Source organism: Arthrobacter sp. 05N425, from assembly GCF_056397125.1.
The window spans coordinates 168,962-283,669 of record NZ_JBFTMU010000001.1 but is presented as its reverse complement, the minus strand read 5'-3'; the positions used below and the strand labels follow the sequence as shown (position 1 = coordinate 283,669).

Genomic DNA, 114,708 nt, shown 5'->3' with positions numbered 1-114,708 from the left:
GCTCGGTGAAGCGGCCGTCGGCGCGGATGGCCTCGGCGGTCCGTGACAGCTGCGTAACAGTCGCGACATAGTTGATCCACACGCCGCCGGGAGCCAGCACGGTGGCCACGGCGTCGAGGCATTCCCAGGGCGCCAGCATATCCAGGACCACCCGGTCCACGGATCCCGGCGCCTCGGTCCGCACAACTTCCTCCTGGAAGTCGCCCAGGGTGATCTGCCACGCCGGGTGCGGGCCGCCGAAGATCGTTTCGACGTTGCCGCGGGCGATGTCGGCGAATTCCGCACGGCGTTCGAAGGAGTGCAGGTAGCCGTTGTCCCCCACCGCGCGCAGCAGCGAGATGGACAGTGCGCCGGAGCCGACGCCGGCCTCGACCACGCGTGCGCCCGGAAAAATGTCGGCCATGGTGACGATCTGGCCGGCGTCCTTGGGATACACCACGGCCGCGCCGCGCGGCATCGAGAGCACGAAGTCCGAGAGCAGCGGGCGCAAGGTCTGGTACTGCTGGCCGACGTTGTTCACCACGACCGAGCCGTCCGGCTTGCCGATGATCTCGTCGTGGTTGAGGAAGCCGCGGTGCGTGTGGAAGGCCCCGCCGGCCTCGAGGCTGATGGTGTTCATCCGGCCGCGTTCGTCCGTGAGCTGCACCCGCTCGCCCTCGCGGAACGGACCGCGGCGCCGGTTGGCGCCGACCGGCGCAGTGCCGGGCGCAGTGCCGGGCGCAGTGCCGGGTGCTGTTTCGGTGGCTGTTACATTGGCAGTTTCGGCGGCTGGCGCCGAAATGCTGTCGGCGGCTGTGCTGTCCCCGCTGGGGGTGGCGTTGGCGGCAGTGTCGCTGCTCATGAGATGTTCCTCGCTCCTGTAAAGCTGCGGTGGCCGCGGATGGGCGGCGGGCACCGGCCCGTGTTCGTGGGCCGGAGAATTCACGACCGGCAGGTAACTCTACCGGGTCTGGTCCTGATTCCGGCCTTCGCCCCCGGTCTGTGAGCCGGGGGTGCCGCTCGGCTGCTTCCCGGTCAGGGCGTTCAGCACGGTCAGCTGGCGCAACAGTCCGGTGACGGTGCCGGCGTCGTTGACCACCGCATAGTCCGAACCTTCGATCTGGGCAAGGTATGCCAGCAGTTCGGCTCCCCGGTCAGTTTCCTTGACGTACGCACCCGCGGCGAGCGGATAGGCGGCGGCGGTTGCCGGGGTCGTGGCGGCCAGCGCGGGCGGAACGGCCGCTGCTGCCGTTTCGTCGACGACGGCCGACGGGCGCGCGTCCTGGCCGAAGAGCACGACGGCGGGGACACCCTGCGGCGAGTGCCGCAGCACGTCCAGGACGGTGGCGGTGTCGGGCAGCCCGAGCGCCGGCTCGGCGAGGGCCGCGGCGTCGACCAGGTGCAGCCGGCTCCGGTACCGGGCTTGCTGGATGGAGGCGGTGGCACCCATCCAGAGGAAGCTGCCAACCAGCAGGGTGATGAGCATGAGGGAGGTATCCGGGCGGTTGCCGCTTAGGAGCGGGAGTGCAACAAACCAGACTGCCAGTGCGATCACGATGATGCGGCCGGCCCAGCCGGCCGCAATGGTGCCCTTCTCGTGGCTGCCGGTGACCTTCCAGACCGCCGATTCCACCAGCCGGCCCCCGTCCAGCGGCAGGCCGGGCAGCACATTGAAGATGCCGATCAGCAGGTTGGCCCAGACAAAGATGTTCGCCAGGGTGTCCGCGACGCCGTCCAGCTGCCCGCCGGAGAGCAACAGCCAGCCGCCGGCGGCGAGCACCAGGTTCGCGGCTGGTCCGGCCAGGGCGACCAGCACGGATCTGCCCGGCGAGGCGGTGAACTCTTCGAACTGGGTGTGGCCGCCCCAGAGGTTGAGGACGATCTTGCGGGTGGGCCAGTGGTAGAGCCGGGCGGTGAGCGCGTGGGCCAGTTCGTGGACGAGCACCGAGATCAGCAGCAGCACTGAGTAGGCGAACGCCACGAGATAGGCGGTGATGCCGAGGCGGGGGTCGTTGTGCTCGAGCACGGGTCCGTAGGCGATCACGGTGAAAGCGGCGATGGCGAACCAAGAGTAGGCAAGCACCAAGGGAATGCCGGCGATCCGGCCCAGCGGGATTCCGCCACGGAGCGAAAAGGGGCGGTCCCCGGTCTCCGGCGGCTTCTGCGGCGACGGCTCAGTCAAGGCGACGGCCTCCGCTTGCCGCGCTTTCCAGCCCGGAGTTCTCCAGTTCGCCGGCGGACAGCCGCAGACCGGCTCCGGTAAATTCGTGCCGGAGGCCGAGCAGCTCCTCCAGGTCGGCGACCGTGCGTCCGGCCAGGGTGTCCCAGGTCGCGCGCCGCGGATCGTGCGGGAGCGGGACGATGTGCGGAATCGCCACCGTGACGACGCCGGAAGCCACGGCCGCCGCGACCCCCGGCCCCGAGTCTTCAAGGGCCACGCAGTGACGGTGGTCCAGCTCGGGGTCGCGCTGCTGCAGGAGTTCCACGGCTTTCAGGTACGCCTCGGGATGCGGCTTGCCCTGCGTGACGGTGTCCCCGGTGACCAGGAACTCGAAATAGGGTTTGGGCAGGCTGGCCACGATCTCGCGGGCCAGGGGCGCCTCGGACATGGTCACGAGGGCGCAGCGGACGCCCGACGTGTGCAGTTCCTCCAGCAGTTCGCGTGCGCCGGGGCGCCACGGCACGGACTCCCGGACCAGGCTGACGACATGCCCGGTGAGGGTGTCGATGATTTCGCGCACTTCCAGCGCCACGCCGGCTTCCTGCAGGATGCCGGCCGAATAGACCAGCGACTGGCCCACGAGCTGCATGGCCTTCTCGTGCGACCACTGTCCGCCGTGGGCGGCCACCAGGGCGTGTTCGGCTTCAATCCAGTACCGTTCGGTGTCCACGATCGTGCCGTCCATGTCCCATAAAGCGGCTTTGAGCAGGGGCTGGGAGGCTGGGGATCGCATGCCCTCCAGTCTACGGTGCAGGCCGTGTGGGGCGCCCAAGGCTACGCCGATGGCGAATTTCAGGGCACCCGGGGCGTTTTCCTCCATGCGCGCGCCTGCGACTTGGACGTAGGGTGAACACATGAATAGCTTCGAGCCAGACACCACGGAAACGGGCGTCACGCCCGAGCCGGAGCGGCTGCTGCAGCCCGTGCCCGAGGGCCAGCGTGTCACCGTGATGCTTGCAGCCTTCGAAGGCTGGAACGATGCCGGTGAAGCGGCGAGCGATGCGCTGCGCTACCTCAACAAGCTCTGGGGCGGCAAGAAGGTGGGCTCGATTGATGCCGACGAGTATTACGACTTCCAGTTCACCCGCCCCACCATCCGGCGCACGGCGTCCGGCGAACGGAAGATCAAGTGGCCTGCCACCCGGATCTTTAAAGCCAGCGTCCCGGACTCCAACGTGGACGTCATCTTTGTCCAGGGCACCGAGCCGTCTTACAAATGGCGCGCTTACACGGCAGAGCTGTTGGTGCACGCCGAGGCGCTGAAGGTGGACTACGTCATCCTGGTCGGGGCGCTGCTCGCGGACGTGCCGCACAGCCGCCCCATCCCGGTTAGCGCCTCGACCGACGACGCGGCACTGCGGGAACGGATGGACCTGGAGGCATCCCAGTACGAGGGTCCGGTAGGGATCGTCGGGGTGCTCGCCGAGGTGGCCCTGCTGGCCGGGCTTCCCACCGTCTCGCTCTGGGCGGCCGTGCCACACTACGTGGCGCAGGCGCCCTCACCGAAGGCCCAGCTGGCGCTGCTGCACCGGATCGAGGAACTGCTGCAGGTCCCGCTCGACACGCAGGAGCTGGTGGAGGACTCGGACGCGTGGGAACGCGGCGTGGACGAACTCGCAACAGAGGATCCGGAGATCGCCGCCTACGTCCGCCAGCTGGAGGAGGCGAAAGACACCGCAGACCTCCCCGAGGCCAGCGGCGAGTCCATCGCGCGGGAATTCGAGCGCTACCTCAAGCGCCGCGGCAAGGACAAGCCCTAGACCTCGGGGCCGACGCGCTTGCTTCCCGGCGCTACGCAAAAGCGCTGGCGACATCGGAATCCGGGTGTCGCCAGCGCTTTTTTGCGTCGTCGGCCTTTTGGCGGTTCGTGAGGTCTAGAGTTCGACGCCGAGCAGCGCGTCGACGGCGTCGCCCACCAGTGCAGCGTCAGCCGCGGAACCAGTACCCGCTTCGGCTGCCAGCGCTGCAGACGCCCATGCGTCCACGGCCTCGAGGGCGCGCGGGGCGTTGAGGTCGTCAGAGAGCGCGGCCCGCATCTCTGCGAGGAGCGGCCCGGCAGAACCCGCCGGTGCGAGTTCGACGGCGGCACGCCAGGTCCGGAGCCGGTCCTTGGCCTCGGTGAAGCCCTCATCCGTCCAGGACCAGTCGCTGCGGTAGTGGTGGGCCAGGATTGCCAGCCGGATCGCGGCAGGGTCTTCGCCGGCGGCGCGCAGCTTGGAGACGAGCACGAGGTTGCCCTTGGACTTGCTCATCTTTTCGCCGTCGAGTCCCACCATGCCGGCGTGCGCGAAGTGCTTGGCCAGCGGCACCCCGGTCAGGGAGTAGGCATGGCCGGCTCCCATTTCGTGGTGCGGGAAGATCAGGTCGGACCCGCCGCCCTGCACGGTGAACGGAGCGGGCAGGTATTTCTGCGCAATGACGGTACATTCGATGTGCCAGCCGGGGCGCCCCTCCCCCAGTTCGCCGCCGGGCCAGCTGGGTTCGCCGTCACGGGCCACGCGCCAGAGCAGCGGATCAAGCGCCTGGCGTTTCCCGGCCCGGCCGGGGTCGCCGCCGCGCTCGGCGAAGAGTTCAAGCATCTCGGCATCGGACAGGCCCGAGATGGATCCCAGCGTCCACGCGTCCTGCGCTTCGGCCGAGTGCTTTCCGGCCGCCTCGACGTCGTAGTAGACATCTCCGTCGGGCTCGCCGGGGGTGCCGGACACCCGGTAGGCCAGGCCGCGCTGCACGAGCGACTCGATAGCCGGGACGATCAGCGGGATGGCCTCCACGGCGCCCACGTAGTTATCCGGCGCCAGCACGTTCAGGGCTTCCATGTCGGTCTGGAACAGCTCAATCTGGCTGGCGGCGAGTTCCCGCCAGTCCACCCCGGTGGCAGTCGCGCGCTCCAGCAAGGGGTCGTCGACGTCGGTCACGTTCTGGACATACGCGACCTGCTGGCGGCCGTCGCGCCACGCCCGGTTGAGCAGGTCAAAGGCCACGTAACTCGCCGCGTGGCCCATGTGGGTGGCGTCATACGGGGTGATCCCGCAGACGTACATGGACTGCTCCCCCGTCGCTTCAAGGGTGGCGAGGCCGCCCTTGGCGGTATCGAAAAGACGCAGCGCGGGCATGGTGCCCGGCAGCTGGGGAACAGGGCGGGAGATCCAGGATTTCACACCCCAAGCCTAGTGCTAGGCGCTGATGACATTGAAACCGAGCAACAGGTACAGCGCGAGGCCCAGCAAAATGCGGTACCAGACGAAGAGCCGGTAGCTGCGGGTGGAGACGTACCTGAGGAACCAGCCGATGATCACGTAGCCCACCACGAAGGCGATCGCGGTGGCGAGGGCGGTTTCGGGCAGGCCGTAAGGGCCGGTGATGCCGTCCTTCGAGACCACCTTGTAGAGCTGGTACAGGCCGCTGCCGAAGACGGCGGGGATTGCGAGCAGGAAGGAGTAGCGGGCGGCGGCCTCACGGGTGTACCCCATGAGCAGGCCGGCCGTGATCGTGCCGCCGGAGCGTGACACCCCGGGGATCAGAGCCATCGCCTGAGCGAGGCCGTAGAAAATGCCGTGCTTGTAGCTGAGCTTGGTGAGGTCACGTTCCTGGCGGCCGACGGCGTCCGCCACGGCGAGGATCATGCCGAAGACGATCAGGGTGGTGGCGACGATCCACAGGCTGCGGAGCACCGATTCGATCTGGTCCTGGAAGAGCAAGCCAAGGACGATGATCGGCAGGCTGCCCAGAATCACGAGCCAGCCCATCCGTGCGTCCGGATCCTGCCGTGAGACCTTGCCAGTCAGCGAGCCGAACCAGGCCTTGACGATCCGCACAATGTCCCGCCAGAAGTAGACGATCACCGCCGTCTCGGTACCCAGCTGGGTGATGGCGGTGAAAGCCGCGCCGGGGTCCGCGGCGTTGGGCAGGAACGCCCCCACGATCCGCAGATGGGCGCTCGAGGAAATCGGGAGGAATTCTGTCAGTCCCTGCACAAGGCCCAGAAAGGCCGCTTCTAACCAGTTCACGTTTATAGACCCTACGTTATGGAGGTTCCGAAGCATCGTAAGCTTGCAGGCATGCAGCAGCGTTATGTCGGCAACAGTGGGTTGCGTGTCTCGTCCCTTTCCCTTGGCACCATGTCGTGGGCCGGTGAGACCGATGAACAGGATGCCGCCGGACTGCTTCGTGCTTTCGTCGACGGCGGCGGCACGCTGATCGACACGGCCGCGTCCTACGCCGGCGGCGCGGCCGAGGTCCTGCTGGGCGGCATGCTGGGCGACGTCGTGGCCCGCTCCGAAGTGGTGATCTCCACCAAAGCCGGGTTGACGACCTCGGGCGGCCGGCGCAGCGTGGACACCTCCCGCAACGGCATGCTGTCCGGCCTTGACGCGAGCCTGGCCCGACTCGGCACCGACTATGTGGATATCTGGTTCGCCCAGGCCTGGGATCCGAACGTTCCGCTGGAGGAGACCCTTTCCGCCTTGGAATTCGCAGTCCGCTCCGGCCGGGCACGCTACGCCGGTGTCTCCAACTTCAACGGCTGGCAGACCGCCAAGGCCGCCGCGGTGGCTGACTTCCCGCTGGTTGCCTGCCAGGCCGAGTACTCGCTGCTGCAGCGAAAGCCCGAAGCCGAGCTGATCCCGGCAATCGAAGACGCCGGGCTCGGCCTGATGGCGTGGGGCGCGCTGGGGCGCGGGGTGCTGACCGGCAAGTACCGCGGTCATATTCCCTCCGATTCGCGGGCCGCACACCACAAGCTGGCCGGCTACGTGGAGCCCTACCTTGAAGGGACCGCCTCCAGCGTCGTAGAGGCCGTGGCGATGGCGGCCAAGGGTCTGGGCCGGACCGCGCTGGACGTGTCCCTGAGCTGGTTGCTCTCCCAGCACGGCGTGGCCACCGCGTTGGTGGGTGCCCGGACGCCGGTCCAGTTGAAGGAGATCATGGATGCGGTGCTGACGCCGTTGCCGCCGGAGATTGCCGCAGCGTTGGAGGATGTCTCCAGCCCGGCCTGATCCGGGGTAGCTTTTCGGTTGTTTCCGGGCGGATTCCCTGTTTTGAGCTTTAGTCTTAGGCCATGAACCTGCAGAACCTCGCTATTACTACTGGCGTCGTGCCCGTGGTTCTCTACATTCTGGCCGCCGCGGCCCTCATCTGGCTTATTTGGGGTCGGCGGCGCCATCTGTCCCGCTGGGTGCCGGCCGCAGTACTGGCCGCCGGCCTCCTGAGCGCCATTATTTGGGTGTTGTGCGAGCCGGTGTGGAACTTGTGGGGGTCCCCGCTGCCTAAGCGTGTCTATGCCTACGCGGGCCTCGGTATCCTCGCCTTGCTCCTTGTGGTGCCCAAGATCCGGGACCTCCGTCGGCTGACGGCGCGCATTGCCGTGTTGCCGGCGGCGCTGGTCGTTGTCCTGGCGTCGGGATCGCTGATCAACCAGAACTTCGAGTACTACCCCACCCTGGGATCGGTCTTCGGAGACACCGGCGTGAAGATGGAAACCCTGGATCAGTTCAAGAGCCAGGAACGAGGAGACCCGGTGCCGGACGTCAAGCCGAGCGAGCCGCCCACCACGCTGGCCGACTGGACGCCGCCGGAGAATATGCCGGATCAGGGAACAGTCGTCCGGGCCTTCATCCCGGCTCCGATCTCCCACGAGGTGTCCTCAACGGCCTTTGTATACCTTCCCCCGGCGTATCTCGCCGCACCGCGGGCGGATCTCCCGGTGCTGGTTCTGATCCACGGGGTCCCGGGCGAACCGGTGGATTGGCTTCGGAACGGCAGGATTGCCGAGTTCATGGACGAGTACGCATCCGAACACAAGGGGCTGGCGCCGATCATCGTGCTTCCCGACGCCGGGGCAAAGTGGGCCAACTACCCGCCGCTGTGTATGAACACCAAACAGGGCCAGGCCGGACGGTACCTGAGCGAGGACGTACCGAACTGGGTCAAGGCCACTTTTGGGGCCGGCAAGCACTCCAGCCGCCAGTGGGCCATCGGAGGGTTCTCCTACGGCGGGACCTGCGCCATGCAGCTGGCCATGAACTACCCAGAGGTCTATCCCACGTTCATCGACAGCTCGGGTGAGAACCAGCCGACGATTCGGCAGGGCCACCAAGTGCTCCTGCAGCAGTACTTCGGCGGCAGCGCAGCCGAGTTCAAGAAGCAGAACGCGCTCGACGTCATCAAGACACGCAAGTACCCGGACACCGCCGGCATCGTCACCGTCGGCGCCGGCGATCCGTTCTTCCGGGCCCAGGGAGTCCAGGTCTACCAGGCGATGAAGAAAGCCGGCATCAATGTCCAGTTCCAGGAGGCGCCCGGCGGACACGCCTGGACGGCCTGGAAGTACGGGGTGGAGAACAACATGGACTGGCTGATGGGCCGCCTTGGGGTTACGGGCTGAGCCGTCTACAGGGCGGCGGGATTCGGCTACCGGCGGCCGGGCCTGCTCGCAGGCTGAGGGCCGGTGGTGACATCACGGATCAGCCGCGCCGTATGGCGCACAGACCAGTTAGGCAGGTACGCCTCGGCAAGGGCGCGGCCGATCAGCGGCAGCGCCAACGGATCCTGGTACAGGATGAAGAGGGTCCGGTGCTGGGGCTGGAAGCGTTGCTTGAAGGCCGCCAAGGACCGGAATCCGTAGACCGGCTCAAGCACGTCGCCGAGCCAGCGCAGGACGCGGCCCGCCGTCCCGCCGTCGTCCGCCACTGTGGCGCCTTTGCCGGGCAGCCCGGCCCCCGCAGAAGGAAAGACTTCCGCCTGGCGGGGCACCAGCGCCGTCGCGGGAACCAAAGGTGAACCGGACAGCGAAATCTCGGCCATGCTGTCCTTAAAGTGGAGCACCGCCGATGCGATCAGGAACTCCATGACACCGTTAAAACAGTCCTCGCGGCGCCTCATGAAATCCAGGGTGCGGCTGACCACTTCCCCGTTGCGGAAGACCGGCAGCCAGCTGGTGACACCGAGGACCGCGCCATCAGGATCTACGGCGAGGCAGAGCAGCACATGGTCGTCCTTGAGTTGCTCCACACCCCCGAGGGTGAAACCCATTTCCGGGAGTGCCCGGGAGTAGGCCCACCGCTCCGAAATATCGTGGACCTGGCTCCGCAGTCCGTCAGGGAGCCCGCTGTAGACGCCCCAGTGGGCAGTAATTCCGAGCCTTCGGGCTTTATTCATGGCGGTGCGGACGCTTTGCCACTCCCTGCCGCGGAAATCGATTCCAGTCAAGGGAAGCACCGTCTCCTGGGCTACCTCCATGCCCCTGAAGCCCAGCGACCTGAGTTCTGCCCAGTGGGCGGCGGCGACGGAGTACCAACACGGCGTCAGGGACTGCTCGGCACAGTACCCCGTGAATTCGCGGACGGCGTCGGCGAAGTCGCACTCCCTCCCGAACGGACCTCCTGCCGTCAGGGCGATGCCGTGATGCAGTTGGTAGGCGATTCCCACCGTTCCCGCACGGTTAAACCAGTAGCTGTTGTTGGGCCACAACGCCATCCAGGACAGCGAGCCGCCGCCCTGGAACACCAGGCGCCGGGCCAGGGAGCGGTGATCGTCTACCCGGTGGTCCCAGAGGCGCCGCTTGGTAAAGATGACCAGGACGGCGACCAGGCAGATCAGCCAAAAAGCTGCTCCGCCGTAACTGAAAATCAACGACGACCAATAACCGCGAGGGTGCACCGAGACGGAATACTTGAAGGAAAAAGGATACGGCAGGAACATCCGAGGCAGGGTTGTTCCCAACGACAGGAGGCCGGCGCGGTGCCGGTTGTTTCCCTCTGCGAACCACGCGAGGACGTAGAGGGCGACAAATGCGGCAAAGATGCCGGGCACCAAGACCAGTGCGCGGCGTCCGAGCGCGGGATCCGTGTCCACGGGAAAATGGCGCCGGTTGAAAAACAGCGCGGCGGCGATCAGCAGTGGCACCAGTACCACCGGCAGGATCTCCACGATGCCCGAGTCGACAGGAATCCTGCGGCTCCCGTTCCTGACGTAGACGCCAAAGTGGGCAAATAGCTGTAGGTAGATAGCAGAGAGCACGCCGACGGCGAGATGGGCAACCGTGGCTATCCACAACGCTACCCGGCTCCCCCGGCGCAGCCCCTCCGCACATGCCAGCAGCAGGAGCAAGGGAACCACGGAGAGGGCGGCGCCGCCGGGGCCGTGCAAGCCGGGACTGTGCATGATCTGGGAGCAGCCCGCATTCACGGCTGCGGCGCAGTCGCTCTGGAGCTCGCCCAGGGTGGGCACCGGATTGACAATCAGGTTCCGGAGAGCGGCAAGGGGGCCGATAGGCGCCTGGGACAGCCCGGCCAGCACCGGGCCGGCGGCGAATACTGCCACGGTCATGGCCAGCGTCGAGCGAACGTCGCGGCCGGTCCACACCGCGCCCGGCGGGTATAAAACGTTCGCGCGCGAAGCGGCGCCGTTCGCGGCACGTCGGGTGGTGGCCTTGGCTGCGGCCCTGGACCTGACTCTGGCAGCGGCCCAGCCGCTTGCCAGGCCGCTGAGCACCCCCAAAAATGCGAGCACGTTCTGGGGGTGACCTACGTACAGCAGGAGCATGATGGTCACGGCAAGGCCGAGTGACCGCAGGCGGCGACGCCACAAGGGGCTGATTCCGGGACTCGCAGCCATTACGGCAGCCAGGGAGCCGGCGAACGGACCCGCCAGGGCCGGGTGCTGCATGGAGCTCAGCCAGCTGCTGCCGAGCTCGTCGCCGGCCGCCACACTCCCGACGAACAGGAAGACGGCTGCCAGGTGGCCGGCCACCACGGCGGCCAAAGCCCGGCCGCTTCCCAGCGTGGTTTCGGCAAACCCGACACACAGGAGAAGCACCACAGTGGCCAGGACATAGGACGCAACGCCGCCGGGAAACACCAGGCTGGCAAGAGCGGGTCCCCATTCACCCCGTGTCGGGGTGTCGGGGCCGATCGCAACGAACGGACCGAGGGCCTGCGGGGGGCCGGAAACCAGGGATCCCGTGGCGGCTCCGGCGGACCACAAGAGAACGATCAGCAGCCAGGTCAGCGGTATGCGACGCAAGCCGTACCGCGGCAGCGGCTGGGCCCGATGTGCTCCTGCCTGCCGCTTCACACGTCCGTCGGGGCGGACCAGTGTGCTGCTCGTAGGCTTCATGTCACCCGTCACTTCCAGTGCGGCAGCGTAGCCCGGCTCAGCGGCACGGCTACGGCACGCCTGAAGCATATTCCCCTTAGGGCGGCACTTCGGGAGTAGGCAATACTCGCTTTTTTGGGGCGGATGTACAGGGCGCCACTCAGGTGCTACGTGGATGCTACGCTCCGGCGGCTGCTTCGGCCGCGGCTCATCCGATGACGCCCCGCAGCAGCCTGGCCGTGTGCCGGATGGACATGGTCGGCATGTAGGCCTCGGTCAGCGCGCGTCCAATAACCGGCAACGCCAGGGGGTCGTGATACATCATGTACAGCGTGCGGTGCCGCGGGTGGAAGCGCTGTTTGAAGGCAGCGAGCGACCGGAAACCGTACGCCGGTTCCAAGGCCCCGCCCAGCCAGTCCAGGAAGCGGCCGACCGCGGCGCCGTCGGACGGCTCGCGCGCCGGATCACCACGTGGTAGCGGCGCCAGAGGCGACCCGGACAGGGAAATTTCCTCCATCGTTCCGTCAAAATGCAGTACGGCCGAGGCAATCAGGAATTCCATCACGCCCTTGAAGCCGTCCGGACTCCGCCGCATGAAATCGAGCGTCCGGCTGGTGACGACGCCGGCTGTGAACACCGGAAGCCAGCTGGTGACGCCGTGGACCTTGCCGGCGTCATCCACGGCCAGGCACAGCAACACGTTTTCGTCCTTGAGTTCCTCAACGCCGCCCAGCGTGAATCCCATTTCCGGCAACGTTTTCTCGGAAACCCACTCTTCCGAGATTTCGTGGACCTGGGTCCGCAGTGGTCCGGACAGCTCGCCGTAGGTACTCCACCGGGCCTCGACGGAGAGCCTCCGGGCTTTGTTGAGGGCGGTGCGGACCCCCTGCCATTCCTTGCCCTTGAACTCAATGTTGCCCAGCGGCAGCAGGGTCTCCTCGGCCACCCGCACGCGGCTGAATCCGAGCCCGCGCAGCAGGTTCCAGTGTTCATCGGTGACGGAATACCAGCACGGTGAAAGCGACTGCTCGGCGCAGAAGGCGGTGAACCCCTCAACGGCCCTCTCGAAGTCGGCGGACGCGCCGAATGGTCCGCCCACCGTCAAGGCCACGTTGTAGTGGAGCTGGTAGGCGACACCGACGGTCTCCGCCTCGTTGAACCAGTACCGGTTGTTGGGCCAGAGTGCCATCCAGGACAGCGATCCGCCGCCCTGGCGCACCAGCCGTCGGGCCAGCGAGATCCCGCTGTCTGCGCGGAGGTCCCGGAGCTTGCGGCTGACGAACATGGCGAGGATGCTCATCAGGCAGACGAGCCAGAACACGGCGCCGCCGTAGCTGAAGATCAGCGGCGACCATACGCCGTGCGGGTACACCGACACGGAATACCGGAAGGAAAAAGGGTAGGGAAGGAACATCCTCGGCAGGGTGGCCAGAAGGGCCAGCAGGCCGGCCCGGTGGTGGTAGTTATCCTCGGCAAACCATGCCACCACATAGCCCGTGACGAAAACCGCGAAGACGCCGGCCAGCAGGATAAGTGACCGACGCCCCAGAACCGGATCGGCGTCGACGTTGAAGTGCCGCCGCGCCGCAAACAGCGCGGCGGCTATGAGCAGAGGCACCAGCACAACCGGGAGGACCTCCGCGATCCCCGAGTCCACCGAGAGCACCCGCGACCCGCTCCGCACGGATGTCCCGAACTGGGCGAAGAGCTGCAGGTAGATGGCCGAAAGGACGCCGATCACCAGATGGACGGAAATTGCCACCCAGAGGGCAGCCCGGTTTCCCCGGCGCAGCCCTTCCGCGCACACCAGCAGCAGCACGAGGGGCACCAGGGACAGGGCCTCACCGCCAGGGCCGCGCAACCCGGGGCTGTGGATGATCTGGAGGCAGGAAAGGTCGACGGCGGCCGAGCAGCTCGCCTGGAGATCGTTGATGGTGGGGATCGGGTTGACAATCAGGTTCCTGAGCACAGCGAGCGGCCCCGAGGGTGCCTTCGCCAGGCTGGCAAGGACCGGGCCGGCCGCGAAGACCGCGACGACCATTGACAGCAGTGCCCTGACTTCGCGGCTCGTGGAGCGGATGTAGCGGGCGGAGCCGTGCCGGCCGCCAATCAGGGCGCCGATCCCGAGTCCGCATGCCACACCGAGCACGCTGTCCAGGTTTTGCGGATGCCCGATATATAGCAGGAGCATTACGGTTACGGCGATGCTGACGGATCGGATCCTCCGGCGCCAGAGGGCGCTGATCCGCGGACTCGCCGCCAGGACGGCGGCCAGCGACCCGGCAAACGGCCCGATTGGGCCCGGATGGCGGAGCGTGGACAGCCATTCGCTGCCCATGGCCGTTCCGAGTTCGACCACCGCAAAGTACAACAGCAGTGCGCCGAGGTGCCCGACGACGAACGCCACGGCGGTCCGGCCAACGCCAATCGTTACTTCGGCCAGACCGACGCACCCCAGGACGACGGCGGTCGCCAATACGTAGGAAGCAAAAGGGCCGGGGAAGAACACGGAGGTGAACATGGACAACCACTGGCCGCCCATCAGCTGATCCGGACCTGCCGAGACGGCCGCGCCCAGCGGCGCCGGTGGCCCTGACGACACCGAGCCTGTGACAAGTCCGACCGTCCACAACAGCACAGCCATGGCCAGCGCCAAGGGGATCCTGATGATGCTCCGGCCGAGCCGCCTTAGCAACCGGCCCGGGAGGCTCCGCCGGACGGTCGACCAGCGCGCAGGGGAACGGGCCGGGGCGTCTGCGTCAGCGCGGTCGGCCGAGGGGACTTCGTCAACGCCGGCCTCCGACAGGCCGACGCTGCGCCGTGGTGCAGGCAACAACAACCTCCGACATCGGGCCAACCCGGGACATAGAACGTCTTAGGGCGTTCCGAGCCTTTACGGACTCGAACAGCGTCCCGTAGGACTGTCCGCAGAGTACGCCCGCAAGCTGGGGAGATCCCGGGAATTGCAGCTCTAGGGATGCTATCGCTCCGCGCGGCCGCCAGGGAGCGGGAGGGAGCGCCGGCGTCGTTCCGAACGTGTCTTGGGTGCTAGTTGTCCTGCAGGAGTTCGAGATCTTCCTCGTCGTCGACGTCTTCGCTTTCGTCCTCGTCATCTTCTTCGTCGATGACCTCAAGGGGCGTCACTTCGCCATACGCTTCATAGAGGGAGTCGTCGTAGACTTCAAAAGCATCGGCGACGGCGAAGAAGGCCGCTTCGACCGCGGGATCCCCGTCTCCCCGCCGCGCCGCGGCAGCGGCCAGGTGTTCTTCGAGGGCGGCGGTTAGGGACTGAAGCGCGACACGCGGATCGATGCTCATGACTTCACGTTAGCCCGAAAAAGACGAAAATGGAGAGCAATGAAGGAACATTTTCTGAGCAGCTCGGTCCGTCGGGAGCGGGACTACGCACGTCAGTACGAGTACCTCGTGCTGACGGTCAGCCCTGAGGATTCGCTGCCCGAGGCCCGCCGTATCCTCGCCGCACACTCCGAGTACGGCAAATGGGAACTCGAGCGCAGCGTCCTCTATGTCGGCGGCGGACGCCGCTTCTGGCTCCGCCGGAAGGTCATCCAGGTCCAACGGACCGTGTAGGCCGCGCTGGCGATCGTCTAGGACTCCAGCGGGCCAAGCCAGGCGTTGGCCACGGTATTGTGCGCGGACTCGTCGTCGGACGGATGGAACATTCCGGCCAGCACGTCCCGGTAGAGCCGTTCAAGCTCGGAACCACGGAAATAGCTCGAACCGCCGGAAACCCTGATCGCCAGATCCACGACGGTGCGCGCGGTCTCGGTGGCGCGCACCTTAACCCCGACGAGCTTCGGGAACCACTGGTGGCCGTGGTCCGCGAGGGCATCGACGTCGGACGCCACGGTGGCGAGTTGCGGGTAGAGCGCGTCCATCGCCATCGCCGCTTCCGCGACCTTCCAACGGATGTCGGGATCCTGGGCGTAGCTGCGGCCCCCGTTCTTGAACGAGGTGCGGCGCTTGACCGCCTCGACGCCGAGTTGCAGCGCCCGCTCCCCGATCCCCGTATAGACCGCCGCCAGGAGGGTCTCGAAGCAGGCGAAAATGGCGAAGATCAGCGGATCTGCGTTCGGGCCTACGGGGAGCTTGCGGAAGACCCGCTCCGGCGGCACCACGGCGCCCTCCAGCACCGTGGTGTTGGACTGGCTGGCCCGCATTCCCAGGGTGTCCCAGTCGGGCAGGATTTGGTAGCCCGGGGTCTCACGGTCAATGAAGCCGTGCACCAGTTCGCCCTCGCCACCGCGCGCCGCAGCGTCCTTGCCGAAAATTCCCAGCCGGGTCCAGGCCGGAGAGAGGCTGGTGAAGATTTTCCGCCCGGTAAAGCCGTAGCTTCCGTCCGGCAGCGGCGTCGCCTCGGTCCTCGAGTCGAAGAGCACGGAATCGTTGCCCGCTTCGGAATTGCCGAACGCGAAGATCTCGCCCTCCGCCGCCTCCTGCAGGACGAAGTCCAGCGAGGAGTCGCCCCGTGCAGCCAGGACGTGCGCGACGCCGGTCCACACCAGGTGCATATTAATCGCCAGCGCGGTGGCCGGGGCTGCCGTGGCCAGCCGCCGCTGCAGCTGTGCTGCCCCGGAGAGCCCCAGGCCCAGGCCGCCGTCGGACACGGGGACGAAGATCTTCAGGTAGCCGACGTCCGCAAGCTCGCGGAGGTCCTCAGTGAAGAACGCGTTGTCCCGGTCATAGCCGGCCGCGCGGGCGCGGATCCGCTCCAGCAGGGCGTCGGGGAGGATGTCTTCGGGCGTCATGTCTGTGGGGGCCATTCCTTTGAGGTGCCTCTCAGTAGTTGCTCAGGAGGGTGTTCAGCACGCGGGAGYCGAACTTCAGCGAGTCGGCCGGAACCCGCTCGTCCACTCCGTGGAACATGCCGGTAAAGTCCAGCTCGTCCGGGAGCATAAGCGGCGCGAAGCCGTACCCGGTGATGCCGAGCCGGCTCAGGGCCTTGTTGTCAGTGCCGCCGGAGAGCGTGTACGGCAGGACCTTCGCGCCGGGGTCCTCGGAGTGCAGCGCGTCGATCATAGAGTCCACCAGGTTGCCGGCGAACGGGACTTCGAGCGAGACGTCCTGGTGGACGTAGCTGACGTCCACGCCGGTGCCCGCCAGTTCGCGGACGATCTCGAGGACCTGTTCCTGCTGGCCGGGCAGCGTCCGGCAGTCCACCAGGGCTTCGGCCGATTCAGGGATGACATTGTGCTTGTAGCCGCCCTTGAGCAGGGTGGGGTTGGTGGTGTTCTGCAGGGTGGCGCCGACAAAGCGGGCAACGGTGCCGAGCTCCTTGAGGATCTTGTCCGGGTCGTCGGGGTCGAATTCGACGCCGGTGAGTTCCGTCACACCGTCGAGGAACTGCCGGGTGGTGGGTGTCAGCTCCACCGGCCACCGGTACTCGCCGATCCGTGAAACGGCGCTGGCGAGCCGGGTCACCGCATTGTCGGTGTTGATCTGGGAGCCGTGGCCGGCGCGGCCGTGGGCCACCAGCCGCAGCCAGGAGAGGCCCTTCTCCGCGGTCTGCAGCAGGTAGGTGCGCTGGCCCCCGATCGTGGCCGAGAATCCGCCGACTTCGGAGATCGCCTCGGTGGCGCCCTCGAAGAGTTCGGGCCGGTGTTCAACGGCGTAGCCGGCGCCGTACTTGCCGCCGGCCTCCTCGTCGGCGAAGAAAGCGAAGATCAGGTCGCGCTTGGGCTTGCGGCCGGTGCGGGCGAAATCCCGCAGGACGGAGAGGATCATGGCGTCCATGTCCTTCATGTCCACGGCGCCGCGGCCCCAGATCAGGCCGTCCTTGAGTTCGCCCCCGAACGGGTCAACGGACCACTGCTCGCGCAGCGCCGGAACGACGTCGAGGTGGCCGTGGACCACCAGGGCGCTGGCCGAGGGGTCCTCGCCCGCCATCCGCGTGACTACGCTGGCGCGGCCCGGCGCCGATTCGAAGATTTCGGCGTCCAGCCCGACCTCGGTGATGAGGCCGGCGGTGTACTCCGCTGCGGCCCGCTCCCCCGGCCCTGAACCATCACCGTAGTTGGACGTGTCGATCCGGATCAGTTCCTGGCAGATCCGGACAACCTCATCTTCGGGCCGAACGTCAGTCATATCGCTCCTCGTGGCAGTGGCTGTGTATTGGCTTCAGCCTACCCACTGGCCCCGATTATTTGTTTCCGGAATCTTCGTGCTAGAGTCTTTCTCGCTGCTTCCGAGAAAAGCAAAACGCTGAAAGGCGAAATTGTTCCCGGAAATACCACCTGCGCGGGTGGCGGAATGGCAGACGCGCTAGCTTGAGGTGCTAGTCCTCGAAAGGGGGTGGGGGTTCAAGTCCCCCTCCGCGCACATGGGAAAACCCCTGGAATCCACGGATTCCAGGGGTTTTTTGTGCTTAAATAGCTGTCCGCTGGCAAGGTGGCCCGAGGATGCATGGCGAGGCGTCCACCCGACCAGGGAAACGCCCGCTGGCTCGGGCGCATTTGTCGTCAGAAACCGACGCGGACACCGGCAGGCGACGAAGGCGTTTGCCAACGCCGTCGAGGCGAAGCCGCCGGATAGATTCCCGACCGCCGTCGACCAGTCCCGGCTATAGTCAGCACCACTGGCTGTGTACGATACTGGTCATTGCCTGAGCCGTGGCAGAGCTCCGATGACGCCGAAGGTCTCGGCGAATGTGGCGATTATCGAGGGAGAGCAAACATGTCCGAACCAGGTCAGGCTCCGAGAGCCAGACGGCGCACCACCGGCATCGTAGTCGCCGCCGTCGCGCTGGCGTCCCTGGTGGTTCTGCTGATTGTCACGCAAGCCAGCCCCAGTGCGGGCCGGCCCGACGCTCAGGGCAGTTCTTCGCAGGCTGGCGCGCTCCCGACGGCGTCCGCTTCTGCCGCTGCGGCCGCCAAGCCTTCGGCAGACCCGTCGGCCAGCGCTACACCCGCCGTTGCTGTTCCGGCCCCGGTGGCGGCGTCGGTGGCGAAGAACGCTGCCGCGTACGTGGGCAGGACGGCCGCGGTGCTGGCCAAGGTGACCCCGCCGTCCAAGGCCGAGCTTTCCGCGGTGGCCACCGGCTCCGCCTACGACTCCCTGATGGCAAGAACCACCGAGTTCGAGGCCAACGGCTGGCACCTCGAGGGCAAACCGAAAGTAGTGTCAACTAAGGTGGTCCGCTACCAGCCGAGCGCAAAGCCGCCGACCGTCACCCTCAACGTGTGTATCGATTCCTCGGCTGTTTCCGTGCTGACGAAGGCCGGAGTGACGGTCCAGAAAGGCAGCGCCAAGGACCGGTCCTTGAACGTCATGACGCTGGTGCAGTCCCCGATGCGGACCTGGCTCGTCAGTGAAGTGACCTTCCCGGACAACCCGGCTTGCTGATTCCCTGAGCCGTCCGACGGCGGAGCACCCTGCCCTGCGTCAGCCCCCGCGGTCCAGGCTGACCGACCGTACGCTCAACCGCCGGGCAGTCCGGGACGGCGACACACTCCCCCAGCCGCGCAGAAAAGGACCCGCCGGCCGCTGATACAGCAGCCGACGGGTCCATCTGGTGCTCATAGCGGGGCGTGATCCCCCGCTGCGGCTCAGGGCTGTTTGGTCATCGTAGCCTTGAGATCGAAGCTGACATCGGGTGTCGAGCGGTAGTTCAGATGGGTTTCCACCGCGATGGTGTTGATGCCTGCCACCAGCACGGACAGCGGCACGTCGATGGACAGCGGCGCCGCGTTGGCTTTGGCTGTGCTGATCGCGGTTGACGCGTACGTTGAGAACGTCACCGGCCCGGCCGGCATATTCTGCCGGGCAACCTCCGTTCCGTTGACGTACACCACCACCCCGTCGTCAGCCACAGTGTTCAGCGTCAGCTTCGAGACCTTGGTGAGGTTGTCCACATTGAACTGATTGAGGAAGTAGGCTGCCAGCGGCCGGCTGCTGGTCGGTGGCGGCACATCGATGTTCGTTCCCAGGCCTGTTGAGCCGAACCCGAGAACCGCATTGCCGATCTTCCACGAGGAGGCATCAAACCCGTTGTTCTTCCACGCGGCATCCGGCGCCGTTGAGGCGTAGCGCCAGCTCCAGGGAGACTTCGCCGGCACCACGGCCACATCCACCGGCCCGGTCACCGAGGTGACTGTCACCGGAGCCGTTGCCACACCGGTTGCGCCCTTGTTATCCGTAGCCGTGAGCGTGACCGTGTACGTCCCAGCGGCGGCATAGGTGTGCGTGGCCGTGATACCTGTCCCGGTGGTGTTGTCACCATAATTCCAGGCATACGATGCCACCGTCCCGTCAGGATCGGCCGACGTGGACCCGTCCAGCGCAACCCCCAGTCCCGAAACCGTCGAGGTGAATTTGGCGACCGGGGCCTGGTTCGGCAACGTCCCGCCGACCGTTGCAGTGGCGTTCAGGTCGAAGCTGATGTCGGCCGTAGCGCGGTAGTTCAGGTGCGTCTCGACGGCGATCGTGTTGGCACCGTTCCGAAGCAGGACCACCGGCACATCCATCGTCACCGGGCTGGCCGCGGCCACCGAGGTGCGAGGTGCGCTCGATGCGTAGGTATTGAAAGTCACGGTGCCGGCAGGCATATTGCTCCTGCCCACCTCGGTTCCATTGACGTACACCACCACGCCGTCGTCGGCGACCGTCTTAAGCGTCAGCTTGGAAACGCTGGCTGCGTTATCCACCGTGAACGTCTTGATGAAGTAGGCAGCAAGCGGTCGCGTGCTGGTTCCGGTGCTGACGTCGACATTAGTACCCAGGCCCGTGGAGCCGAAGCCCAGGACGCCGTTTCCGGTCTTCCAGGACGAGGCGTCGAAGCCTTGTCCCTTCCAGCCGGTGGGAGGCGCGGTGGCTTCGTAGCGCCAGCTCCATGCGGATTTGGCCGGAACAGCAACCACGTCCACCGGTGCCGGCGCCGTCACGGTCACCTGGTCCGTCTTCTCACCCGTCGCGCTCTGGTTGTCGGTCACGGTGAGCTTCACCGTGTAGGTTCCGGCAGCCGCATACGTGTGGGTCGCCGTCGCACCCTGACCAWTGGACCCGTCTCCGAAGTCCCAGGCGTAGGAGTCAACCGTGCCATCCGAATCCGAGGAGCCGGACCCGTCCACCGTGATGCCCAGATCCTTCACCGTCGAAGTGAACGATGCCACCGGCACCTTATTCACCGGCGGCACGGTGGTGCCGAGTTCGTGGTGCTTGGCCACCTGCGCCGCCGTCAGTGCCGACGGGTAGACGGCAGCCTCGTCGAGGGTGCCGGCGAAGAACGAACTGCTGGAACCCCAGGTCGTATCGCCGCCGATCCGCCAGTAGCCCGTGTAGTCCTGGGCCGCCGTCTGCGGATTGGTTCCCACCTCGGCACCGTCCACGTAGAGGACCATGCCGTTGGAAGACTGCGTGGCCACCACCGAGTGCCACAGCCCGTCGTTGTAGGCAGCAGGCGTGGTGATCGTATTCATTTGACCTGTCCACGTTCCGAACACCAAATGGCCGTCATCCTGCATGTACACATGCCGGTCGTAATTGTCCGAGGTTCCCGTCGCGCGATTTCCGAACCCGATCAGCTTCCCGCCCCGGGTGGTGGTGGTGTTGAACCAAACCTCCAGGGAGTAGGTTGACGGATTCGTGAAGGAGCTGCGGCTGGCGACCAGGCCGGAGTTGCCGTCAAAGGTGGCCGCGGTGCTTGCCCCTCCCGCCAGCGCCCCGGCAGCTCCCAGGGTGACGCCGCCCGAGTAGTCTCCGGCGCTGCCGGCCGGGCTGGAGTCCTGCGCGGTGGTGCCGTCGCTTTCACCCACCCGGTAGTACAGCGTGGGGTTATCGCCGTAGATGGCGGCCCCGTAGGCATCCGCCGGTGCTGGCCGCGTGATCGCCACCGGGTGGCTGACGGAGGATGTCAGTCCAAGGTCGTCGGTCAGGGTCAGTGTGACCTGGTAGGTGCCGGCCGAGGGAAAGGCGTGGGTGGTGGTTACGCCCGTGCCTGTCGTGCCGTCGCCGAAGTCCCACGCGTAACTGGCGATGCTGCCATCATCGGTGGAGCCGGAGGCGTCCAGAGCCGCCGAGTCCGCGCTGACCGCAGAGCTGAAGGACGCTGCCGGAGCCAGGTTGCCGCCGCCGAGGTGGTAGTGCTGGGCCACCTTTGCCGCCGTCAGTGCCGCCGGATAGACGGCCGCCTCATCGAGGGTTCCGGCGAAGAACGGGCTGCTGGAACCCCAGGTCGTGTCGCCGCCGATCCGCCAGTACCCGGCGTAGGGCTGGGCCTGGGTTTGCGGATTCGTCCCCACTCTCGCACCGTCCACGTAAAGGGCCATGCCGTCGGAGGACTGCGTGGCCGCCATCAGGTGCCACTTGCCGTCGTTGTAGGCGACGGGGCTGGTAATGGTGTTCGGCTGGCCAGTCCAGGTGCCGAACACCAGCCGGCCGTCGTCCTGCATGTACACGTGCCGGTCATAGTTGTTGGAGGTTCCGGTTGCTTGGTCCCCGAAGCCGATCAGCTTGCCGCCCTGGGTGGTGGTGGTGTTGAACCACAGCTCCAGTGAGTAGGTGCTGGGGTTGTCGTAGCTCTTTTGGCTGGCCACCAGGCCGGATGTGCCGTCAAAGGTGGCGGCGGTGTCCGGCAGGCCCGGCAGTCCCCCGGCGGAGCCGAGGGCCACGCCGCCCGAATACGTCCCCGGGCTATCCGAGCTGCCTGAATCCGCCGCGGTGGTGCCGCTGCCGTCGCCCAACCGGTAGTACAGCGTGGGATTCTCACCGTAAACGGCAGCTCCGTAGGCATCCTTCGGGGCAGGCTGCACAATCGTCAGCGTCTTCGTCAGGCCCGCTCGTTCGCCGCCGTTGTCGGTGACCACCAAACGGACCTGGTAGGTCCCGGCTGCGGCGTAGGTGTGGCTGACGGTGGCGCCGGATCCGGTGGTGCCGTCGCCGAAGTTCCAGGCATAGTCGGCAATACTCCCGTTGTCGGTTGAAGCCGAGGCGTCGAAGGTTTCGATCCAGCCGTCGGCGGCGGAGGTGAAGGCGGCCACGGGYGAGGGATTTCCACCGCTGGTGACCACCGCCGGCGAGCTGGCGGAAAGGTTGCCGGCGGCGTCCACCGCCCGCACGAAGAACCGGTTTTCCCCGCCCTTCGGGACGGTCATGCTCGTCCCGGTGGTGGTGGCGACAACGCGGTCGTTACGCAGGATCTGGTAGGAAACGCTGCCGCTGTTGTCCGTAGCGGCGCCCCACGTCAGCTTCACCGTCGTGGATCCGTCCGACGACGGCGTCACGTTGGCTGGGGTGGTAGGGGCGGTCGCGTCCGTCTGCGGGAATCGCGCGAAGCCTCCCGCCCACCTCGACACCGAAGTTCGCGTTGCCGCGGTGGCTATGTCTCCTCCTGCCCACAAGGTGCCATTGCTGTCCACCACGGACGCCCACACACCTTCCGCCTTCTTGGCACAGGTGATGGTCGGGCTGAAGGTGGGGACAATCTGGCCGGTCCCCGCGTCCCACGCGCCGATATAGCTGAAGGCGTCGGCTTCGGTCCAGCCGGTTCCCACGTCCGGCCAGGTGAACGCGTTGGAATAGTTCCAGTCGTGGCCGTGCGAGCCGGCGTAGAGCATGCCGGTCGGGCTCGACGTCATCGTCTGGAAATCGCCGTGGTTCTTGCCAATGTTGCCCGAAAGCCGATCAAACGTCGAAGGGGAGAAACTGAAGAGCCCGTGCTCCGAGCCGCCAACCCAGACACGGTCACCGACGGCCCCCACGGTCTGCTGGTAATCCTTGGGGGCACTCCAGACCGGGTTCCACGCCGGGGTGGCCAACGGGGCGCCGACAACGGTCTGCACGGCGGCAGCCCTGCGCGCAGTCATCCCATTGGCGTTGGAAAAGAAACCTGCGGCATAGACCCGGCTCCCGTCCGCGGACGGCGAGATGCCCATGACAGTCCCGTCCATGTTGGGGTTCCAGTCCGGGTCCGGTGTGCCGTCGGCCAGTGACACGCGGCCCAGGTCCCGCGCATAGGTGACCGCGGTCGGCTGGCTTCCTCCGCCGAGGTGGGTAAAAGCACCGCCCAGATAGAGCCACTTCCCGTTGACGGCCATATCCGTCACCCTCATGACGTCCCCTACGATGCGGTCTTCCACTACCGCCGACCAGTTCGTCGCCGTGGCACCTGTTGTGGGGTTGAGTGTCACGAGGGAGGGCGACGGTGCGCCGTTCACGGTGGTGAATGTGCCCCCGGCCACGACGTTGCCATTGGGCAGCACTGCGAGGGACATCACGGAGCCGTCAAACTTCGGGGCGAATCCAGGCAGCAGTTGGCCGGTAGTGACGTCGAATGCCGCCAGGAACGCCTGGGGGACCTTATCCGCCCCGGTGGAATTGGCGGTGCGCTGGACGGCGGTGAAGTTGCCGCCCACGTACATCGTGTTGCCGCTCTGGACGAACGCCTGTGACAGCACGTCGCCTTCGCGCTTCGGGGTCACCGGATCGGCCAGGCCCCAGGGGCTGTCCAGCGCCAAGGACGCCGCGACCGGCGCATTCGTTTTCACGGCGCTGCCGTTGTCACCGATGCGCGTGAACCCCGCGTCCAGGGAGGTAAATTGGGGACGGAGATACATCTCCGTGTAGGGACGGGCGGAGCCCTGCCCGTCCGTGGCCGACCACAGGTAGCTGGTGCTGCTGCTGGTGCCCGCGACTGTCGGGCCATAGGAGAAGCCCTGGGTGTAGCCCTGTGCCTGGTCCGTCAGCGAATTCGTGTAGATCCGCTGGTAAGCATCGTCGGCCCCGAAGTTGGACGTCAGCCCTCCGCCGCCGCGCACGCCGTTGAAGGAATACCAGGCCACCTGGTGCTCCGCGCTGAACGTCCAGACCCAGCGGTCTTGCTTATTCGTATTGAAGCGGGCTTCCTGCCACTGCGTTCCGTCCGCATTCATGGCTCGTTTGAGCCGGATACCGTCGGCCAGGGCGTCCGGACGTCCGCCGTTGAGTAGAGCCTCCACCACAGTGGCCGAGTACTGCGTCGTCGCTGACGACATAGGGCTCAGTCCGGCAGTGCGCAGCGCCGACGGCGAGCCTTTCCCGTTGTTGTTGACTACCCAGCCTTCCCGGCCCTTGCCGACCAGGACCCAGCCGCCGCCGTCGGTGGTCATGTCGCAGTAGAACTGGGCGGGGGCATCCATGGCCGGCGTCAGCAGCCAATAGGTGCCGTCCGCGGCTGCGGGGTTGTCCTGCTTGATCTCCCAGCAGGAGGCCGCGGCCGTCGCTGCCGTCGATCCATTCCGCACCACCACCGGCGCCGCCGAGGCCGGTGACGGATTGGCCACCAGGGTCGAGAACACTATTGAAGCAATGGCCAGCGGGCCAACAATTTTTGAAACAGCGCGCGCCCTCGACACAGGGAGCCCCCTTAGAAAGAGACCGGAATGCGCCAGGAAGAGGCGCATGCTTGAAGACCAGGCACTCCTCAGAGTCGAAGAGTGAAGCAAGAGTATGACGCCGTGACCGCTAAAAGTAAGGCGGATTAAGGCATCCGGCTACCCGAATCCTGTCCGTCGCTACCCGTCAAATCTGCTGCACTACTCGCCCCCGGCGCGGCGCTACCCGAGCGGGGCGAAGGGGAGCCGGCAGGTCGCCTCCGGATGCCGTCCGGGCCGCCATGAAGGCGTTACTACCTATAGACCGGTCCGCACGCTGGTGCTAGTTGTAGAGCCAACAAAGCCGCAGCATCAGCTGACAGAGGGAATGGAAACAATATGAGGCCGCACCGCAGTACCTCCGCCCGAACCCGCCGCCGGCAGTCCGGCATGGCGACGCTGCCGGCCACAGCAGCCGCCGGCAGGGCCCTTGGCGGACGGGCAGGTAGCGGACGGGCACTTGCTGGCGCGGCACTTGCTGGAGTGGCTGCGTTGGCCCTGGCATCCCTTCTGGCGGGGTGCGGCGGCAAACCGGCCGGGTCCGAACCGGGAGCGGGCGGCACCCCCGCGGCCATGGCGGCGGCGACCAAGCCGGCTCACGTGTTTGTCATCAACTTGGAAAACACCAGCTACGACCGGGCGTGGGGCGCGGAATCGCAGGCGCCGTACCTGTCGCAGACGCTGCGGCAGCAAGGCGTTCTCCTGACGTCGTATTATGCCGTGGCGCCGAGTTCGCTGCCGAACTACATAGCGCAGATCTCGGGACAGGGCCCCAACCCCAAGACCATGCATGACTGTGCCGTTTACCACGAATTTACTCAGACCGGCACGGCGTCCTACGGCCAGCTTGCCGGCTTCGGCTGCCTCTACCCGGATAGTGTGCCCACCGTTGCAGGGCAGCTGAGCTCAGCGGGGCTGTCGTGGAAGGGTTACATGGAGGACATGGGCACCGCGTGTCGGCACCCTAAACTGAACGCCGCAGACACCACCAAGACGCCCAGGATCGGCGACCAGTACGCCACCCGACATAATCCGTTCGTGTACTTTGCTGCGATCACCGATTCCCCCGATTGCGCCAAGAACGTCGTGGACCTGACCGGGCTGACCGCGGATCTGAAAGCGGTGGAAACCACCCCTAATCTGTCCTACATCACGCCCAACACGTGCAACGACGGACACGATTCCCCCTGCGTCGACGGGGTGGCAGGCGGTCTGGCCACGGCTGATGCATGGTTGAAGAAGTGGGTTCCGGCGATCACCTCCTCCCCTGCTTTTATGGCGGACGGGATGCTGGTCATCACCTTCGATGAGGGCGACAAGGAGGAAGGGGAGAACATCGATCGGGGGGCCCCGCTGCAGGCAGTCTTCGGTGCGGGAGGGGGGAAGGTTGGTGCCCTGGTGATCTCGCCCTTCGTGCGTCCCAATACCTCGTCCGACACTCTCTACAACCACTACAGCCTGCTTGCCAGTATCGAGGACACGTTTTCCCTGCCGCATCTTGGTATGGCGGGGGTTTCCGGATTGAACCACTTCGGCACCGACGTCTATAGCGCCACCCGATAGCCGCGGAGTGCGGACGGCCGCTCAGGCGGGGGTTGTGTCCGCCGAAACAGCCAGCGGCGGCCGCAGCACCGACGGGTTCCCTATCGCCATATACCCCGGTGGCACGTCCTTGGTCACCAGGGCGCCGGCTGCAATCCGGGCCCCTTTGCCGATTCGGATGCCGCCGACGATGATTGCCCCGGCACCGATCTCGACATCGTCTTCGATCACCGGGCACGGACCGGCGGCACCCTTGTTGCCGATGGTGACGTTCTGCCGGATGCCGACATTGTTGCCGATGACGGTCCGGTCATTGATGACCACGCCGACGCCGTGGTAGACGCGCACGCCGGAACCGACCTTGGTGCGCCAGGGAATCTCGACGCCCAGCACCCACTCCACCAGCAGCCTGTACGCCGCGCCGACGACGACGGCATGCGGCCGGGGGCGTCTATCCAATGGCTTGCGGCTTGCGTGCGCAATCCGGTAAAGAACCATGACGAACTGGCCCTTGGATTGGCCACGGTTTGCCTTGATATCGTTGCGGAGCTCGCTTAGAAGTTCGATGGGAACACCCCTTTGCCCGGCGGTCGCAGCCCCCGTTTCAGTGCGGCTGCCTTCTGCAGGCCGATTGACCCTGCGATCAGCATAAGCGCCAGGCCCGACGTGAGCATGCCGTAGTAGAACACTTCCACTAGCGACACCAGCAGGACGGTGTTGCAGGCCAGGCCCACCGGGTCCGAGAGCCGCAGCGTATAGAAGAACATGACGGCGAACGTGAGCAGGAAGAAGGCTGCCGCAAGGAAGCCGTGGGAATAGAGCACCATCCAGATCTGACCTTGTGTTCCCACCGACGGTGCGCCAATGGTGACGGATGGCCTGGGGGCCCCGAAACCAAAAATGGGTGACTTCAGCGTTTCGTTCAGGGCCTCGGCGTAGAGGGACTCCCTGTCCTCGGTGGTGCTGCTGACGCCGAGCCGGTTCTGCAGGCGTTCGGTGACGGGAAGGACCTGGACGATGATCGCCACCAGGATCCCCATACCCAGCAGCGCGCCAAGGCCCTTCCGGTTTCCTGCCAGTGCCATCCGCATGGCGGCGTAGAGCAGCGCGATGCCAAGACCCAGGAACATGCCCCGGTTAAGGGTCAGGAACGCCGGGATGAAGGAGACCGGAATGGCCGCCAGCACCAGCCAAAAGCGGCGGCTCCTGCGGATCTGCCAGAGGTAGCCCACCACCAGCGGCAGGAGCAGAGAATATGCGGCGCCCCAATTGTTTGTGTACAGGAAAGGCGCGCTGGGCCGTGGGTCGATGTAGCTCCAGGCGGTGGGATTAAACTGCGTCAGCCGCCGGATGGCCATCTGGTTCACCAGCTCGTTCCGCATCAGGGATTGCGGCAAAACGAAGCTCAGCGGGGTGTGGATGACCACAGTGGGAAATAGAAGTCCCAAATAGCCGCCCAGCACAACGACCGCCCAGAACACCGTCAGGCAGCCGAGCACGTACTGCACCTTCAGGTGCGCTTTGGCGTTATAGACATAGACGAAAATGACAGTCAGCGCCAGATAAACCAGCAGCCGGTAAACAAATCCGAGCATCCGATCCGGTGAATCGATAGCGATGGACGAACACGTCATCCAGAGGAGGAAAAGCACCCACACCGAAAATCCTTTCGGCACCCGCACCGAACGGAATCGCACCAAATACAGGAACATGATTCCGCCGACGCCGATCCAAATGAGATCGCTGAGGCCGGCGAGCCACCAAAGGGGGTAACCCAGGAAGATCAGCGCAAACGGCCAGCGCGGCAACTCGGCGGTGGCCCCGGGTCGTTCCCGATCCTGGCGCTGAACGAAGGTTCGGTGCGGTGCCGCGACGCCGGCTGTCGCGGCCGGGAGGTCCGTTGTCATGCCTGGCGTCCTCTTAGGAAGGTATCGGGCTGGTTGGCGATCGGCGTTCAGTATGACAACCGGCACAATGCTGGGCAACGAGTAGTTCCTAAGTAGTACCTGCACACAAATACCTATATGCCCCCGGCCGGCCGGGTTATATCGTCGTGCCATCAGCCCCGGCCCGGCGCTGAGTAAGGTCTCCCGTTTTGGGCGTATTGCCGGCGATCTGTCGGCAGATTGAGGAACAAATGGACGAGAATTCTTCCGTCGGACTCGGTCACTACGCGGTAGTTTTGCGACGGCAATGGAAAACCATCGCACTGGTCACCCTCCTGGGAATCGGCGCCTCCGCGGTCTACCTGGGCTTGACGCCGACTTCCGTGACGGCTTCCACCGTTGTCAACCTCAACGTCATCACCACCGACCCTTTTAACCCCGCCAAAGCGAGCTCAGCATTGCTTGACGCCTCCACGGAACAGCAGCTGGCAAGCTCCTTCGTGGTGGCCCAGTCCGCCGCGGCCAACCTGGCCCACGGCGACTCCGTCGCGGCGCTCCGGGCCGGGGTGAATGTCACGACGTTGGCCAACGGTACGACGATGGCGATTTCCTACACTTCGAGCACGGCGCAGAACGCCAGGGCGGGCGCGGATGCGCTCGCCAATTCTTACCTCTCCTACCGCCAAGGCCAGGCTGAGGAACGGAAGTCCAAGCTCCAGGGCCAGCTTCAGCAGCAGCTGTCGGGCCTGCAGAAGGCTCTCCCGCGCGCCGGTGGCAGTGCACCCTCGATCCTCGCCCAGATCGGGAGTGTCCAGTCGCAGCTGAACCAGCTGTCCCTGATCGACACGAACGGCGGTACGGTACTGAACCCGGCGGCACAGAACGAGGTGAGCTATCACCCCCAGCCGGTGACGGTGATGCTCACCGGCTCGCTGGCCGCCTTCGTGTTGGGGCTGGTGCTTGCGTTCGCCGTCAATATGCTGGACCGGCGCGTCCGGGACTGGTACGACGTGCGCGGGGCGGGCGCGGGCCCCCTGCTGGTCCGGTTGAGCGCCTCCCGCGCAACGATGCCTGCCGCGGGCGCGGACCTGGACCAGTTCCGTGTGGTGCGTGAACGGCTCCTGGCGAGCTCAAACAACCGGCTGCGCACCCTGACAGTCATCGATGAGACTCAACATTCGCGGCCCTCGGACGTGGCTGCCAACCTTGCGGTCGTGCTGGCTGAGGCTGGAACCCGCGTCGAGTTGATCATGATGGGGGCCTCGGAGGACCAAATGAGGGTCCTGACGGCCGGACTACAGCTGGACAGCCATGCTGCCGGAACCGACGGCCGCCTCTTCAGATCCGGCCTCGTACAGTCCCTCTCGGTGTTCCAGCCACAACGCGGACGGACAATCTTCGACGCCGATGACTTCGTGACCGAAGCGGTCCGCCGGGAACTCATTGGACGCGACTCGGGCCAGGTGATCATTCTGGCTCTGCCGCCGTCAGCACCGCATTCGAGCCGTCTGGCAGCCGGTCGTCTCTCCGATTTCGTTCTGCTTGTCGGGGAATGCCTGCGGACCCGGATCGATGCGCTGGCTCTGAACGCCGCCGAAATGAGCGACATCGAGGCACAGCTCGCGGGAACAGTACTGGTCCCATCCGGGCGAAGGATCCTTGACCCGGAAGCCTCCGCGAAGGAGGGCCGGCACCGGGAAGTCAAAAGCTTGCCCAAAGCGGCCGCCCAGGGAACAGTCTCCAAGGCGCTCCTCGCGGAGTCAGCTTCCAAGGCGTCCGTTTCCGATTCAATTTCCAAAGCCGGAAGCCTCAAGTCGTCGTGAGCGCCGCCGGGGTGGAGCAGGAAGTTGACCGGGGGGCTTCCCCCCACAGCGCGGAACGCCGGCAGGCCGCACGCGGCGGCATCATCGGAATCCTGGGAGCTGCGATCGGCTCAGTCATGGGCTTTGCGCTGACGTTCATCCTTGCGCGTGCACTGGGCGAAGCGGGCTCCGGCGTCGTGCTGCAGACCATCGCCATCTTCACCATCGTGCTGGGCCTGGCGAAAGCCGGCATGGATACCGCTGCCGTCTGGGTACTCCCCCGCCTGCAGATCTCGGACCGGTCCAAGCTCCGGGGCGCCACCATGGCCCTGCTCGTTCCCACCGCCGTGGTCGGGATCCTGTTGGCACTGCTGATGGCCGTGCTTGCGCCCCAACTCGGCACCGGGCGTGACGCCGACAGCCAACAGCTAGTGCAGGCGGTGCAGGGGGCAAGCTGGTTCCTGCCCGCGGCCGCGATCATGGTGGTTGCGCTTGCCGCAACCCGCGGCCTGGGGAGCATTGTGCCGTATGCGGCCATCGGCAACATCGGCCTGCCGGTCGCCCGCCCCCTGCTGGTGCTGGGCGCCCTCGGACTCGGTGCCCTGGGCCTGGGCACGATCCCGGTGCTGGCATCCATCGCATGGGCTGCGCCCGCGGCGATCGGAATGTTGGCGGCCCTGATGGTTCTGTGGCGGCGCGTCGACGCGCACGAACGGGGTGCCGGCGGACGGGGGACCCTGTGGCCGGACCGTGGGCTCAACGTCCAGATATGGAAGTTTGCGTTACCCCGATGGTTCTCGTCGGGCGTGGAGCAGTCGATCATCTGGTTCGATGTGGTGCTGGTGGGCCTGATCGCAGGGGCCGGGGCAGCTGGCGTCTACGGGGCCGCCAGCCGCTTCATCAGCGTAGGGCTCATCGTCTCCACCGCCATGAGGATGGTGATATCGCCGCGGTTCAGTGCCCTGCTCAGCGAGAACAAGACGCGCCAGGTTCAGGATCTTTACTCCACAACGGTCAGCTGGATAGTGCTGCTGGGGGCGCCGATCTATGCGCTGTTCATGTTTTTCGCCCCGACCGTCCTTGGCTGGCTGGGCCCCGGTTTCGAGAGCGGGAGCACGGCACTAATGGTGCTGTGCGTTGGCGCCATAGCGTTCCTGATGGCCGGGAATGTGGACGCGCTGCTCATGATGAGCGGCAGAAGCGGGTGGATGGCCGCGAACAAGGTGGTTGTGCTGGTCCTGAACGTGATCGGGAACCTGTGGCTGGTTCCCCTCTGGGGCATCACGGGGGCGGCAGTTTCCTGGGCCTTCAGCCTCCTGCTGGACTCGGTGCTAGCCTCCGTGGAAAGCCGTATCTTCCTGGGCATCAAGTTCGGCGCGCGGCGGGTTTTCTACGCTCTGTTTGTCGCCGGCGCCTGTGTTGCACCGGTCAGCGTGCTGACCAGGGTGCTGATGGGCCAGTCAACGGCGGCCGTATTTGTTGCCGGGTCCGCCAGCATGGCCGCTCTCGCCACGTGGTGCTGGCTGGACAGAAAGCGGCTGCACCTGGACGACCTTGCCCTCCTGTCCCGCACCGTGCGCCGTAAAACCGCGACCGCCACCTAGTCCCTCCCCTCCCTGGAATCCCTTCCTGCTGTAACCACTCACTAGACCAATGAGGAATCTGCAATGCTTGGACTCAGCGACATCAAAGACGCAGCACCACGGTGGATGAAGGATGCCGGTGACCTGGTCACCCGGTCCTACGCCAAGGGGACCGTGGGAGCGAGGCCAGCGCCGGACTTCCTGATCGTCGGCGCAAAGCGCGGCGGCACAACCTCCCTGTACAACTACCTCTTGATGCACCCCGGCGTCCTGGGGCTCTTTCCACAGGTGCGGGGCAAGAAGAGTACTGATTACTTCTTCAAGGAGCGCGGGCGAGGCGAGCTCTGGTATCGCTCGCACTTCCACACGGAGTCGTACCGCAATCTGCTGTCCCGGAAACTGGGCTACCGTCCGATCAGCGGGGAGGCGTCCCCGTATTATCTCTGGGACCCCCGGATCGCAATGCAGGTGCGCGCGGTCGCCCCCGATATCAAGGCGATAGCGCTGCTGAGAGATCCAGTGGAACGCGCCTACTCCCATTACCAGGAAAGGGTCCAGAACGGCGTCGAGCCGCTCAGCTTCGAGGCGGCGCTGGCCGCCGAGGACGCGAGGCTTGAGGGCGAGTCCGGGAAAATGGCGGCCGACTCCCGGTACTACAGCACCGCCCATGACTTTTACACCTACCGCGCCAGGGGCGTGTATCTGCCCCAGCTGCAGAACTGGCACCGCGCGTTTCCGGAGGGCCAGTTGCTGGTCCTGCGCAGCGAGGATATGTACGACGACGTCCAGGGCGTCTTTAACCGGGTGTGCGATTTCCTTGGCATCCCCCCATATAGCCTGCCAACCACCAAAACGTTCAATGCCAGCGCCCGGTCCACCATGCCCGAGGCCGCCAGAGAAGAACTCACGTCCTATTACGCCCCGCACAACAAGGAACTTGCGGATTATCTCCAGCGGGATCCGCTCTGGGCCTGAGCGGATCCCTAGGCCGGCGGTGCCGTGGACGCAGCCGGGCCGGCAGGTGACTCCTCAACCGCTCCTTGCCCATCAAGGGCATCAAGGAGGCCCTGGGCGGCGCCGAGCAGGTCGATCAGCTCCCGCACGGAGATCCAAGACGAGGCCCAGCCGCCGTTGCGGACAGCCAGCGTCCACGCCCGTTCGGCTACCACCATCGCGTAGACCCCCGCCAGCACGGGCCAGGCGTCCCGCCGAACACCCGCTGCCTCGAAAAACGGTCCGGCGTCCGCCATGGCACGGAGCAGATTGGCTGCCATCGGACCCTCGCCGCGTTCGCGCCTGACACTGAACATCCAGTGCACGGCGTCCAGGCCGGCGACCGCATCGGGCTCGCACGACTCCCAGTCCCAGCACCACAGGAGACCCTTGGAATCCCTTGCGGTGTTCCAGGGAACAAGGTCACCGTGCCAGCGTTCGGCCACCGGCAACAACGGATCCCCGGCGCGCAACAACTCTTCCAGGCGGGCCAGGGCCTGCGCCAACTCCGGTTCAGACGCCGGGTCAAGGGCAGCCAGCCGGCGGCTCAAATTCTGGAAGTGTTCGGTGGAGGACAGCGTGTCCACCCTGCTAACGGGGCACAGGGCGAAGAGCTCCTGAGGGGTGGGGCCCTTGACACGTCCACGCACGGCGCGCACGTCCAGAGGCAGGGGCTCAGTCACCAGATACGAAAACTGACCGTGGGTTCCAACGGCCAGCAGAGCGGGAGCCCGTACCGGCCCGGCCGACGCGCCGACGGCCCTCAACGCACCGATTTCCGTCCGGACAAACTCACTGCTGCTCTCATTCCAGGCCAGTTTGGCATAGCCGGCCGGCTTCCCCGCCCCGTCCACCAGCTGCAGCGTCGGCTTGCGATTATCGCCTTCCCGGATACCTATCGAGGCGAACAATTGGTGACCCGTAGCGTGGAAGTCCGGCCCGGCCTCTCCCTCTGTCATGACGCTGCCGCGCAGCTTGGCCGCCACGGCGGCAAGCGGCAGCGCTTCCCGGGCTCCCCGCGCCACCGGAGCCACGCGCTCCTGAACGCACAACCTGGTCAGGACCGGCCGTATGCCCAGCCGGGCCAACGATCCCAAGAGGATTCGCGCCGTATTGACTTTGCCGCGGCGCAACGCCCGGTACTGGAGCAGACTGGCGGCCGTGACCTGCGGCGTCGCCAGCGGGATCAGCAGCCGCGCCTGTGACGCGTTGGGAAGCACCCAATACGATTCCACGTCGCGCCATTCATCGTCGGCAGCGGGGTTGAGGACAACACGGACCTGACCCGAAGCGACCGGGAGGCGCCAGAGCTGCTCCACCAGAGTGTCCAACGGCGACGTGCCTGTGCCGCTCACAAGGCGTTGTACCCGCCACCGGTTGCGCATAATCGGTCCCTCCGCCGGTTCCCCCAAACTGCCGCCTGCGGCATGTGGTCCCATTGTGCACGATATTGCTTCCCTGATACAGGCCAATTCGTGATACAGGCAATCCGAGACCAGACAGGCTGCAGGATAAACCGTGACTCCACCGGTCGCTGCTTGGACCCGGCTTCCTTCAGCGCTGAAAGCTCCTGACTTGGCACGATCAAAATATTAGTGCTGCGCCGGTGGGAATTTGTTACAAATGTGTTGTAACGTCTCTTCCAATCAACACGGCCGCCTTGGCCTGATTCACAAATCCTGATCGCAGCCGGGTCTCACTGTGCATCGTGATCAACGCCCTCCGGGCCCAGGAGTGACTTCATGAATCGATTGAAAGACGCTAAAGACAACTCAACCGTCGGCAAGGGAACACCTCTGACCCGGCCCGCCGCGGCGCCGCGGAGCACCGGCCGGCGGACACTTGCCGCCGGCGGCGCCACCGTGGCAATCGCCCTGGGGCTTGCCGCGGTGGGCGCCCCTCCGCTTCAGGCCAGTACGGCCGAACTGGTGGTTAACGGCGGTTTCGAAAATGGCACCTCGGGCTGGCGGACCAATGACAGCAGCAATCAGCAGCTTGCCATTGTCAACGGAGGCCATGGGGGCGCGCATGCCGTCGTGCTGACCACCAAAAGCAGCCAGACCGCCGTGCTGAACGACAGTATTAATACGGTCAAGTCCACCAAGGCCGGAACCCGTTACGCCGTGAGCGCCTGGGTCCGCACCGACACCCCTGGCATATCGGGCCAGGTTCGGATCCGCGAGGAACAGGGCAACGTCCCGCTCACCGGTTCGTCCTTTTACCTGACGACGAAGAACTGGACGAAAGTCGCCTTCGATGTCACTGCCGCCTACAGCGGCTCGTCGATGGATCTCAATATCCTGGCGTGGGGCTTGAAGCCGGGCCAGTCTCTTCAGATGGATGACGTCTCCATTCAGGCGGTTCCTGCTGGCACCCCGGCTCCCACCCCGCCGCCTGGCACCCCTGCTCCCGCCCCGGGCAAGACCGTCTTCGGCTCGAGTTTGGGCCAGTCGAGCTCCGGCGGGACGCGTGAGGAGGCCCTGGCGCGGGAGGAAGGCCGGTTCGGTTCGTTGGGCACGGTCCGGCTCTTCGACAACACGGTTCCCTCCAGCTGGTCCTCGCTGAGCACCATGAAGGGCAAATCCCTGGTGATCTCCTTCCGCCCGCCGCCGGCAGACGTGTTGGCAGGAAAATATGACGCGGCCCTGCTGGCCTGGTTCAAGACGGCCCCGCGGGACCAGGAAACCTACTGGTCCTACGTGCACGAACCCGAGGCCGAAATCGCCCAGGGCAAATTCACTGCGGCCGCCTACCGCGCGGCCTGGCAGCACATTGCGCGGCTGGAGGACCAGGCGGACAACGAGCACCTGCACTCCACGCTGATCCTCATGGGATGGACCGTGAACCCGGCTTCGAAGCTGAACTGGAAGGACTACTACCCGGGGGCCGACTACATCAACGTCCTGGCCTGGGATCCCTACAACGACGCCGGGAGCGTCGCCGGTCCCTCGACCTACCCGGACCCGGCCAAGGTCTACGGAGACGTCGTTGCGGTCTCCAAGGGGGCGGGAAAGCCCTTCGGCATTGCCGAGACGGGAAGCCGGCTCATTCCCTCGGACCCCAGCGGGGCGGGACGTGGTGCGTGGCTTACCAAGGTCGGCAAGTACCTGAAGGACAACAATGCCCTCTTCGTGGCGTATTGGGACTCCGCGGTCAAGATCGGCGACTACCGCCTGACGGACGCGCCTTCCGCCGCGGCTTGGCGGAAGCTGGTCAGCGGTTGACCGGCGGCGCCGGCCGCTAAATGCCGCGGCCCCGTTTGTGGAGTGCCTCCATAACGCGGGCCGGAGTCACAATGCCGCACGCGACGGCGGCAGCCAGGGGAACGCGTGGTTCCAAGGGATTGCGTTGGGCAGCCGATACCGCCCAACGCAGGGCCTTTCGCCGCTCACCCATGGCCGCGTGGGCGAACGCCAACTGGCCCCTGATCCGGGCAGCCCCGGCGGGTACCGTGTCGAACTCCGGGTACTTGTCCAGAATCCATGACAGACCATCACACATCGTTTGCCAGCGGCGGAAGAAAAAGGACTGGCTCCCCCACCTGACCATGGCCGAAACCCGGCGGACGTGGGCAATCGGCCCCCGGCGGGAGACCCTCAAGAGAAACTCGTAGTCTTCGCCGAATCCGCCGGGGACGTCTTCATCCACCAGACCGAACCCGTCCAGGACGGCGGAGCGCCGCATCAGGAATGTCGAGGGATGGAGTTCTGTGTGCCGGTCGCGGAGCAGATCGACGAAAGTGATCCAGGACTTCCCCAACGGGCGGTCGTGGGACTGCCCGTCGTAGGAGACCGTAATATCGCAGGTCACGAACTCAGTGCCGGGACTGTCCGCCAGCACCTGCACCTGCGCCTCGATCTTGTGCCCTAGCCAGAGGTCGTCGTCGTCACAGAACGCGATGAACTCCCCCGTTGCTGCCTCGATGCCGCTGTTGCGGGCACCGGCCAGTCCCGGCTTCCGCCCGTTGGTCAGAACACGCACGCTTCGGGAAGCTGATTCCTCGGCGAGGGAATAGTCAGGGTCGGACTGGTCGAAGACCACCAGGACTTCGATGAATCCGGCGTAGGTCTGCGCCAGCACGGCGCTGACCGCCTGTCGCAGCATCTCCGGGCGGTCCCTCGTGGCAATTATGGCCGTGACCCGGTCCATGGTCATCACCACCCTGCAACGGGGTCGGGTACGGAGTTGGTGCGACGGGCGGCCATGGCGTGACGTGCAGCCATGGCGTGGAACGGCCCCGTGGGCCGGCCGATCCGGCCAGCGGCACCATCGGCGGCGCCGTCGCCGGCACTGCCACCGGGCAGTCCTAACTCGGTCCAGGCCCCTGCGACGACTTGCTTATCGTTTGCGGCCGACGGCGGCAGGCAGGCCCGGGGAATGTGGTGGCGGCTCAATGCGTGGGCCGCCCATGCTGCGCTCAGCCAGGACGGTTTGTCCCGCATGGCTGCGGTCCGCGTCTTGGACCAGAACGGAGCAGCCGTGGCGATCTCGAGGAATCGGAGGTCGATCTCTCGATTATGGCTCAGCGCGTAGGCCAGCGTTGGGTCCTCGCCTGAGTCGACCAGGACGTCTGCACCTGAGACATCCCTGGCAGCAGCATAGATGGCCTGGTAATAACCGCTGTACCGGGCCAGCTGCAGCCGTCCTTCCCGCCTTCCAGCCAGCGCCGCCGGCCCCAACCTCCGTGCCGGCATGGCGGCGTCGGCAAGCCTGCTGACACCGCGGACATCGACTTCGTCCCAACCGCCGAACGCGGACTTGCCGACGGCCTTCCAGAACCCGCACTCATGGAAGGGAACGCCACAGCTGCAATCCTCGTTGTCGAGGATGCCGCGCTGCCAGAGCTGGCGCGTATCGCCGAGGACAGCCACTGAGGCGCGGCCCCCGACCGACTCCAGCACGGTGTCCACGGAGTGGGCCGGAGCAGCAACATACAGCACCACGGGCGCTCCGACGGAGGCGCGGTTCGTCGAGGTCCGGCGCTTGTGCAGCAGTGCGGCCAGCTTCTGCGCGGCCTCGTCGGCGCCGAAGGTTTCGGTCTCCATCAGGAGACGGGTTCCCGCGCCGTTCTCCGCCGACGCGGCCACATGGGCGTCCAGTTCCGGCGCCGACTCCACGCAAATGGCGAGGCCCCTCTCGGCGGACCAGCGCGTGAACCGTTGCTGATGGTCATCGACATGTTCCCCGTATTGCGGGTCCCGGGGAAACACCAATGGGAGGTGGCCGGCCTTTCGCGCCTCTGAAATCGTGGCAGGGCCACCGTGAAGAATGACGATCTCACTGCTCTCCAACAGGTTGGCCAGCTCCTTGGGCGAGACGAAGTCCCGGCCGGCGGCAATACGCGGTGGTGCGCTGTGGCCGTACTGAACCATCACCCGGTCCGACGGATTCGCCTGGGCCCACTTGTCGGCCCAGTCGATGATTCTCTTGAACGGATGGCAGTCGGTTCCCACCAGTACCGTTATTGTCCTGGATGCCCTGCTCATCAGAGGAGTCTTCCCAGCAACTGCGCATCCGGGTACAGACCAAGTTGGTCCCGCCACTGGACAAGCATGAGATCCGAGAAGGGGCGGCAGAGCCGGCCGGTCAAGGTGGGGCTCTCAACCCTGTCGAAGACCTCTATGTACACAGTCGCGATGCCCAGAGCCCTGGCCGCGACGAAGAACGGGAAAGCGCTCCCGGCGCCGGTGGAGACGACGACGGTGGGGAGAAAGCGGCGAATCACGAGATAGGCAAGCCAGGCGTTCCTGAGCAGATTGGGAATATTGCGTGTAGTAGGCGAGAACGCCCATGAAACGTCGGTCTCCGCCTCGAGGTTCGACTTCGCATCCTCGGTGGGAAAGGTGACCCACGCCCGCTCATGCGCAGACCACCAGGGGCGCAGCGACATCAGCTGCGCCAGATGACCGCCGCTGGAACCCACCAGCAGAATCCGCTCAGTGCCCGGTGTCGCAGCACGCGGACCCTCCTGAAAAACTTTCCCTGACCTCATTGCTTTTGATCCTCCCCGATAAGTGACGCGTGATGGCCCCGGCCAGTGGCTTCAGATGATCATTCCGGCGCCGACGGTACTGTGGGTGTTTTCGTCAATCAGTACAAATCCGCCCGTTTCACGGTTCCGCCGGTACTCGTCGGTCAGCAGCGGCGTCGTCGTCCGCAGCCGGACGCGGCCGATGGAGTTCAGCCCAAGTTCGGGGGCGGATTCGTCCCGGTGCAGGGTGTTGACGTTGAGTTCGTACTGCACGGACTGCACCAGGGCCCTGGTGTTGCGGGTGGTGTGCTTGAGGGCCAGCTTTTGCCCGGGCCGGAGAGGCTCCTCACTCATCCACGCGACCATGGCATCGATATCCTGGGACACGCTCGGCTGATTGTGCGGCCGGCAGATCATGTCCCCGCGCGAAATGTCGATGTCATCCTCCAGCCGGACTGTCACAGACATCGGCGCAAACGCCTCGTCCACCGGACCATCGGCGGTTTCGATGGACGCGATGCGGCTGGGCAGCCCGCTGGGCAACACGATCACGTCGTCCCCGGTTCGCATCACCCCGCCGGCGATCTTGCCCGCATAGCCGCGGTAGTCGTGGTGCTCGCTGGTGTGCGGCCGGATTACGTACTGCACAGGGAACCGTCCGTCCACCAGGTTCCTGTCGCTGGCGATGTATACGTTCTCCAAGTGGTTGAGCAGTGAACCGCCCTCGTACCAGGGCATGTTCTCCGAGCGGTCCACGACGTTATCCCCGTGCAGGGCGGAGACGGGGATGACGGTCAGGTCTGCGATCTGCAGCTTTGCCGCAAACTCCGTGAACTCCCGCCGGATGTCCTCGTAGACCTGGCGCGAGTAACCCACGAGGTCCATCTTGTTGACGGCCAGCACAAGGTGTGGAACCTGGAGCAGGGAAACCAGAAAGGCGTGGCGGCGGCTCTGCTCAACGAGTCCCTTCCTGGCGTCTACCAGCACAATCGCCAGGTCCGCGGTGGAGGCCCCGGTCACCATGTTCCGGGTGTACTGGATGTGGCCGGGGGTGTCCGCAATGATGAATTTCCGCGACGGGGTGGCGAAATACCGATACGCGACGTCGATGGTTATGCCCTGTTCCCGCTCGGCCCGCAGCCCGTCCGTCAGCAGCGACAGTTCTGTGTATTCCGAGCCCATTTCACGGCTGGTCCGCTCAACTCCTTCCAGCTGGTCGCTGAAGATGGACTTGGAGTCGTACAGCAGGCGACCGATCAGGGTACTCTTGCCGTCGTCGACCGATCCGGCAGTGGCAAATCGCAGCAGGTCCATCAGAAGTAGCCTTCTTTCTTTCGGTCTTCCATCGCCGCTTCGCTGACCCGGTCATCGCCGCGGGTTGCCCCGCGTTCGGTTATCCGGGAGGCAGCGACTTCTTCGAGGACCAGCTCTACGGTGTCGGCATGGGATCGGACGGCGGCGGTCAGGGTGGCATCCCCCACCGTGCGGTAGCGGACCGATTCCGTGAATGTCGGCTCGTGGGCGGCGGGTTGGCAGAGCTCGTTAGCTGCGAACAGCATGCCGTTGCGCTCGAAAACCTCGCGCTGGTGGGCGTAGTAGAGGGAGGGCACTTCGATGCCTTCGGCCGCGATGTACTCCCAAATATCGAGCTCGGTCCAATTGGACAGCGGAAACACCCTGATGCTTTCACCCAAGTGGACCTTGGCATTGAACAGGTTCCACAACTCGGGACGCTGTTTCTTGGGGTCCCATTGGCCGAACTCGTCCCGGAAGGAGAAGATGCGCTCCTTGGCCCGGGCCTTTTCCTCATCCCTGCGGGCACCGCCCAGCAGGGCGGTGAAGCCGTTCTTCTCCGCCGTTTCCAGCAGCACCGGGGTCTGTATCCGGTTCCGGGAGCCGTTCGGCTCTTCCCGAACAATCCCACGCTCAATGGCGTCCTGAACGGATCCGATCACCAGGTTCAATCCGTACCGGGCCACCATGCGGTCCCGGAGTTCAAGCACCTCCGGGAAGTTGTGGCCGGTGTCGATATGGAGCACCGGAAACGGTATACGGGCAGGAGCGAACGCCTTACCGGCGAGGTGCAGCATGACGATCGAATCTTTCCCGCCGGAAAACATCAGCGCCGGGTGCTCGATCTCCGCCACCACTTCCCGGAGGATGTAGATGGCCTCGGACTCGAGAACCTCAAGCTGGGAAAGAATGCGCCTAGGGCTTTCGGTCACGTCACGCACCGGCGTGTCCTTTCGTTTGGGGGCTTTGCTGTTTTGCCCTGCCGATTGCTGCCAACACCAGTCCGCTGAGTTCCGGGCGGCAGACCAGCAGGTCCGGGAGGTAGGGGTTTTCCTGGTTGTACCGCGGTGCCGAGCCGTCGAGGCGGCTCACATGCAGTCCGGCGGCACGGGCGACGACGACGGGTGCGGCGGAATCCCATTCGTACTGGCCGCCGTCGTGCAGGTAAAGGTCGACTTCGCCGCTGGCGACGGCGCACGTTTTAAACCCGGCTGAGCCCATCGGAATTAGGGTGGCGTTGATGTCTGCGGCCACGGAGCCGGCGATTTCCGGCGCTCTGCTCCGGGACACGGCCATTCTCAGACCCGTGTGGGGAGCGGCGGATCCGCCGCCGTCCTCGCCCGTCAGGACCATGTCCAGCCGGGGAAGCGCGACTGCGCCGGCCGTCAGCTCGCCTTCCTGCCACAGTGCGACGTGCACTGCCCAGTCGCGGCGGCCTTCGGAAAATTCGCGGGTCCCGTCCAACGGGTCAATGATCCATACCCGTTCGGCCCGCAGGCGCGAGACCTGGTCCGGCGCCTCCTCGGAGAGGACCTGGTCCTTGGGCCGGGTGCGGAGCAGCATCTTCTTCAGGAATTGATGGGAGCGCCTGTCCCCCTCCGCGCCCAGGGATTTGGGGGTGAAGGTGGTGTCCCGGCCCTGCAGGGTCCTCAGGAGGTCTCCGGCCCCTTCAGCCAGCGCCGCGGCCAGCTTGGCATCCGACAGTTCGGCGCTGATGGGACGCTCGTGTTTGAGCAAAGGCATGATTCCCCCGTTTTAGTAAGCGCCGGCTGGGTTCTTCATCATCGTGGCGTTGGGCCGCAGGATGATGTCGCCGGCGAGAGACCAGTTTTTTTACGTAGTACAAATCGAGGCGGACGCTGGATTGCCAGTTGAGTTGCGGCCCGCCGAATCTGCCACATGCCGGGATGGCGGTTCGGCCGGCACTGTCCCCGCCGTCTGCGACCGGGCCGACGGCCGGGACACGGTGGCCGCAGCGCGCCGAAACTTGCCAGGACAAGCTGGAAAAGCCCGTCACGGAGCCGATGTTCGAAGAGCACATTGTCGAGACCTACTCAGTACCCAGAGGTGTTTGCTGACTGGATGTATCAAACAAACCTAGGAGTGCCTCCGGCCGGGCACGCGAGTAAGCAGTACGCGTCTTTTCCGGCAGTCTCATCGCGTATTTGGCCCGGACTACTGGGCCGGCCATTGATGGGCGGGTACGGACCACTCGCAAAGGCCCGGCCCTACTTGGCCGGCGAACCCCGGCCGAACGCAGGTCCCGTGAGTCCGCAGCGCCGCCGCGGATTCGCGCGGATTTACAGTGCGAATTCACGGCGGCACGCGTGCTGGACAACCGGATGCCCCACTTGTAGCCTTTCGGTACCCGAGACGGTTTGGAGCGGCTACCGGCACCCGGATCTGGGCCACCCGAACCGTGATTGCGGCAGGAACGGTCTCCAGGATTAGCTGTCCTAATGCGAGGAGATGTCGGTGAAGCTCAAGCTCGTTTCAGCTCTGGCCGCCATCGCGCTGTCCCTGACCTTCACCGCAGCCGCCGCGGAAACGGTCGCGGCCGCTACCCCCTTCAGCTTCGCCGTGATCGGGGACACTCCCTACGGCTCCACGCAGCTTAGCGTTTTCCCGCAGCGGATCGGGCAGATCAATGCGGATCCCCAAGTGCAGCTGGTGACCCATCTCGGCGACATCGGTGGCCCGCCTAATTGCTCCGACTCGTACTACGCGAACATCAGGGCGAATTTCGACACTTTTGCCGATCCGATGGTCTATACGCCCGGCGACAATGAATGGGCCGACTGTTCGGGTGCCTCCGTGGGTGCCGCCAATCCGCTCGACCGCCTGGCCGCCCTGCGCCAGGTCTTTTTCCCGGCTCCCGGCACTACGCTCGGACGGAACGCGGCCAGCGTCACGGCACAGTCCGGCTATCCGGAGAACGTGCTCTACGACCGGGAAGGCCTCACGTTCGCCGCGGTGCACATCGTGGGCTCGGCCAACGATCTGGCAACCTGGAGCGGATATTCAGCGCCGACGAGTGCCCAGACCGCCGAAGTCAACGCACGAACCGACGCTGGCATTGCCCTCATTCACGCTGCCTTCCAACGTGCCACCGCGAACGCCAGCCGTGCCGTGGTCTTCACGACCCAGGCCGATATGTTCAAGGGAACCCCGAGCCGCACCGCCTACGAACCGTTGGTGAAAGCCTTCGCCTCCGAATCCCTGGCCTATCAACTCCCGGTTTTCCTCTTCAACGGGGACACTCACAGCTTCGCCAGCGACCGCCCGCTGACGTCGTCGACGTGGCTGTCGTACTACGGACTCACCACCCCGGTCCCGAACTTTTCCAGGATCACGGTGGAAGGCGGAGCAACGATGGATGAATGGCTGAAGGTGACTGTCGTCGACACCTCGGCCGTCCTTGCGGTGCAGCGCGTTCCCTTCACGGTGAATGCCGCGCCGGTGGCGTCGTTCACCGCCTCGGCCTCCGGTCTGACCGCGGCTTWCGATGCCAGCGCCTCCACCGACGACGCCGGCATCACCGGCTACGGATGGGCCTTCGGAGACGGCAGCACCGGGACCGGGGTATCGGCCTCGCACAGTTACGCCGCCGCGGGGACCTACAACGTGACCCTGACCGTCACCGACACCCAGGGAGCAACCGGCACCAAAACCACCCCGGTCACCGTCTCCACCTCCTCCGGCTCCGTCACCGACGTCGTCGTGCCCGCCAAATCAGTGTGGAAATACCGGTACAGCACCACCGCACCGGACCCGGCCTGGAARAACYCCGGCTACAACTCCTCCGCCTGGAACACCGGTCCCGGCGCCCTGGGCTACGGCTCAACYCCGYTGGGAACCAACCTCAACCCYTCCGCCACCACCAGCGCCCGSCCCCTGGCCGCCTACTTCCTGCGCAGCTTCTCCATCCCCACCGCCTCCGCCGTCACCGCGCTCAAACTCACCACCGTCGCCGACGACGGCGTCGTCATCTACGTCAACGGCACCGAAGTCGGCCGCACCCGCATGCCCACCGGCACTGTCACCATCAACACCTACGCCACCGCAGCAATCCCCACCTCCAACGCCAACGCCGCCCCGGTCACCTTCAACGTCCCACTCTCCCTGCTGGTCAACGGAACCAACACCATCGCCGCCGAAACCCACCTGAACTACCACGCMACCAAAGACATCAGCTTCGACCTCACCGCAACAACCACCACCAGCGGCTAGCGGAGTGAATGCCGTGCCGGCGGCGGCCTTGCCCGTCGATCGGCCGTCCGTCAGGACTGCGGCGGGGTTGCGGCGGGGGCGCTTCGCGCCTGACCACGCGGCATCGGACCTGGTTACACTGTCTGCCCGGCCCCGGTGACTACTCTCGGAGGCACCGAACTACCTGTTTGTCCGGTGCGTCCTCGGTGGCAGGATCTGGGCCATGGACCTGAACTTGGCGTTGACCGCTTTCGGTGTAGCCATCGTCGTTGGATTGACAGGTATGGGCGGCGGCGCCCTGATGACCCCCGCACTGGTGCTGTTCTTTGGCGTTCCCCCGCTCGCCGCGGTCTCCAGCGACCTCGTCGCCAGCGCCGTCATGAAGCCGGTGGGCTCCCTGGTACACCTGCGGCGCCGGACGGTGAACTTGGACGTGGTTAAGTGGTTGGCGGTGGGTTCGGTGCCTTCAGCCTTCTGCGGCGTGCTGGTCCTCAAATGGCTGGGCCCCGGCGAGGACGTCCAGCAGATGGTCAAAACGGCGCTCGGCTTCGCTCTGCTCTTGAGCGCCATCCTGTTGGTGGTGCGGGCCTACCTCCGGCTTGCCGAGCGCGCACGCAGCGCGGACGGGCGCGGAGCCGAGCTGCCTACAGAGCGGCCGCAGGTGGCGGTCCGGGTTCTGCCCACCGTCCTTTTGGGCATTCTGGGCGGCATTGTGGTGGGCATGACGTCCGTCGGAAGCGGATCCTTGATCATCATCGGGCTCATGCTCATCTACCCAGGGCTCAAGGCCAACCAGCTGGTCGGCACCGATCTCTTGCAGGCCGTTCCCCTGGTCTTCGCTGCGGCCGTGGGGCACACGCTCTTCGGCGATCTGAACCTCGGCTTGACCCTGCCCTTAGTGTTGGGCAGCATCCCCGGCGTCTACCTCGGGGCCATGCTGTCCTCCCGTCTCTCGGGCGGCTTCGTGCGCCGGGCGTTGGCCTTTGTGCTGCTGGCCTCGGCGCTAAAGATGCTCTCCGTCCCGGACCCGGTAACAGCAGGGATTCTGGTGGCCGCCTTGCTGGTGGCGCCCCTGGCATGGATGTATCTGCGCCGGCAGAAGGGTTTCCCGGCGCTGGCCACCGTGGAGAGCCGACGTCGGCGCGAGGCAGCCGCCTTGTTAAACTCAACGAGCGGAATCAGGGGGACACTGTGAGCTTGCTCTTCGGTTCTGAACCATCACACGTTCTGACCGGCGCCCGGCTCGATGAGCTGGAACTCCTGCTGGGCGGCCTGTACGGCCCGGCGGACGGCTATGCTCTGCCCTCCAACGTTCCACCGGAATGGCCCTGGCCGTTTACGCTCTCGGTGCCCGCCGCCGTCGGCCAACAGGCGGTGGACTGCAGCGCCCTGCTGATCACGGATCCGGATGGCACACCGCTGGCTAGATTGACCGTATCCGCCGGCCAGGGCGCGGGAAACGGCACCATGCACCTTGCCGGCCGGCTGGAAGCCCTTCAGCCCGCCGAGCACCCGCCCATGCGCCGGCTGCGTCTGACGCGGCCCCTCACCGGACCGGGACAGGACACGGATCCGAGCCTGGTGGCGGCGTTCGACCGGCTGCCGGAGCCTGCCCAGCTCGCCGAAGCGATGGGTATGGCAATCCGCCATCACGCCAGGTTGTGGCTTGTCGCGGTTGCCGGCTGCCAGGAGCACGGAAACTATACGGTCTTGGAACTGCTTTCCGTCCTTGAACGCTGCACGGAGCAGCTGGTTGGAGCCCGGACCGGACTGCTGGTCCTGCCCGCGTTCGAGGGTGCGTCCGGCGCCCGGGACCGGACCCTGCGCGACTACGTGCTGCTCCGGCTGGGCGCCTCCATCCTGCTCAACTACACCTCCGATGCGGGGGCCGCGGCCAGTGCAGCGCCGAGGCGGCGTGCCGCCGCCGCTCCCGAACCGCTGGCAGCAGGCACCCCACCGCTGGGTGCTGTCGTTTTCCTGACGGGCCTGTCCGGTTCCGGGAAATCTACAATCGCCCGCGCACTGGCGGAACGGCTGCAGCGGGCAGACTCCCGCCCCGTCACGCTGCTGGACGGCGACGACGTGCGCAGGCTCCTGTCTTCGGGTCTTGGCTTCAGCCGGCAGGACCGGGATCTCAACGTCCGCCGGCTCGGGTGGGTCGCCTCCCTGGTTTCCAAGTCCGGCGGAGTTGCCGTCTGCGCTCCGATCGCGCCGTTCGAGTCGACCCGTCAGGAGGTCCGGGCGATGGCCGAGACTGTCGGCTCGTTTGTCTTGGTGCACGTGGCCACGTCGCTGGAGGTATGCGAAGCGCGGGACCGAAAGGGACTGTACGCACGGGCCCGGGCCGGTGACATACCGGACTTCACCGGGATCGGCTCTCCGTATGAACCGCCGCTCGACGCCGATCTGGTGCTTGATACCGGCACCACCTCGGTGGACGAGGCGGTCGATGTGATTTTGGCGGCGATGGGCGTCGGGGCCAGGGAACTGGTGGAACTCAGCCAGTGAAGACGGCGCGTGGCGGTTGAGCGAGGAAATCTGCCGTAAGCCAGGACATTCCTGTTGGCCTGGTCATGGAGGCAGGTCAGTAGCCCAACCACCGTTCCTGTTCTCCCCGGTCCTCAGCGGGGACTGAGCGCGTCGCTTCGCACAGCCATCAGGTCACAACTCGTCAGGTCTTCGCGGCGGTTGATGCCGAGCTTGCTGAAGATCCGGTAGAGGTGTCCTTCAACAGTGCGGACCGACAGTGAGGCGAGCTGGGCAATTTCGCGGTTGCTGTTGCCGTTGATCACCATCGTGACTACTTCGCGTTCCCTGGGCGTCAGGGAGGTGGCGTCATCGGTGCCGAACAGGGACAGGGTGCTGATTCCCGCCAGCTCCCTGCGCCTGAGCTGAAGCAACTGGGCCACGGCGCGAACGCGCTTGCGGTCCCCGCTGCCGTTCAGGAACCAGACGGCCTTGCCAAGGCATTCCGCCGCCAGCAGGTGGTACCGCAGTTCCTGTGCCCTTTCGCTGGCCGCGATCAGCTGCTCAGCGTCACGCTGAAGAAGGGCCCGCGCGTAGGCATTGAGGCACTCGGCCTCCGGGCCTTCGCCGTGATCCGTCAGTTCCACCAGCCGCGGCAATTGGCCGCTGTCGCCGAGCCGAAGCGCCAGTTCTCGGGCATCCCGCTCCGCCGCGAGCAGTCCCATGCCTCTGGCCCGATCAGCCAGCACTGACAGCTCCCGGACGCCGTTAGCTGCTCCATGCAGTCCCGCCCGCGCTGCCGCGACGTGGGCCTGCCCCATCAGCTGGAAGTGTGCGGACCCTCGATACGGGACCCGGTTGAAAGCCTCGCAGTAGCGGTCCACCACGTCGTTTTGCCCGAGCAGGGAAGCTGCATAGGCCGCCAAACCCAAGGCATACGGCAGGAGGTGGTCGAAGTCTGATTCAAAGAAGGCCTCAATGGTGACCGAAAGCCTGCCCAATGCGGTCACCATGTCGCCCTGTCTTAGCGCCGCCAGCCCTTCCACCAAGGACTGTCCCCCGCTGAAGTGCAACCCGCTGCGGAATCCGTGCCAGGGGGCCTCCGTAGGGGGCATGGCGACCAGGTTCCATCGTCCCAGGCGAACCAGTGCCAGCGAATGCTTGAAGCGTGCCAGCTCATACGCCCGGAACTGCGCCGTGGAACTTCCCCCCAGCAGCTGCAGGATTTCGCCGCTCGCCCGGAAGGCACTGTCCGGCCGACCGGTGGCGACCAGCAATTCAGCCCAGAGATAGAGAATCTTGGCGCGGGTAATCGGATCTGATCCGGTGTCGGCCAGCCGTTCGGCCAGCTCATCCTCGATCTCGGCGTAACGTCCCTCCAAGTGGAGCGCATGCAGAATCAGCAGCCGGCTACCGGCTGACTCGGCCGGTCCGGGCGTCAGGCTCCCTGCTCCCAGACGCTGCTCCGACGCGCGCCAGGAGGCGGCGATCTTCCTCAGTTCCAGGGTCTGCCCGCCCATGCCGAGATGCACGCGGGCGGCGAGGATGGATGCTGCCCCCGCCGTCGCGTGGTCCGCGGCGGAGTCGACGCAGTCCTGCAGCAGCGCCGCCGCGCGCGGAAGATCACCAAGATGGAAATGGGCGTCTGCCATTTGGACTTTCGCTGCCGCCCGGAACACTTCGCCATCGATCGCTCCGGCCGTTTGCAGCGCTACCATCGGCTCGAAATGCCGGTTGGCGCTGGCGGCTGCACCCAACAGCTGCTCGTCGGGAACCTCGGCTCCGCAGTCCAGGGACCAGCAGACCAACCGCGTCTGCATCTCCTCCGGCATCGTGCCGTCCACAACATCGAGCACGCGCGAGCGGATCATCATGCTGCGGGCCGGAGGAACAAGGGCGCGCACCACCTTTCCCAGCAGCGGGGAGGCCGACCGCACCAACCTTTGCGGCCCCCGGGCAATGGTGATGAGCCGGTCCTCTATCAGGGTGTCAACGTCCGAATCACTGGCGAGCCGGTGCAGCCAGGCCAGGGGCAGAGGCTCCGCGAGCGCGACCGTCTCAAGGATCTCCGTCTCGGCCGCAGACCTGCAGGCGAGCTGTTCCCGGACCAGATCCCTCAATTGCTGATCGACGCGCAGATGAAAGTTCTTCAGCATCCAGACGTGGTTACGCAGCACCAGTTCACCGGTGCGCTGGGCCTGGCGGATCAACGCGAGCAGAAGCAGGGGGTTTCCGCCTGCAATCCTGCATAAAGCGGTACTGGCGCTGTTGATAACCTCACCACCCAGCACCTGGCTACAGAGCTCGCGGGCCTGCGCATCGGTGAGCGGTGACAGGTCAAAGCGCCGCAGCAGCCCCTCGTTCCAGAGGGAAACAAAAGCTGCTGTCGGTCCCGGCTTTGGTCTGGAGAGCACCAGCAGCTTTACCAGGCCCATCAAGGCCAGTTGCGCCAGCACCCTGGAACTGTCTGCATCCAGGTTCCCGGCGTCTTCCACGATCACAAGCGCTGTGGGTTCCCCGGTTTCGAGCCGCCGGCTAAGCACCTTCTCCATGCGGCGGGGCACTGACGGCCACGGTTCGGACTCCGGCAAGGGGTATGAGCCCAGGTATGGAGCCAGCGCGCCGAAAGGGAGCTTCGTCATCGCCGCTGCGGGAAAGATCCAAAAGGGCTTGACCGCCGCGCCGAGCTGCCGGAGCACCGCCCCGGCCAACGCACTCTTTCCCAAGCCGGCGTCCCCCGCCAGCAGGACTCCTACCCGGTCAGGGTCTTGCAGCGCGGCCACGATTGAAGCTACCAGGTCGGAGCAGCCCACCAGGGCGCGGGGAAAGTCGTCGTTGTCCATGTCCGCCGGCCCCCTAGGCAAAGGTCATCTTCAGGTCGGCACGGCTGGAGACCTGAAGCTTTCCGTAGATCTGGTAAAGATGGCCCTCCACCGTCCGCACGGAAATGCACATTTTCGCGGCGATGGCCTTGTTGCTCTCACCCGCGGCCGCACGCTGGGCTACCTCCTGTTCGCGCGCTGTGAGCGTCGGTCCGTCCTCCTCCGCCGGCAGGACGCCCATTTTCTGGACACTGCTGCTGATCCGGTGTCTGGCTGCCCTGGCCGCGGCCCGGTCCCCCGCCGCGTCGGCAACCTTCTGGGCCTCCCTGGCGGCGTCCCTGGCGAACAGGTCATCACCTATCCGGGCGGCGGCCTCAGCGGCCTCCAGCAGCACGGCGCTGTCCTGTTCCACAATGCCCGTTCCGAACAGGTGAGTGACGTCCGCGAACTGACCCTGGACGGCAGCTGACGCCGCGACCAGCCGGGGGGCAGCGCCCCGGCAGCCTTGGCGCACGGCAGTGCAGAGGAAGAGCAGTTCAGGGAGTTTCGCGCCGCGTCGGCGTTCCTCCTCGGCGCGTTCCAGCAGTCGCACGCCGGCCTTTTCTTTAGACGCCAGCTCGGCAGAGGCGAGCACCTGAAACAGCGAACGCACGCTCAAGGAGAGCTGAGAGGGGCAACGTCCGTCCAGCTCCACAGAGCGCAGATACTGGAGGGCTTTGTCGTTTTCCCTGAGCAAGGCGTAGCAGTAGGCGATCGTGGCACTGGCCAAAGCCTGCGCTCCGGACGTATCCAGCTGCCCCAGCTGACTATGTGCCGGCAACAGCCTTTCCAGCGCACGCTCCGCCCGGCCGCAGTACGCGTCAAGAGCCCCCTGGGCGAGTTGGTCCAATGCGACGGCGGCGACGGCGGCGATCCCGTCGCCGAACCGTCCCGCATCGGGGCTATGGCAAAGCTGGGGATCTGAGGCCGTCCCGAGGAAGACGCTTAACAGTGCCTGCTCCGCTGACCTGGCATTGACCGCCGCCAGCTCCTCCGCGGTGAAACGCATCTGCATGTCGTGGACAAGGGCCCGGGCCTCCGCATGGCGTCCCACAATCGTCCAGGCTTGCCATAGGAGCGTGGCAGCATGCACCTTATTGCCTTGGGTCGCGCATGCGGGATAGAGCCGGCTCAGCGCATCCGTCGCCTGCCGGTATCTGCCCTCGCCGAGGTCCAGTTCGGCCCTGGCCAGGGCGACGTCCTCCCGCAGCGCGGCGATACCGGCCGCGTCCTGGACAGAGGCGGCAGCGGCTCCGTTCAGCCTGGCTTCCACCCGGTCCAACGCGGCGCGGGCTTCCGGTCCGCGGCCTGGACGGGATGCGAGGACGGAACTGCGCACCAGCATCGCCTCAACCCAACAGCCCAGCGCAAGGTCCATGGCGTCAAGGGCATCCGGCGACAAGAGCTGTTCGGCCTTTGCTGCGTCCCCCAAGGCTGCGTACGCCCGGCCCTGTTGGGCCAAAGCGGTGCCGCGTTCCTTCGGAGCCAGGAGCTCCACGAACCTCAGGGCCTGCTGCGGCTGACCTGCGAGATTGGCCAGCCGGGCAGCATGCCTGGCCTCCTGAGGGGACAAGGCCTCCCCACAGTCGAGGGCCCACCGGGCCAGCTCCAGGGTTTCCGTGGCCGACCTGTCAGTTGCTCGTTGGGTCTGTGCAGCGAGCCGTCGCAGCGTCCGGCTGCGGCCGTGGGGGACGCGTTGGCGGATCGCGCGCTCCGCCAACGGGTTCGAGAGTCGGACAAGGGGCCGCCGGTCGGTTGCCAGGTCGAGGCAGCCCCGCCGGGTGAGGGAGTCGAGGGCTTCGGCGCTGCACAGGCGCAGGAGGGTGTTCAATGGCATTCCGCCGCTGAGCGCCAGCAGCTCAAGGACCTGTTGCTCGGCCTCGGACTCCGGGTTGGCCCAGGCGCTGACGGCGTCCCGGGAGCATGCGCCGTACACGAATGTGCGGTTGGTCAGCACCCAGACGCCGGCGTCCTCAATGAAGGTGCCGGCGTCAATCTGATCGCGCAGGATCAGTTCGAGCGCCCGCGGATTGCCGCGGCTGGCCCTCCAGAAAGCCACTGCTGCGGCAGTTGAGACCTCGGCGGCGCAGAAGCTGCGCAGCCACTGGCTTGCCTCGGCGAGGCTGAAAGCGCCCACGTCTGTCCGACCGATGAGCCTGTCCTTCCACAGCGACACCAAGTCGCCCGGAGCCGCCAGCAGATCCTCTCCCGTGGCCAGCAGGCGAACGGTTCCATGGACGGTCAGTCGGTTGATGACGAGCGCGGCGAGCTCGTCCAGGCCTTCGGTGTTGTCCACAAACAGCACGATGTTGCGCCCCTTTGCCCGGTCCCGCAGCAACTGGGCAAGTCCGGCCACCACCTTTAGCGGATGTTCGGCGCATCCTTCGTCGAGGTCGTTGAGCAGCGATCCCAAGGCGCCATAGGGCGTCGACGCCGAGGTGGAACTGCCATTTACTTGCACCACAAGGTAACTGTCGTCCAGCCGCTCCAGCGCCTGGCGGGCCAGAAAGGTCTTGCCCACTCCCGGCGCCCCGACTACCACCGCGCCGCAGGAGCCGCCGGGTGAGCCGCGGCCGGTCAGGGAGCCCAGGATGTCCTCGACCAGGTCCTGCCGGCACCATGCGGGACGGGAAATCTGTTTAACCCCGTCCGGGGCATCGGAATCACGATTTTTAGGGTTGCCTGCGGCAACAGAAATTAAGACGGCAGCATTTGAATCGAACATGAGGCGAGACCTTCGTATTCAGTTGGAGACCCAGTAGCCCCAACCTACGAACGGCGCTGCGCAGGTACACGAGTAACGTGTACTCGATTTACCTGCCCCGGTCCTGATGGCGGACGGCAACGGTACTCAACCTCTTGGATCTACTACCTACCCGTCTCGTGACCGCCCTTCGGCGACGCCGCAAGTACCGTCACGCCTCTATCTCTGGCACGCGGGGAGGAGGTGCCGGACATGGTGCTCCAGAATCTCGCCGGAGCCGTGAGCAAAGCGAGCGTCCCCCGGCCCGGACCTAGACGGCGAGCAGCCCGGCGGGCCTCTGCCCGGACAGGGAAGCCAGCGCGCGGGGACGCAGCTCCGGCCACTCCTCGGTCAGCAGCGACAGGATGACGAAGTCGCGCCAGACGCCGTCGGCGTTGCGGGAGGACCGGCGCCGGGTGCCTTCGGCAGTGAAGCCGAACCGGGCCAGCGAGGCCAGCGACCGCTGATTGCGGCTGTCCACGTCGCATTCAACCCGTCCAGCCCCGCAGGAGAACAACCAGTCGAGCAGGGTGATCTTCACCTCGTGGTTCACCTTCGCTCCCCAGAGGTCCGGGTCCAGCACGGTCCGGCCGATCTTCACGCGCTCCGTCCTCTCGTCGTGTTCGGTGATGCCGGTGGTTCCGACGAAACGGGACTGTCCCAGCGGGAGCTGCTGGTACACCGAAAACACCTGCAGCCCCGCGAAACGGCGGTCCACGAACGCTGACAATTCGGCCTCACCCGCGGGCCGGGCCTCACTGTCACTAAAGCCTTGGGACCAGATCTCGTCGCGGGCCAGAAGGCGCGCCAGCGGCTCGACGTCGAGCGGTGTGAATGGTGCCAGGACGAACCTGCCGGTGGCCGTCTGAAGGGTCGGCAGGGTGTCGGGAAGGAGCAGCGCCATTGCGGCCTTTCTGGTGCGCGGTGAAGCGTGGGGAGTGGGTCGGCGGAAGCCGTATGTGTCCGCAAATTTTCGGCGGCAAGAGAAATTATCACCCCGATGCCGCAGTCCGCAACGACACGCTGGCCGCGGCTGTGCGGCAGCCCATCCGCAGCCGGTTCAGCCAGCTGCCGGCCGGCCACGAACGACTTATCCGCGGGGGTGGAGGGCCTGCTGGACCGTGCCGAGGAGCGAACGGAACCTTGCGTCCTGAGGCAGTTCCTCGATCAGCACGACGCCTTCCGGCCCGGCCAGTGGTATCCGCCAGTTGGGGTACTCCGTGCTGGTGCCGGGCTGGTTCTGCGTGCGGGTCTCCCCCACGGCGTCGACCAGCGCCACACCGAGCAACGACGACGGCGTGAGGGCGGTGAACGCGTACAGCGCCTCCACCGTGGCCTGCTCCCCGGCCTCCGCCGCTGCCGGCAGCAGCCCGCGCTCCCGGACGAGCTCCAGCGCGGCTTCCTGCTCTGCGGCGTCGGCGGCGCGTTCTTCCGCGACCGGGCGCCGCAGCAGCCCGAGCGACTCGCGGAGCGTCACGTGCGCGCCGGCCAGGTAGCCTGCGGTAGGAGGCAGGTCGTGCGTGTTGACACTGGTGAGGCACTGCTGCCGGTAGCGTTCCGGCGCCAGCGGCCCGTCGCCGTCGTGCTCGAACCACAGGATCGAGGTGCCGAGGATGCCCCGTTCGGCCAGGTAGTCCCGGACCCAGGGTTCGAAAACGCCGAGGTCCTCGCCGATCACCACTGCCCCCGCGCGTTGGGCCTCGAGGGCCAGGATGCCGATCAGCGCTTCGTGGTCGTAGTACACGTACGTGCCCCCGCCCGGCCCGGCGCCCTCCGGGATCCACCAGAGGCGGAACAGGCCCAGGACATGGTCAACCCGGATCCCGCCGGCGTGGCGCAGCACGGTCCGCAGCATGTCCCGGTAGGGGGCGTAGCCGGCCTCGGCGAGCCGCCCCGGGTGCCACGGCGGCTGGGTCCAGTTCTGGCCCTGCTGGTTGAACATGTCCGGAGGCGCGCCAACCGTCACGCCGTGCGCGAGGACGCCGGACAGGGTCCAGGCGTCGGCGCCGCCGAGCTTCACCCCGACCGCAAGATCATGCACGACGCCGATGTCCATGCCGGCCCGCCGCGCGGCGTCCTGCGCCGATTCCAGTTGCTGGTCGCAAATCCACTGCAGCCAGCGGTGGAATTCGATCCGGTCCGCGAGCGCGGTCCGTTGGGCGGCGCAGTACCCGGTGTCCGGGGAGGCAGCGGCGTCCGCCCACTCGGGCGCCGAGGGGTCGAGGCTCTCTGCCAGGGCGCACCACAGCGCGAAGTCGTCGAGCCCCTGGCCCTGGTCCCGGCAGAAGTCGCTGAACCGGCGTGAACGGGAGGGTCCCCGCCGGACGCGGAACACCCGCTCAAGCACCGCCAGCTTTGCCTCGTAGCTGGAGTTGCGGTCCAGCAGGGACGCCTCCCGGTTGGCGGCCCGCAGGCGGGTCGCGAGGCTGTCCGCCTCGGCCAGCGCACCGGGCTCCAAGTAGGCGTATTCAGGGATATCCTCCACCCGGATGTACAGCGGGTTGAAGAAGCGCCGGGTGGCTGGCAGGTACGGCGAGTCCTCCACCGGGGGCCGGGGCTCCGCGGCGTGCAGGGGGTTGACCAGGATGAACCCCGCCCCTTCCGCCCCGGCAACGGCGGCCAGATCGGCCAGGTCCGCGAAGTCGCCGATCCCCCAGGAACGCGCTGATCGCACGGAGTAGAGCTGGGCCGTGAGTCCCCAGTTGCGGCGTGCCGCCAGGGCTGCAGTGGTCCGCAGCCGCCCCGGAGTGACCACCAGCGGGCACTCCGCCGCGGTGCCGGCCGCGTCCGCCTGGATGGTGTGCCAGCCGATCGCCAGCCCCTCCGGGATGGCGAAGCTCGCGCGCCCGGTCAGGGCGCCGTCGATCTCCTGAGGCTCCTCCCAGTTCTCCAGCTGCCGGACGTCGTGCCGGGCGCCATCCTCGGCGACGACCCGGACATTGACGTCGGTCCCGTGCGGGACGTGGACTTCGAAGGATGCCGCTGCTCCCTCCCGCGCCACCACGACCGGCGGCAGGAACCGGCGCCAGGGGGCCAGCTCGGCTGCCTCCAGCGATCGCTTGATCTCCCCCGGACCGGCGGAGGCAACGCCCAGGGCGGTGAGGACCTGGCGAAGGGTGTCCGCGGCAACGGAGCGCTCCACCCCGTCCCAGCCCCAATAGGAGGTTCCCACCCCGTGGGCCGCTGCCAGTTCGCGCAGCAGCGCGTCGGCGTCGTCTGCCGTGGCGGGGTGGTGGTCAGCCGGTTCCGTGCCGTCCCTCATGGGCGCGTCAGCCGTTGTCCGGGCGCGCCGGCGGTTCGGCACCGGGGGCGGCGTGGATGTGGGCCTCCCCCACCAGCTCGTGCAGGCCGGCGACGGAGGCGGCGAGGCTGAGACCGGGCGATTCGACAATGAACGGCATCAGCAGCCGGTTTTCTTTCTCCAGGTGCAGGGCGAAGACCTGTCCGATCGTGCCGGCGGCGACGGCGGCGTCCACTCCCTGGGCGGCGCGGAGGCGCTCCACGAGGCCGACTATCGCCTTGTGTTCGGCGAGCATCCCTGCCACCAGCAGCCGTCCCTCCGGCATAGCCCCCGGTCCGCCGTACAGCGGGCCCTCCTCGGCAAGCGCATGCGGGACAAGTTCGGTCTCGCACCATTCGACCAGCACCTCGTGGGCCTCGTGCTCGGCTCCGGTGTCGCGGGCCTTCACCGCATGGGTCAGGGCGGCAATCAGCGCCTCGAGCCGTTTGAGCATCCCCGCATGGTGCGTCTCCACGGCTGCGAGCGCCCCGGCTTCTTCCTCGGGTTTCTTGGGAACCGGCGTGTCCATGGCGTCTCCCTGGCTGGGCGGAACTCGGGTCCTGCTGAATCTGATCCAACTGTACGGCCGGCCCGGTTCCCGCGAACAGGCCTTTCGGCCCCGCATGCCGCCCGGACCTGCCGGCAGGGCCGGGGCGTTTTGGGGCGGTTTCGACGCTTCCCGGCCGGCCGCGCTAGCCTTGCACCCTATGATCGACGTCGAACGGTTCCGGATCCTCCTCAGCCAGGAGCGCGAGCGGAAGCTTGCCCTGTTGCCCGCCTTGCGCAGGGACATCACGTCGGTGAATGCCGCCCGGCAGGATTCCAACGTCGACGACGAACACGATCCGGAGGGGGCGACGATCGCTTTCGAACTCTCCCAGGCCTCCGCGCTGCTGGAACAAAGCAGGGCCGGGCTCGCACAGATTGAAGCTGCGCTGGTCCGGATCGACGCAGGTAGCTACGGCATCTGCGAGGTGTGCGGCGGCCCGATTGCCGAGGGCCGGCTTGAGGCCAGGCCGTGGACGCCCTACTGCATCCGGCACAGCGCCGGCCCGGCATAACAGCGAAGGCGTAACAGTCCCCCCATGAGCATTGAGTCAACTGCCCTCGCCACCGACGACCTGGCCGGAACGTGGTGGCACCGCATTGTGGACGGGTTCAGCCATGCGCCCGCACCGGTGGTGACCGGAACCGAACTCCTGCTGGTGGTCGCCGTCGCCGTCGCACTCTCCCTGCCGCGCGCCAGCTGGCGGTACTTTGGCCTGCTCGCCACCGTGACGCACGAGCTGGGCCACGCCTTCGCCGCACTCATGACCGGCCAGCGGCTTGGCGGCATCAGGCTGAGCCTGGACCATTCCGGCACGACCACGAGCTACAGCCGCCGGCCCTTGGCCGCCGCCTGGTCGACATTCTGGGGCTATCCGGTCCCCGCCGTCGTCGGCGCCGCGATGGTCTGGTCAGGCTTCAACGGCTGGGGGCCGGCGGCGATGTCGGTCGGCACCCTCGTGTTGCTGCTTTCTTTCCTCTTCCTGCGCAACGGCGTCGGTGTACTGATCACCGCCGCGGCGGTCCTCGCCGCAGTGCTGCTGGTCCTCTTTGTCCCCGCGGTGTTTATTGGACACGTGATGATCGGCCTGGGGCTGGCACTGCTGGTGGCTGCCGTCCGGGACCTGGGCAAGCTGGTGGCGGTGCATTCGCGGCACCGGAACCGGCTGTCGACGTCGGACGCGTACCTGCTTGCCCGCTCCACGCCCTTGCCGGCGTTTGTCTGGATCGGGCTGTTCGGCGTCGTGGTGGCGGCGGCTTGGTGGGTGGCATGGCAGCCGATGGCGCCGGTCGTCGCCGGCCTGTTCGGCCTCGTGGCCCAGGCTGCCCGGATGGGCTGATCTGCTGGGCTGCCCTGCTGGGCTGACCGGGGCCGGTGCGGCCGGTCAGGTGCGTCCGGCTGGCCTGCTGCGCATAGGCTGGGAGCATGAGTGAGACAACCACGAAATCGGACCAGGCCTTCAGCACGCGGGGCGCCTATGTCACCGGCGGTGCGGAGTTCAACCGGGACACCAACTACATCGAGGACCGGATCACCCGCGACGGCGCGCCCGGGGCCAACGGGGAGCCCGGCTGGCCCGTCGAACCCGGCCGTTACCGGCTGGTCGCGGCGCGCGCCTGCCCGTGGGCGAACCGGACCGTGATCGTGCGGCGCCTCCTCGGCCTCGAAGACGTGATCTCTCTCGGCCAGCCCGGCCCCACCCACGATGCACGCTCCTGGACCTTCGATCTGGATCCCGGCGGCAAGGACCCGGTCCTGGGCATTGAGCGGATCCAGGAGGCCTACTTCCGCCGTTTCCCGGACTATCCCCGCGGCATCACGGTCCCGGCGATCGTCGATGTGCCCAGCGGCGCAGTGGTCACCAACAACTTCCCGCAGATCACCCTGGACTTCTCCACCGAGTGGACGGAATTCCACCGCGACGGCGCCCCGGATCTTTACCCCGAAGCCCTCCGGGAGGAGATCGACGCCGTCAACAAGCGGGTCTTCACCGAGGTCAACAACGGCGTCTACCGCTGCGGTTTTGCCGGCTCCCAGCACGCCTACGACGCGGCCTACGACCGGCTTTGGACGGCGCTGGACTGGCTGGAAGAACGGCTCACCGGGCAGCGCTACCTGGTGGGCGACACGATCACCGAGGCGGACGTCCGGCTGTTCACCACGCTGGCACGCTTCGACGCCGTCTACCACGGGCACTTCAAGTGCAACCGCCAGAAGCTCAGCGAAATGCCGGCGCTGTGGGCCTACGCCCGGGACCTGTTCCAAACCCCCGGCTTCGGTGACACGACCGACTTCGTGCAGATCAAGCAGCACTATTACATCGTCCACGAGGACATCAACCCCACCGGGATCGTCCCGAAGGGTCCGGAACTGGGCAACTGGCTCTCGGAGCACGGCCGCGAGGCCCTCGGCGGCCGCCCCTTCGGCAACGGCACGCCGCCGGGTCCCGTCCGGGCCGGCGAAGAGGTTACCGCCGGACACGGCGCGGGCTAGGCACCGGCCGCGGCGGGCGGTGCAGACGGCGGCGCTAGGGTGGGGCAATGGAACTTTCCACCCAGCCACACTCCGGACCGGCGGCCGGACCGCAGCTTTCCGTCGGGACCGCCGCCCCGGCGTTTGCCGCCGTCCGTGAACTCTTCGACACATTCCTGGCAGAGGATCCTGAGTACAGTGCCCAGTTAGCGGTGTACCGCGGCGGCGTCAAGGTACTGGAGCTCAGCGGCGGCCCCGGGCTGGGCCCGGGCGACATCACAGGTACCTACTCGTGTTCCAAGGGGGCGGCAGCCTTCGTCATCGCCCTGCTGGTACAGGACGGGCTGCTGGACCTGGACGCGGCCGTGGCGTCCTACTGGCCCGAGTTCGCCGCGCACGGCAAGGACCGGCTCACCGTCCGCCAGGCACTCTCGCACCAGGCGGGCCTGCCGGGCATCGCCGGCGGCTTCGCGCTCGAGGAGTTCCCCACGCCGGAAGCCGCCCGCCGTCTGGCCGCCGCCGCCCCGCTGTGGCGCCCGGGACGCACCGTCGGCTATCACGCGCTGACCATCGGCATCCTGATGGAGGAACTGTGCAGGAGGGTCGCCGGAGCCCCGTTGCAGGAACTCTTTGACGAGCGCCTCCGCCGTCCCTTCGACATCGATTTCTTCCTGGGCCTGCCCGCCGAGGAGGAGGAGCGCTTCCGCGAGGTGTTGTACACCGAGGACCCCGATGGCTGGCTGGACCCGCTCAGCCTGGCGGGACTGAACAGCAACGCGCCGGTCAGCGGCATCATGGAGCTGCCCAACCACCGCGTCATCCGCGCAGGCGGCATGAGCAGCGCCGGAGGGATAGGCTCCGCGGAAGGACTCGCCCGGCTCTACGCCGCAGCCACCACCGGAGTCGACGGCGGTCCGGGCTTCCTGGCGCCCCGGACCATCGGACTGATGGCGGAGGAGCAGGTGTGGGGCCTTGACCGTTCCTCCGGACAGGACAACGCCTTCGGCGTGGTCTTCATGAAGCCGCACCCGGGGCGGGACTTCGGCAGCCACCTCGCTTTCGGCCACGAGGGCGCCAACGCGGCCCTGGGCTTCGCCGATCCCGGCTACGGAATCGGCTTCGGCTACGTGCCCAGGCGCAGCGAGGAAGGACGCACCAACGGAAGGGCCCAACGACTCTCGGCCGCGGTGCGGAAGGCCTGCGCGTCGACCCCGCTGGCATCCCCGTAGGGGTTCGTCCAGTTGTAGCAGCAACGCCGCGGCCCTAGGGTGAGCCGGGATGGCAAATGCAAAAGAACACGACGACGGCGGCACCCACCCCTCCTGGGCCCGCAGGCTCGCGCGCACCGTGGCCGGGAGCGTCTCTGCCGCCCTGCTGTGGCCCCGGCTGCAACTGGCCACGAAGGCGGCCATCGCGGCGGGCGTCGCGTTCTTCATCGCCCCGTTTATGCCCGGCTCCGCGGCTGACTACCCGTACTACGCGCCCCTGGGCGCCCTGGTCGCGATGTACGAAAACGTCTCCGGCTCCATGCGCCAGGGAGTCCAGACGCTGGTGGGCCTGGCCCTCGGCATCGGGCTCGCCTTTGCGCTGTTCAGCTTGGGAAACCCGACGCCGCTGTCGGTCGCGATCATGATGGGACTCGGCGTCATCCTCGCCGGCCTGCCGAAGATCGGTTCCGGCAGCGACTGGATCCCGACGGCGGCGCTGCTGGTGCTGCTGGTCGGCGGCCACAACCCGGACAAGTTCTCGTTCGGCTATCTCTTCCAAATGGGCGTCGGCGTCAGCGTCGGCATCGTGGTGAACCTGCTCGTCTTCCCGCCGCTGCACTTCAAAGCCGCCGCCCTCAGTCTGGCCGAGCTGCGGCTGGCCCTGGCCCAACAGCTCTGGGATATGGGCAAGGCGCTCCGCGAGAACTGGCCGCCGGAACACGAGGACTGGTCCCGCCGCTCCGAGGCGCTCGCGGGGCGCGCCCGCTCCGTGCGCGCTGCCGTGCAGAAAGCCGACGCAAGCCGGCAAGCCAATCCCCGCMGCCGGCTGCACCCGCGGGACGTCGAGGAGGACTACCGCAACCTGCGTGACCTGGAGCGGCTGACCTTCCATATCCAGGACGTCACCCAGGTACTCTCGGACGTCATCTGGGCCAAAGACACCCCCTTCGTGATTCCGGACGGGTATGCCGAGCCGCTCGCCGAAGCCATGACCATGGCGGGCGACGTGCTCCGGGCTGCGGAGGAGGAGGAACCGCAGCGGCAGGCCGAACTCGTCGAGGAGGCTGACGCGGCGGTCAAGGCCTTCACCGCGCGAGTCGCCGCCGACGACCAGTCCGCCGGCGCCCCGAGCGCCGTCGAGTCAATCCTGCTGAGCCTGCACCGGATGCTGCGGGTAGTGAAATCGGGCAACGCTGAATCGGGCGCCCCCAAATCCAGCGACGCGAAGTCCAGCGACGGACACCGGGAACCGGACGCCTCCTCCGCCGGCACCAGCTAGCCGAACGGCACAGCCGCGCTCCCCGCCAGAACGACGGCGGCGGCCGCCCCCGAAATAGTCGGAGACGGCCGCCGTCGTTGTTCGGTGGCGCGCTATTTCAGCGACGCCACCGACCCGCTGAAGTGCTTGCGCCCCGAATGCGGGCTCCAGGCGACGTAGTCGGAGCGCAACCACGCGCCGTCGTCGCCCTGCACCGTGCTGATGTCTAGCGCGACCCGGGCCGGCAGGAACACCGGCGCCTCGAACGCCACGTCCCAGCTGAAGGCGTCGCCCTTGGCCGCGCCGACGTCGGCCAGCGCCCTGGAGGCAAGGTACATGCCGTGGGCGATGGAACGCCGCATGCCGAGGGCCTTGGCGCTGAGCACGCTGAGGTGGATCGGGTTGAAGTCACCGGAAACGGAGGCGTACGCCCGCCCGGTGTCCACGCCGAGCTGCCAGAGCGCCGTCGGGTTCGGGGCCCTGAAGCCATCGGGCGCGGCGGCCGCGAACGGCTTGTCGATGCCCGGGAGGAACACGCCCTTCGCGAGGTAGGTGGACACGCCGCGCCAGCGGACGAAGTCCTCTCCGGCCCCGCGCACTTCAGCCACAAGGTCCAGCTGGGTGCCGGCCCGGTGGCCGCGCAGGTTTTCCGCCCAGGCCCGGATGTCCAGGGCTTCGGAGAACAGCACCGGAGCGCTCTGGACCACCTTGTTGGTGAGGTGGATCATCCCCAACAACGGCAACGGAAAGTCGTCCCGGTTCATCACGGACATGGACAGCGGGAACGCCAGGGCATGGATGAACCCGGCCGGCAGCACGTCGCTGGCGGTCTCCCCGATCAGGTGCTGGTAGGCCGTCAGGTTGGCGACCCCGGCCGTCACGCCGCGCACCTCATGGCTGCAGCCGGGCAGTTCCGTGCCCGCGTGCGTTCCCAGCACCCGCCGGCGCGCAGCGGTGGCGGCAGCGTTGACGTACAGCTTGGACAGCGACGGCATCTCGCCCAGGAGGACGGGCTGAGTACCGCTCATGCGCCCACCAGGTTCTGCCCGCAGACACGCAGCACTTCGCCGGAAATGCCGCCGGCGGCGTCGCTGGCGAGGAAGGCGATCGCCTCCGCCACGTCCCCGGGCTGGCCGCCCTGCTGCAGCGAATTGAGCCGGCGGGCCACCTCGCGGGTGGCGAACGGGATCCGGGCCGTCATTTCGGTTTCGATGAAACCGGGAGCGACGGCGTTGATGGAGCCGCCGTGCACAGCGAGCAGCGGCGCCGTGGCACGGACCATACCCATCACGCCGCCCTTGGACGCCGCGTAGTTGGTCTGCCCCCGGTTGCCGGCGATGCCGCTGGTGGAGGCGACGGAGACGATCCGCGGCGAGTTTCGGAAGTGCTCGGAGGCCAGCAGCGCCTCGTTGATCCTCAGCTGCGCGGCGATGTTCACGGCAATCACCGAGCTCCAGCGGCCCTGGTCCATGTTGGCGAGCAGCTTGTCCCGGGTGATGCCGGCGTTGTGGATCAGGATGTCCAGGCCGCCATGGCGCTCCACGGCGTGGTCGATGATGCGCTGCCCCGCGTCTTCCCGGCTGATGTCCAGCTGCAGGGCGGTACCGTGCACCTCGTTGGCGACCTTCGCCAGGTGGTCCCCGGCGGCCGGGATGTCGACGACGACGACCTTGGCGCCGTCGCGGTACAGCGTGCGGGCGATGGCCGCGCCGATCCCGCGGGCGGCTCCGGTCACGACCGCGACCTTCCCTGCCAGCGGCTTCTCGGCGTCGGCAGGCAACTGGCCGGCCTCGGAGGAGACCGTCAGGAACTGGCCGTCCACGAAAGCGGAGCGGCCGGAGAGGAAGAACCGGAGGGCCCCGAGGGCGCTGGGGCTCGTGATCCGTGCGCCGTCGGCGAGCAGGATGCCGTTGCCGGTGGCGCCGGCGCGCAGTTCCTTCGCGAGCGAGCGCAGCAGGCCGTCCACGCCCTGCCGGGCCGCCGCCGTGGCCGGGTCCGTGGTCCCGGCGGCGGCGCGGGAAACGGTCACCACGCGCGCGTTCGCGGCGAGGTCCCGGAGCGAGGCCGCGGCGCTGAGCACGGGCTTTTCAAGGTCCTCGGGCCGCGCGGCCTCGTCCAGCACCAGGATGATCGCGCCGAGTTTTTCGCGCGGCACGGCGTGGCGGCGGACGTCCAGGTTCCAGGACAACAGCGTAGCGGCGAGTTCATCCGCCCCGCTGCCGGCTCCCTGGACCAGGACGGGTCCCTGCACCAGCGGCTGGCCCGGCCGGTGGCGGCGGAGCACCACGGGCTGCGGCAGCCCGAGCTTCTTGGCAATGTCCTTGCCCAGGCCCCGGCTCACGAATTGGGTGTATTTGTCAGTCATCCGGTCCCCCTAGTGTGCTTCGAGAATAGCGACGACGCCCTGGCCGCCGGCGGCGCAGATGGAGATGAGCCCGCGCGCCGGGCGGCCGTCGACCTGTCCCTTGTCATGCAGCATCTTCGCCAGCGAGGCGACGATGCGGCCGCCGGTCGCGGCGAACGGGTGCCCGGCGGCGAGCGAGGAACCGTTGACGTTGAGCTTGGCGCGGTCGACGCTGCCCAGGGCGCCGTCGAGGCCGAGCCGGGTGCGGCAGAATTCCTCGTCCTCCCATGCGGCGAGGGTGCTCAGCACAGTGCCGGCGAAGGCCTCGTGGATTTCGAAGAAGTCGATGTCCTCGAAGCCCAGGCCGTGGCGGGCCAGCAGCCGCGGGACAGCGAACGCGGGAGCCATCAGCAGGCCGTCCTTGCCGTGGACGAAGTCGACGGCGGCCGCCTCGCCGTCGAGTACCGTGGCCAGCTTGGGCAGGTCGTGCGCGTCGGCCCATTCCTCCGAGGCGAGCAGCACGGTGGAGGCGCCGTCGGTGAGCGGGGTGGAGTTGCCGGCTGTCATCGTTGCTTCGGCTCCCAGGTTCTTGCCGAAGACCGGCTTGAGACCCGCGAGCTTTTCGAGCGTGGTGTCGGGCCGCAGGTTGGAGTCCTTGCTGAGCCCGCGGTACGGGGTCAGGAGTTCATCGAAGAAGCCGGCGTCGTAAGCGGCGGCCAGGTTGCGGTGGCTGTTGTACGCCAGCTCGTCCTGGGCTTCGCGGGTGATCTTCCACTGCGCCGTGGTGAGCGCCTGGTGCTCGCCCATGGACAGCCCGGTCCGGGGCTCCCCGGTGTTCGGGGCATCCGGGGTCAGGTCCTTCGGCCGGAGCCGGCTCAGCACCTGCAGCCGCTGCGGCAGGGTCTTGGCGCGGTTCAGGTCGAGCAGGATTTCACGCAGGCCCTCGCTCACGGCGATGGGCGCGTCAGAGGCGGAGTCGACGCCGCCGGCGATGGCGGAGTCGATCTGGCCCAGCTTGATCTTATTGGCGAGACCCAGGACGGTTTCGAGGCCGGTTGCGCAGGCCTGCTGCAGGTCGTACGCGGGGGTTTCGGCGGAGAGCGCGGAACCGAGTACCGCTTCGCGGGTGAGGTTGAAGTCGCGGGAGTGCTTGAGCACGGCGCCGGCGGCAACCTCGCCGATCCGCTCGTCCTGCAGGCCGAAACGTGCGATCAGTCCGTCCAGCGCGGCGGTCAGCATGTCCTGGTTGGAGGACTTGGTGTAGGCGCCGCCGGTGCGGGCGAACGGGATGCGGTTGCCGCCGACCACAACGGCTTTGCGGAGTTGCGGCGCTGCGGCTGATCCTGCGCCCGGCGTGGTGTCCTTCGGTCCGGTCGCGGATGTTCCGTTTTCAGGCATGTGCTCTCTCCTTTGATCAAAGCGGATTACTGATACCCAGCGTACCTGATACGCTGGGTATCGTGAACATCCTGCAGGCGGAACCCCCCGGACCGGTCAGTGCCGGCATCAGTGCTGCGCGCAGCAACCCCGGCGACGCCTCGGGGAGCCCAGTCGATGGCCGGGCCTCCCGCTGGCAATCCCACCGTGAGGAACGGCGCCGGGAGCTGATCAAGTCCGCACGGAAGGCGGTCCACGCCCTGGGCAGCGAAGCCTCGATGGAGGACATCGCTGCAGCGGCCGGAACGTCCAAATCCGTCTTCTACCGCTACTTCGGAGACAAGGCCGGCCTCCAGCAGGCCGTGGGCGAAGTGGTCCTGAGCCAGATGCAGCGGCGCATCCAGGAGGCCGCGCAGAGCGCCCAGACCCCGCGCGAAGGGCTCTACGCCATGGTGTCCGCCTACCTGCAGATGGCCGAGACCAGCCCGAACGTCTACACCTTCGTCACCCGCTACGCGCCCGGCGAGGCGGAGAGCCACAACGGTTCGATCGCCGCGGCCGGGGCGCTCGGCCATTTCTTCGCGTCGATCAGCGAGATGATCGCGTTGCCCATGCGGAGCCAACTGCGTGCTGTCGCCGGTAAGGAAGCCGTGATCGGCTACTGGCCCAACGCCGCGATCGGGCTGGTCCGGAACGCCGGGGAGCAGTGGCTCGCCAGCCCGGACTCCCCCGCCAAGCCCGGCCAGGAAGCGATGGCCCGCCAGATCACCGACTGGCTCTGCTTCGGCATCGCACCCGAACTCCAAGATCCGCCGGCCCCGTAGCCGCGTACCAGCTCCAACACGACCAATTGCCAGAGCACCAAAGACCAGAACCACCAACGACCAGAACCGCAATGTCAGTGCCAACGAAGGAATCGACATGACTGAACTAGCCGACCGCCCCGCGGGCCACCCCACCTCCCCGGCCCCCGCGCCCCGGACCTCGCCCGCCGCAGCTTCCGCTGCCGGTGCCCCCGCCGTCGACGTCGCCGCCCTCGGCGAACAGCTGCTGGGCAAGTGGGCCGCGGTCCGCCGGCAGGCCCGGGACCTGGCCGGCCGCCCGGAACTGCACAAGACCGAGGGGCTCACCCACACCGAACACCGCAAGCGGGCCTTCGGCCAGCTCAAGATCCTGGTGGAGAACGGCGCCGTGCACCGGGCCTTCCCTGCGGAGGTAGGCGGTGCGGACGAACACGGCGGCAATGTCGCCGGCTTCCAGGAACTCGTCATTGCCGACCCCTCGCTGCAGATCAAGGCCGGCGTGCAGTGGGGCCTCTTCGGCTCCGCGGTGAACCACCTCGGCACCGAGGAACACCACCAGAAGTGGCTGCCGGGCATCATGAGCCTGGACATCCCCGGCTGCTTCGCCATGACCGAGACCGGCCACGGCTCGGACGTCGCCAGTATCGCCACCACCGCCACCTACGACGCCGCCACCGGCGAGTTCGTGGTGCACACGCCCTTCCGCGCGGCCTGGAAGGACTACATCGGCAACGCCGCCATCGACGGCCTGGCCGCCGTCGTCTTCGCGCAGCTGATCACCAACGGCGTCAACCACGGCGTGCACGCGTTCTACATGGACCTACGTGACCCGGAGACCAAGGAGTTCCTGCCCGGCATCGGTGGAGAGGACGACGGCGTCAAGGGCGGCCTGAACGGCATCGACAACGGCCGGCTGCACTTCACCCAGGTCAGGATCCCCCGGACGAACCTGCTCAACCGCTACGGGAACGTCGACGCCGACGGCACCTACACCTCGCCGATCGCCAGCCCGGGCCGCCGCTTCTTCACGATGCTCGGCACCCTGGTCCAGGGCCGCGTGTCCCTCGACGGCGCCGCCGTGACCGCGTCCAAGCTGGCCCTCAAGACCGCCATCCAGTACGCCTCCGAACGGCGCCAGTTCAACGCCTCCTCCGCCACAGACGAGGAGGTCCTGCTGGACTACCAGCGGCACCAGCGACGGCTGTTCACCCGGCTCGCCACCACCTATGCCGCCAGCTTCGCCAGCGAACAGCTGCTGCAGAAGTTCGACGACGTGTTCTCCGGCCGGAACGACACCGACGAGGACCGCCAGGACCTCGAGACCCTGGCCGCCGCGCTCAAGCCGCTCAGCACCTGGCACGCCCTCGACACCCTGCAGGAGTGCCGCGAAGCCTGCGGCGGCGCCGGCTTCCTGATCGAGAACCGGTTCGCTTCGCTGCGCGCCGACCTCGATGTCTACGCCACCTTCGAGGGCGACAACACCGTGCTGCTGCAGCTGGTCGCGAAGCGCCTGCTGGCGGACTACGCCAAGGAATTCCGTAACGTGGACTTCGGCGTGCTGGCGCGCTACGTCGTCGGGCAGGCCACCGGCGCCGCCATCCACCGGACCGGCCTGCGCGGCGTCGCCCAGTTCATGGCGGACTCCGGCTCGGTGCAGAAGGCCGCCAGTGCGATCAAGGACGAGGCAGGCCAGCGGGCCCTGTTGACCGAGCGCGTCCAGGCCATGGTGGCCGAGGTTGGATCGGCGCTCAAGGGCGCGAACAAGCTGCCGCAGCAGCAGGCCGCCGCGCTGTTCAACAGCCACCAGAACGAGCTCATCGAGGCGGCCCAGGCGCACGCCGAACTGCTGCAGTGGGAGGCCTTCACCGAGGCGCTGGGCAAGGTCGCCGACCCCGGCACGAAGGCGGTCCTGACCTGGCTGCGCGACCTCTTCGGACTGTCCCTGATCGAGAAGAACCTGTCCTGGTATCTGATGAACGGCCGTCTCTCGATGCAGCGCGCCCGCACCGTGGGCGAGTACATCAACCGGCTGCTCGTGAAGATCCGCCCGCATGCCCTGGACCTGGTGGACGCTTTCGGTTTCGGCCCGGAGCACCTCCGCGCAGCTATCGCCACCGGGGCGGAGAAGACCCGCCAGGACGAGGCCCGGGAGTTCTTCCGCCAGCAGCGTGCCAGCGGCCACGCCCCGGTTGACGAGAAGATCCTGCTGGCCCGCACGGCGCGCGAGGCGAAGGCCAAATCCGGGAAGGCCGCTTCCGGCAAGGCGCGGCGCGGCTAAGCAACAGCGCCGCTAAGAAAGCAACCGAGCTCAAAAACAGCACGGCACGACGACGGCGCCGCCCCCTTATCCGGGGCGGCGCCGTCGTCGTGCTGCGTCGCTACTGCGGAAGAACCGAGCGGTAGACCTCGAGGGTGGTTTCGGTGATGGATTCCCAGGAGAAGTGCTCCTCGGCCCGGCGGCGGCCGGCCTGGCCCATCGCGCGGGCGCGCGCCGGGTCGGAGACCACCTCGGTCAGGGCCGCGGCAAACTCCGTAACGAACTTCTCCGGATCGAGCGGAGTGCCGGTGCCGTCGGTGACCTGCTCAAGCTGCACCAAGAGGCCCGTCTCGCCGTGCTGCACAACTTCCGGGATGCCGCCCGTGGCGCTGGCCACCACCGCGGCGCCGCAGGCCATCGCCTCCAGGTTCACGATCCCGAGCGGTTCGTAGATGGACGGGCAGGCGAACGCGGTGGCGTGGCTGAGGACCTGGATCAGCTCGCGGCGCGGAAGCATCCGCTCCACGAGGATCACGCCGCTGCGCTGGCCCTGCAGTTCCTCGATCAGGCGGGCAGTCTCCGCGGCGAGTTCCGGCGTGTCCGCGGCGCCGAGGCACAGCACCAGCTGGACGTCGGCGGGAAGCTTCGCAGCAGCCCGGAGCAGGTACGGGACGCCCTTCTGGCGGGTGTTGCGCCCCACAAAGACGACGCTCGGCCGCTCAGGGTCGATGCCCAGGGCGCGGACCACGTCCTCGTCTTCGTCGCGGTTCCAGAGGCTGACGTCGATGCCGTTGTGGACCACTCGGACCTTCGCGGGGTCCACCTCCGGGTAGCTGCGCAGAATGTCCTGGCGCATCCCTTCGGACACGGCGATGATCGCCGCGGCGGACTCGTAGGCGGTCTTCTCCACCCAGGAGGACAGGGCATAGCCGCCGCCGAGCTGTTCGGCTTTCCAGGGCCGCAGCGGTTCCAGGCTGTGGGCGCTGAGCACGTGCGGGATGCCGTGCAGCAGCGAGGCGATGTGCCCGGCCATGTTGGCGTACCAGGTGTGCGAATGCACGAGGTCCGCGCCGGCGATGTCCGGGACGATCCTCAGGTCCACGCCGAGGGTCTGCACCGCGGCGTTGGCGCCGGCCAGGTCCTCCGGCACGGCATAGGACGTTACGGTGGCCCCGTGGTAGTCCGGAGTGCGCGGGGCACCGAAGGCCCGCACCTGCAGATCCACCCTCTGGGCCAGCACACGGCTGAGTTCGGCCACGTGGACGCCGGCGCCCCCATAGATTTCGGGCGGGAATTCCTTGGTCACAATGTCTATTCGCACAAACCCCAAGGTAGTCCTTCCGGCTGATCTGTTCTAGTGTGAAGAGGTCCGGGCACACCGGACGGTTTTTGGGGAGCAACGAAGGCGTTCAGGAGCGATCACATGCCGCAGCAAAAGAAAGTCTTGGCCATTGTCCTCGCAGGTGGCGAGGGAAATAGGCTGATGCCGTTGACGGCCGACCGGGCCAAGCCGGCCGTTCCCTTCGCCGGAAGTTACCGGCTCATTGATTTCGCCCTTTCCAACCTGGTGAATTCCCGGTATTTGCAGATTGTCGTCCTGACGCAATACAAATCCCACAGCCTTGACCGGCATATTTCCGAAACGTGGCGCATGTCCACCCAGCTCGGCAACTACATCGCCTCCGTACCCGCCCAGCAGCGCGTCGGCAAGAGCTGGTTCCTGGGCAGCGCCAACGCCATCTACCAGTCCCTCAACCTGATCCACGACGCCAACCCCGACATCGTCGTCGTGGTCGGCGCGGACCACGTGTACCGCATGGATTTCGCGCAGATGGTCGAGCAGCACGTCGCCAGCGGCGCGAAGGCGACGGTGGCGGCCGTACGGCAGCCGCTGCACATGGCCGACCAGTTCGGCGTGATCGAGGTTGACCAGCAGAACCCGGAGAAGATCGCGGCCTTCGTGGAGAAGCCGTCCTCCACGCCCGGGCTCGCCGCGGACCCCACGCAGTTCCTGGCATCCATGGGCAACTACGTTTTCAACGCCGACGCCCTCGTCGAGGCGCTGCACGTCGACGCCGAGCGGCTCGACACCAAGCACGACATGGGCGGGGACATCATTCCCTACTTCGTCGACCAGGGCGAGGCCGGGGTGTATGACTTCACCCTCAATGACATCCCCGGCTCCACCGAGCGTGACCGCACCTACTGGCGCGACGTCGGCACCATCGATTCGTTCTACGACGCCCACATGGACCTGATCTCCCCCGTGCCGGTGTTCAACTTGTACAACTCGGAATGGCCGATTTACACGCGCCAGAGCATCTCGCCGCCGGCCAAGTTCGTCCGCGGCGAGGGCGGCACCGTGGGCACGGCGTTGGACTCGATCGTGGCCAGCGGCGTCGTTATCTCCGGCGGCATCGTGGAAGGCTCGGTGCTCTCCAACGACGTCTACGTCGGCACGGCCAGCCGGGTCCTTGACTCGGTGCTGATGGACAAGGTCCAGGTCGGGGCGGGCGCAGTGGTCAAGCGTGCCATCGTCGATAAGAACGTCCGGATCCCGGCCGGTGCCGCGATCGGCCTGGATCCCGAACTAGACCGGGCGCGCGGGTTCAAGGTCACCGACTCCGGCATCACGGTCCTGTCCAAGGGCCAGGAAGTTCCCGAGCCCGGCGACGCCGAACGTTCCCTCTCCGCGGCCAACCTGTACCTCGTGCCGGATGCCGTGAAGACCGCCACCGAGAACTGGCCGGCCGGCCGCGAGTCCGTGGAAAAGGTCGGCGAGGTGCACGCCGCCGCCGTCGGCGTCGAGCCTCCCGGGAAGTCCTCCACCAAGGCGTACTAAGCCGCGGGCCTGAGCCGGGCCGCCGGTTGGCGGCCCGGGTTCCGGGCCGGCAATCTGCGGCGTCGGGTCGGGGCCGTTGCAGGCTGTAAAATTAGCCCAATGAGCTCTCCCGATCTGCCCCCCGTGCCGGCCAGCGATTCACCGGCCCCGGCTGAGTTGACCCCCGCGGAAATCGCCGCCTGCCTCAAGGTGCTGAACAGCATCCACGTTTACGACGAGGAACACCCGGACTACGTTTCGATCCGCCGCGCGACCGGGAAGATGTTCAAAGCGGTCAAGCGGCACCGCCGGAGCACGAAGCGGGACCTCATCGCCGAGGCGGACCGTGCCGTCATCGCCCAGACCGCGACCGCCGCACCGGACCGGATCGATGACGAGACCCGCGGCAACAAGCTGGCGACCTCGGCCACCGGCGAGGTTGCGGGCCACCTGATCAGGTCCCGGCCCTGCTACATCTGCAAGCAGCACTACACGCAGGTGGATGCGTTCTACCACCAGCTGTGTCCCGAGTGCGCCCTCTTCAACCACAGCAAGCGCGATGCCCGGACGGACCTGAGCGGCCGGCGTGCGCTGCTGACCGGAGGACGGGCCAAGATCGGCATGTACATTGCCCTCCGGCTGCTCCGCGACGGCGCCCACACCACCATCACCACGCGCTTCCCGAAGGACGCCGCCCGGCGCTTCGCCGCTATGGAGGACAGCGCCGACTGGCTGCACCGGTTGCGGATCGTCGGCATCGACCTGCGTGATCCCTCGCAGGTGATGGCCCTGACGGACTCCCTCGACGCCGCGGGCCCGCTGGACATCATCATCAACAACGCCGCCCAGACGGTCCGGCGCTCGGGCAACGCATACAAGCCGCTGGTCGACGCCGAGGACGAAGCCCTGCCCGCGGAGCTGCAGGCAGCCAACGGCGGCCCCGAGCTGGTCACCTTCGGCCACGCCCACGACAAGCACCCGCTGGCCCTGGCCAGCTCGGTCCTGGACCATCCCGTGCTGGCCGGCGACGCCATCACCTCGCTGGCGCTGTCCACCGGCTCCGCCTCGCTCGAGCGGATCGCCTCCGGCACCGCGATCGACGCCGGCGGCCTGGTTCCGGACCTCGCCAGCATCAACAGCTGGACCCAGGTGGTGGACGAGGTGGATCCGCTGGAGATGCTTGAAGTGCAGCTCTGCAACGTCACCGCGCCGTTCCTGCTGGTAAGCCGGCTGCGCGGGGCGATGAGGCGCTCCACCGCACGGCGCAAGTACATCGTGAACGTCAGCGCCATGGAGGGCCAGTTCTCCCGCGCCTACAAGGGACCCGGACACCCGCACACCAACATGGCCAAGGCCGCGTTGAACATGATGACGCGGACCAGCGCCAAGGAAATGCTCGATTCCGACGGCATCCTGATGACCGCCGTCGATACCGGCTGGATCACCGACGAGCGGCCGCACTACACGAAGGTCCGGCTGATGGAGGAAGGCTTCCATGCGCCGCTGGACCTCGTCGACGGCGCCGCGCGGGTCTACGACCCGATCGTCATGGGCGAGTCCGGCGAGGACCAGTACGGCGTTTTCCTGAAGGACTACAAGCCCAGCCCCTGGTAGGACCGGGGCCGCCGGGTCCGGTGTGCCGTGGACAAGCGGGCCGTAGTCAAGCGGGCCGTCCGTCCCGGCGCCACGGGCCTTATGGCCCTGATGGGCTGCCCGGCCTGTCCGTAACGTGGAGCTGTGAATACGACGACGCCTCCGCCCAATTTCCAGCTGTCCATCGACCAGTGCTGGGTGCTGCTCGACAGCGAAGTTGTCGGGCGGATTGCCCTGATCGTCGACGGCCACCCGGAGGTATTTCCGGTGAACTTCGTCCTGCAGCGCCGCTCGATCGTGTTCCGCACGGCCGGTGGCACCAAGCTGTGGGGCGCCATCACGGCCAAACCGGTTGCCTTTGAGATCGACGGCTACGACTCGCACGAGCAGACAGCCTGGAGCGTCGTCGCCCGCGGCGAAGCCGAACTGATCGAAGACCAAGCGGACAAGGACGCGGTGGACGACTTGCTCCTGGAGCCCTGGCAGCCCGGTGAAAAGAACTACTACGTGCGGCTGGCGCCCAAGGCCCTCACCGGACGCCGCTTCAAGGTCAACAACCCGGATGTCTGGCACACCCGGCTGGCGGACCCGCGGCGGGCCTCTTTCGAATAGACCCGGACGGACGCGGCCGCCCCGGGCCCCCTGTCAGCCCCGGCTAACGCTTTTCCGGTGTGTGCACCACCAGTACGGGGCAGTGCGCGTGCGCCACGAGGGCGGAGCTCACCGAGCCGAGCAGCAGGCCGCCGAAGCCGCCGTGCCCGCGCCGGCCCAGCACCAGCAGGTCCGCGGCGCGGCTCTCATCGAGGAGCACTTTGCGCGGGTGCCCCTGCACCAGCCGCGTTTCCACATTGGCGGGGGTGGCTTCGCCGAAGGCCTTCACCACGGTCTCCTGCAGGATTTCACCCGCCCGCACGTCGAAATCGTTGATTCCCATGGCGACGTAACCGTCGTAGACCGGCGGAACGTCCCAGCAGGCCAGTGCCACGATGTTGGCCGACAGCGGGACCGCCAGCCGTTGCGCCTGCCGCAGGGCCTCCACCGAAGCGTCCGATCCGTCGACTCCGACCACGATGGTCCGGATGCCCGTAGCCTCGCTCATGACTGGTCCCTTCGTGGTGCCCCCATGGCACGTAGCTCCAAGGATTCCGGCGTCCGGGTCCGCAGGCTAGGGCCGAAAGTCACGGCGGCGGGCCCAGCCGGCCCGGCGTCGTGGGCCGAACGGCCCTTGTCCGGGGCAACGCACCGGCCGCAGACTTTCAGTGCGCGGCGAAGAAATATTCCCGCTTCGCGACCATTGGGGGCGTCCAAAGCCCACAATGGAAGGTACGACTTCACCGCAATTAAGGGATCAGCAAGCAGGGTCCCGCACAAGTTGGACGGGCGCGCTCCGCCACGGACCTGCAACGCGAGCTGGGGAGCTCCGTGGGACCGGTGGCAGCGACAGCGCCCGGAYGGGAGAAACATGATTGCCTGGGCAGATGCCGGTCTCACTGCAACCGAGGGCCACCCGGCCGTGATCCGCGTGTTCATCCTCGACGACCACGAGCTGGTCCGCCGGGGCCTCCAGGAACTCCTGGAGGGCGAGGGATTCCTGGTCGTCGGCAGTTCGGGATCAGCCGTGGAGGCGACGCGGCGGATTCCAGCGCTGCACCCGGACGTTTGCGTTCTGGATGCCCGGCTGCCCGACGGGACCGGGATCGAGGTCTGCCGCGACGTTCGTTCCGTCGACCCCTCGCTCAACTGCATCATCCTCACCAGCTTCGACGACGAACAGGCCCTTCGCGGCGCCGTCCTCGCCGGAGCCTCAGGCTACGTCCTGAAGGAGATCGGCGGAACCGACCTGATCGGCGCCCTGCGCCGCGCCGCCTCGGGCGAATCCCTCTTCGAGGACGGCGTGGCCGCCGGGATCGTTGAAAGCCTGGTGGAAACCGAAGAAGTTGATCCCCGGACCGCTTCCCTCACGCCGCAGGAACGCAGGGTGCTGGAGTTGGTCGGCGGCGGGCTCACGAACCGCCAGATCGCGGCAGAGATGTTCCTGGCCGAAAAGACCGTCAAGAACTACGTCTCATCCCTGCTGGCCAAACTGGGCTTCGAGCGCCGCACCCAGGCGGCGGTGTTCATCGCCAGCCCGGCCGGCGCGGGAACGCCCGCCAACGGCACCGAGGCCGACGCCGGCCGGCGACACAGCATCCACTGAGGGTGCCTGCCCGACCTGCCCGCCGGGCCGAAGCCGGGCACGCCGGCTAGAGCGGGACGGACCATTCGACGCTGGTTCCGGCGTCCGGCGCCGTCGTGATGGTGCACTGGCCGTCCAGCATCCGCGCCCGATCTTCCAGATTGGCCAGGCCGTTGCGCTCCTGGCTGTCATTGAAGCCGGAACCGTTGTCCGTGATGACCACCGTGACCTGGCCCTTGATGACGGCTACCGACACCGAGATAGCGTCCGCACCGGAATGCCGGATGGCGTTGCTCAGCCCTTCGGAAACCACAGCCACGACGTTGTCCGCCTTGTCCGGCGTGACGGCGTCCACCGGGCCGGTCAGCGTCAGCCGGGGCGTGAAGGGCATGGACTTGGCGGAGCTTCGGGTCACCCGACGGATCCTTCCGCTGAGCAGTTCCGTTTCGCCGCTGCTGCTCTTGAGCGAGTAAATCGTGTCGCGCAGGCTGCGGATCGCTTCGTCCAGTTCGCCGGTGATATTGCGGATCCGCTCGGTTGCGAGTTCGTCCTTGGTGAACCGCGTCAGGCTCTGCACGCTCAGGCCGGCCGCGAAAAGCCGCTGGATCACGAGATCGTGCAGGTCCCGGGCGATCCGGTCCCGGTCCGTAAACACCAGCAGTTCCTCGCGGAGCCGGTGCACGCGGGCGAGTTCGAGGGCGAGTGCCACGTGCGAGCCGAAAACAGCGCCCATCTCGACGTCGGTACGGGCGTAGCGCAGCGACTCCGGGTTGCGGGCCAGCAGCAGGAGGCCGTGGTGGGCGCCCTGCGTGCTGAGGGCCACCGCGAGCAGCGGACCCAGGCCGCCGCCGTCGACCCCGTTAAAAACCCCGCCGGCGTGGTCAAGCATGACCGGCTCGCCGCCGGAGAGCACGTCCTGCAGCTCGGGCGAGTCGAGGCAGAGCGACGTGCCGGAGAAGTCCTTGGCCCGCTCCCCCGCGGCGCCCGCCACGATGAACCCGGGCCCGGACACGGCGGGAGCCACAATCAGCGCCAGCGCCGAATCCGACTCCTGCAGCGCCCGCGCCGCGATYGGGTCGAGGCCGCCCGCGGAGTAGTCCCGGTCGCTGGCGAGCATCAGCCCGGACACATCCATGCACGCTTCCAGCCAGCGGGCACGTCGCCGGGAGTCGTCGTAGAGTTTGGCGTTCTCGATCGCGACGCCCGCTGCGGCGGCCAGCGCCACCGCAAGCGCCTCATCCTCCGCGGTGAAGTCCCCGCCGCCTTCCTTCTCCGTCAGGTAGAGATTGCCGAACACGGTGTCCCGGACCCGGACCGGCACGCCGAGGAAGGACTGCATGGGCGGGTGGTGCTTCGGGAATCCGTAAGCCTCCGGATGTTTGCGCAGGTCCTGCAGCCGTAACGGCCGGGGATCGCTTATCAGTAGGCCCAGCACCCCGTGCCCGGTCGGCAAAGGTCCGATCTGCTGCGCGAGCTCGCCGTCGATTCCAACGGTGATGAAGTGGCTCAGGGCGTGGTCATCGCCGATCACGCCGAGGGCGCCGTAGCGGGCGTGCAGGAGGCGGCAGGAGGACTGCACCACGCGTTCCAGGACGGCGTCCAGGCTGAGATCCTCGGCCACGGCGACGACGGCTTCGAGCAGGCCCGCCATGCGCTCCTGGGACTGGAGCAGCTCTCCGGCGCGGGACACGAAGTCCTTGAGCAGGTCCTCGATCCGGGGGTTGCCGGAATTCACGATCTCCGGGCTGTTATTAGGTGAATGCATCTACATTGGCCCCAATCCTCACGACGTACATCCGCGCCGATGACGTGTTGCCAGAATACCCTGATACCTTCCGATCGGACCCTAAAAGCTCGGGGATTATTACGCCGCCGGGCCGTTATGCCCTAGCCCGATTGTCGCCGGCTGACGTAGGCTCGGCGCCATGAGCACCGATCCGAAACCGGCCGCAGGCCAGCCCCATGAAGTCGAAAACCTGGACAACCACGAGTGCTGGCGGCTGCTGCGCAGCGTGACCGTGGGCCGGATGGCCGTGTGGGTGGACGACCATCCGGACATCTTCCCGATCAACTACAAGGTGGACCACGGAACCCTCGTTTTCCGCACCGCGGAGGGCACGAAGCTGCAGGCCGCGACCGGCGACACTCCGGTAGCAGTGGAGGCCGACGGCGTCGATGCGGACAGGGGCATCGCCTGGAGCGTGGTGATCAAGGGCCAGGCCGCCGCGGTGAAGAACACGGAGGAGATCCTGGATACGGTGGGCCTGCTGCTCTTCCCGTGGCAGGCCGGCAAGAAGGACCACTTCGTCCGCATCACTCCGGACTCGATCACCGGCAGGCGTTTCAAGATTGTGCCGCCGCTGACGTGGTGGACGCCGCTGGACGACGCCACCCGCTCGGGCTTCGAATAACCCCCAACCGCGGACGGCCGGAAAGCGGCTTAGGCCAGCCGGGTGATTTCCACCGTCACTGACAGGGCGGACCCTCCGCCGCCGGACAGGATGCCCTTGAGCGGCGGTACGTCGCGGTAGTCGCGGCCGCGCGCCACCGTGACATGGAAGTCCCCGGCAGGTTTGTGGTTTGTCGGGTCCCAGCTGCGCCATTCCCCGTCCCACCATTCCAGCCAGGCATGCGACTGCCCGGCGACCGTCTCGCCGAGATCCGCCGTCGAACGCGGGTGCAGGTAACCGGAGACGTACCGGGCCGGGATTCCGCAGCTGCGCAACGCCCCGATGGCCAAGTGGGCGAGGTCCTGGCAGACGCCCTGGCGCTGAGTCCAGGCCTCCTCGGCGTTCGTGGTGACGCCGGTGGAGCCCTTCATGTAGCTCATCTCGCCGCGCATCCATTCGAACACGGCCATGGCGGCCTCATGCGGGTTGCGCCCCTCGACGACGCCGGGGACGATCGCGAGCACCTCGGCGCCGGGGCCGGTCAGCTGCGACTGCGGGATCCAGTCGCTGAACTGGTTGAGCGTTTCGGGCGAAGAGAGCACGTCCCAGCCGACGATGTCCGCCTCGGCCGGGATCCGCTCGACGCGGTGAACCTCCACCGTGGTGGTGGAGAGGACCTCGAGGTGGTCGTGCGGCATCTGCATGTCGAAGGCCGTCACGCGGGTGCCCCAGTAGTCGCGGTAGCTGCTGAGCGCCGCCTGCGACGGCGAGACCTTCATGGAGGACTCCAGCACCACCTGCTGCGGGTCCGTCAGCGGCGTCATCCGGGCCTCGTTGTAGGAGAGCGTGACCCGCTTGTTGTACTTGTACGCGGTCTTGTGCGTGATGCTGAGCCGGGTCATGAAACTTCTCCCACCCAGGCCAGTTCGTCTGCCTGATTGAAGTACTTACGGGAAATGGCGTCCGAGGCCTGCGAGACGGCCTTCTGCACGCGCTCCATGTGCTCCGGCAGCTCTGACATCAGGTCGTCGGTGCGATGGAACTCAAGGAAGGTCCGGGCCTGGCCCACGATCCGTCGGGCGTCATTGATGAAGCCGACGCGCTGCGCCGAGGGGTCCAGCTTGGCGAGGCAATCGTCGGCGTCGCGCAGGGCGTAAACGATGGACCGCGGGAACAGCCGGTCCAGCAGCAGGAACTCGGCCGCGTGCTGATCGCCGAAGGCGGCCCGGCGGGTCCGCAAAAAGGATTCGTACGCGCCGGCGCAGCGGAGCATGTTGACCCAGGACATCCCGGCCGAGAGCACATCCCGGGTCGAGAGCATCCGCGCGGTCATGTCGGCCCGCTCCAGCGAGCGTCCCAGGACCAGGAACAGCCAGCTTTCGTCGTGGCTGACCGTGGTGTCCGCAAGGCCGCTGACCATCGCGGTGCGTTCCAACACCCAGTTGCAGAAGCGGTAGGTGCCCACCACGTCCTTGCGGTGCTGGTTCAGCCCGTAGTAGGTGGTGTTCAGGCTCTCCCACAGACCGGAGGACACGGTTTCCCGGGCGCGCCGGGCGTTCTCACGCGCGGCCCCCAGGGAACCGGCGATCGAGGTGGCGCTGTGCTTGTCGTAGGCCAAAGCATGCAGCAGCTCGTCCAGGCCGAAGTCCTCGGACTGCGGCCGGGCGCCCATGACGGCGAGGAGTTCCTGCGCGACGCTGCGCTGTTCCTCCATCGGCAGGTGGTTCAGCCGTTCGAGGTGGACGTCCAGGATCCGTGCGGTGCCGTCCGCGCGTTCCACATAGCGGCCGATCCAAAACAGTGACTCGGCAATACGGCTAAGCATTCTCGGCTACCTCCCGCGCGTCGGACATCTGCTGCTGTTGTTGTTCCTTCTGGCTGTCACGCCAGTTGCTCTCCACCGGCCAGACCGAGACCCGCTCGCGGACCGCAATGGCAGGCCGCGGGATGACCTCGACCGGGACCTGCGGGGAGTCCGCCAGCACCCAGGTGTCCTTGGAGCCGCCGCCCTGGCTGGAGTTCACGATCAGGGACCCCTCCTTGAGCGCCACCCGGGTGAGGCCGCCGGGCAGGACCCAGACGTCGTCGCCGTCGTTGACCGCGAAGGGGCGCAGGTCCACGTGCCGCGGGCCGAACTTGTCGCCGCTGAGCGTGGGCACGGTGGAGAGCTGCAGCACCGGCTGCGCGATCCAGCCGCGCGGGTCGGCGATGATGCGCTTGCGCAGGGCCTCGAGCTCGTCCTTGGACGCGTCGGGGCCGATGACCAGGCCCTTGCCGCCAGATCCGTCGACCGGCTTGACCACCAGCTCGTCGAGCCGGTCCAGCACGTGCTCGCGGGCTTCCTTCTCCTCAAGCCGGAAGGTGTCCACGTTGGCGATCACGGGTTCTTCGCTGAGGTAATACCGGATCAGGTCCGGCACGTAGCTGTAGACCAGCTTGTCGTCCGCGACGCCGTTGCCCACCGCGTTGGCGATCGTGACGCCGCCAGCGCGGGCGGCATTGACCAGCCCGGGGCAGCCAAGCATGGAGTCGGAGCGGAACTGCAGCGGGTCCAGGAACTCGTCGTCGATCCGCTTGTAGATCACGTCCACCCGTTGTTCGCCGGCGGTGGTGCGCATGTACACCCGGTTGCCGCGGCAGATCAGGTCCCGGCCCTCGACGAGCTCGACGCCCATCAGGCCGGCCAGCAGGGTGTGCTCGAAGTAGGCGCTGTTGAACACGCCGGGGGTCAGGACCACGACGGTGGGATCGTCGACGCCGGACGGCGCGGTCTTGCGCAGCGCGGAGAGCAGCCGGCGCGGGTATTCCTCCACCGGGCGGATGAGCTGCTGGCCGAACGCTTCCGGCAGGCCCTTGGCCATGGCGCGGCGGTTCTCCAGGACGTAGCTGACTCCGGACGGGACGCGCACGTTGTCTTCCAGGACGCGGAACGTTCCGGCCGCGTCGCGGACGACGTCGATGCCGGAAATGTGCACGCGCACGCCGCCTGCCGGTTCGAAACCGTGGACCTGGCGGTGGAAGTGGGCGCTGGTGGTGACGAGCTGCCGCGGGATGACGCCGTCGGCGACGACCGTCATCTTGTCGTAGACGTCGTTCAGGAAGGCTTCGAGGGCCCGGACGCGCTGGGCCACCCCGCGTTCCAGGACAGACCACTCGTCGGCCGGGATTACCCGGGGCACGATGTCCAGCGGGAACGGCCGCTCCTCCCCCGCGAAGTCGAAGGTGACGCCGCGGTCCAGGAAGGTCCGTGCCATCGAGTCGGCGCGGGCGGTGACGTCGGCCAGTGAGAGCTCCTGCAGCGCCCCGGCCACCTGCCCGTAGGAGCGCCGGGCCTGCTGGTCCGGGGTAAACATCTCGTCGTAGGCGCCGCTGCGGCCGGCGGCCTCGGAGTAATCCTGGAAAAGGTCAGACATGCCCACTAGCCAACCACCTTTTCGTTACGAAATCATTTCGGTGCATCCGGTGGGGCGTGTTGCGGCTCACACCTGCGTCCGGCTTTGGAGCGGTTCCGTGTCGCGCTTCGATGTTTGTCCGCAAATTACGGCAAGGTTGGGTGCGTGCCACTTATCCGACCCGCCTTCCTGCAGCGGCGCCCGGCCCGGCTGCAGCCGTTGCTGCCGGGCCTGCTCGCCTGCGCCGCCGCCGTCGTAACAGCCCTCGCCGTCCACCTGGCGCTGCCCGCACTGCCGGCCATGACGGTGGCGGTGGTGCTGGGACTGCTGGCCGCGAACCTGCCCGGTGTGTCCGGCTGGAGCGCCGGCTCCGGCCGGCCCGGGCTGGACTTCGCCGGGAAGCACCTGATGCGCAGCGGCATCGTGGTGCTGGGGCTCAAAGTCAGCGTGGTGGATGTCCTGGGCCTGGGCTGGCCCGCGCTGCTGCTGATCACCGGGGTGGTGCTGGCGGCCTTCGCCGGCACCTACGGCATCGGCCGGCTCTTCCGGCTGCCGCCGCCGGTGTCGCTGCTGATCGCGACCGGGTTCGCCATCTGCGGCGCCTCCGCGATCGGTGCGATGGCCGCGGTGCGCCGCATCCGGCAGGCTGACACCGTGCTCCCAATCGCGCTGGTCACGCTATGCGGCACGCTAGCCATCGGCGTCCTGCCGCTCCTGATCGGCCCGTTGGGACTGGGCCCGGAAGCTTTCGGGGCATGGGCCGGCGCTTCGGTGCACGACGTCGGGCAGGTGGTCGCCACCGCGCAGACCGCCGGGGCTTCGGCTCTCGCCGTCGCCGTGATCGTCAAACTCACCCGGGTACTGCTGCTCGCGCCCATGGTCGCCGCGGCGGGCATCCACCACCGGATTGGATCCGACGACGGCGGGAAGCTCCCGCCGGTCGTCCCGCTGTTCGTGGTGGGGTTCATCGCCATGGCGGCCCTGCGGTCCGCCGGCTGGCTCTCCCCCGCGGCGCTCGGGGCGGCCGCCGTGCTGCAGGACCTGCTGCTGGGCATGGCGCTGTTCGGACTTGGTTCGGCCGTGCGGGTGCGGCACCTGCTGCGCACCGGGACCCGTGCCCTGCTGGCCGCCCTGGCCTCGTGGCTGCTGATCGCCGCGCTGGGCCTGGGCGCCGCCGTCGTCCTCATCCCCGGGCACTGATACCGGGCGCTGTTACCGGGCGCTGACCCCGGCTGTGCAGCGGCACCGCTCGTGATTAGATAGCGGAGTGTCGAACCAGAACCTGCGCCGTGACGAAGCGGCCGCCCGCTCAGCCCTGATCACCACCCACAGCTACGACGTGTCCCTTGACGTCCGGCAGGCGGCGGACCCCATGGTCGCGGGCTATACCAGCCGCAGCGTCATCAACTTCTCCGCCAGCGAGCCCGGCGCCTCCACCTTCCTGGACTTCATCAGCAGCAAGGTGCACAGCGTCTTCCTCAACGGCAAGGGCCTGCCGGTGGCGGACGTGGTGGACGGCTCGAGGATCCGGCTGGACAATCTGCAGGCCGAAAACCAAGTCACTGTCACCGGCACCGCCCTGTTCAGCACCTCCGGCGAGGGTATGCACCGTTTCTTCGATCCCGCCGACGGCCAGTGCTACCTCTACACCCAGTACGAGCCCGCGGACGCGCGGCGCGTGTTCGCGAACTTCGAACAGCCCGACCTCAAGGCCGAGTTCACCTTCCACGTGATGGCCCCGTCCGAATGGCAGGTGTCCTCGAACGGCGTCGAAGCCCTACGCACCCAGCTGACCAGTGATCCGGCGACAAGCCGCTGGGACTTCGCCCCCACCAAGCCGATGTCCACCTACATCACCACGGTGCTCGCTGGCCCCTACTTCAAGGCCGAGGACACCTGGCACGGGACCCTCTCGGACGGCACCGCGCTGGACGTGCCGCTGGCCCTCTACTGCCGGGCCTCCATGGCGCCGTCTTTCGACGCGGCGGAACTGTTCCGGCTGACCAGGAACGGCCTGGACTTCTTCAACGATCTCTTCGACTACCCGTACCCCTGGGGTAAGTACGAGCAGGCCTTCGTGCCCGAGTACAACCTGGGCGCCATGGAGAACCCCGGCCTGGTGACGTTCACGGAAAGCTATGTGTTCACCTCCCGGGCGGCCGACTCGCAGTACCAGGGCCGGGCCAACACCCTGCTGCACGAAATGGCGCACATGTGGTTCGGCGACCTGGTCACGATGCAGTGGTGGGACGATCTGTGGCTCAAGGAATCCTTCGCGGACTACATGGGGACCCTCGGCGTGGACCGCACCACGGACTGGGAAACCGCCTGGGTGAACTTCGCCAACAACCGCAAGGCCTGGGCCTACGTCCAGGACCAGCTGCCCACCACGCACCCGATCGTCGCGGACATCCCGGACCTTGAGGCCGCCAAGCAGAACTTCGACGGCATCACCTATGCCAAGGGCGCCTCGGTGCTCAAGCAATTGGTCGCCTACGTGGGCTTCGAGGCGTTCATCGCCGGATCGCGCCAGTACTTCCGCGACCACGCCTACGGCAACACCACGCTGGAGGACCTGCTGGCCGCGCTCAGCGCCGCGTCCGGCCGCGACCTCGCCACCTGGGCCCGGCAGTGGCTGCAGACCTCCGGCATCTCGACCCTCACCTCCGAGATCGAGGAGCACGATGGCGTCCTGGCCACCGTGTCCCTGCACCAGCACGCGGAGGACCCGATCACCGGCCGGCAGGAGCCGCGGCCGCACCGGCTGYGGATCGGCCTCTACAACCCCGATGCCGCCGGCGCCCTGGTGCGCACCGACAGCGTGGAGACCGACGTCGACGGCGAACTCACCCTGGTAAGCCAGCTCGCCGGCAAGGCGCGACCGGCGCTGCTGCTGGTCAACGATGAGGACCTCAGCTACGCCAAGGTCCGGCTGGACCCGCACTCCGAGGCCACCGTGCGCAGTTCCCTGGGGACGATCAGCGATCCGATGGCACGGGCACTGTGCTGGACCGCGTTGTGGGATTCCGCCCGGGACGCCGTCACGCCCGCGGCCCGCTACGTGGAGGCAGTGCAGCGCTTCGGCGCCTTCGAGACCGGCATCGGCGTGCTCCTGAATGTCCTCGGCAACGCCGGAACGGCGATCGAACGCTACGTTCCCGCGGCCGGGCGGAACGCCGTCCGCAGCGCCTTCCTGGACGTCGCCGCCGCCGAACTGGAGAAGGCAGCGCCCGGCTCCGACCACCAGCTGGCCTGGGCACGCACGCTCGCCGCCACGAGCCGCTTCGACGCCGGACGGCTGGACCTGGCGAAGGGCCTGCTGGACGGCAGCACTGTCATCGAGGGCCTCTCCGTCGATGCGGAGCTCCGCTGGAACCTCTGGCACGCCCTCGCGGCCAACGGCCAGGCGGACCCGGCGCAGCTGGACGCCGAACTGGCCCGCGACAACACCGCCTCGGGCAAGTCCGGGCACGCCACCGCCCTAGCGGCCCGGCCTGAGCCCTCGGTCAAGGATGCCGCCTGGGACGCCGCCGTGCACGGCACCGCACTGTCCAACCAGTTGCTCAGTGCCACCATCGCGGGCTTCAACACCGCGCCGGCCGGCCTGCTGGCCGGCTACGTCGAACCCTACTTCGAGTGCCTCGAGCGGGTCTGGGCGGACCGCAGCATCGAGATCGCCAGCCGGATCGTTCGCGGCCTCTACCCGGCCGGCCAGGACCTGACCCCCGACCTGCCTCCGGAGGAGCACCCGGTGATCGTCCGGACGGACAAGTGGCTCGCCGAACATACGGACGCACCCCGCGCGCTGCGACGGATCATCATCGAACAGCGTAGCCAGTTGCTGCGGGCCCTCACGGCGCAGGCCGCGGGCTAGGAACCGCCGGGGCGCCCATCTGACGCGAATGGCCGCTATACGCGTGGGCATAGCGGCCATTGGTGGCGAATCGACGAAGGACGTCGCCCGCCCGGGCGCCCATCGCATGCAAACGGCCGCTGGGGGTGTGTACGGAGGACTGCTGCGGAGCAGCCGGCGCGATAGTGGGGACGCTACGGGACCCGGTGTAGCCACTCCGTGGTGCCGAACTTGGTCTCCACCCGCTGCCGGGCGGCGTCGAGCTCGGCGTCGGTAAGTTCCGCCGGCGTCGCGCCGTACCGCTCGGTGAAAACCTCCATCATGGCGGCGACAATCTCGGCGCGGGCCAGTCCGGTCTGCCGGCGCAGCGGGTCGACGCGTTTCTTTGCGCTCGTCGTGCCCTTGTCCGAGAGTTTCTCCTTGCCGATCCGGAGCACCTCGACCATCTTGTCGGCGTCGATGTCGTAGCTCATGGTGACGTGGTGCAGCATGCCGCCGTTGGCGAGGCGCTTCTGTGCGGCGCCGCCGATCTTGCCCTGCTCGGTGGCGATGTCGTTCAGCGGCACGTAGAACGCGCTGATGCCGACCTTTTCCAGGGCCGCCATGACCCACGCGTCCAGGAAACCGTAGGAGTCGGCGAAGCTGATGCCGTCCACGAGCGTCTGCGGCAGGTAGAGCGAGTAAGTGATGCAGTTACCGGCCTCCATGAACATGGCACCCCCGCCGCTGATCCGGCGGACCACACTGATGCCGTGCCGGCTCACGCCGTCGGGGTGGACCTCGTTGCGGACGGACTGGAAGCTGCCGATCACCACAGACGGCTCCTCCCAGTCCCAGAACCGCAGCGTCGGGTTGCGGCGGCCGGCGCCGACCTCCTCGGTGAGGACCTCGTCCAGGGCCACGTTCACGTGGGTGGGCAGCACGGACGGGCCGATGATGTTCCAGTGGTGGTCGGCCCAGCCCGTGGCCTTGGCCAGGGCCCGGCGGACCGTGATGGCGATCGCCTCGGCGGAGAAACCGAAGAGCACAGCGTCCTCGGGCAGCGCGGCCTTGACCGCCGCGGCAAGGTCGGCCGCGCTGGCATCCTCGGGCAGGCCGGTGAGGCTGCGATTGATCTCCAAGAGCGCCTCGTCGGGTTCCAGGAAGAAGTCCCCGCTGATCGAGACGTGGGCCAGGACCCCGTCGACGACGTTGAGGTCGGCCACCACCAGTTTGCCGCCGGGAACCTTGTACTCGCCGTGGCGGCGGCCGCCGTCGTCCTCGGTGGCGGACGCTGCGGGCGAAGGGAAGGAAGTCATACCCTTAATCCTGCCACGCGGCCAGGGTCCGGGTACGCAAAGCGGCCGGGACGCAAAAAGCCCGCACCGTTGCCGGTGCGGGCTTTTCCAAAAGACTTTGGAGTGAAGAAAGTTACTTCTTGCCGCCGAAGCCCTTGAAGCGAGCGTTGAAGCGCTCGACGCGGCCTGCAGAGTCCATGATGCGCTGCTTGCCCGTGTAGAACGGGTGGGACTCGGAGGAGATTTCGACGTCGATGACCGGGTAGGTGTTTCCGTCTTCCCACTCGATGGTCTTCGAGGAAGACACAGTGGACTTGGTCAGGAACTTGACGCCGGAAGCCAGGTCGTTGAAAACAACAGCTTCGTACTTCGGGTGGATATCAGACTGCATAATTGGACCTTTGTTCACGCAACTGGATTTTGCCAGCTGCCAGGTATGAGTGGGATGGCTGCTCGGCGCCGGAAGGCGCAGCACGGCCAGCTACCAATAATAGCCCAGATCCCCCGACTGGACGAACCGGCCCGCAGGCGGCCGCGGAGGATCTCCGAACCGACCGGCGGGCGGCCGCGGAGTGTCAGTCGCGGGGCCGCAGTTCCCAGAACGCGACGGCGGAGGCCGCGGCGACGTTGAGCGAATCGACGCCGGGGCGCATCGGGATCTTCACGGCCAGATCGACGGCGGCCAGGGTCTCCTCACTCATCCCGGCGCCCTCGGTGCCAAGCACCAGGGCCAGCCGTTCGGGGTTCCGGGCCGCGAGCACATCGACGTCCACCGCGTCCGGGGTCAGCTCCATCGCGGCGACCAGGAAGCCGTGTTCCTTGAGCACCGCCAGCTCCCCCGGCCACGTGTCGAGCCGGGCCCACGGGACCTGGAAAACGGTTCCCATGCTCACGCGCACGCTGCGCCGGTAGAGGGGGTCGCCACAGCGCGGGGAGACCAGCACGGCGTCAAGCCCCAGGGCGGCCGCGGACCGGAAGATCGCGCCGACATTCGTGTGGTCCACAATGTCCTCGAGGACCGCGATCCGGCGGGCACCGGCGAGCAGGTGGGGCAGCGGCACGGGCGCCGGACGGTGCATGGCTGCCATCGCGCCCCGGTGCAGGTGGAAGCCGGTAATCTCCTCCAGGAGCGCGGCCGAGCCGATGTAGGCCGGGACGTCCGGATACTCCTCAAAGACATCGGCGAGGTCCTGGATCCACTTCTCCGCAAGGAAGAAAGAACGCGGCCGGTGCCCGGCGGCGAGGGCGCGGCGCAGCACCCGGGAGGACTCCGCAATGTACATGCCCTCGGCGGGTTCGCGGAGCTTGCGCAGGTGCACGTCCGTGAGCTGGGTGTAGTCGGCGACCCGGGGGTCGTCGGCGGATTCGAGGTAGTGGAAGCTCATGCGCCGGTCAATTCACCAGTTTGGCGATCATGAAGCCCAGGGCCACGGTTCCCAGGATGAAGATCACGCCGCGCAGCACCGGCGGCGACAGGCGGCGGCCCACCTTGGAACCGACCAGGCCGCCGATCAGCGAACTGACGGCGATCAGCCCGACGGCGGGCCAGCTGATCCGGTCGAAGGCGAAGAGCAGGTAGGATGCCGCGGCGACGAGGTTCACGCCGAGGACCAGGATGTTCTTCATGGCGTTGGCGTTCTGCATGGTTCCGGCCATGAACACCCCGAGGATGCCGACCAGCAGGATGCCCTGCGCCGCCACGAAGTATCCGCCGTAGACACCGGCGAGGTAGACCAGGACCACCAGCAGGATCCCGTGCCGTTTGTCGCGGATGGCGTGCTCCGGGTTTTCTTCCCGGTTCTGCACCCAGCGTTGCAGCCTGGGCTGGAACACCACCATCAGCAGGGCCACCACGATCAGCGCGGGCGCGGCGTAGTGGAACACCATTTCCGGCAGGTGCAGCAGCAAGTAGGCGCCGGTGATGCCGCCCAGCAGTGAGGCGGGCAGCAGCCGGAGCAGCTGGTTCCGCCGCCCTGCCAGCTCCTTGCGGTAGCCCCAAGCACCGGCCGCGCTGCCGGCCACAAGGCCCATGGCGTTGCTGATCGAGGCGGTCACCGGGGCGAAGCCGAGGGCGATCAGCACCGGAAAAGTCACCAGGGTGCCCGAGCCCACCACGCTGTTGATGGTTCCGGCCCAGAGGCCGGCGAAGAAAATGAAGACGCTACTGAGGAACTCCACGCGCTGTCAGTGGTTTCTTCAGCGGCGGGCGGTGGCGGTGTACCGGCCGCCGGAAACGTTGACGTCGAGGTCGACGCCGAACGTCTTGCTGAGGTTTTCCGCGGTCAGCACCTCGGCCAGCGGGCCGGAGGCAACAACGCCGCCGTCGCGCAGGAGGAGTGCGTGGGTGAAGCCCGGCGGGACCTCTTCGAGGTGGTGGGTGACCAGCACGATCGCGGGGGCAGCCTCGTCGCGGGCCAGCTCGCTGAGCCGGTGGACGAGGTCCTCGCGGCCGCCCAGGTCCAGGCCGGCGGCGGGCTCGTCGAGCAAGAGCAGTTCAGGATCCGTCATGAGCGCGCGGGCAATCTGCACGCGCTTGCGTTCCCCTTCGGAGAGGGAGGCGAAGGGGCGGTTGAGCAGCGGGCCCATCCCCCACTCATTGAGCAGGGCGAAGGCGCGGCGTTCGTCGTCCTTCTCGTAGCCCTCGCGCCAGCGGCCGGTGACGCCGTACGCGGCGGTCACGACGACGTTGAGGACCTTTTCGTGCTCGGGGATCTGGTTGGCGAGGGCGGCGGAGGACAGGCCGATCCGCGGGCGGAGTTCGAAGACGTCCACGGCGCCGAGGATCTCTTCGAGGATCCCGGCCATGCCGCTGGTGGGATGGAGGCGTGCTGCGGCCACCTGCAACAGAGTGGTCTTGCCAGCGCCGTTGGGACCGAGGATCACCCAACGCTCGCCTTCCTTGACCTGCCAGTCAACCTTGTCCAGGAGCGTTTTCGCCCCACGTACAACGCTGACGGCGGCCATTTCAAGAACATCACTCATAGGAGTAGACACTAGGACAAAAAAGCGGACTACTGATAACCGGGCCGCAGGCCAGAGGGCGGTGTCCCCCGGGCGCGTCACCAGCGCGAAACGAATTCCGGGCGGCTGCGGCGCGCTCGCTAGGATTGAGGCCATGAGTTCGAACGTGACCGCGGTCAGCTACGGCGTGCATTTGTCCCTTCCCGAAGTAGAGCAGCTGCGCCGTTCGCTGTCCGGAGCGGGGCTGTCCGTCGGCGCCGAAAGCACCTCCGGCGACGGCCGCTTCGCGGTCTACTCCGCGGACTGCACGCTGCCGGACGCCCTGACCGAGGCGGGGCTGGCCGACCTTCGCCGGAGCGTCGCCGCGGCCGGCGTCGAGGGCGTCGAAACGGCAATCGTTCCCGCTGCCCTGCGGCAGGCAGCGCGGAAGTTCCTGATCATGGACGTCGACTCCACACTGATCCGGCAGGAAGTCATTGAGCTGCTGGCCGCCTATGCGGGCAAGCGGGAGGAAGTGACGGCCGTGACCGAGGCGGCCATGCGCGGCGAACTGGACTTCGCGCAGAGCCTGCACGCCCGGGTGGCGGTGCTCGCCGGGCTGCCGGCCGACGTCGTCGACTCCGTCCGCGCCGAGGTGACTCTGAGCGACGGCGCGGCAGAGCTGGTGGCGGCCTTCAAGGCGGCCGGACACGCCGTCGCCGTCGTCTCGGGCGGCTTCAACCAGATCCTGCGGCCGATTGCCGAGGGCCTGGGACTGGACTACTGGATCGCCAACGAACTGGAAATCGTCGACGGCGCGCTGACCGGCAGGGTGCTGGGAGATGTGGTGGACCGCGCCGCCAAGGAAAAGTACCTGCGCGAATGGGCGGCCGCGGAGGGCATCCCGATGGAACACACCATTGCGGTGGGCGACGGGGCCAATGACTTGGACATGCTTGGCGCCGCGGGCATCGGTGTCGCGTTCAACGCCAAGCCCGCCGTCCGCGCGGTGGCGGACGCTGCAGTGAACATGCCCTACCTCGATGCCGTCCGGCACATCGCCGGCGTCTGAGCCCGCGCCTTGACGCCCGTCCCTTAACGCCAGTCCCTTAACGCCAGATGACACTTGGCGGCAGTGTCATTGAAGAACACTGCCGCCAAGTGCCATCCCGGTGGCTGCTAGTTGTTGACCGTGCCGTTTGACTTGTCGAAGTAGTCGGCGCCCCCGACGTATTCGGTGTGGCCGGTTTCGACGTCGGCGGTGGCCATCTTGGCGACCTCGGCGGCGAATTCCTTGACCGAATACAGCTTGCCGGCCTCGGCGCGGCGGGCCTCGATGGCGCCCGGGTTGGAGCGGTCCAAGAGTGTGGCGGTGACGGTGCCTTCAATCATGTCGCCGGAGACAACCACCAGCGAGATGCCCTTCTCCGCCAGGGCCGGAACCAGTTCGCGGAGCGCATCCTCGCCCGCGCGCTTGCTGCGGGCGACGGGCTCATACTCGGGCATGGTGGGCACGGTATTGATGAAGTGGGCCTGGTGGCTGGTCACGAAGACCACGCGTGAGCCCTCGGCCATCAGCGGCACGGCGGCATTGAGCATGTTGACCTGGGCGTCGCGGTTCAGCTTGAGCGCGTAACCCTCTTCCATGCCGGACTCCATGCCGCCGGAAGCGTTCAGGACCAGGAGATCCAGTGAGCCGAAGTTCTCCATTGCGGCGCTGGCCAGGGCCTGGACGCCTTCCTGCGTGGTCAGGTCTGCGCCCACGGCTGCAGCCCGGCCGCCCGCGGCCTCGATCTCAGCGACAACCTTGTTGGCGCGCGGCGCCTTCTGGCGGTAGTTCACAACGACGGCGGCACCCTCGGCGGCGAGGAATTTGGCGACCTCTGCGCCGATGCCGCGCGATGAACCGGTAACGATTGCGGTCTTGTTGTCCAGCAGTCCCATTCGAGCTCCTTTGTTCCAAACATCCAAATACTGTGGGGTCTGCTGTCCATCATGCCAGCGGCCCGCAGCATTTCGGTTGTTCGGGATCCACAAAGAAGCCGTGCGGGCCTAGTTCGGGTGGCGGCGCGGATTGGTTTTCGGGTAATGCGCGGGACATGCCCACTCCCGGCGCCCCAGACCACGGGACATGCCCAGATGGCGGGCGCAGCAAGGGACATAATGCCTAAGTGTCCATCGCCCGCAGCCGGGAGTGGGCATGTCCCCCGGAGACTGCAGCCAAGAGTGGACATGTCCCCCGCGCGTGAGGTGCGCGCTCCCCTGGTCTCACCGAGTACAACCTGCGTCCCCGGTTCGATTGGCCCACACGCTTCTGTTTTGGCACCGCGCCGGGGCGTAGGCTCGCGCCCATGGGGAGCCACGGCACCGAATCCACGCCGGAAGAGGTCTTCAGCGGGTCACCGCGCGGCCTGGACCTTTGCCGCGCGGTGGAACGGCTCCTCGCCACGTCTCCGCCGGCAGCCGCGCCGCCCGAAATCAGGGCGACCACCAGCCAGGTGGCCTTCCGCGGACGCCGTCGCGGGTTCGCCTACGTCTGGTGGCCGGGACGCTATGTCCGCTCAGATGTCCCGGCCGTACTGTCCATTGCGCTGCGCAACCGCATCGACTCGCCCCGGTTCAAGTCGGTGGTTAACCCGTCCCCCGGCCTGTGGATGCATCATGTGGAGCTCCGCGCTGAAGAGGACCTGGACGCCGAGGTCGCGGGATGGCTGCGGCAGGCAAGGGACGAAGCCGGCTGAGGAAAGCGATCGCCGCTCGTCCCCAGCCGGCGGGGCTTCGCCGCGGGCGGGCGGCCCGCCATACGGGGACCCGCGTCAGGCGCGGTCCACCCGGATTTTCTTCGTGGGCTCCCCTGGCGCCGCCACGGGGGCCGGCGCGCGCACTTCCAGGACGCCGTCCTTATAGCTGGCCGTGATGTCCTCTTCCTCTGCCCCGGCCGGGAGGGCGATGCTGCGCAGGAAGGAGCCGTAGCGGAATTCCGAGCGATAGCCGGTCTTGCTCTTGTGCTCGGTCTTTTCTTCGCGTTCGGCCCGGATGTGCAGCATGCCTTCGCTGACCGACACGTCGACGTCCTTGTCGGGATCGATACCGGGAACCTCCGCCCGCACCACCAGGGTATTGCCGTCCTGGAACTGCTCGACCTTGATGGTCGACGCCATCGTCAGGTCGCCGTCGAGGAACCGACGGACAGGTTCCAACATGTCCGAGGGCGCCCACTTGCTGAGATCAGCCATGATAAATCCTCCTGGGTCCACGCCCCTGCCTTGGCGCGGTCAGGGGCTGTAACCCCATTACACGCCCCCGGCCGCAGCGCCGCCTAGGGCCAAAGGCCCGGCCTCGTGCCGCCGCCGCGGACGACGGCGGCCGCCGTCGTCCGTGGAGCCCAAAGCCGGCCGCAGAGCTATTGCCTAGTGGCCCATACCAAGGCCGCCGTCGACCGGGATAACCGCGCCGGAGATGTAGGCGGCCTCGTCGCTGGCAATCCAGCGGACGACGTCGGCCACTTCCGACGCCTCGGCGAAGCGGCCCGCGGGAACCTTCGACAGGTAGTCCTTCTGCGTGGCTTCCGGCAGCTCGGCGGTCATATCCGTGTTGATGAAGCCCGGCGCCACCACGTTGGCGGTGATTCCGCGACCCCCGAGTTCGCGGGTGAGGGAGCGGGCAATCCCGACGAGGCCGGCCTTGGATGCGGAGTAGTTGATCTGGCCCGGGGCGCCGTAGAGGCCGGAGACGGAGGAAATGAGTACCACGCGGCCCTTGCGTGCGCGGATCATGCCCTTGGAGGCGCGCTTGATCACCCTGAAGGCTCCGGTGAGATTTGTGTCGATGACCGAGGTGAAGTCGTCCTCGCTCATCCGCATCAGGAGCGTGTCTTTGGTGATGCCGGCGTTGGCCACCAGGACCTCGACGGGGCCGTGCGCCGCCTCGACTTCCGTGAACGCCGCGTCCACCGAAGCCTCGTCCGTGACGTCTGCCTTGACGCCGAGGATGCCCTCCGGGAGCGTGGCCGCGCTGCGGTAGGTGACCGCCACCTTGTCGCCGTTGGCGAGGAAGGATTCGGCGATGGCCAGGCCGATGCCGCGGTTGCCGCCGGTGATGAGGACGCTGCGGCCGGTGGAGGTTGCTTCAGACATGTTGGGCTCCGGGATTCTGCGGCTCACTGGCACCGCGTTGGGTGGGCTGGATTTTCCTGCCTCCGATCTTAGCCTCCGGCGCGCTCCACCCCGCTCTGGGCCGCCCGCTGTTTGGGCGGTCCAGCCGATGGTGAGAGAATTGCAGGAAGCCTATGGAGCGTGATCTGAAAGCCGTGACAAACAAGAACCGACCCGGTGAACGGACGTCCGGGGAGGACTCCGGCGACACCGAGGTCCACAGCATTACCGACGCCGCCGCCGCCCACTCGGAAGAGATGCGTCAGCGGATGATCAAGTATGCCGTGGCGATGGGCATCCGCATGGTCTGCCTGATCCTGGTGTTTGTGGTCGACGGCTGGTTCAAGATCCTCCCCGTCATCGGAGCAGTGTTCCTGCCGTGGTTTGCGGTGGTGATCGCCAACGGCAGCGACCACGCCGAAGTGCACAGCGAATCGCTGATCGACTACGTGCCGATGGGCGAATTGGACGCTCCACGCTCCGGGCAAACAACGGGCCAGGAACCACCGGCGGCGGACGATGTCCCCATCACCCTGTTGCAGGGCGAGCTGATTGACGACGACGAAGACCACGGACGGGCAGCTTCATGAACATTTTTGACTTGGCCGACCCGACGGCCGAGCCCGCCAGCGCGCTGTGCTCGCGCAAGGCGTGCCGTGCGCACGCCGAGTGGCAACTTCTGTGGAACAACCCCAAGATCCACACGCCGGAGCGGCGCAAGATCTGGCTCGCCTGTCCGGAGCACCGGGCCTGGCTGGAGGATTATCTCCAGACGCGGGGGCTGTGGAAGGAAACCCTTCCGCTGCACAGCACCCCCGACGAAGCCGCGGGCGGGGCCGGGAACGACGCTGCCTCGACCATCGCCCCGGGCAGGGCCGGCTGAATGTACCGCTTCCTTTTCTCCAGCAAGTGGCTGGGCTACCTGCTCCTGGCCGCCATTTTCGCCACCGCCTGCGTGCTTCTGGGCCGCTGGCAGATGGACCGCCGGGCGGAAACGCTCGCGGAGATCAACCGCGTCGTCTCGAATTACTCGGCCACCCCGATCCCCTTCGCGGACGCCCGGAACCAGTTCATTAAACTCGAGGCCGACCGTGAATGGACACAGGTCGAGCTGCACGGCCGCTACGACGAGGCCGGCCAGCGGATTGTCCGCAACCGCCCGCTCAACGGCCAACCGGGCTACGAGGTGGTGGTCCCCTTCAAGCTGGACTCCGGCGAGACGGTTGTGATCGACCGCGGCTGGCTGCCCATCGGCAACAAGACCCCGGGCAGCCCGGACTCAATTCCTGCCCCGCCCCCGGGCGAGGTCACGGTGGTTGCGCGGCTCAAGCATTCCGAGCCGGAACTGCAGCGCGGCGCGCCGGACGGGCAGCTCGCGTCGATCGACCTCGCCGCCTACTCGGCCCAGCTCGGGTATCCCCTCCTCACCGGGGCCTACGGCCAGCTGGCCTCGGAAACCCCGCCGGCAGCGGACATGCCCGTCGGCTTCCCCAAACCGTCCACCGACGAGGGCACGCACCTGTCCTACTCGCTGCAGTGGTTTGCCTTTGGCGTTCTCATGTTCGTCGGCTTCGGCTACGCAGCACGCCAGCAAGCCCGCAACGCTGAGATTGACGCCGAGGACGCCCAGGATCAGGCCGCGGCCGCCGACGGCTACCTGCACGCCAGCAACCCGGCGCCCCGCCGTCGTCCTGTCCCCCGGAAGCGGAAAACTGCCACCGCGGAGGAAGAGGAAGACGCCATCCTGGACGCCCAGGGATTCTGAAGGAGCACAGCATGGRCCCCGACGCCGTAGCGAACGTCCGGCGCGCGCTCCTCGCGGCGGGCGCGGCCGACACCGTAGCCGTCTTTGAGACCCAGGTGCCGACCGCCGCCGCGGCGGCCGCGGCCTTGGGCTGCGACGTCGCGGCGATCACCAACAGCCTCGTGTTCGACGTCGACGGCGCTCCCCTGCTGATCCTGGCCAGCGGCGCGGCCAAGGTCGATCTCCGCCACGTCGCCGCGCGGCTCGGGTCAGGGAAGATCCGCCGCGCGGATGCCGACTTCGTCCTGCTGCACACGGGCCAGCGCGTCGGGGGTGTAGCCCCGGTGGGCCACCCGCAGAAGATCAGGACCCTGCTCGACGAGTCCCTCAAGGACCACGAACTCCTCTGGGCCGGCGCCGGCGACCACCACTCCATGTTCTCGATCACCTACCAAGAACTCCACCGCATCACCAACGCCGAACAGATGCCTATCCGCTAAACACTGGCAGCACGGATGGTGACGTTGCCTCAAGCGCAATGGTGACGTCCAAGTAAGCGCCGAACGCGGGCAATTTGCGTAGCGTGCGTCTAAGCGGGGGCCCACGCCGTCAGGGTTCCCTGGCCGAGCTTGCGAGGTTAGGGCGACGGTGGAGAGGACGAGCGAGCACGCGGCAAATTGCGCGCGCGAGGCGCGAACCCAACCACGGAACGAAGGCGGAGCGGCGAAGGAAGGCGAGCGGCCTAAGCCAGCGTGATCAAGTCCAGGTAGTCCTCATTCCAGAGGTCCTCGACGCCATCAGGAAGCAGCACAACACGCTCCGGGTTGAGGGCTTCGACAGCACCCTCGTCGTGGCTCACCAGCACCACGGCACCGGTGTAGTTGCTCAGGGCCCCGAGGATTTCGGCGCGGCTGGCCGGGTCGAGGTTGTTGGTGGGCTCATCAAGGAGCAGCACGTTCGCGCTCGAGGCCACGATGGTGGCCAGCGCCAATCGTGTCTTTTCGCCGCCGGAGAGCACACCGGCGGGCTTGTCGACGTCGTCGCCGGAGAACAGGAACGAGCCCAGGATGTTGCGGACCTCGGCGTCGTTCATGTCAGGGGCCGAGGAGCGCATGTTCTGCAGAACGGTGCGGTCGACGTCGAGCGTCTCATGTTCCTGGGCGTAGTAGCCGACCTTCAGTCCGTGGCCGGGGATCACTTCGCCGGTGTCCGGCTTGTCGACACCGGCGAGCATGCGCAGCAATGTGGTCTTGCCGGCACCGTTGAGGCCCAGGATGACCACCTTGGAGCCGCGGTCGATGGCGAGGTCGACGTCGGTGAAGATTTCCAGCGAGCCGTAGGACTTGCTGAGGCCGTCGGCGGTGAGCGGCGTCTTGCCGCAGGGTGAGGGGTCCGGGAAGCGCAGGGCAGCCACGCGGTCGTTCTCGCGGACCGCTTCGAGGCCGCCGAGGAGGCGTTCGGCGCGCTTGGCCATGTTCTGCGCGGCGACGGCCTTGGTGGCCTTGGCGCGCATCTTGTTGGCCTGGTCCATCAGGACCTGGGCCTTCTTTTCGGCGTTGGCGCGTTCGCGCTTGCGGGCACGTTCGTCGGTTTCGCGCTGCGTGAGGTAGCGCTTCCAGTCCATGTTGTAGAAGTCGATCTGCGCGCGGTTGGCGTCCAGCAGGAAGACCTTGTTCACCGTGGCCTCAAGCAGTTCCGTGTCGTGGCTGATCACGATCAGGCCGCCCTGGTGGTTCTTCAGGAACTCCCGGAGCCAGGCGATGGAATCGGCGTCGAGGTGGTTCGTGGGCTCATCGAGGAGCATCGTCTCGGCGTCGGAGTACAGGATGCGCGCCAGCTCCACACGGCGGCGCTGGCCGCCCGAAAGGGTCTTGAGCGGCTGGTTCAGCAGCCGGTCCGGCAGGGCGAGGTTTGAGCAGATCGCTGCGGCCTCGGCCTCGGCCGCGTAGCCGCCGGCGGCGAGGAACTCGGATTCCAGCCGGTCATAGCGGTTCATCGCCTTGCGCTGGACGTCGGCGTCCTCGCTGGCCATCTCTTCGTGTGCCACGCGGAGCTTGCCGACCGCGATGTCGAGGCCGCGGGCGGACAGGATGCGGTCCCGGGCCAGCTGCTCCATGTCCGGCGTGCGCGGGTCCTGCGGCAGGTAGCCGATCTCGCCGCTGCGGGTGACCTTACCGGCGGCGGGCAGGCCCTCGCCGGCCAGGACGCGGGTGAGCGTGGTCTTGCCTGCACCGTTACGGCCGACGAGGCCGATCTTGTCTCCCTTGTCGATCCGGAAGCTCACCTGGTCCATAAGCAGACGGGCGCCGGCGCGCAGTTCGAGATCCTGGACGGTAATCAATGCAGCTAAGGCCTTTCACAACAGGGAACGCCGCGGCACAACGGATGGAGTCTGGACGGGGCCGGGGCAGTGTGGCCGAGAGAACGGCCTCTACCAGTCTACCGGCACCTCCCCTGCCGGGTGACATCGGGGAACGCGGCGGACGACGGCGGCCCGCGTCCGCCAGCGCCGGCTCCCTTTGGCGGGGTTGGCCAGCGAGGGGACCGCCGCTTAGTGGAAGGCCTACAAAATGGCGGGGTTGCCGCGGCCGTATCGTCGGAAGTGAGACCCCGGCCCCACCACTCGACTCGACCACTCGACAGGAAACAGCATGAGCAACACCGACAATTCCGTCACCACCCCCACCCCCGCGGCCGGCCAAGGCAGCACCGCCCCGGCGGCCCCGCGCCAGAGCCGCCGACGCCGCTGGGACGCGACCGACCTCGCACTGATCGCGGTGTTCGCGGCGATCATCGCGGGTTCTGCCCTGATTGCCGCAATCCCCGTGGGCGGGCTTGGTGTGCCGATCACCCTGCAGACTCTCGCCGTGATGCTCACCGGACTGGCGCTCGGTCCGGGCCGCGCCTTCGCTGCCGTGGGCCTGTACCTCCTGCTGGGCTTCGCCGGGCTGCCGATCTTCAGCGGCGGGCGCAGCGGGCTGGGTGTCCTGGCGGGACCCTCGGCCGGCTACATCTTCGGCTTCCTGCTGGCCGCCACGGCCGTCGGCGCCCTGACCGTCGTCGTGCTGCGCCGCACGGGGGCGCACTCCGCCAAGGTCCGGTCTGTGCTGCTCTTCTGTGCCGCCATGGTCAGTAGCATCGTCTTTGTCCACGGGCTGGGCATCCTCGGCATGATGGTCAATGCCAAGCTCAGTCTCTCCGCGGCCTTCCTCGCCGATCTGGCCTTCTACCCGGGCGACGTCATCAAAAACATCCTCGCCGTGACGGTCGCGTTGACGCTGCATAAGGCGTTCCCTGACCTGCTGATCCGCCGGATCCGCCGCGTGGACTTGGCCGGCGAGGCAGACGGACGCGCATGAGTATTGTCCTGGACGGTGCGGCCGTCCGGGTAGCCGTCGACGGCCGCCCGGAGCCCAAGACCCTGCTTGAGCCGGTGTCCCTGACGCTGGCTGAACGCCGGATCGGCGTCATCGGGGCGAACGGCTCGGGCAAATCCACGCTGCTCCGGATGCTTAACGGCCTCGTCGCACCGAGCTCCGGCGCGGTGGCGGTGGCAGGTTTCGACACGGTCCGGGATGTCCGCGCTGTCCGCCGCCGCGTCGGCTTCGTCTTCACCGATCCGCTCTCGCAACTCGTGATGCCGACCGGTCGCGAAGACGTCGAATTATCGCTGCGCCGCTCGGTGCGGAACGCCGGGGAACGGCGTGCCCTCGCGGAGGCCTGCCTCGAACGGTTCGGGCTGCTGGGGCTGGCGGACCAGAGCGTGTACGAGCTCTCCGGCGGCGAACGGCAGCTTGTCGCCCTCGCTGCGGTGCTGGCCGTGAACCCGGACATCCTGGTACTGGACGAGCCTTCCACCCTGCTGGACCTGCGGAACCGGGAACTGCTGCGCCGCACCCTGGCGGCGCTGGACCAGCAGATCGTCCTGTCGACCCACGACCTCGACCTCGCGCTCGATCTGGACCGGGTGCTGGTGGTGGACGACGGCAAGATCGTGTTCGACGGCGGGGCGGCCGCCGCCGTCGCGCACTACCGCGTGCTCTGCGCGGCGGAACCCGCCGGGGTGCGGGGCGCCGGCGTGCGGGAAGCCGGCGGGGGGACGGCGCAGCCGTGAGGGGCCATGGCTTCCTGCTCGCCAACTATGTACCGGGCACCTCGCTGGTGCACCGGACTCCCCTGTGGCTGAAGTTCTTGCTGGTACTGGCGTGCGGGATGGGATCGTTTCTCGTTGCGGACTGGGCCGCGGCGGCAGCTGGACTCGCCTTGCTGTGCGGGGTATTCCTGCTCAGCGGGGCAGGTGCCCGCAGGCTGTTCCGGGCTGTCCGGCCGATCCTGCCCGTGCTGGCTGTGATCGGCGTGTTCCAGTGGTGGCAGCTGGGCGGCCCGGTCGCCGTGCGGATTGTGTTGAACGTTTTGGTCTGCGTGGTGGCGGCGGCAATCCTGACGGCCACCACGCAGGTCCAGTCGCTGTTGGACGGTGTAGCCTCGCTGGCGCGGCCCTTTCGCCGGCTCGGCGCCGATCCCGAGCGGTTCGCCCTGACAATTGCCATCATGCTGCGCAGCATCCCGTTCATCGCCGGCGCCTACGCCGATGTGCGCGATTCGGCACGGGCCCGCGGCCTGGAACGGAACCCGCGTGCATTGGTGCTGCCGGTCTTCATCACTACGGTGGCATTCGCCCGGCAAACCGGCGATGCCCTGGCGGCGCGCGGTTTGGGTGAGGCTGACGATGGGGAGGACCGGGAGGATCCGGACGGCCTAGCGGCCTGAGACGACCGGGCCGGGGCAGGTTTCGTGCCGCGGCTTGAAGCACTGGGCATGCCCCCTGCTGAGGCCCGCGACGGCGCATGCCCATTCCTCGTCCTGCGCACTGGACATGTGACCACTATGTCCACTCCCCGCAGCCAGGAACGGGCATGTCCGGCAGGGTTGGCGCACCGGGCATGCCCCCTGCCGAGGCCCACCACGGCGCATGCCCATTCCTCGTCCTGCGCACTGGACATGTGACCACTATGTCCAGTCCTCGCAGCCAGGAACGGGCATGCCCGGCAGGGCGCTACCGGAGCGAGCGGTACTCGAACAGTGCAGCAGTCCCCATCCCGCCAGCGATGCTGATCATGGCCAGGGCCAGTCGGCCATCCACGGCCTCCCGGCGGGCCTGGGCCAGCAACCTGGACACGAGCACCGCGCCGGACGCCCCGTAGGCGTGCCCCAGGGCAAGGGCGCCGCCGTCGAGGTTCGCGCGTTCCGAGTCGATGCCCAGCTGGTCGAGGCATGCCAGGGTCTGGGATGCGAACGCCTCGTTGAACTCGATCAGCCCGAGATCCCCGGCCGCGACGCCGGAAACCGTAAGCAGGCGTTCAGCGGCGGCCGCCGCGCCCATCCCCAGCAGCGCCGGCTCCACGCCCGCGGTGTCCGTCCCGAGGACCAGGAGGCCGTCCCGTGCGCCGAGTTGGCGCGCCCGGGCCAGCGAGGTGATCACGACGGCGGCGGCCCCGTCCGCGTCGAAGCAGGAGTTGCCGGCTGTCACGGTCCCGCCGGGAACGAACGCGGCAGGGAACCGGGCCAGCAACGCCGGGGTCAGCGAGCGGCGTGGGCCGTCATCGCAGCCCACGGGACCATCGGGCCCGGGCAGCGCGACGGTCTCGGTTTCGAAGGTTCCGGCCGCCGCGGCGTCGAGGGCGCGACGGTGGCTGCGCAGCGCGAAGTCGTCCTGCCGTTGCCGCTCAATACCATGGCGGACGGCGACGTTCTCGGCGGCCACCCCCATGTCCGGGTCGCCGATGCTGCCGGGGGCGAACTGGGCGCGGCTGAAGAACTGCGGCTCGCCGTCAGCGCCGCGCCTGGCCCGCAGTGGTGCGGTGCTGATGCTCTCCACCCCGCCGGCGAGATACACGCTGCCGCCGCCGGAACCCCCGCCGAATTGGCCGCCGGACGCGACGAGCCGGGATGCCAGCACGATCGCGTCGAGGCCGGACCCGCACTGCCGGTCCACGGTCAGTCCCGGAACGCCCACGGCCAGCCCGGCCTCGAGGGCCGCCAGCCGGGCGACATTGCCGCCGCCGCCCACCGCGTTCCCGACCACGACGTCCGTCACCTGGTCCGGTGCAACACCCGAGTCGGCCAGCAGTCGGTGCAGTACCGGCGCCAACAGTTCGTGGGCGGGCAGCGTCTTCAGGGCTCCGTGGGCGCGGCAGAGCGGGGTCCGCAGGGCAGCGATGATGACGGGCTGCCGGTCCTCCGGCAACAGACCGCCCCGGCGCCGTGCAGGCGAAGGCGTCCGGGAAGGCAACGGATCCTCAGCCAAGGCGCCGGACACGAGGATCATTCCGGGCGATCCACTCAAGCAGCAGCGGCCGGCTGGGCTTGCCGCGATCGGTGAGGGGCAGCTCGGTCAATGCGTAGTAGTCCAGCGGACGTTTGCTCCGGACCAGGACATCCTCGACGCCGGCCTTCAGCTGCGTGCCCGTCAGACCGCCGTGGGACGGCAGTACCGCGGCCACGACGCGCTGGCCGCGAAGGTCGTCCGGCTGCCCGGCGGCCATGGCGGCGGCGACACCCGGTACGGACGCGAGGGCGAGTTCAACCTCGTGCGGGTACACGTTGGTCCCCGCCGTGACAATCATGTCCGAACGGCGCCCCAGCAAATGCAGGGTTCCGTCGGACAGGTAGCCCCGGTCCCCCACAGTGTGCCAGCCGTCGAAGCACTGCAGCGCCGTGCCGTCGTCGCCCCACAGGTAGCCCTCGCTGACCATGCCACTGCGCACGCAGACGTTGCCGTCGCATCCGTCAGGAACCGCGGCGCCGCCGTCGTCGAGAATCCTGATCTCGACGCCGGGAAACGGACCGCCGATTCCCGTGCCGTTCGCCGTCCCGCCGAACGCTCTCAAGCTGGACGCCGGGGCCTCGCCCGGCCGGAGTCCTGCGCCGGCGACGAAACTGAGCTCCGCGGCGCCGTAGTACTCGAAGATCGTCGCGTTCGGCGCCCAGCGGCGGGCGGCCTCCAGGGTGCGCGCGTCGAGCTTGGAGCCGGCGCAGATGATGCTCCGCAGGCCGGAGGCATCCACGCCGCCGGCCAGGCCGCGCTCACTGAGCAGCCGCAGCATGGTCGGTACCAGGACCAGCCGGGTGATGCCGTCATGGCTGACCGCGGTGTGTGCGTCGCCGACGTCGAACTGCTCGAGGGTGTGGAATTCAGAGCCGGCATACAGGCATTCGGCAAGCGCATAAAGATTGAGGCTGGCGGCAAGCGGTCCGGGTGCGAGCGTCCGGTCCTCGGGCCCCAGGCCAAAAAACTCGACCGAAGACTCGAAGGACAGCCGCCAGGAGCGCCGCGAGCGGGTGAACGCCTTGGGCAGCGCAGTCGTGCCGGAGGTGAGCCCGATCAGGAAAGGCGACTCAGGTGACCCGTCCTCGAGTTCGCTGCCCAGGCCGGTGCCGTCAGCGGGAACGGCTTCCGCGATCCGGGCCGTGATGGCGTCCAGGAGCTGCTGCGGCCAGGTGGGGTCCAGCACGGCGCAGCGGCGGCCGGCCGCGACGGCCGCCGCGAAGGCGACCGCAAAATCCGTGGAGTTGCGCTCGGCCAGCACCGTGACGGCCGGCGTCACCGGGACGAGCGCAGCCGCCGCGTTCCGCAGTTCGGACCAGCTCAGGCGTTTTCCGGCCACGACGACGGCGGTGCCGTCGGGGCGCTCATCGGCCCAACGCTGGAGTCTGTCAAGAAAAGGCATCGGGTCAACTTTACCGGGCAGCGGGGTCCCGGCCGCCGGGAGAGGATATTGTGACAGCATGAGTTTCAATGACAACGTGCAACTGGACCCGTCGCAGGTCCAGAGCCGCGGCGGCATGGGCCGCGGCACCAAAATCGGCGGCGGGATCGGCGGCGGCATCGTGCTGCTGTTGGCCGCGCTGTTCGGCATCAATCCGCAGCTCCTGGAGGGCCTGGCCGGCACTACCCAGGACCAGACACAGAGCCAAAGCACCGCGCCGGCCTGCAAGACCGGCGCCGACGCCGACGCCCGCCTGGAATGCCGGATCGTGGGCACGGTCAACAGCCTGAATGCCTTCTGGCCGGATTATCTGGCGCAGTACAACAAGAAGTACCCGCAGCCGGAGACGGTCCTGTTCCGCGGCGCCACCAACACCGGCTGCGGCAACGCCACCTCGGAGGTCGGCCCGTTCTACTGCCCCGCCGACCAGACGGCGTACTTCGATCCGGGCTTCTTCCAGGAACTCGTGGACCGCTTCGGATCCTCGGGCGGCCCGCTGGCGCAGGAGTACGTGGTGGCCCACGAGTTCGGCCACCATATCCAGAATGTCCTCGGCACCATCGACCGCGCCCAGCAGGATCCCCAGGGTCCGCAGTCCGGCGCGGTGCGGGTGGAGCTCCAGGCCGACTGCTATGCGGGCCTGTGGGTCCGCTACGCCACCACCACCAAGGACCCGAAGAGCGGTCAGCCGTTCCTGGAACCGCTCAAGACGCAGGACCTGCAGGACGCCCTGTCCGCAGCCTCCTCCGTGGGCGACGACCGGATCCAGAAGGCAGCCACCGGGCGGGTTTCGCCGGAGTCCTGGACCCACGGCTCCAGCGCGCAGCGGCAGAAATGGTTCTACCAGGGTTACAAGACCGGCGACATCAACCAGTGCGACACCTTTAAGGTCGCGACCCCTTAACCCGATCGACCGCTCCGAAACCACCGTTATGGGCCTCCAAAAGGGCCGTTGCGGAGCACTCGATGTCATCGCGGCAGAGAAAACGACGGCGGGCCCACCTCCAAGAGGTGGGCCCGCCGTCGTTGTGGGGATCCTAGATGTTGAAGCCCAGGGCCCGCATCTGGTCGCGGCCGTCTTCGGTGATCCGCTCCGGACCCCATGGCGGCATCCACACCCAGTTCAGCCGCCAGTCGTCGACAATGCCGTCCAGGGCCTTGCCTACCTGCTCCTCGATCACGTCGGTGAGGGGGCAGGCCGCCGTGGTGAGCGTCATGTCGATCAGCAGGGCGCCGTCGTCGTCTGAGTACTTCAGGCCGTAGAGCAGGCCCAGGTCAACGATGTTCACGCCCAGCTCCGGGTCGATCACATCCTTGAGTGCCTCTTCGACATCCTCGAGGCCCGTGCGGGCCATATTGATTTCGGTCATGGCGTAGTCCTAACTAGGCCTGTGCTGCGGCGTCGGCGGCAGCGATGGCGGCGGCTCCGGCGCCCGGGAGGTAGCGGTCGTAGCCTTCTTCTTCAAGGCGGTCGGCCAGCTCCGGGCCGCCCTCTTCGACAACCTTGCCGTCCACGAACACGTGCACGAATTCCGGCTTGATGTAGCGCAGGATCCGGGTGTAGTGGGTGATCAGCAGGGTGCCCATGTTGCCCTCGGCGTGGGCGCGGTTGACGCCCTCGGAGACGACCTTGAGCGCGTCGACATCCAGGCCGGAGTCGGTCTCGTCGAGGATGGCGAACTTCGGCTTGAAGAGCTCCAGCTGGAGGATCTCCACGCGCTTCTTCTCGCCGCCGGAGAAGCCCTCGTTGACGTTGCGCTGGGTGAAGTCGGCGTCGATGCGCAGCTGGGCCATGGCAGCCTTGACGTCCTTAGTCCAAGTGCGGAGCTTCGGGGCTTCGCCGTCAATGGCGGTCTTGGCGGTGCGCAGGAAGTTGGTCATGCTGACGCCGGGAACCTCGACCGGGTACTGCATGGCCAGGAACAGGCCGGCGCGGGCGCGCTCGTCAACGCTCATCGCGAGGACGTCTTCGCCGTCAAGCGTGATGGTGCCGCTCGTGACGTTGTAGCGCGGGTGCCCGGCGATGGTGGAGGCCAGGGTGGACTTGCCCGAGCCGTTGGGACCCATGATGGCGTGCGTCTGGCCGGTCTTGATGGTCAGGCTGACGCCCTTAAGGATTTCCTTGGTGCCCTGCTCGGTGTCAATGCTGACGTGCAGGTCCTTGATCTCAAGAGTAGACATGTGTCTTGTTCTCCTCTGCACCCCCGCCTCGGCGGCGGTGCGTTTTCTCGTCGATAAGTTTTTGTGGTGCTGGTTGCCGGCCCGGCCGGGACAAGCGTGGCTTGCCCCGGCGGTCAGCTGAAGTTCGGAGCTTCGGCGCCGTTCAGGATGGTGCTGACGTCTACGTAGACGTCGTCGCCCTGAATGGTCACGGCGAAGACAGGCACGGGATCGTAGGCGGGCAGCTGGAGCGGCTGGCCGCTGCGCAGGTCGAACTGTGAGCCGTGGCCCCAGCATTCGATCTTGCAGCCTTCCACTTCACCCTCGGAGAGCGAGATGTCTGCATGCGAGCAGGTATCGCCGATGGCGTGGATCTCCCCCATCGAGTCCTTGACGACCGCTACCGGGTAGTCATCGATCAGGATCCGCAGCGCCTGCTTGACCTGGATCTCGCTGGCGTTGCAGACCAGCTCGCCCCTTGGCTGTTCCGTCATGTTCGTTGTCCGTCTTCCCTAGTGCCGTGCACTAGTTTTCCGTGGCGGCGAGCTCGCGCTCGACGGCGGCCGTGAGGCGCTCTTCGATGGCGGGGACCTTGATCTGCTGGATGATCTCGTTCAGGAAGCCGCGGACCACCAGTCGGCGGGCCACCTTTTCCGGAATGCCGCGGGCCATCAGGTAGAACAGGTGCTCGTCGTCGAAGCGGCCGGTGGCGCTGGCGTGGCCGGCGCCGGCGATCAGGCCGGTTTCAATCTCAAGGTTCGGCACGGAATCCGCGCGGGCACCGTCGGTGAGGACCAGGTTGCGGTTGGCCTCGTAGGTGTCGGTGCCTTCTGCTTCCTTGCGGATCAGGACGTCGCCCACCCAGACGGTGTGCGCGTTCCGGCCCTGCAGGGCGCCCTTGTAGAGCACGTTGGACTTGCAGTTGGCGACGGCGTGGTCCACGAAGAGGCGCTGCTCGAGGTGCTGGCCTGCGTCCGCGAAGTAGAGGCCGAACATTTCCGCTTCGGCGCCGGGGGCGGTGAAGCGGGTCGACGGCGTGACACGGACCAGGTCGCCGCCGAGGCTGACGACGATGTGCTTGAACTTGGCGTCGCGGCCGAGCTTCGCCTGCTGGGAGGAGGCGTGCACGGCGTCGTCGTTCCATTCCTGGAGGGAGATGACGGTGAGCTGCGCGCCGTCCTCGACCAGGATCTCGACGTTTTCCGCGACGACGGCGGTGCCCTGGTGGTCCAGCACAACAACGGCCTTGGAGAACTTCTCCGCGATGATCACAACGTGCTGCGCGGAGGCCCCGGTGCCCTGGCCGGTCAGGACTACGCTGACCTCGCCCTCGGCCTGGACCTCGGCGGGAACCGTGATGACGGTGGCCTCGGTGAAGTTCTCCCAGGCGTTCGCGGAGACCCGGTCCTCGGGGATGGCGGCGGAGCCGATGCGGGCATCGTCCCGGCCGACGGTCTCGATCCGGACGCTGTCCGGGCCGGTGACGGCCACGGACGGTGCCGCGCCGCTGAGGACGTCGGTGTGCAGGCCGCGGAGGCGCTTGAGCGGGGTGAACCGCCAGTCTTCCTCCATGCCGGTCAGCGGCTTGAAGTCCGCCAGCTTGTACGAGGTCAGGCGGCCGGCGCGTGAGCTGTCCGGGACGCCGACGCCGCCGCCGTGCGAGTGGCGCTTGACGGCTTCGCCGGCCAGCGGCGACTTGGACTCCGCGGCGTTCAGCGGTGAAAGGCTCTCGCCTTCCTCGGTGAAACCGTTGATGAACGGCTGGGCTGAGGGCGCGCCGATGCGGGCCTTTTCAGTAGTGATGTCAGTCATTAACCGACCGATCCTTCCATCTGCAGTTCAATCAGGCGGTTCAGCTCGAGGGCGTATTCCATCGGCAGTTCGCGGGCAATCGGCTCGATGAAGCCGCGGACGATCATCGCCATGGCCTCGTCTTCGCGCATGCCACGGGACATCAGGTAGAACAGCTGTTCTTCGCTGACCCGCGAGACCGTGGCCTCGTGGCCCATGGTGACGTCGTCCTCGCGGATGTCGATGTACGGGTACGTGTCCGAGCGGCTGATCGTGTCCACCAGCAGCGCGTCACAGCGGACCGTGTTGGCCGAGTGCTTGGCGCCTTCGCGGACCTGGACCAGGCCGCGGTAGGCAGCCCGGCCGCCGCCGCGGGCCACGGACTTGGAGATGATCGAGCTCTTGGTGTTGGGCGCGATGTGGACCATCTTGGAGCCGGTGTCCTGGTGCTGGCCTTCGCCGGCGAACGCGATCGAGAGAGTCTCGCCCTTGGCGCCTTCGCCCACGAGGTAGACGGCCGGGTACTTCATGGTGACCTTGGAGCCGATGTTGCCATCGATCCACTCCATGGTGGCGCCCTCTTCGCAGATGGCGCGCTTGGTGACCAGGTTGTACACGTTGTTGGACCAGTTCTGGATGGTCGTGTAGCGGACGCGGGCGCCCTTCTTCACGATGATCTCCACGACGGCGGAGTGCAGCGAGTCCGAGGTGTAGATCGGCGCGGTGCAGCCCTCGATGTAGTGGACGTAGGAGTCCTCGTCCGCGATGATCAGGGTGCGCTCGAACTGGCCCATGTTTTCCGTGTTGATGCGGAAGTAGGCCTGCAGCGGGATGTCCACGTGGACGCCCTTGGGCACGTAGACGAAGGAGCCGCCGGACCAGACCGCCGTGTTCAGCGAGGCGAACTTGTTATCGCCCACCGGGATGATGGTGCCGAAGTACTCCTGGAAGATTTCCGGGTGCTCGCGCAGCGCGGTGTCCGTGTCCAGGAAGATGACGCCCTGGGCTTCCAGGTCCTCGCGGATCTGGTGGTAGACCACCTCGGACTCGTACTGGGCGGCGACGCCGGAGACGAGGCGGCTGCGCTCGGCTTCCGGGATGCCCAGCTTCTCGTAGGTGTTCCGGATGTCCTCGGGCAGGTCCTCCCAGGTGGCGGCCTGCTTCTCCGTGGAGCGCACGAAGTACTTGATGTTGTCGAAGTCGATGCCGGACAGGTCCGCACCCCAGGTGGGCATGGGCTTGCGGTCGAAGTACTTCAGGCCTTTCAGGCGCAGGTCCAGCATCCATTCCGGCTCGTTCTTCTTGCCGGAGATGTCACGTACGACGTCCTCATCGATACCACGGCGTGCGTTGGCGCCGACGTCGTTCTTGTCGGCCCAGCCGTATTCGTAGGTTCCGATTCCGTGGAGCTCGGGATTCTTTTCCAGAATCTCCGAGATCACAGTGGATTCAGCAACCTTCTTCTCTGATAGTTGGTCCGTCATCACGGCCTTTCTTGCAGATGGTTGGATACTTCGTCCGGGTTGCCCGGGCCCGCGGGGCTGGGAGCCCCGACGGCGGCCGGACGGCCCGTAGGTATGTGGGTGGTGCAGACATGGCCGCCGCGCGCCAGGGTGGAGAGCCTGCGCACATCGACGCCGACCAGCCGGGAGAACAGTTCGGTCTCCACGTCGCAGAACACCGGGAACTGCGCGGCGAGCTGCTGGATGGGGCAGTGGCCCTGGCAGAGCTGGACGCTGGAAAGGGCGGCCGGCAGCGGCGCCTTGGCCTCGATTGACTGCGCCGAGGCGACAAAACCGTCGCGGCTCAACGCCTCGGACAAGGCCTGCGCGCGGGCCGTGATATCGGTTCCCGCCCGCTCGATTTCCGGCGCGTAGCGGCGTTCCATTTCGGCGAAACGCTCGACGGCGAACTCCCGTACCGCGTCCTCGCCGGCCATGTCGCCGAGCCGCCGCAGCGCGGAGCTGGCGATGTCGAGGTAGTCGTTGCCGAGCGTGGACTGGCCCTGCGAGCTGAGCACGTAGCGGCGCGCCGGGCGCCCCGCGCCGGCGCCTGCACGGGCCGCGCGCTTGACTTCGATCACGCCGTGACGTGAGAGGTGGTCCAGGTGACGTCGAACCGCCGCCGGAGTGAAACCGAGCAGCTCGCCGAGCTCCGCGGCGCTGATCGGACCGTGTTCGAGCACAGCCGCCAAGACTCGGTCCCGGGTGCGTTCCTCCGCGTCGGCAGCCATCGCCGCAGGCATTGCTGCGGGAACAGCCTCGCCTTCGGCAGGCTCGGCCGACTCCGCGCGCACGGCAGGCGCGGCAGAAGTAGTTGGGCTCATGGAATACACAACACAATCATGTCGTAATTTACTCCCCCGATCCAGTAAGGCATGGCTTTCCTGGCGCTGGCTCCGGATCGGGGCCGCGCCTACTACATCGCGTAGAATGCTTTGGTGCGATCTCCCGAATCCCCCGCCCTGACAATCAGCGGGCTCATCAAGGATGTTGGTCCGCTGCCCAGCCTTGACGGCAAAATGCTGCGGGTGGTCAGTGGCGTCTCCCTCGTTGCCGAGCGCGGCCAGGTGACCGCCCTGCTGGGGGCCAACGGGGCTGGTAAGACCACCACCATCGAATGCGCCCAGGGCCTGCAGAAACGGTCCGGCGGCAGCATCAGCCTGCTCGGCCAGGATCCGGACACGGCCGGGGCGGAGCTGCGCGCCCGCGTCGGCGTCATGCTCCAGGACGGCGGCCTGCCGCCGTCGGCCCGCCCGATCCCGCTGCTCAGGCACATCGCCGGGATGTACCAGGACCCGTGGCCGGTGGACGAACTCGTGGCGCGCCTGGGCATCGACGCTTTCAGCCGGACCTCCGTTCGGCGACTCTCCGGCGGCCAAAAACAGCGCCTCGCCCTGGCCGCAGCCCTGGTGGGCCGCCCCGAAGTGCTTTTCCTCGATGAGCCCAGCGCCGGCCTGGACCCGCAGTCCCGCCAGTTGGTCTTTGAGCTAATCGCCGAACTACGGGACCGCGGCATGGCCATCATCCTCACGACCCACCTCATGGACGACGCCCAGCGCCTGGCCGACTACGTCTACATCATCGACGCCGGCCGGAACGTCGCCGAAGGCACCGTAGCGCAGTTGCTGCGGCACGAACTGGCGGCCGCCGGCGAACAGCACATCCGGACGCTGCATTTCGAAGCGGAGCCCGGACTGGACCTGGCCGGCGTCCTGCCCGCCGACGTCGACATCCGCGAGACGCGCGCCGGAAGCTACAGCGCCACCGGTGCGCTCACGCCCGCCGACCTCGCCGCCGTCACGGCCTGGTGGGCGGACCGCGGCATAATGCCGGCCTCCATGAGCCTGGCCGCCCGCAGCCTCGAGGACGTCTTCCTCGACATCTCCGGAAGGGAGATCCGATGAGCTCCGCCCCCGCCACCGCCGGCACCCCGCTGGGCAGCGCCCCCGCTCCCCTGCTGCGCCGGATCCTGCTGCAGGGCAAGTATGAGACCGTCACCATGATCCGTAACGGCGAACAGCTGATCCTCGCGATCATCCTGCCGTTGCTGGCCCTCGTGGGCCTGACGGTTACTCCCCTGCTGGACGGCCTTGGTTCCAGCAGGATCAATATCGCCGTGCCGGGCATCCTCGCCCTCTGCGCCATGTCCACGGCGTTCACCGGCCAAGGCATCGCCACGGGATTCGACCGCCGTTACGGGGTGCTGCGTTTCCTCTCCACCACACCGCTGGGCCGTGCGGGCCTGATCCTGGGCAAGGTGCTCGCGGTGCTGGCGGTGCTGCTGCTTCAGGTGCTGGTGGTCGCAGCGGTCGCCCTGCCCCTGGGCTGGCGGCCGTCGGCGCCGGGGCTGCTCCCGGGCTTGCTGCTGCTGGTCCTCGGCGCCGCTGCCTTCACCGCCCTTGGCCTGCTGGTGGCCGGCACGGTCCGGCCGGAGGCCACGCTGGCGATCACCAACCTGCTGTGGATCCTGCTGGGCGCCCTCGGCGGCATCGTCATCCCGGCCGAGCGCCTCCCCGCTCTCGCCCAGGCGATTGTGCACTTCCTTCCCTCCGGCGCGCTGGGCCAGGCGCTGCGGGATGCTTTCCTGCACGGCAGCGTCAATCTCGCCGCCGTCTTTGTCCTGCTGCTCTGGACGGCCATTGCCGGCGCCGCAGCAACCCGTTGGTTCAAGTGGAATTGAGAAAACTGTGAGTACGGCATCCCGCCCTTCCCGGATCGTGTCCCGGATTTCCTCCCGGCTGCCCGTCACCGTCGACAAGACCGTCCGCCGGCTGGCCGTGCTGTCCCTGATCGGCCAGACCGTGCTGGTGGTGACCGGCGGCGCCGTCCGCCTCACCGCTTCCGGCCTGGGCTGCCCCACCTGGCCGCGCTGTACCGACAGTTCGCTCGTGAACACCCCGGAGATGGGCATCCACGGCATCATCGAGTTCGGCAACCGGCTCCTGACGTTCGCGCTGGCCGCCGTCGCAGTCGCGATGCTGGTGTACCTGTGGAACCTGCGCAAGGAACGCCGGGACCTTTTCCTGCTGGCCCTCGGCCTGCTGGCCAGCATCCCGGCCCAGGCTGTCATCGGCGGCATCACCGTCCTCACCCAGCTGAATCCGTGGGTGGTGGGCCTGCACTTCCTGGTCTCGATGGCACTCGTGGTCCTCGCGACCCTGCTGGTCAACCGGGCCTACGGCAGGACCGGCAAGTTCCGCACCAGCCAGCTCCCCGCGCTGCCGGGCGCCGCACGCCCCGTGCTGACCGCCGTCGCGCTGATCTCGGCCGTAGCCGTGTGCCTCGGCGTCGTGGTGACCGGTGCGGGCCCGCACGCCGGCGACGCGAACGCGCCGCGCAACAACCTGGACTGGGACCTGTTCTCGCACATCCATGCGGTCCCTGCCTACCTCGTCACCGCGGGGGCCCTGTTCGGCGTCGTCCTGGTGTTCCGCGGCCGCATCACCGGCCCGTTCCGCACGGCGGTGTTCCTGCTCCTGGGCGTCACCGTGCTGCAGGCGGTCATTGGCTTCACGCAGTACTACAACGGCATCCCGGCCCTGCTCGTTGCCGCCCACATGCTCGGCGCGGCCCTGCTGATGAGCGCGTCCACCAACGCCGCCGACATCGCGCGCAGCAGCCCGCTGAAGTAGCACCCACTCCGGCAGCAGCCGCCTAAACCACAAACGCGCCGGTCACCCGCCGCCCATCCGGAAGACCGGAGCGGGCGGCAGGTGACCGGCGCGTTGTTTGTTGCGGGAGACTTCTGCTTAGCCGCCGACGATGGCGGACCCGATGAACGGGTCGACAGCCAGGGCGATGAAAAGCAGGGTGAGGTAGCTGATCGAGCCGTGGAAGACCTTCATGGCGCCCTTGTTGGAGACGTCGCCGCCCTGTGCCCGGTTGTAGAGGGCGTGCGACTCGTACAGGAACCAGGCCCCCGCGGCGACGGCGGTGACGGTGTAGACCCAGCCGGCCCCGCCGACCGGGATCAGCAGCAGCGAGCAGGCCACCATGGCCCACGCGTAGAGCACCACCTGCACGGAGACGACCTTGGCGCCGGCGATCGCGCCAAGCATAGGCACGTTGGCGTTGCGGTAGTCCTCGCCGTAGCGCATGGACAGCGGCCAGTAGTGCGGCGGCGTCCAGAGGAAGATCACCATAAAGAGCACGACGGCGGGCCATTCCACCGTGTTGGTCACGGCGGCCCAAGCGATCAGCACCGGGAAGCAGCCCGCGGCGCCGCCCCAGACGATGTTCTGCGCGGTGCGGCGCTTCAGGATCATGGTGTAGATCACGACGTAGAACACGATGGCGCCGAGGCCCAGCCACGCCGAGAGCGGGTTGGCACCGAACCAGAGGATGGCGATGGCGGCGGCGCCGAGGAGCCAGGAAAACACCAGCGCTTCCCGCGGCGTGACCTCGCCCGTAACCAGCGGCCGGTTCTCCGTCCGGTGCATCAGCTTGTCGATGTCCCGGTCGATGTAGCAGTTGAAGGAGCCCGCGCTGCCGGCAGCAAAGGCGCCGCCCACGAGGGTCGCCAGGATCAGGCCCAGGGACGGGAAGCCGCGCTCGGCGTAGATCATGGTGGGCAGGGTGCTGACCAGCAGGAGTTCGATCACCCGGGGTTTCGTGAGCGCCAGGTAGGCCTTGGCTTTGCGGCCGAAGCCGATTCGACCCGGGGCCGGGGAGGCGTTAAGCGGCGTATCTGTTGTGCTCACGGTGGCAGTCACTCTGTTCTGTCTGGCTGTTCAGTCCGGCTGGTCGCCGCAGTACGTCCTAGATCCGGCGCACTGCGTTCGGAGGGGGTCCACGCGCAGCGCACAGGCATGTCCTCGCCCCCGTTGGTAGCCACGCACCATCATACCGTGGCGGCACCCGCGTCCGGGTCCTCCGGAAACCCGCTGGAATTCCGCCAGGTTAACGCAGCCTCACCGCCGCGGCGGCACGCGGTGATTCATATAAGCCGAAAACCGGTCCAATTCGTGAGATGTACGCTACCCGGCAGGTGGAATGGGGCTAAGCTGTCTGACAGATCAGCACGCACGGGCGGCTGCCCCCAACGGCGCTCCCTGCCTCTGCGCATGCGACTAAATGATAGATCAACGTTTCGATGGTGAACGGCTGGTACGAACCGCAGCGGGCACCGAACTGTGCCCCCGGCGGAATGCCCTCAGCGGGAAAGCTCCCAGAGGGAAAACCCGTACCACCGGCCGTCAGCACAGAGAGGGGCCCGGTTTACGTGCCACATTTGGAAGAGCAAGAACTGTCATGGACTCATCTGGACCAGCGTGCCGTGGACACCGTCCGGGTACTCGCGGCGGATGCGGTGGAGAAGGTCGGCAACGGCCACCCCGGCACGGCCATGAGCCTGGCCCCGGCCGCCTACCTGCTCTTCCAGAAATTGATGCGCCACGATCCGGCGAACCCGGACTGGCTGGGACGTGACCGGTTTGTCCTGTCCCCCGGCCACACGTCCCTGACGCTTTACATCCAGCTCTTCCTCTCCGGTTACGGCCTGGAGCTGAAGGACCTCGAGGCGCTGCGGACCTGGGGATCGCTGACCCCGGGACACCCGGAGTACAAGCACACCGCCGGCGTGGAAATCACCACCGGCCCGCTCGGCCAGGGCCTGGCATCCGCCGTCGGCTTCGCCTACTCCCAGCGCCGGATGCGCGGGCTGTTCGACGCCGACGCCGCCGAGGGCACCAGCCCGTTCGACCACACCATCTGGGTGATCGCTTCCGACGGGGACCTGCAGGAAGGCGTCACGTCCGAGGCCTCCTCGCTCGCCGGCCACCAGGAATTGGGCAATCTCGTGGTGATCTACGACGAGAACCACATCAGCATCGAGGACGACACCGACGTCGCGTTCACCGAGGACGTCCTGGCCCGGTACGAGGCCTACGGCTGGCACACCCAGCGGGTCGACTGGACCCGGACCGGAGAGTACAAGGAGGACGTGCCCGAGCTGCACGCCGCCCTGCTCGCCGCGAAGGCCGAGACGGGCAAACCCTCCATCATCTCGCTGCGCACCATCATCGGGTGGCCGGCGCCGAAGAAGCAGAACACCGGCAAGATCCACGGCTCGGCCCTCGGCGCCGAGGAAGTCGCGGGCCTGAAGAAGGTCCTCGGCTTCGACCCGGAGCGCAGCTTCCAGGTCGACGACGAGGTCCTGGCCCACACCCGCGAGGCGCAGTCCCGCGGCGCCGCGGCACGGACCGAGTGGCTGGCGTCCTTCGAGGCCTGGCAGTCGGCCAACCCCGAGGCGGCCGTCCTGCTGGAGCGCGTTGAAGCCCGGAAGCTTCCGGCCGAACTCGATGCCGCCCTGCCGGTCTTCGAAGCCGGCAAAGACGTCTCCACCCGCGCCGCGTCCGGCAAGGTCCTGAACGCGATCGGCCCGGTCATGCCCGAGCTGTGGGGCGGCTCCGCCGACCTCGCCGAATCCAACAACACCACGATCGAGGGCTCCCCCTCGTTCATCCCCGCCTCCCGGCAGACCGAGGCATGGAAGGGCAACCCCTACGGCCGGGTGCTGCACTTCGGCATCCGCGAACACGCCGCGGCGTCGATCGTGAACGGGATCAGCCTGCACGGGGCGACCCGGGCGTTCTCCGGCACGTTCCTGATCTTCTCGGACTACCAGCGCCCGGCGATCCGGCTCGGCGCCCTGATGGGCGTCCCGTCCCTGTACGTCTGGACGCACGACTCGATCGGCCTCGGCGAGGACGGCCCGACCCACCAGCCGGTGGAACAGCTCGCCTCGCTCCGGGCGATCCCGGGCCTGGACGTCGTGCGCCCCGGCGACGCGAACGAGGTCGCGGCGGCCTGGAAGGTCATGCTCGAGAACCATGAGAACCCGGCCGGCATTGTGCTGACCCGGCAGAACATCCCCACCTATGCCCGCGGGACTTCCGATGCCGAGGCAGACACCTTCGCCTCAACGGCCGGTGTCGCCAAGGGCGGCTACGTGCTGGCCGAAGCGTCCGCCAACGGCCAGAGCACCGAGGCGCAGGTCATCCTGATCGGCACCGGCTCCGAGGTCCAGCTCGCCGTGGCCGCCCGCGAGGCGCTGCAGGCCGAAGGCATCCCCACCCGGGTCGTCTCCATGCCGTGCGTGGAATGGTTCAACAAGCAGGACGCCGCCTACCGCGAGGCAGTGCTCCCCGCCAACGTCAAGGCACGCGTCTCCGTCGAAGCCGGGCTCGCCCTGGGCTGGAAGGAGTTCGTCGGCGACGCCGGCCGCTCCATCAGCCTCGAGCACTTCGGCGCGTCGGCCGACTACAAGCGCCTGTTCCAGGAATTCGGCATCACCGCCGAGGCCGTGACCGCCGCCGCCAAGGAATCCCTCGCCGGCCTCACGGCCTGATCCCAACTTCACGCTTTCCGGGCCGCCGCCCCACCAACGGCGGCGGCCCCAGACTTCAGGAGTTACACATGAACACCACCCCCACCGCTACCCCCACGCAGCAGCTCTCCGACGCCGGCGTCTCCATCTGGCTCGATGACCTCTCCCGCGGCCGCCTCGCCACCGGCACGCTGCGCAAGCTGATCGAAGAGAAGAACGTCGTCGGTGTCACCACGAACCCGAGCATCTTCCACGCTGCCATCACCA

The 114,708-nt window shown here is 67.3% G+C and carries 94 protein-coding genes and 1 tRNA gene (2 of these 95 only partly in view); 43 read left to right on the top strand and 52 right to left on the bottom strand.

Annotated features, from left to right (window positions below; translation table 11 throughout):
• From AC1DGE_RS01285 to AC1DGE_RS01275, 3 genes are all read right to left on the bottom strand, one after another.
• Window positions 1-841, bottom strand: partial view of a tRNA (adenine-N1)-methyltransferase gene (locus AC1DGE_RS01285; RefSeq protein ID WP_441417793.1) — the 5' portion only. The gene continues 299 nt to the left of window position 1, outside the view; 841 of the gene's 1,140 nt are visible here — the first part of the coding sequence; its start codon is at window positions 839-841; the stop codon falls past the left edge of the window.
• 99 nt (window positions 842-940) lie between these two features.
• Complete coding sequence (locus AC1DGE_RS01280) at window positions 941-2,161, bottom strand: site-2 protease family protein (protein ID WP_476916742.1); 1,221 nt, start codon at window positions 2,159-2,161, stop codon at window positions 941-943.
• Window positions 2,154-2,933, bottom strand: coding sequence for an HAD family hydrolase (locus AC1DGE_RS01275; RefSeq protein WP_441417795.1), 780 nt, complete (start codon window positions 2,931-2,933; stop codon window positions 2,154-2,156). Before AC1DGE_RS01275 ends, AC1DGE_RS01280 begins: the two co-directional genes overlap by 8 nt.
• A gap of 121 nt (window positions 2,934-3,054) precedes the next feature.
• Between AC1DGE_RS01275 and AC1DGE_RS01270 the strand changes: the two genes are divergently transcribed.
• Window positions 3,055-3,960 (top strand): PAC2 family protein, encoded by a 906-nt coding sequence (locus AC1DGE_RS01270; protein WP_175323659.1) that lies wholly within the window; start codon window positions 3,055-3,057, stop codon window positions 3,958-3,960.
• Window positions 3,961-4,074: 114 nt separating this feature from the next.
• Here the strand turns inward: AC1DGE_RS01270 and mshC are convergent, their stop codons facing one another.
• Window positions 4,075-5,358, bottom strand: coding sequence for a cysteine--1-D-myo-inosityl 2-amino-2-deoxy-alpha-D-glucopyranoside ligase (gene mshC, locus AC1DGE_RS01265; RefSeq protein ID WP_476916741.1), 1,284 nt, complete (start codon window positions 5,356-5,358; stop codon window positions 4,075-4,077).
• A 15-nt stretch (window positions 5,359-5,373) separates the two neighbouring features.
• Window positions 5,374-6,207, bottom strand: a complete 834-nt coding sequence (locus tag AC1DGE_RS01260; protein ID WP_441417797.1) for an undecaprenyl-diphosphate phosphatase — start codon at window positions 6,205-6,207, stop codon at window positions 5,374-5,376.
• 51 nt (window positions 6,208-6,258) lie between these two features.
• Between AC1DGE_RS01260 and AC1DGE_RS01255 the strand changes: the two genes are divergently transcribed.
• On the top strand, window positions 6,259-7,194 hold the full coding sequence (locus AC1DGE_RS01255) for an aldo/keto reductase (protein WP_476916740.1): 936 nt from the start codon (window positions 6,259-6,261) through the stop codon (window positions 7,192-7,194).
• Window positions 7,195-7,256: 62 nt separating this feature from the next.
• Window positions 7,257-8,582, top strand: coding sequence for an alpha/beta hydrolase (locus AC1DGE_RS01250; protein WP_476916739.1), 1,326 nt, complete (start codon window positions 7,257-7,259; stop codon window positions 8,580-8,582).
• 26 nt (window positions 8,583-8,608) lie between these two features.
• Here AC1DGE_RS01250 and AC1DGE_RS01245 read toward each other — a convergent pair whose 3' ends face one another.
• The 3 genes from AC1DGE_RS01245 to AC1DGE_RS01235 form a co-directional block, all read right to left on the bottom strand.
• Window positions 8,609-11,221: a bifunctional lysylphosphatidylglycerol flippase/synthetase MprF gene (locus AC1DGE_RS01245; protein WP_476916738.1), complete on the bottom strand. Its 2,613-nt coding sequence runs from the start codon at window positions 11,219-11,221 to the stop codon at window positions 8,609-8,611.
• A gap of 280 nt (window positions 11,222-11,501) precedes the next feature.
• Window positions 11,502-14,126 (bottom strand): bifunctional lysylphosphatidylglycerol flippase/synthetase MprF, encoded by a 2,625-nt coding sequence (locus AC1DGE_RS01240; protein WP_476916737.1) that lies wholly within the window; start codon window positions 14,124-14,126, stop codon window positions 11,502-11,504.
• A 215-nt stretch (window positions 14,127-14,341) separates the two neighbouring features.
• Window positions 14,342-14,611, bottom strand: coding sequence for a hypothetical protein (locus AC1DGE_RS01235; RefSeq protein ID WP_175323663.1), 270 nt, complete (start codon window positions 14,609-14,611; stop codon window positions 14,342-14,344).
• A 39-nt stretch (window positions 14,612-14,650) separates the two neighbouring features.
• On the opposite strand from AC1DGE_RS01235, the gene AC1DGE_RS01230 reads away from it, so the two are divergent.
• Complete coding sequence (locus tag AC1DGE_RS01230; protein ID WP_175323664.1) at window positions 14,651-14,884, top strand: DUF5703 family protein; 234 nt, start codon at window positions 14,651-14,653, stop codon at window positions 14,882-14,884.
• A 17-nt stretch (window positions 14,885-14,901) separates the two neighbouring features.
• Here the strand turns inward: AC1DGE_RS01230 and AC1DGE_RS01225 are convergent, their stop codons facing one another.
• Both AC1DGE_RS01225 and AC1DGE_RS01220 read right to left on the bottom strand, forming a co-directional pair.
• Window positions 14,902-16,062, bottom strand: a complete 1,161-nt coding sequence (locus tag AC1DGE_RS01225; RefSeq protein WP_476916736.1) for an acyl-CoA dehydrogenase family protein — start codon at window positions 16,060-16,062, stop codon at window positions 14,902-14,904.
• Window positions 16,063-16,093: 31 nt separating this feature from the next.
• Entirely contained in the window at window positions 16,094-17,398 is a 1,305-nt protein-coding gene (locus AC1DGE_RS01220) for a M20/M25/M40 family metallo-hydrolase (protein WP_476916735.1), read from the bottom strand.
• A 151-nt stretch (window positions 17,399-17,549) separates the two neighbouring features.
• On the opposite strand from AC1DGE_RS01220, the gene AC1DGE_RS01215 reads away from it, so the two are divergent.
• Together AC1DGE_RS01215 and AC1DGE_RS01210 are read left to right on the top strand one after the other, a co-directional pair.
• Window positions 17,550-17,632: transfer RNA gene (locus AC1DGE_RS01215), tRNA-Leu, on the top strand.
• 354 nt (window positions 17,633-17,986) lie between these two features.
• On the top strand, window positions 17,987-18,655 hold the full coding sequence (locus AC1DGE_RS01210) for a hypothetical protein (RefSeq protein WP_476916734.1): 669 nt from the start codon (window positions 17,987-17,989) through the stop codon (window positions 18,653-18,655).
• Window positions 18,656-18,858: 203 nt separating this feature from the next.
• On the opposite strand, the gene AC1DGE_RS01205 is transcribed toward AC1DGE_RS01210, so the two are convergent.
• A complete protein-coding gene (locus AC1DGE_RS01205; protein WP_476916733.1) occupies window positions 18,859-24,567 on the bottom strand; it encodes a PKD domain-containing protein in 5,709 nt (1,902 codons plus the stop codon).
• Between the two features lie 573 nt (window positions 24,568-25,140).
• On the opposite strand from AC1DGE_RS01205, the gene AC1DGE_RS01200 reads away from it, so the two are divergent.
• Window positions 25,141-26,220 (top strand): alkaline phosphatase family protein, encoded by a 1,080-nt coding sequence (locus tag AC1DGE_RS01200; RefSeq protein ID WP_476916732.1) that lies wholly within the window; start codon window positions 25,141-25,143, stop codon window positions 26,218-26,220.
• A 21-nt stretch (window positions 26,221-26,241) separates the two neighbouring features.
• Here the strand turns inward: AC1DGE_RS01200 and AC1DGE_RS01195 are convergent, their stop codons facing one another.
• Window positions 26,242-26,658, bottom strand: coding sequence for a serine acetyltransferase (locus AC1DGE_RS01195; protein WP_476892532.1), 417 nt, complete (start codon window positions 26,656-26,658; stop codon window positions 26,242-26,244).
• A gap of 95 nt (window positions 26,659-26,753) precedes the next feature.
• Window positions 26,754-28,106 carry an O-antigen ligase family protein gene (locus AC1DGE_RS01190; protein WP_441417808.1) on the bottom strand — a complete coding sequence of 451 codons (1,353 nt, stop codon included), beginning with the start codon at window positions 28,104-28,106 and terminating at the stop codon, window positions 26,754-26,756.
• A 230-nt stretch (window positions 28,107-28,336) separates the two neighbouring features.
• Between AC1DGE_RS01190 and AC1DGE_RS01185 the strand changes: the two genes are divergently transcribed.
• From AC1DGE_RS01185 to AC1DGE_RS01175, 3 genes are all read left to right on the top strand, one after another.
• The gene (locus tag AC1DGE_RS01185; protein WP_476908826.1) at window positions 28,337-29,908 is read left to right on the top strand and encodes a hypothetical protein; all 1,572 of its coding nucleotides are present in this window, start codon (window positions 28,337-28,339) and stop codon (window positions 29,906-29,908) included.
• Window positions 29,905-31,491, top strand: a complete 1,587-nt coding sequence (locus tag AC1DGE_RS01180) for a lipopolysaccharide biosynthesis protein (RefSeq protein ID WP_476908827.1) — start codon at window positions 29,905-29,907, stop codon at window positions 31,489-31,491. The genes AC1DGE_RS01185 and AC1DGE_RS01180 overlap by 4 nt, the downstream gene beginning before the upstream one ends.
• A gap of 63 nt (window positions 31,492-31,554) precedes the next feature.
• On the top strand, window positions 31,555-32,445 hold the full coding sequence (locus AC1DGE_RS01175) for a sulfotransferase family protein (RefSeq protein WP_476908828.1): 891 nt from the start codon (window positions 31,555-31,557) through the stop codon (window positions 32,443-32,445).
• 8 nt (window positions 32,446-32,453) lie between these two features.
• Here the strand turns inward: AC1DGE_RS01175 and AC1DGE_RS01170 are convergent, their stop codons facing one another.
• Window positions 32,454-33,818, bottom strand: a complete 1,365-nt coding sequence (locus AC1DGE_RS01170) for a hypothetical protein (RefSeq protein WP_441417812.1) — start codon at window positions 33,816-33,818, stop codon at window positions 32,454-32,456.
• Between the two features lie 387 nt (window positions 33,819-34,205).
• On the opposite strand from AC1DGE_RS01170, the gene AC1DGE_RS01165 reads away from it, so the two are divergent.
• Window positions 34,206-35,687: a carbohydrate binding domain-containing protein gene (locus AC1DGE_RS01165; protein ID WP_476908829.1), complete on the top strand. Its 1,482-nt coding sequence runs from the start codon at window positions 34,206-34,208 to the stop codon at window positions 35,685-35,687.
• 16 nt (window positions 35,688-35,703) lie between these two features.
• Here AC1DGE_RS01165 and AC1DGE_RS01160 read toward each other — a convergent pair whose 3' ends face one another.
• Genes AC1DGE_RS01160 through AC1DGE_RS01135 form a run of 6 tightly spaced genes read right to left on the bottom strand, consistent with a single transcriptional unit; the run spans window position 35,704 to window position 41,470 of the window.
• Window positions 35,704-36,618, bottom strand: a complete 915-nt coding sequence (locus tag AC1DGE_RS01160) for a glycosyltransferase family 2 protein (RefSeq protein WP_476908830.1) — start codon at window positions 36,616-36,618, stop codon at window positions 35,704-35,706.
• On the bottom strand, window positions 36,618-37,949 hold the full coding sequence (locus AC1DGE_RS01155) for a glycosyltransferase (RefSeq protein WP_476916731.1): 1,332 nt from the start codon (window positions 37,947-37,949) through the stop codon (window positions 36,618-36,620). The genes AC1DGE_RS01160 and AC1DGE_RS01155 overlap by 1 nt, the downstream gene beginning before the upstream one ends.
• Window positions 37,949-38,455 (bottom strand): PssD/Cps14F family polysaccharide biosynthesis glycosyltransferase, encoded by a 507-nt coding sequence (gene pssD / locus AC1DGE_RS01150; RefSeq protein ID WP_441417816.1) that lies wholly within the window; start codon window positions 38,453-38,455, stop codon window positions 37,949-37,951. The genes AC1DGE_RS01155 and pssD overlap by 1 nt, the downstream gene beginning before the upstream one ends.
• Before the next feature lie 51 nt (window positions 38,456-38,506).
• Window positions 38,507-39,748: a sulfate adenylyltransferase subunit 1 gene (locus AC1DGE_RS01145; protein ID WP_441417817.1), complete on the bottom strand. Its 1,242-nt coding sequence runs from the start codon at window positions 39,746-39,748 to the stop codon at window positions 38,507-38,509.
• Window positions 39,748-40,668 (bottom strand): sulfate adenylyltransferase subunit CysD, encoded by a 921-nt coding sequence (gene cysD, locus AC1DGE_RS01140; RefSeq protein ID WP_441417818.1) that lies wholly within the window; start codon window positions 40,666-40,668, stop codon window positions 39,748-39,750. The genes AC1DGE_RS01145 and cysD overlap by 1 nt, the downstream gene beginning before the upstream one ends.
• Window positions 40,661-41,470, bottom strand: coding sequence for a 3'(2'),5'-bisphosphate nucleotidase CysQ (locus AC1DGE_RS01135; RefSeq protein WP_441417819.1), 810 nt, complete (start codon window positions 41,468-41,470; stop codon window positions 40,661-40,663). Before AC1DGE_RS01135 ends, cysD begins: the two co-directional genes overlap by 8 nt.
• 732 nt (window positions 41,471-42,202) lie before the next feature.
• Here AC1DGE_RS01135 and AC1DGE_RS01130 point away from each other — a divergent pair.
• From AC1DGE_RS01130 to cysC, 3 genes are all read left to right on the top strand, one after another.
• Window positions 42,203-43,957, top strand: a complete 1,755-nt coding sequence (locus AC1DGE_RS01130; protein ID WP_476916730.1) for a PKD domain-containing protein — start codon at window positions 42,203-42,205, stop codon at window positions 43,955-43,957.
• A 202-nt stretch (window positions 43,958-44,159) separates the two neighbouring features.
• Window positions 44,160-45,131: a sulfite exporter TauE/SafE family protein gene (locus AC1DGE_RS01125; protein WP_441418745.1), complete on the top strand. Its 972-nt coding sequence runs from the start codon at window positions 44,160-44,162 to the stop codon at window positions 45,129-45,131.
• A 2-nt stretch (window positions 45,132-45,133) separates the two neighbouring features.
• Complete coding sequence (gene cysC / locus AC1DGE_RS01120; protein ID WP_476916729.1) at window positions 45,134-46,444, top strand: adenylyl-sulfate kinase; 1,311 nt, start codon at window positions 45,134-45,136, stop codon at window positions 46,442-46,444.
• Between the two features lie 113 nt (window positions 46,445-46,557).
• Here cysC and AC1DGE_RS01115 read toward each other — a convergent pair whose 3' ends face one another.
• From AC1DGE_RS01115 to AC1DGE_RS01095, 5 genes are all read right to left on the bottom strand, one after another.
• On the bottom strand, window positions 46,558-49,128 hold the full coding sequence (locus tag AC1DGE_RS01115; RefSeq protein WP_476916728.1) for a LuxR C-terminal-related transcriptional regulator: 2,571 nt from the start codon (window positions 49,126-49,128) through the stop codon (window positions 46,558-46,560).
• A gap of 130 nt (window positions 49,129-49,258) precedes the next feature.
• The gene (locus tag AC1DGE_RS01110; protein WP_476916727.1) at window positions 49,259-51,988 is read right to left on the bottom strand and encodes a helix-turn-helix transcriptional regulator; all 2,730 of its coding nucleotides are present in this window, start codon (window positions 51,986-51,988) and stop codon (window positions 49,259-49,261) included.
• Window positions 51,989-52,277: 289 nt separating this feature from the next.
• A complete protein-coding gene (locus AC1DGE_RS01105; RefSeq protein WP_441418741.1) occupies window positions 52,278-52,910 on the bottom strand; it encodes a GNAT family N-acetyltransferase in 633 nt (210 codons plus the stop codon).
• 186 nt (window positions 52,911-53,096) lie between these two features.
• Window positions 53,097-55,268 carry a 4-alpha-glucanotransferase gene (malQ, locus tag AC1DGE_RS01100; RefSeq protein ID WP_476916726.1) on the bottom strand — a complete coding sequence of 724 codons (2,172 nt, stop codon included), beginning with the start codon at window positions 55,266-55,268 and terminating at the stop codon, window positions 53,097-53,099.
• Between the two features lie 7 nt (window positions 55,269-55,275).
• A complete protein-coding gene (locus tag AC1DGE_RS01095; protein ID WP_476916725.1) occupies window positions 55,276-55,815 on the bottom strand; it encodes a hemerythrin domain-containing protein in 540 nt (179 codons plus the stop codon).
• A 178-nt stretch (window positions 55,816-55,993) separates the two neighbouring features.
• Between AC1DGE_RS01095 and AC1DGE_RS01090 the strand changes: the two genes are divergently transcribed.
• The 5 genes from AC1DGE_RS01090 (at window position 55,994) to AC1DGE_RS01070 (ending at window position 60,792) form a co-directional block, all read left to right on the top strand.
• A complete protein-coding gene (locus AC1DGE_RS01090; RefSeq protein WP_441418738.1) occupies window positions 55,994-56,347 on the top strand; it encodes a TraR/DksA family transcriptional regulator in 354 nt (117 codons plus the stop codon).
• 24 nt (window positions 56,348-56,371) lie between these two features.
• Entirely contained in the window at window positions 56,372-57,172 is an 801-nt protein-coding gene (locus AC1DGE_RS01085; RefSeq protein WP_476916724.1) for a M50 family metallopeptidase, read from the top strand.
• 86 nt (window positions 57,173-57,258) lie between these two features.
• A complete protein-coding gene (locus tag AC1DGE_RS01080) occupies window positions 57,259-58,326 on the top strand; it encodes a glutathione S-transferase family protein (protein ID WP_476916723.1) in 1,068 nt (355 codons plus the stop codon).
• 47 nt (window positions 58,327-58,373) lie between these two features.
• Complete coding sequence (locus AC1DGE_RS01075) at window positions 58,374-59,534, top strand: serine hydrolase domain-containing protein (RefSeq protein ID WP_476916722.1); 1,161 nt, start codon at window positions 58,374-58,376, stop codon at window positions 59,532-59,534.
• 49 nt (window positions 59,535-59,583) lie between these two features.
• Window positions 59,584-60,792: an FUSC family protein gene (locus AC1DGE_RS01070; protein WP_476916721.1), complete on the top strand. Its 1,209-nt coding sequence runs from the start codon at window positions 59,584-59,586 to the stop codon at window positions 60,790-60,792.
• Window positions 60,793-60,884: 92 nt separating this feature from the next.
• Here AC1DGE_RS01070 and AC1DGE_RS01065 read toward each other — a convergent pair whose 3' ends face one another.
• The 3 genes from AC1DGE_RS01065 to AC1DGE_RS01055 are packed head-to-tail and all read right to left on the bottom strand — an operon-like array spanning window position 60,885 to window position 64,513.
• Window positions 60,885-61,799: a MaoC family dehydratase gene (locus AC1DGE_RS01065; RefSeq protein WP_476916720.1), complete on the bottom strand. Its 915-nt coding sequence runs from the start codon at window positions 61,797-61,799 to the stop codon at window positions 60,885-60,887.
• The gene (locus AC1DGE_RS01060) at window positions 61,796-63,136 is read right to left on the bottom strand and encodes a 3-oxoacyl-ACP reductase (protein WP_476916719.1); all 1,341 of its coding nucleotides are present in this window, start codon (window positions 63,134-63,136) and stop codon (window positions 61,796-61,798) included. Before AC1DGE_RS01060 ends, AC1DGE_RS01065 begins: the two co-directional genes overlap by 4 nt.
• Before the next feature lie 9 nt (window positions 63,137-63,145).
• Window positions 63,146-64,513, bottom strand: coding sequence for an acetyl-CoA C-acetyltransferase (locus tag AC1DGE_RS01055; protein WP_476909399.1), 1,368 nt, complete (start codon window positions 64,511-64,513; stop codon window positions 63,146-63,148).
• Between the two features lie 62 nt (window positions 64,514-64,575).
• On the opposite strand from AC1DGE_RS01055, the gene AC1DGE_RS01050 reads away from it, so the two are divergent.
• Window positions 64,576-65,316: a TetR/AcrR family transcriptional regulator gene (locus AC1DGE_RS01050; protein WP_476916718.1), complete on the top strand. Its 741-nt coding sequence runs from the start codon at window positions 64,576-64,578 to the stop codon at window positions 65,314-65,316.
• Window positions 65,317-65,413: 97 nt separating this feature from the next.
• Window positions 65,414-67,573 (top strand): acyl-CoA dehydrogenase family protein, encoded by a 2,160-nt coding sequence (locus AC1DGE_RS01045; RefSeq protein ID WP_476916717.1) that lies wholly within the window; start codon window positions 65,414-65,416, stop codon window positions 67,571-67,573.
• A gap of 100 nt (window positions 67,574-67,673) precedes the next feature.
• Here the strand turns inward: AC1DGE_RS01045 and glgA are convergent, their stop codons facing one another.
• Window positions 67,674-68,873, bottom strand: coding sequence for a glycogen synthase (gene glgA, locus AC1DGE_RS01040; RefSeq protein WP_349627356.1), 1,200 nt, complete (start codon window positions 68,871-68,873; stop codon window positions 67,674-67,676).
• A gap of 102 nt (window positions 68,874-68,975) precedes the next feature.
• Between glgA and glgC the strand changes: the two genes are divergently transcribed.
• The 3 genes from glgC (at window position 68,976) to AC1DGE_RS01025 (ending at window position 72,578) form a co-directional block, all read left to right on the top strand.
• Complete coding sequence (glgC, locus tag AC1DGE_RS01035; protein ID WP_476892556.1) at window positions 68,976-70,394, top strand: glucose-1-phosphate adenylyltransferase; 1,419 nt, start codon at window positions 68,976-68,978, stop codon at window positions 70,392-70,394.
• 99 nt (window positions 70,395-70,493) lie between these two features.
• Window positions 70,494-71,987 (top strand): SDR family NAD(P)-dependent oxidoreductase, encoded by a 1,494-nt coding sequence (locus tag AC1DGE_RS01030; protein ID WP_441418727.1) that lies wholly within the window; start codon window positions 70,494-70,496, stop codon window positions 71,985-71,987.
• 123 nt (window positions 71,988-72,110) lie between these two features.
• Window positions 72,111-72,578, top strand: coding sequence for a pyridoxamine 5'-phosphate oxidase family protein (locus AC1DGE_RS01025; RefSeq protein ID WP_441418726.1), 468 nt, complete (start codon window positions 72,111-72,113; stop codon window positions 72,576-72,578).
• A gap of 43 nt (window positions 72,579-72,621) precedes the next feature.
• On the opposite strand, the gene AC1DGE_RS01020 is transcribed toward AC1DGE_RS01025, so the two are convergent.
• The gene (locus AC1DGE_RS01020) at window positions 72,622-73,065 is read right to left on the bottom strand and encodes a universal stress protein (protein WP_441418725.1); all 444 of its coding nucleotides are present in this window, start codon (window positions 73,063-73,065) and stop codon (window positions 72,622-72,624) included.
• A 363-nt stretch (window positions 73,066-73,428) separates the two neighbouring features.
• Here AC1DGE_RS01020 and AC1DGE_RS01015 point away from each other — a divergent pair, with 363 nt between their 5' ends.
• The gene (locus AC1DGE_RS01015) at window positions 73,429-74,163 is read left to right on the top strand and encodes a response regulator (protein WP_441418724.1); all 735 of its coding nucleotides are present in this window, start codon (window positions 73,429-73,431) and stop codon (window positions 74,161-74,163) included.
• Window positions 74,164-74,209: 46 nt separating this feature from the next.
• Here AC1DGE_RS01015 and AC1DGE_RS01010 read toward each other — a convergent pair whose 3' ends face one another.
• Window positions 74,210-75,907 (bottom strand): GAF domain-containing sensor histidine kinase, encoded by a 1,698-nt coding sequence (locus tag AC1DGE_RS01010; RefSeq protein ID WP_441418723.1) that lies wholly within the window; start codon window positions 75,905-75,907, stop codon window positions 74,210-74,212.
• Window positions 75,908-76,067: 160 nt separating this feature from the next.
• Here AC1DGE_RS01010 and AC1DGE_RS01005 point away from each other — a divergent pair, with 160 nt between their 5' ends.
• Entirely contained in the window at window positions 76,068-76,553 is a 486-nt protein-coding gene (locus AC1DGE_RS01005) for a pyridoxamine 5'-phosphate oxidase family protein (RefSeq protein WP_441418722.1), read from the top strand.
• Between the two features lie 29 nt (window positions 76,554-76,582).
• Here AC1DGE_RS01005 and AC1DGE_RS01000 read toward each other — a convergent pair whose 3' ends face one another.
• The 3 genes from AC1DGE_RS01000 to AC1DGE_RS00990 are packed head-to-tail and all read right to left on the bottom strand — an operon-like array spanning window position 76,583 to window position 79,945.
• Window positions 76,583-77,434 carry a transglutaminase family protein gene (locus AC1DGE_RS01000; protein WP_441418721.1) on the bottom strand — a complete coding sequence of 284 codons (852 nt, stop codon included), beginning with the start codon at window positions 77,432-77,434 and terminating at the stop codon, window positions 76,583-76,585.
• Window positions 77,431-78,357 carry an alpha-E domain-containing protein gene (locus AC1DGE_RS00995; protein WP_175323354.1) on the bottom strand — a complete coding sequence of 309 codons (927 nt, stop codon included), beginning with the start codon at window positions 78,355-78,357 and terminating at the stop codon, window positions 77,431-77,433. The genes AC1DGE_RS01000 and AC1DGE_RS00995 overlap by 4 nt, the downstream gene beginning before the upstream one ends.
• Window positions 78,350-79,945 carry a circularly permuted type 2 ATP-grasp protein gene (locus AC1DGE_RS00990; protein WP_441418720.1) on the bottom strand — a complete coding sequence of 532 codons (1,596 nt, stop codon included), beginning with the start codon at window positions 79,943-79,945 and terminating at the stop codon, window positions 78,350-78,352. The genes AC1DGE_RS00995 and AC1DGE_RS00990 overlap by 8 nt, the downstream gene beginning before the upstream one ends.
• A gap of 153 nt (window positions 79,946-80,098) precedes the next feature.
• On the opposite strand from AC1DGE_RS00990, the gene AC1DGE_RS00985 reads away from it, so the two are divergent.
• Entirely contained in the window at window positions 80,099-81,124 is a 1,026-nt protein-coding gene (locus AC1DGE_RS00985; RefSeq protein ID WP_476892678.1) for a YeiH family protein, read from the top strand.
• Between the two features lie 67 nt (window positions 81,125-81,191).
• Window positions 81,192-83,798 carry an aminopeptidase N gene (pepN, locus tag AC1DGE_RS00980; protein WP_476916716.1) on the top strand — a complete coding sequence of 869 codons (2,607 nt, stop codon included), beginning with the start codon at window positions 81,192-81,194 and terminating at the stop codon, window positions 83,796-83,798.
• Between the two features lie 173 nt (window positions 83,799-83,971).
• On the opposite strand, the gene AC1DGE_RS00975 is transcribed toward pepN, so the two are convergent.
• The 5 genes from AC1DGE_RS00975 to AC1DGE_RS00955 form a co-directional block, all read right to left on the bottom strand.
• Window positions 83,972-85,075 (bottom strand): lipoate--protein ligase family protein, encoded by a 1,104-nt coding sequence (locus AC1DGE_RS00975; protein WP_476909404.1) that lies wholly within the window; start codon window positions 85,073-85,075, stop codon window positions 83,972-83,974.
• Window positions 85,076-85,187: 112 nt separating this feature from the next.
• Entirely contained in the window at window positions 85,188-85,445 is a 258-nt protein-coding gene (locus AC1DGE_RS00970; protein WP_056739465.1) for a type B 50S ribosomal protein L31, read from the bottom strand.
• 184 nt (window positions 85,446-85,629) lie between these two features.
• Window positions 85,630-86,439, bottom strand: a complete 810-nt coding sequence (locus tag AC1DGE_RS00965; RefSeq protein ID WP_441418717.1) for a TrmH family RNA methyltransferase — start codon at window positions 86,437-86,439, stop codon at window positions 85,630-85,632.
• A gap of 7 nt (window positions 86,440-86,446) precedes the next feature.
• Window positions 86,447-87,232 (bottom strand): sulfite exporter TauE/SafE family protein, encoded by a 786-nt coding sequence (locus AC1DGE_RS00960; RefSeq protein ID WP_441418716.1) that lies wholly within the window; start codon window positions 87,230-87,232, stop codon window positions 86,447-86,449.
• 18 nt (window positions 87,233-87,250) lie between these two features.
• Window positions 87,251-88,036 carry an ABC transporter ATP-binding protein gene (locus AC1DGE_RS00955; protein ID WP_441418715.1) on the bottom strand — a complete coding sequence of 262 codons (786 nt, stop codon included), beginning with the start codon at window positions 88,034-88,036 and terminating at the stop codon, window positions 87,251-87,253.
• Window positions 88,037-88,169: 133 nt separating this feature from the next.
• Between AC1DGE_RS00955 and serB the strand changes: the two genes are divergently transcribed.
• A complete protein-coding gene (gene serB, locus AC1DGE_RS00950; protein ID WP_476916715.1) occupies window positions 88,170-89,066 on the top strand; it encodes a phosphoserine phosphatase SerB in 897 nt (298 codons plus the stop codon).
• 107 nt (window positions 89,067-89,173) lie between these two features.
• Here serB and AC1DGE_RS00945 read toward each other — a convergent pair whose 3' ends face one another.
• Window positions 89,174-89,938 carry an SDR family oxidoreductase gene (locus AC1DGE_RS00945; RefSeq protein ID WP_441418713.1) on the bottom strand — a complete coding sequence of 255 codons (765 nt, stop codon included), beginning with the start codon at window positions 89,936-89,938 and terminating at the stop codon, window positions 89,174-89,176.
• Window positions 89,939-90,345: 407 nt separating this feature from the next.
• On the opposite strand from AC1DGE_RS00945, the gene AC1DGE_RS00940 reads away from it, so the two are divergent.
• Window positions 90,346-90,735 carry a DUF5655 domain-containing protein gene (locus AC1DGE_RS00940; RefSeq protein ID WP_476892564.1) on the top strand — a complete coding sequence of 130 codons (390 nt, stop codon included), beginning with the start codon at window positions 90,346-90,348 and terminating at the stop codon, window positions 90,733-90,735.
• A gap of 75 nt (window positions 90,736-90,810) precedes the next feature.
• Here AC1DGE_RS00940 and AC1DGE_RS00935 read toward each other — a convergent pair whose 3' ends face one another.
• On the bottom strand, window positions 90,811-91,230 hold the full coding sequence (locus AC1DGE_RS00935; protein WP_476909407.1) for an Hsp20/alpha crystallin family protein: 420 nt from the start codon (window positions 91,228-91,230) through the stop codon (window positions 90,811-90,813).
• A gap of 174 nt (window positions 91,231-91,404) precedes the next feature.
• Window positions 91,405-92,130, bottom strand: a complete 726-nt coding sequence (fabG, locus tag AC1DGE_RS00930) for a 3-oxoacyl-ACP reductase FabG (RefSeq protein ID WP_175323342.1) — start codon at window positions 92,128-92,130, stop codon at window positions 91,405-91,407.
• 152 nt (window positions 92,131-92,282) lie between these two features.
• Here fabG and AC1DGE_RS00925 point away from each other — a divergent pair, with 152 nt between their 5' ends.
• From AC1DGE_RS00925 to AC1DGE_RS00910, 4 genes are read left to right on the top strand one after another with little or no spacing between them, the layout of a single operon-like run.
• Entirely contained in the window at window positions 92,283-92,738 is a 456-nt protein-coding gene (locus AC1DGE_RS00925) for a DUF3099 domain-containing protein (protein WP_476892566.1), read from the top strand.
• Window positions 92,735-93,031: a hypothetical protein gene (locus AC1DGE_RS00920; RefSeq protein ID WP_476916714.1), complete on the top strand. Its 297-nt coding sequence runs from the start codon at window positions 92,735-92,737 to the stop codon at window positions 93,029-93,031. Before AC1DGE_RS00925 ends, AC1DGE_RS00920 begins: the two co-directional genes overlap by 4 nt.
• Window positions 93,032-93,913 carry an SURF1 family cytochrome oxidase biogenesis protein gene (locus AC1DGE_RS00915; RefSeq protein WP_476916713.1) on the top strand — a complete coding sequence of 294 codons (882 nt, stop codon included), beginning with the start codon at window positions 93,032-93,034 and terminating at the stop codon, window positions 93,911-93,913.
• 11 nt (window positions 93,914-93,924) lie between these two features.
• Entirely contained in the window at window positions 93,925-94,392 is a 468-nt protein-coding gene (locus AC1DGE_RS00910; RefSeq protein WP_476916712.1) for a YbaK/EbsC family protein, read from the top strand.
• A gap of 242 nt (window positions 94,393-94,634) precedes the next feature.
• Here the strand turns inward: AC1DGE_RS00910 and AC1DGE_RS00905 are convergent, their stop codons facing one another.
• Window positions 94,635-96,233 (bottom strand): ABC-F family ATP-binding cassette domain-containing protein, encoded by a 1,599-nt coding sequence (locus AC1DGE_RS00905; protein WP_441418706.1) that lies wholly within the window; start codon window positions 96,231-96,233, stop codon window positions 94,635-94,637.
• A 310-nt stretch (window positions 96,234-96,543) separates the two neighbouring features.
• Between AC1DGE_RS00905 and AC1DGE_RS00900 the strand changes: the two genes are divergently transcribed.
• From AC1DGE_RS00900 to AC1DGE_RS00890, 3 genes are read left to right on the top strand one after another with little or no spacing between them, the layout of a single operon-like run.
• On the top strand, window positions 96,544-97,251 hold the full coding sequence (locus AC1DGE_RS00900; protein ID WP_476909412.1) for a biotin transporter BioY: 708 nt from the start codon (window positions 96,544-96,546) through the stop codon (window positions 97,249-97,251).
• The gene (locus AC1DGE_RS00895) at window positions 97,248-98,006 is read left to right on the top strand and encodes an energy-coupling factor ABC transporter ATP-binding protein (RefSeq protein ID WP_476892571.1); all 759 of its coding nucleotides are present in this window, start codon (window positions 97,248-97,250) and stop codon (window positions 98,004-98,006) included. The genes AC1DGE_RS00900 and AC1DGE_RS00895 overlap by 4 nt, the downstream gene beginning before the upstream one ends.
• Window positions 98,003-98,662 carry an energy-coupling factor transporter transmembrane component T family protein gene (locus AC1DGE_RS00890; RefSeq protein ID WP_476892572.1) on the top strand — a complete coding sequence of 220 codons (660 nt, stop codon included), beginning with the start codon at window positions 98,003-98,005 and terminating at the stop codon, window positions 98,660-98,662. The genes AC1DGE_RS00895 and AC1DGE_RS00890 overlap by 4 nt, the downstream gene beginning before the upstream one ends.
• Before the next feature lie 286 nt (window positions 98,663-98,948).
• On the opposite strand, the gene AC1DGE_RS00885 is transcribed toward AC1DGE_RS00890, so the two are convergent.
• Together AC1DGE_RS00885 and AC1DGE_RS00880 are read right to left on the bottom strand one after the other, a co-directional pair.
• Window positions 98,949-100,220: a thiolase family protein gene (locus AC1DGE_RS00885; protein WP_476892573.1), complete on the bottom strand. Its 1,272-nt coding sequence runs from the start codon at window positions 100,218-100,220 to the stop codon at window positions 98,949-98,951.
• Window positions 100,192-101,622 (bottom strand): class I adenylate-forming enzyme family protein, encoded by a 1,431-nt coding sequence (locus AC1DGE_RS00880; RefSeq protein WP_476916711.1) that lies wholly within the window; start codon window positions 101,620-101,622, stop codon window positions 100,192-100,194. Before AC1DGE_RS00880 ends, AC1DGE_RS00885 begins: the two co-directional genes overlap by 29 nt.
• A gap of 58 nt (window positions 101,623-101,680) precedes the next feature.
• On the opposite strand from AC1DGE_RS00880, the gene ypfJ reads away from it, so the two are divergent.
• Window positions 101,681-102,565, top strand: coding sequence for a KPN_02809 family neutral zinc metallopeptidase (gene ypfJ, locus AC1DGE_RS00875; RefSeq protein WP_476892575.1), 885 nt, complete (start codon window positions 101,681-101,683; stop codon window positions 102,563-102,565).
• 133 nt (window positions 102,566-102,698) lie between these two features.
• Here the strand turns inward: ypfJ and AC1DGE_RS00870 are convergent, their stop codons facing one another.
• The 6 genes from AC1DGE_RS00870 to AC1DGE_RS00845 all read right to left on the bottom strand — a co-directional run bounded on the left by AC1DGE_RS00870 (window position 102,699) and on the right by AC1DGE_RS00845 (window position 107,938).
• Window positions 102,699-103,031, bottom strand: a complete 333-nt coding sequence (locus AC1DGE_RS00870; protein ID WP_138769377.1) for a metal-sulfur cluster assembly factor — start codon at window positions 103,029-103,031, stop codon at window positions 102,699-102,701.
• A gap of 13 nt (window positions 103,032-103,044) precedes the next feature.
• Window positions 103,045-103,842 (bottom strand): Fe-S cluster assembly ATPase SufC, encoded by a 798-nt coding sequence (gene sufC / locus AC1DGE_RS00865; protein ID WP_441418699.1) that lies wholly within the window; start codon window positions 103,840-103,842, stop codon window positions 103,045-103,047.
• Between the two features lie 113 nt (window positions 103,843-103,955).
• On the bottom strand, window positions 103,956-104,315 hold the full coding sequence (locus AC1DGE_RS00860; protein ID WP_476892577.1) for a non-heme iron oxygenase ferredoxin subunit: 360 nt from the start codon (window positions 104,313-104,315) through the stop codon (window positions 103,956-103,958).
• A gap of 31 nt (window positions 104,316-104,346) precedes the next feature.
• Window positions 104,347-105,633 carry a Fe-S cluster assembly protein SufD gene (gene sufD, locus AC1DGE_RS00855; RefSeq protein WP_476892578.1) on the bottom strand — a complete coding sequence of 429 codons (1,287 nt, stop codon included), beginning with the start codon at window positions 105,631-105,633 and terminating at the stop codon, window positions 104,347-104,349.
• Window positions 105,633-107,096, bottom strand: a complete 1,464-nt coding sequence (sufB, locus tag AC1DGE_RS00850; RefSeq protein ID WP_441418696.1) for a Fe-S cluster assembly protein SufB — start codon at window positions 107,094-107,096, stop codon at window positions 105,633-105,635. Before sufB ends, sufD begins: the two co-directional genes overlap by 1 nt.
• Window positions 107,096-107,938: a helix-turn-helix transcriptional regulator gene (locus AC1DGE_RS00845; RefSeq protein WP_476916710.1), complete on the bottom strand. Its 843-nt coding sequence runs from the start codon at window positions 107,936-107,938 to the stop codon at window positions 107,096-107,098. Before AC1DGE_RS00845 ends, sufB begins: the two co-directional genes overlap by 1 nt.
• Window positions 107,939-108,052: 114 nt before the next feature.
• Here AC1DGE_RS00845 and AC1DGE_RS00840 point away from each other — a divergent pair, with 114 nt between their 5' ends.
• The 3 genes from AC1DGE_RS00840 to AC1DGE_RS00830 are packed head-to-tail and all read left to right on the top strand — an operon-like array spanning window position 108,053 to window position 110,746.
• Complete coding sequence (locus AC1DGE_RS00840; RefSeq protein WP_441418694.1) at window positions 108,053-109,018, top strand: ABC transporter ATP-binding protein; 966 nt, start codon at window positions 108,053-108,055, stop codon at window positions 109,016-109,018.
• Window positions 109,015-109,794, top strand: coding sequence for an ABC transporter permease (locus AC1DGE_RS00835; RefSeq protein WP_476916709.1), 780 nt, complete (start codon window positions 109,015-109,017; stop codon window positions 109,792-109,794). The genes AC1DGE_RS00840 and AC1DGE_RS00835 overlap by 4 nt, the downstream gene beginning before the upstream one ends.
• Window positions 109,795-109,801: 7 nt before the next feature.
• Window positions 109,802-110,746 carry a COX15/CtaA family protein gene (locus AC1DGE_RS00830; RefSeq protein WP_441418692.1) on the top strand — a complete coding sequence of 315 codons (945 nt, stop codon included), beginning with the start codon at window positions 109,802-109,804 and terminating at the stop codon, window positions 110,744-110,746.
• A gap of 117 nt (window positions 110,747-110,863) precedes the next feature.
• Here AC1DGE_RS00830 and AC1DGE_RS00825 read toward each other — a convergent pair whose 3' ends face one another.
• On the bottom strand, window positions 110,864-111,826 hold the full coding sequence (locus AC1DGE_RS00825) for a heme o synthase (RefSeq protein WP_175323323.1): 963 nt from the start codon (window positions 111,824-111,826) through the stop codon (window positions 110,864-110,866).
• Window positions 111,827-112,344: 518 nt separating this feature from the next.
• Between AC1DGE_RS00825 and tkt the strand changes: the two genes are divergently transcribed.
• Together tkt and tal are read left to right on the top strand one after the other, a co-directional pair.
• Window positions 112,345-114,462 carry a transketolase gene (gene tkt, locus AC1DGE_RS00820; RefSeq protein ID WP_476916708.1) on the top strand — a complete coding sequence of 706 codons (2,118 nt, stop codon included), beginning with the start codon at window positions 112,345-112,347 and terminating at the stop codon, window positions 114,460-114,462.
• A 68-nt stretch (window positions 114,463-114,530) separates the two neighbouring features.
• Window positions 114,531-114,708, top strand: the 5' end (the start) of a protein-coding gene (gene tal / locus AC1DGE_RS00815; protein WP_441418691.1) for a transaldolase. 953 nt of this gene lie beyond the right edge of the window; only the first 178 of its 1,131 coding nucleotides appear in the window; it begins with the start codon at window positions 114,531-114,533; the stop codon falls past the right edge of the window.

Excerpts from the sequence above, each read along its gene's own strand:
- AC1DGE_RS01275 (WP_441417795.1), bottom strand. The coding sequence starts at position 2,933 with ATGCGATCCCCAGCCTCCCAGCCCCTGCTCAAAGCCGCTTTATGGGAC.
- AC1DGE_RS01270 (WP_175323659.1), top strand. The coding sequence starts at position 3,055 with ATGAATAGCTTCGAGCCAGACACCACGGAAACGGGCGTCACGCCCGAG.
- AC1DGE_RS01255 (WP_476916740.1), top strand. The coding sequence starts at position 6,259 with ATGCAGCAGCGTTATGTCGGCAACAGTGGGTTGCGTGTCTCGTCCCTT.
- AC1DGE_RS01250 (WP_476916739.1), top strand. The coding sequence starts at position 7,257 with ATGAACCTGCAGAACCTCGCTATTACTACTGGCGTCGTGCCCGTGGTT.
- AC1DGE_RS01235 (WP_175323663.1), bottom strand. The coding sequence starts at position 14,611 with ATGAGCATCGATCCGCGTGTCGCGCTTCAGTCCCTAACCGCCGCCCTC.
- AC1DGE_RS01230 (WP_175323664.1), top strand. The coding sequence starts at position 14,651 with ATGAAGGAACATTTTCTGAGCAGCTCGGTCCGTCGGGAGCGGGACTAC.
- AC1DGE_RS01225 (WP_476916736.1), bottom strand. The coding sequence starts at position 16,062 with ATGACGCCCGAAGACATCCTCCCCGACGCCCTGCTGGAGCGGATCCGC.
- AC1DGE_RS01210 (WP_476916734.1), top strand. The coding sequence starts at position 17,987 with ATGTCCGAACCAGGTCAGGCTCCGAGAGCCAGACGGCGCACCACCGGC.
- AC1DGE_RS01190 (WP_441417808.1), bottom strand. The coding sequence starts at position 28,106 with ATGACAACGGACCTCCCGGCCGCGACAGCCGGCGTCGCGGCACCGCAC.
- AC1DGE_RS01185 (WP_476908826.1), top strand. The coding sequence starts at position 28,337 with ATGGACGAGAATTCTTCCGTCGGACTCGGTCACTACGCGGTAGTTTTG.
- AC1DGE_RS01175 (WP_476908828.1), top strand. The coding sequence starts at position 31,555 with ATGCTTGGACTCAGCGACATCAAAGACGCAGCACCACGGTGGATGAAG.
- AC1DGE_RS01165 (WP_476908829.1), top strand. The coding sequence starts at position 34,206 with ATGAATCGATTGAAAGACGCTAAAGACAACTCAACCGTCGGCAAGGGA.
- AC1DGE_RS01160 (WP_476908830.1), bottom strand. The coding sequence starts at position 36,618 with ATGACCATGGACCGGGTCACGGCCATAATTGCCACGAGGGACCGCCCG.
- AC1DGE_RS01155 (WP_476916731.1), bottom strand. The coding sequence starts at position 37,949 with ATGAGCAGGGCATCCAGGACAATAACGGTACTGGTGGGAACCGACTGC.
- pssD (WP_441417816.1), bottom strand. The coding sequence starts at position 38,455 with ATGAGGTCAGGGAAAGTTTTTCAGGAGGGTCCGCGTGCTGCGACACCG.
- AC1DGE_RS01145 (WP_441417817.1), bottom strand. The coding sequence starts at position 39,748 with ATGGACCTGCTGCGATTTGCCACTGCCGGATCGGTCGACGACGGCAAG.
- AC1DGE_RS01135 (WP_441417819.1), bottom strand. The coding sequence starts at position 41,470 with ATGCCTTTGCTCAAACACGAGCGTCCCATCAGCGCCGAACTGTCGGAT.
- AC1DGE_RS01125 (WP_441418745.1), top strand. The coding sequence starts at position 44,160 with ATGGACCTGAACTTGGCGTTGACCGCTTTCGGTGTAGCCATCGTCGTT.
- AC1DGE_RS01110 (WP_476916727.1), bottom strand. The coding sequence starts at position 51,988 with ATGTTCGATTCAAATGCTGCCGTCTTAATTTCTGTTGCCGCAGGCAAC.
- AC1DGE_RS01105 (WP_441418741.1), bottom strand. The coding sequence starts at position 52,910 with ATGGCGCTGCTCCTTCCCGACACCCTGCCGACCCTTCAGACGGCCACC.
- malQ (WP_476916726.1), bottom strand. The coding sequence starts at position 55,268 with ATGAGGGACGGCACGGAACCGGCTGACCACCACCCCGCCACGGCAGAC.
- AC1DGE_RS01095 (WP_476916725.1), bottom strand. The coding sequence starts at position 55,815 with ATGGACACGCCGGTTCCCAAGAAACCCGAGGAAGAAGCCGGGGCGCTC.
- AC1DGE_RS01090 (WP_441418738.1), top strand. The coding sequence starts at position 55,994 with ATGATCGACGTCGAACGGTTCCGGATCCTCCTCAGCCAGGAGCGCGAG.
- AC1DGE_RS01085 (WP_476916724.1), top strand. The coding sequence starts at position 56,372 with ATGAGCATTGAGTCAACTGCCCTCGCCACCGACGACCTGGCCGGAACG.
- AC1DGE_RS01080 (WP_476916723.1), top strand. The coding sequence starts at position 57,259 with ATGAGTGAGACAACCACGAAATCGGACCAGGCCTTCAGCACGCGGGGC.
- AC1DGE_RS01075 (WP_476916722.1), top strand. The coding sequence starts at position 58,374 with ATGGAACTTTCCACCCAGCCACACTCCGGACCGGCGGCCGGACCGCAG.
- AC1DGE_RS01065 (WP_476916720.1), bottom strand. The coding sequence starts at position 61,799 with ATGAGCGGTACTCAGCCCGTCCTCCTGGGCGAGATGCCGTCGCTGTCC.
- AC1DGE_RS01060 (WP_476916719.1), bottom strand. The coding sequence starts at position 63,136 with ATGACTGACAAATACACCCAATTCGTGAGCCGGGGCCTGGGCAAGGAC.
- AC1DGE_RS01055 (WP_476909399.1), bottom strand. The coding sequence starts at position 64,513 with ATGCCTGAAAACGGAACATCCGCGACCGGACCGAAGGACACCACGCCG.
- AC1DGE_RS01045 (WP_476916717.1), top strand. The coding sequence starts at position 65,414 with ATGACTGAACTAGCCGACCGCCCCGCGGGCCACCCCACCTCCCCGGCC.
- glgC (WP_476892556.1), top strand. The coding sequence starts at position 68,976 with ATGCCGCAGCAAAAGAAAGTCTTGGCCATTGTCCTCGCAGGTGGCGAG.
- AC1DGE_RS01030 (WP_441418727.1), top strand. The coding sequence starts at position 70,494 with ATGAGCTCTCCCGATCTGCCCCCCGTGCCGGCCAGCGATTCACCGGCC.
- AC1DGE_RS01020 (WP_441418725.1), bottom strand. The coding sequence starts at position 73,065 with ATGAGCGAGGCTACGGGCATCCGGACCATCGTGGTCGGAGTCGACGGA.
- AC1DGE_RS01015 (WP_441418724.1), top strand. The coding sequence starts at position 73,429 with ATGATTGCCTGGGCAGATGCCGGTCTCACTGCAACCGAGGGCCACCCG.
- AC1DGE_RS01005 (WP_441418722.1), top strand. The coding sequence starts at position 76,068 with ATGAGCACCGATCCGAAACCGGCCGCAGGCCAGCCCCATGAAGTCGAA.
- AC1DGE_RS01000 (WP_441418721.1), bottom strand. The coding sequence starts at position 77,434 with ATGACCCGGCTCAGCATCACGCACAAGACCGCGTACAAGTACAACAAG.
- AC1DGE_RS00995 (WP_175323354.1), bottom strand. The coding sequence starts at position 78,357 with ATGCTTAGCCGTATTGCCGAGTCACTGTTTTGGATCGGCCGCTATGTG.
- AC1DGE_RS00990 (WP_441418720.1), bottom strand. The coding sequence starts at position 79,945 with ATGTCTGACCTTTTCCAGGATTACTCCGAGGCCGCCGGCCGCAGCGGC.
- AC1DGE_RS00975 (WP_476909404.1), bottom strand. The coding sequence starts at position 85,075 with ATGACTTCCTTCCCTTCGCCCGCAGCGTCCGCCACCGAGGACGACGGC.
- AC1DGE_RS00970 (WP_056739465.1), bottom strand. The coding sequence starts at position 85,445 with ATGCAGTCTGATATCCACCCGAAGTACGAAGCTGTTGTTTTCAACGAC.
- AC1DGE_RS00965 (WP_441418717.1), bottom strand. The coding sequence starts at position 86,439 with ATGAGCTTCCACTACCTCGAATCCGCCGACGACCCCCGGGTCGCCGAC.
- AC1DGE_RS00955 (WP_441418715.1), bottom strand. The coding sequence starts at position 88,036 with ATGAGTGATGTTCTTGAAATGGCCGCCGTCAGCGTTGTACGTGGGGCG.
- serB (WP_476916715.1), top strand. The coding sequence starts at position 88,170 with ATGAGTTCGAACGTGACCGCGGTCAGCTACGGCGTGCATTTGTCCCTT.
- AC1DGE_RS00945 (WP_441418713.1), bottom strand. The coding sequence starts at position 89,938 with ATGGGACTGCTGGACAACAAGACCGCAATCGTTACCGGTTCATCGCGC.
- AC1DGE_RS00940 (WP_476892564.1), top strand. The coding sequence starts at position 90,346 with ATGGGGAGCCACGGCACCGAATCCACGCCGGAAGAGGTCTTCAGCGGG.
- AC1DGE_RS00935 (WP_476909407.1), bottom strand. The coding sequence starts at position 91,230 with ATGGCTGATCTCAGCAAGTGGGCGCCCTCGGACATGTTGGAACCTGTC.
- fabG (WP_175323342.1), bottom strand. The coding sequence starts at position 92,130 with ATGTCTGAAGCAACCTCCACCGGCCGCAGCGTCCTCATCACCGGCGGC.
- AC1DGE_RS00925 (WP_476892566.1), top strand. The coding sequence starts at position 92,283 with ATGGAGCGTGATCTGAAAGCCGTGACAAACAAGAACCGACCCGGTGAA.
- AC1DGE_RS00920 (WP_476916714.1), top strand. The coding sequence starts at position 92,735 with ATGAACATTTTTGACTTGGCCGACCCGACGGCCGAGCCCGCCAGCGCG.
- AC1DGE_RS00915 (WP_476916713.1), top strand. The coding sequence starts at position 93,032 with ATGTACCGCTTCCTTTTCTCCAGCAAGTGGCTGGGCTACCTGCTCCTG.
- AC1DGE_RS00900 (WP_476909412.1), top strand. The coding sequence starts at position 96,544 with ATGAGCAACACCGACAATTCCGTCACCACCCCCACCCCCGCGGCCGGC.
- AC1DGE_RS00895 (WP_476892571.1), top strand. The coding sequence starts at position 97,248 with ATGAGTATTGTCCTGGACGGTGCGGCCGTCCGGGTAGCCGTCGACGGC.
- AC1DGE_RS00885 (WP_476892573.1), bottom strand. The coding sequence starts at position 100,220 with ATGATCCTCGTGTCCGGCGCCTTGGCTGAGGATCCGTTGCCTTCCCGG.
- AC1DGE_RS00880 (WP_476916711.1), bottom strand. The coding sequence starts at position 101,622 with ATGCCTTTTCTTGACAGACTCCAGCGTTGGGCCGATGAGCGCCCCGAC.
- ypfJ (WP_476892575.1), top strand. The coding sequence starts at position 101,681 with ATGAGTTTCAATGACAACGTGCAACTGGACCCGTCGCAGGTCCAGAGC.
- AC1DGE_RS00870 (WP_138769377.1), bottom strand. The coding sequence starts at position 103,031 with ATGACCGAAATCAATATGGCCCGCACGGGCCTCGAGGATGTCGAAGAG.
- sufC (WP_441418699.1), bottom strand. The coding sequence starts at position 103,842 with ATGTCTACTCTTGAGATCAAGGACCTGCACGTCAGCATTGACACCGAG.
- AC1DGE_RS00860 (WP_476892577.1), bottom strand. The coding sequence starts at position 104,315 with ATGACGGAACAGCCAAGGGGCGAGCTGGTCTGCAACGCCAGCGAGATC.
- sufD (WP_476892578.1), bottom strand. The coding sequence starts at position 105,633 with ATGACTGACATCACTACTGAAAAGGCCCGCATCGGCGCGCCCTCAGCC.
- sufB (WP_441418696.1), bottom strand. The coding sequence starts at position 107,096 with ATGACGGACCAACTATCAGAGAAGAAGGTTGCTGAATCCACTGTGATC.
- AC1DGE_RS00845 (WP_476916710.1), bottom strand. The coding sequence starts at position 107,938 with ATGAGCCCAACTACTTCTGCCGCGCCTGCCGTGCGCGCGGAGTCGGCC.
- AC1DGE_RS00835 (WP_476916709.1), top strand. The coding sequence starts at position 109,015 with ATGAGCTCCGCCCCCGCCACCGCCGGCACCCCGCTGGGCAGCGCCCCC.